This is a genomic window from Arenibacter sp. P308M17 (assembly GCF_003426735.1).
GTDB lineage: Bacteria > Bacteroidota > Bacteroidia > Flavobacteriales > Flavobacteriaceae > Arenibacter.
The window spans coordinates 288,358-403,700 of the sequence record NZ_QVON01000004.1 but is presented as its reverse complement, the minus strand read 5'-3'; the positions used below and the strand labels follow the sequence as shown (position 1 = coordinate 403,700).

Below are 115,343 nucleotides of genomic sequence, written 5' to 3'. Positions count from 1 at the left end.
TGTGCCAACAACTGTAGCTTCCATTTGGTCAATGCCTCGGGGGTAGTAAAGCTAAAGGATACATTTCCGTCCTTATCCGTTAGCAGCTGTGGAAAGAAAAAGGTGGTTTCCTGAAGGTTTTCCCGGATCTGAATATCATCAAATCCATCCTTTTCAACATTGTTATCCTGTGGAATTGGATTGCCCGCATTGTTTTCGGGAGCTGGTGTTCCAAAACCGGTCACTATTGTTTCATCCAAAGCTTCACTTTCCGAAGCCATTCCCCTTATAACCATGTTGGGATTGTTCTTCATCATCATTCGGTCCCTCAGGGCATAGCCATATCCAAAATGGAATCCGAACCAGTCAAAAGAGTCGTAATATTGGGGGGCATAGGTAGACCTGTCGCCAGCATTGGAATAGGTATTAAAGGAGGCAATACCATAACTTTTATACGCATTAAGTTGGCTATTGGAATAATATGGCCCCTTGTAGTTGGGGGAGAAATTCCACTGATGGTCTTTAAAGGCATCCAAGGAGGCATCGTACATACTGGCCAACAGTTCTGCGGTTACCTTATCTCCTTTGGGGCCTTTAATATTAAAGGACCAGGTTTCCTCCGTTCCGGGCTGAAGCTTGTCCCGAAAGGTAACCGTTTCAATTTTTAGGTCCGTGCTGGGATAGGGGACGGCAATGGAAAGGCCGCCCGATTGAAAGGCGTTGTAAGCGGAGAAACTATAGTTTATGGCAAATCCTCCCAGATCTTCCGCAGTAACGGGTATTTCTATGGTCTTGGTGTTATTGCGTAATTCAATTAGGTGTGTTGCCACAATTTTCCGATCCTTTTCAACAAATAGGGATATGGTAAGGTCTTCGGCAGCGGAACCCAAAGTGAGTTTCACTTTTTCCCCAGTGGCATAAGCGTTTTTATCGGTCTTTATTTGAAAAAGTTGATTATCTGCCAATATTTTGTCCCCTTCACTGTAAAGGGTGGTCTGTACCATTTCCTTTACGGGTTGACCGAATCTGTCCTTTGTTTCCAATTCAATGACATATTTTCCGGACACCCACTTTTTAAGGTTGCCCAGTTGTATTTCCTTGGATTTTCCGGTATCAAAACGGGACTCCCAAACCAGTTCCCCCTTTTCCCAGAAGGCGGGATCATCTTCCTTGCCAAAGGCATCGTGGGGGAAAAGTTCTTTGAATTGGGCCTTTCCAAAGCCATCATAGTCCGGGGCCGCCCAAGGTCTTGGCCTAAGTACATGGGTCGGAGCCTTTAATTTATACATTTTTAGACTTCCCTGCGCCGTCACAAACTCGCCGTTAAGGTTGTTGGTGGAGATGGTTATCACAGGATTTTTGTTACCCTTGTCCAAAGGATCTTCCATTTGGATATCGGCCGTAAGGGCATGATAGCCCACATTTACCATGGTAGTGGCACTGTGCGTCTCGCCATTAAGGTCCGTAACATCGGCAGTAACTTCATAATTGAAGGTAGGCAGGTTTTCCTTGTCCATACCAAGGTCCGGTAGGGCCTTGAAGTTGATCCGGTATTGGCCGTTGGCATCTGTGACCGTTTCGCCATGTGCAATTTCTTGGGGGGTCCCGTCATAGTATGGAAGATGACGATAATACCATTTAGGGTAATATACTACCCTTTTAACGGTATAGCTTACCTTGGCATCCGTAATAAGGCTTCCGGCGTAAGCAGTGGCCTTTCCCTTAACGGAAATCGTATCGTTTACCCTATAGGTCTCCCTAATAGGTTCCAAGGAAGTTTCAAATTTGGGCCGTTTGTATTCTTCCACTGAAAAATAGCTAGTATTGTTAATATCAATTTCCTCGGAATCCAATTTCAAAAAATAATTTCCTGTAAGTCCGTTATTGGGTAAAATAAAGCTTCCTGAAATGGAGCCATAATCATTGGTCTTAAGTTCTTGTTGGGCAACTTCCTGATGGTTAACATCCATAAGGCTTACCGTTAATTTGGTATTGGGGAGCACTGAAGACCTTTCATCTTTCTTCACTATTGCCAACCCTTTAAAATACAAGTCTTGTCCCGGCCTGTAAATACTGCGGTCCGTAAACAAAAAACCGGAATAGGGGGTGCCTTCCTTTCCTTGGTCGTATTTGGCATTGACATAAAAATCCTCAAAATGGGCCTCTTCCTTTTTAGTGCCGATCAGGATATCCACGTTGGTCCAGCGTACGTTGGATAAGGGAAGGGATATCATCCCTTTTCCGTCGGAAACAAAGGTCTTGGTCAGGATGGGCTTTTCATAGTTCTGTTGATAGGAGAATTTTAGGGTAGCTCCCGATATGGGTTTTCCGCTGTTGCGATCAATTACCTGAAAGGTATGGTCCGTGCCGGTATGCCCCTCCACCAACGCCAAATTGGTGACTTGGATGGGACTATAGGCGAAGGTGTTGCCGGAATCGGCATTTGGAGTGGCCAAAATAATATAAGATCCGTTACTTAATTCCGGCAGAGGGATCTCTATTTTATGGGATTGATAATCGTTCTCGTTGATAAGCTTGGCCTCCCAACTTTTGACTTCCTTGAGTTTTTTAATAAAGGCCAATAGTTTTTCTTCGGGATAAAGGTTGTTGAGCTGTTCTATCTCCTTTTGGGAAACCTTACGGGCCGATAGTTGAAGTGTATTTAGGTTTTTGTACTGTACCAGTAAACGGGAAGTCTGGTTTACCGGTATATGTCGTTCCGCGGTCAATTGAAGGTCTTTGGACAATATCTCCGATTTTAGTGCCTTACATTTTTCAGCGCCCCTACTGTTGGGATACTTATCCATTACAGAATCGCAAACGGCCATAGCCTCTTTCTGCTTCCATCGGTATTCATCTTTTATATCAGGTTGATACGTATTGCCCCATTCGCGGTACATTAGGGCAATTTCATACTGGTATAAGGCCGAGTTTTCATCATTTTTGATGGCTTCGGCGGTATTTTGCAAAACCTCCAGGTATTGTTGGTCCCTGTTGGGAAATACCGCATTTTCCTTAATAAACTTTAGACGTTCAATATCGACCTCCACATAGGCTTTATCCGGAGCCTTGTGGAAATTTAAGAGTTGTTGATAAAGGATTATGGCCTTGCCCTGTAGGGAAGTCCTGTATTTGTTGCCAATTTGTTGTTCAATAAATTGTTTTCCCTCGCATAATATTTCCGGATTATCCAACTCAAAATTGTCTTCTGGTCGTGCTATGCTATTTTCAGGGGTTTTATAAAAATCCAATGCCGAATGGGCCAAAAGATCAAATAGGGTGGGCCGGTAGACCTCGGAGCCTTTTTGTTCGTTGAGGATTTCTTTATAAGCGTCCACTTTAAGCTGTTGTAGTTCCAATGGTTCTTGCAACGAAGCATCAAAATGGATACTTATTTCTTGGAAAATAGTGTTCAGGTCCCAGGTCCTAAAATCAACGCTGTCCACCTTTTCCTCCGTGGTGGTGCGGTCGTAAAATCGATACCTATTTTGTTGGAAATACTGCCAGTACATATTTGCTAAATACCCCTCCAGGATATTCTTGGTAGGGAATTGGCTTTGGGCTATTTCCTGTTTAAAATCGCCTACAATTTTTAATTGGGCGTCCTCCTCCAGGTTTAGGGCATATTTGGAGGTGTAGATAAGTGATTTTACGATCTGAACCGAATTCTGCTCTTTATTGGCCTTTTTTGAAATTTGTGCTACTATATCCAATGCGGATTTGGTCAGGGCCTCTTTTTCCAATTTTTCTACCCTTTGCCATAAGGAGGAATAGGAATCGTCGGTAGATTGTGAATGTCCCATTTGAGAGAATAGGATTAAGGTAAATATTGTTGCTATTTTTTTCATCTGACTAAGTTTGTAAAACAAAATTGGTGTTTTTTTCATGGGGCTACAATCAATAATTAGTGAAACACACTTTCTAGTGAGTGAACATGCCATGAAGTGACTAGATGCAAAAAGAATACCAACGTTGCTTTATTTTTGCTGCGATTTTTTTAGGGCCTGTTAACACTACATACTCATAGCGCTTTTTGGGTCTATTTTCCGCCTCTCTTCGTTATTTTTACACAATGGTCATGAAATCCGTTTTTTTGTCTGTTGCCTATTGCCTATTAGTTTAGTTGAGGAGGACGAAATTAGTGAATAATCCGCTTTTATGCAGGGCTTGTATTTGGATGGTGTACAGGATCATAAATTTATTAAATGAGTCCCTAAGAACATGACAAAAATCGTCTTAACAAGGTTTCTAGAAAAATCCGTGTTACCCCAAACCCTAAAGGGAGCCTGATTTTCCTTGATTTCTCCCTTTAGGGTCGGGGTCAAAAATCGAGGAAAATCTTGTGAAATTGAATTTTGTCGTGCACTAAAAATCAGTCCCTATGTTTTTTGTTGGCCTTTAACAATGATTATCTTTGACCCTTAAACTGATCTTTTCATGCAGATTCATTTTATTGCCATCGGGGGCAGCGCTATGCATAATTTGGCCTTGGCTCTACATCATAAAGGATACATTGTTACAGGGAGTGATGACATCATTTTTGAACCTTCCAAGACTAGATTAAAAGCCAAAGGGCTATTACCGGAACAATTGGGCTGGTTTCCTGAGAAATTGAACCCAAGTTTGGATGCGGTAATTTTGGGAATGCACGCCAAGGCGGACAATCCCGAGCTGTTAAAGGCCCAGGAATTGGGATTAAAAATATTTTCCTATCCCGAGTTTCTGTACGAACAGTCCAAGAATAAGACCAGGGTGGTCATTGGAGGGAGTCATGGCAAGACTACCATTACTTCTATGATATTACATGTTCTAAATTATCACGATATTGCCGTCGATTTTATGGTAGGTGCCCAATTGGAAGGTTTTGACCGTATGGTGCACCTTACCGAAGAAAACGATTTTATAGTGCTGGAAGGGGATGAATATTTGTCCTCCCCCATAGATAGGAGGCCCAAATTTCATCTGTACAGACCCAATATAGCCTTGTTGAGCGGGATTGCCTGGGATCATATAAATGTTTTTCCCACCTATGACAATTATGTGGAGCAATTCCGGATTTTTGTAGATAGCATTGTAAAAGGGGGATCCATTACCTACAATGAAGAAGATTTGGAAGTGGAGAAGGTGGTAAAGGCTTCCGAAAACAATATACGAAGGCTCCCATATAGCACTCCGGATTATAGTGTTTTAAATGGACAGACCATTTTGGAAACTCCGGAGGGGCCCATGCCTATAGAAGTTTTTGGAAGACATAACCTTAGCAATTTGGCAGGGGCCAAATGGATATGTCAAAATATGGGGGTGGATGAAGATGATTTCTATGAAGCGATTGCATCCTTTAAGGGTGCTTCCAAAAGATTGGAAAAGTTGGCCGAAGGCAATACCTGTGCTGCCTTTAAGGATTTTGCACATTCACCCAGCAAAGTAATGGCCACAACAAATGCCGTAAAGGAGCAGTATCCGGAAAGGAAATTAATTGCGTGTTTGGAACTGCATACCTATAGCAGTTTTAACCCGGAATTTTTAAAGGAGTATAAAGGTGCCTTGGAGGCCGCGGATGTAGCGGCGGTTTTCTATTTACCCGAATCGGTTAGGATAAAGAAACTGGAGGAAGTGACCCCGGAACAAATATCGGAGGCCTTTGTTCGGGACGATTTACATATTTTTACCGATGCCGACGATTTTAAAAATTTTGTTTTCGGTCAGGAGTACGATAATTCCGTATTGCTTTTAATGAGCTCAGGGAATTATGGCGGACTGAATTTGGAGGAGGTTAAAGTATTGGTTGAAAAGTTTTAGGCAGTTGGCCATGGGCAATATGGGAACAGGGAAACCAAAATAAATTGTAGGTATGGGGTATTTTATTTCCTTAAGTAGAACTATTCCATAATGCGATATTAATGTAACTTTATGGCTGCTCAATTTTTTTATTTTAGATGAATAACGGTCCCATAGGCATTTTTGATTCCGGCATTGGAGGTACCTCCATATGGCGGGAGATCAACAAGATTCTTCCATATGAATCAACCATATACTTGGCAGATAGTAGGAATGCCCCTTATGGGGAAAAATCAAAGGAACACATACTTCAACTGAGTATAAAAAATGTTGAACTACTTCTGCAACAGGGATGTAAACTTATAGTGGTTGCCTGTAATACGGCCACTACCAACGCCATTAAGGAACTTAGGGACATTTATACTATCCCCCTGATCGGAATTGAACCAGCCATTAAACCGGCCGCTTTAAGTTCCAAGACCAAAACAGTAGGTGTTTTGGCGACCAAGGGTACCTTGTCCAGTGCTTTGTTCCATAGTACCTCTGAACTTTATGCGCACGGTATTAAGGTCTTGGATCAGGTAGGCACCGGTTTGGTGGAGCTTATAGAAAAAGGGGAGGTACAGACTGCCAAAACCAAGGAGTTGTTGCAAAGCTATCTGGAACCCATGCTGGAACAGGGAATGGACCACCTAGTATTGGGATGCACCCATTATCCTTATTTAATTCCTCTGATACGGGAAATTTTACCTGAAAATATAAAGATAATCGATTCTGGAGAGGGAGTGGCCAAACATACCAAAAATGTATTGCAGCTGCATCAGTTATTGACTGGAGCGGAAGATGAAAGTAGTTCGCACCGGTTTTTTACCAATGGGGATGTTGAGGTGTTAAAATTCTTTTTAAGGGATGTAATCGTACCTTATAGGGCAGCGTTCCTGAATTTTTAGCTTTTATCCTCCTGTAGGGACTTTTTTGTATAGGTCAAATAGGTGAAATCATAATTATGCCGCCCGTCCTTGGGGTGGTATTCCTCTTTTGTCAACTGCCATTTGTCTTTGTCGAATTCCGGAAAAAAGGTATCCGCTCCAAAGGTTCCGTGTACCCTGGTCAATTCCATTTGGTTGGCGTATTCCAATCCCAGTCTGTAAATCTCGCCCCCACCTATAATGAAGGACAAGGGGTCTTCTTTTACAAGGTTCAAGGCCTCCTGCATGGAATGTACTACTATGCAAGCTTCATGTTTTACGGTATAGTCCCGATCCCTGGTTATGATGATGTGGGTTCTGTTGGGCAAAGGTTTGGGGAAGCTCTCGAAGGTTTTGCGGCCCATGATTATCTTATGTCCCGAGGTAAGTTTTTTGAAGCGTTTGAAATCGTCCGGCAAATGCCAGAGCAGGTCGTTGTCCTTTCCCAAAGCATTGTTCTCAGCAGCGGCGGCTATAATGGATAGAATGTTCACTCTTCTACTTTTTTATTGATGTTGGATAGGGGAAATTCCGTTTCGATCTCCTTCTGCAATTCGGCTATTTTTTGTTTCTGTTTCTGGACCAATTTTTCCCTTTGCTCCCTTTCCCAATCCAGGCCCATAAATTTAAGGGTTACATATACATTGAATATATGAATGGTGAACAAAAAGGCCCATAAGGTAATGGCCCAGACAAACCAGTTGTATTCCACACCATACTTCAATATTTTATTGATGATGATCATAAATACACTGCCGATCAAGAACACCACAAAATGATTATAAAGTCGCTTTTTTTGTTTTATTCTCTTTTGGGCATGTTCCAGCAGTTCATGCTGTTCCAATTCTATAAGTGATTTATTTTTATTCTTGGAGAACATCCTAATTCCTATCTTTAGGCAAAGATACCATAAATACAAATTTCATTTCTTTGGATATGCAAAAGATTATCAAGCAATTTCCAGTTTTAAGTCAGTACACTTATGTAAATACGGCTGCATCCGGCCTTCTTTATGACGATCTTTTGGATTGGCGGCAAGAACATGATCTTGATTTTTTGATTGGGGGAAGTAAAATGAAAATGAAAAGTCTCCAGCTTATTTCCGAAACCAGGAACACTATTGGAAAATTTTTTGGTTGTAAGGCGGATAATGTGGCCTTGGTCCCTAATTTTTCCATTGGACTCAATCTATTGCTGGAAGGCCTGGGGGGAAAAAGGAACGTATTGCTTTTGGAAGGGGATTTCCCTTCTGTGAACTGGCCTTTTGAAAGTAGGGGGCATGCCACCCATTATCTAAAGGTCACCGAATCTTTGGAGGAAAATATTTACGATAGGATAAAATCGGATAACATAAATGTCCTGGCCCTTAGTTTGGTACAGTGGTTGAACGGGGTAAAGGTGGATCTGGATTTTTTGGGCAAATTGAAAAAGCATTTCCCGGATCTATTGATCATTGCCGATGGTACACAATTTTTGGGTACGGAGATCTTTAATTTTGAAGGTTCCGGAATAGATGTTTTGGGAGCAAGCTCCTATAAATGGTTGTTGGGGGGTTATGGTAACGGATTTATGCTGTTTGCGGACGACACGCCGGGCAAATTTAGCTGCAGGTCTACGGGTTTTAATGCTGCCGACGGGGACATGGAAGGTAGGGATAAGGTGTCCTTTGCCAAACAATTTGAACCTGGACATTTGGATACTTTTAATTTTGGGAGCCTAAACCATTCTTTGGGCTTTCTTTCGAATATAGGAATGGATGCGATTACCGGCCAGGTCAAAAGGCTTTCTATAAAGGCAAAGGGGGAACTGGAGAATTTGGGGTTGTTGGAAGCGTCCGTGGTCAAAAGAAAAGGGCATAGTTCCATATTTAATATTCCGGGAGATAAGGATTTGTATGCCAAGTTTATGGAGCAGGATGTGGTTTGTTCCCAACGCGGAAATGGCATTCGGTTAAGTTTTCATTTCTACAATACAGAAAATGAGATAGATAAGATTATTGGAATCTTAAAGAGAGGATAGGCAATGTTGTTTACTTAGGAATTTTACTTTATAAAATTATCAAAGAAGGTCAATTGTTAAACTTATTTTAAGAAAATGATAAAAATGATATTGGTCATTGGGAATGAGGGGTTTAATGATTTAATTTTGCATTTTAATCTAAAATTTAGAGGTCATGGGAATTACTAAACAATATTTAAAGAGCAAGCCAATATGCAAGGTAACTTTTTCGGTACCGGCAGAGGATGCAAAGAAGGTGGCAGTAGTGGGGGATTTTAATAATTGGAGCCCAAAAGGAAGCGCATTGAAGAAATTGAAAAACGGAACCTTTAAGGGGACTTTCGATTTGCCAAAGGAAAGTACTTATGAATTCAAATATATTGTGGATGGCAATTACGTTAACGAAGCGGAGGCGGATCGTTACCAATGGAACGAATTTGCCGGTACCGAGAATTCAGTTTTGGTATTGTAAATAATACGAATCCGATACCATTGGAACCTTACTTTCCATGGTGTCGGATTTTTACAAGGGTATTTTTTTCCCGCAATGAATTTTTGTTCAGCCTATTTTACCGCTCCAATAGATGGGCAACTGTAAATTGGGCCTTGTTCGTTTTACAGGTATTGGTACTCCGTTATACGGCCACGGTTGCCTTAATATGTGGGTGGGGGTCGTAATCCAATAGGCTAAAATCTTCGAAGGTAAACTTGAAGATATCCTTTACTTCCGGATTCAGGACCATTTTTGGCAAAGGTCTTGGTTGTCTGCTTAATTGCAATTCCACCTGTTCAAAATGATTGCTGTAAATATGTGCGTCCCCAAAGGTGTGGATAAATTCGCCAGGCTCTAGGTCGCAGACCTGTGCCATCATAAGGGTGAATAGGGCATAGGAAGCTATATTGAACGGAACGCCCAAAAATATATCGGCACTTCTTTGATATAATTGACAGGACAATTTACCATTGGCAACATAGAATTGAAAAAAGGCATGGCAGGGAGGCAATGCGGCTTTTCCATTGGCCACATTCTCTGAAAATGACAAGGAAGTGTCAGGAAGTACACTGGGGTTCCAGGCCGAAACCAGCATACGGCGACTGTTGGGACTGGTTTTTAGGGTATGTACTATTTCCTTGATCTGGTCTATTTCATCACCGTTCCAATTCCGCCACTGATATCCGTAAACAGGACCCAAATTGCCATTTTCATCTGCCCACTCGTTCCATATACGTACCCCGTTCTCCTGCAAATAGCCAATATTGGTATCGCCCTTTAAAAACCATAGCAGTTCATGCACAATGGATTTTAAATGGAGTTTTTTGGTGGTAACCATGGGAAATCCCTCGGCAAGGTCAAAACGCATTTGATATCCAAAAACACTTTTGGTACCTGTGCCGGTCCTATCACCCTTTTGGATTCCATTTTCCAATACATGTTTTAGTAAATCGTGGTACTGTTTCATTTTTATTGTCCTTGTTATTGCCAAAAACACCCAATTCTTATGGTCATGGCCATGGAGCGCAAATTAATAAAATCCGGAATTATGGAGCGTACTGTTGAACCCAAGTTATTATAAATTATCAACGGTTTAAAAAAGGTTGGTTTAGGTCTGTTCCATTTTTAATCGGGAAACAAAGCGGACACTCGTTTTTCCAATTCTTCGGTCCTTATTGGAGGCGTTATTTAAACGTTGATCGGACACTAGTGTTTTCTTTCACTTGGTTTAATGATCATTCTAAAAGATTGGTCCTTGAATATATAATAACCCAGCCAGTTGTACAATGTCCGTATTTTGTTCTTAAAATTGACCAGGCCCATGATGTGGACAAAAATCCATATCAGCCAGGCAATAAATCCTTTTAAGAAGTATTTTTGTTTTGGGGAATCCAAGACGGCCTTATTCCGTCCAATAATGGCCAGGGAACCCTTGTCCCCATAGCTAAAGGGGGTCCAATTTGCAGGGTCCAATTCTAGGTTGTGGGCCAAATTCTTGGCTTGCTGCAATGCGGGCTGGGCCAATTGCGGATGTCCGTCCGGGTAATTTTTATCTCCGGAGACCAATGCGCAATCTCCCAATGCGTATATATTTTTATGGCCATTGACCAAATTAAGGGCATTGGTCTTTAATCTTTTTCCCTTTCCGTAACTCTCCGGGGAAAAACCTTCAAAGAATTTGGCCGAAACCCCGGCGGCCCATATAAGGTTCTTGGTTTGGATTTCACTGCCATCGGATAGGTACACCGTATCGTTCTCGAAATCCTTGACCAGGGTGTTGAGCTTTATTTTAACGTTCAATTTGCGGAGCTCCCCAAAGGTGTAGTTTTGTGAATGGCGGGACATTGCCGCCAATACGGCTTCCTGTCCGTCTATTACGTAGATATCGCCCAAATCATCCTTGCTTAGTTCGGGATAATCCTTTCTTAGGATAAACGATCTCATTTCTGCCAAAATGCCAGAGAGTTCCACCCCTGTGGGTCCGGCACCGGCAACGACAAAAGTGAGTAGTTTTTTGCGTTCCTGGGTGTCGCTCAATCGGGTGGCCCGGTCCAATCTGGTAAGGATTACATTTCTTAGGGAAATGGCATCACTGATGGTTTTCATTGGGAGGCTTTTTTCCTCAATATTCCTGTTGCCAAAAAAATTGGTTTCGGCCCCAGTGGCCATGACCAATAAATCATATTGTATTTCACCGTTGTTCAGGATGATCTTGTTCTCGGAGGGGACTACCCTTTCCATGGCCCCAAGTCTAAAGCGAACACTTTCTTTATTCCTTAATATCTTTCGAAATGGATAGCTAATGGCAGAGGGCTCCATAAACCCCGTAGAGACCTGATAGATTAGGGGAGGGAAAAAATTATAATTATTGCTGTCTACCAAAATAAGGTCATAAAGCCGGGAATTCCCTAATCGTTTAACCAATTCCAATCCTGCAAATCCCCCTCCTACAACTACTATGGTGCGTTTCTTTTCCATTTTGTTCGTTTTGCTACAAAGGTAGTGGCAAATTATGGGAATCCTCTTCAACTGGTTTAAGAAGATTTTTTTTTGATGATGATCGGTAACCAGAAATCTAACTTATAGGGTGTGGGTCAACAGCAACCATTACCCCAGGATCATTCCGGCAATAGTAGCGGAAAGCAAAGAGGCGATAGATCCGCCCAAAACAGCTTTCATTCCAAATTCCGACAAGGTTTTCCTTTGTCCGGGCGCCAAGGAGCCAATGCCCCCTATCTGAATACCGATAGAGGCAAAATTGGCAAATCCGCATAGCATATAAGTGGCCATGATCACCGATTTGTTAAATGTAAAATGGGTGCTGCTGGCAATATTTTTTAATTCGGCCAATTGTATGTACCCAATAAATTCACTGGCGGCCAATTTAATGCCCAAAAGTTGTCCCATAAGCATAATATCTACAGAATCTACTCCTATTAGCCACATAAGGGGGGCAAAAATAGTTCCAAGGATAGCCTCCAGGGAAAAATTGGAATAGGGAGAATTTAGGGCGATCCATGAATTTAGATCCGTAATATTGCCCGTCCAATCCAAGATGCCGTTTATCATGGCGATAAAGGCCACAAATACCAATAGCATGGCACCAACGTTTACGGCCAATTTTAGGCCTTCGGTAGTTCCGTTGGAAATGGAATCGAGAATATTGGAACCAATTTTTTCGTTGGAAACATGTACATCCGTATTGATTGCTTCGGTTTGGGGGTATAGGATTTTTGAGATAACAATGGCTCCAGGAGCTGCCATGACCGATGCGGCCAAGAGGTGTTTTGCAAACTGTAGCCTGAGGATGGGATCGTCTCCCCCCAAAAAACCGATATAGGCGGCCAAAACGGCCCCGGCAACGGTTGCCATGCCCCCTATCATTACCAAAAGCATTTCAGATCGGGTCATTTTTTCCAGATAGGCCTTTATTAACAGGGGAGCCTCGGTCTGCCCTAAAAAGATATTTCCGGTTACACTTAAACTTTCAGCACCGGATATCCCCAGGGATTTGGTGAGTAACCATGCCAATGCCCTGACTACTTTTTGGATAATGCCCAAATAGAACAGTACCGATGTCAATGCCGAAAAGAAGATAATGGTGGGAAGGACCTGAAAGGCAAAAATAAATCCGAAGGTATCCATGTCCACCACCAGGCCTTCGAACAGGAATTTACTCCCGGCCTTTGTAAAATCTAGAATACTTACAAAAATTTTTCCTCCAAATTCGAAGACTTTCGAAACAAAACTGAGGTCGAACCTATACCCGAAGGCATTAAAACCTATTTTTTCGCCAATTAGGATACAAATGGCCAAGAGCAGTTGGATGAAAAGTCCGATTCCTGCGGTTTTCCAGTTAATGGCCTTTTTGTTATTGCTAAAGAGGTAGGCTATAAAAATCAATGATGCCATTCCAAGAATGCCCCTCCAGAGACTTTGAAAAGAAGCCCCTTGATTGGGAATGATCCCCCGGGAATGCTGCAGTAGGTTTGGGTCGTTTATTTCTTGGGCCAGGGATGGGAATGCTATAAAGCTAAAAATAAATAAAATCCAAAGCTTATTTCTCATCCAGTAATCTTATTTAAATTGAGGTCTCGACTCTGACCGGACAAAATTATCATAAACAACCCATTGACAATTAAAAATCGGTCGAACTTACCTTATTTGCGTTTGGAGATTTCATCCCTGAGTTTTGCCGCCTTTTCATAGTCTTCGCTGGCAACGGCCTTGTCCAGCTCGGCATATAGTTCTTCCGTACTTAATTCTTTGTACCCGTCGGAAGCACCTGGGTTTATTTCTACCGTTTCCCCTTCCTGTAGAATTTCATCGACCATAATACTGTCGTCAGCATCTTCCTTGTCCTTTTCTTTTGAAGAAAATTTAAGGAATATGCCCGCTTTGTCCAAGATGGTCTTGTAGGTAAAAATAGGGGCATTGAACCTTAGGGCCAGGGCTATGGCATCACTTGTCCTGGCGTCTATGATCTCCTCTATTTTATCGCGTTCACAAATAATACTGGAATAGAAAACGCCATCGACCAATTTGTGGATGATGACCTGTTTGATGACGATATCAAAGCGATCGGCAAAATTTTTGAACAGGTCATGTGTCAGGGGTCTGGGAGGTTTAATTTCCTTCTCCAACGCAATAGCTATGGATTGGGCTTCAAAGGCACCAATAACGATAGGTAGTTTACGGTCGCCATCAACTTCATTCAATATAAGGGCATATGCACCATTTTGCGTTTGGCTATAGGATATCCCCTTTATTTTTAATCTAACTAAACTCATAGAAATTTATCAACTAAAAAAGGCTGTTCGAAATACAGGGCGGGCCAAGTGTTCAGTCAAGCCTAAACCTACGGGTAATTTAAAGTGTCCCTTGAGCCGGTCCTGCGTTGCAAAAATCCTTACGTAGCCTACGGCTATGCTCGTTTTTTGCGCCTTGGCCCAACTCAAGATCCATCATTCCTTAACCGTTGTTTAAACATTGACTAAACACTAGTATGTTTGAGCAGCCCTTTAAGGGGCACAATTTAACAAAAATTAAGCGTTTTGGGCCTTAAATTCCTTTAATTTTTCGATTAACTTGGGAACAACTTCAAAAGCATCGCCAACCACGCCATAGTCTGCAGCCTTAAAAAAGGGGGCTTCAGGGTCCGTATTGATGACCACTTTCACCTTGGAAGAGCTAACCCCTGCCAAATGCTGGATTGCCCCGGAGATGCCTATGGCAATGTATAGATTGCTGGCCACCGGTTTTCCTGTTTGTCCAACATGCTCCCCATGTGGCCTCCATCCAAGATCGGAGACCGGTTTGGAACAAGCGGTAGCCGCTCCCAATACTTCTGCCAATTCTTCTATCATCCCCCAGTTTTCAGGTCCTTTCAGGCCACGACCTCCCGATACAACAATATCGGCATCGGCAATGGTAGCTTTGCCCACTACCTTGTCTACCTCTATAGATTTGGTAGTAAAGGAATCGCCCCCAAGAGCGGGTTCAAAATTCTCCACTTCGGCCTTGGTTTTATTTTCCGCACTCCCGAAAGCATTATTGGAAACACCGACAATTTTAATTTCTGAACTTATTTCGGTAACGGCAAAGCCCTTATTGCTAAATACCGTTCTTTTTACTTTGAACGGGCTGGTGCTTTCCGGGGCCGATACCACATTGGGAACATAACCTGCCCTTAATTGCGCGGCTAAAATGGGAGCCAGGAATTTAGTGTCCGCACTGGAACTAAGGATTATAATCTTGGCGTTTTCTTTTTCTGCCGCTTGGCCAATTACTTGGGCAAAGGCCTTTGCACTGAAGGTTTTTAGCTGGTCATTGGAAACGTTCAATACTTTGGAAACTCCAAAGTCGCCCAAGCTTTCGGCCTTACCGGCATTAATGGAAATGGCCGTGGCCTTGGTTCCCATTAGCTTCGCTACCTCATAGGCATAAGAGGCAACCTCATGGGCATTCTTTTTATATTTTCCGTTTTCGGATTCTGTATATACTAAAACTGACATAGGGTTATAGGGTTTTAACAAGTAGCCTGTTCCATAGATATATGGTAATGGCTTTATAAATCATTTTTTTTTGATCTGATATGGGCATCGCCTATCCGAATTGGTTTCATTCGGCAGGAGCTTTTTTATTAGATTACTTTGGCTTCGTTGTGCAATAAATTGATCAATTCGTCAATATTATCGGCATCCACTAAGGTTACCTTGCCTTTTGGGGCAGGTTTTTCAAATTTAACATCTGTTGTGGCATTTTTGGATGTAGTAGGTTCAACTACATTCAATTTTTTCTGGCGTGCCATCATAATTCCCCTCATATTCGGAATTCTTAGGTCGCTTTCGGCAACAAGGCCTTTTTGTCCCCCGATGACCAATGGCAAGGTGGTCGCTATCTTTTCCTTACCGCCATCGATCTCTCTTGTAGCCGTGGCATTGTTGCCCTCGATTTCCAGACTTATACAGGTATTGACGAAGTTCATGTCCAACAAAGTGGCTAAAATGCCGGGGACCATGCCACCATTGTAATCAATGGATTCCCTTCCGGCTATTACCAGGTCGTATTCCCCGTTCTTGATAACTTCTGCCAACTGCTCGGCCACAAAAAAACCATCTAGGGGAACTGCGTTTACACGTATTGCTTCATCCGCACCAATGGCGAGCGCTTTTCTAATGGTTGGTTCGGTGCTGGCCTCGCCTACAGTAGCTACATGTACGGTGGCCCCTTGCTTTTCTTTGAACCACATGGCGCGCGTGAGACCAAATTCATCATTCGGATTAATAACAAATTGCACCCCATTGGTGTCAAATTTGGTGTCATTTTCCGTGAAGTTTATCTTTGAAGTAGTGTCCGGGACATTACTTAGGCATACTAAAATTTTCATCTGTTTATATTTATTGTTTTTTTATCGGTCAGATGTAATGTCCAAATAATCATTTTCGTCCCGATAATTATCGGGAGGTTTGAAAATTTTGCTAATGGATATTTCATCTGATAATATTTTGTTGACCGTTGATTAAGAAATGGTGGCTAATATACTCAATAATTTTTTTAAATACTATGCATGCATAGTATTTTTTGAGGTATTTTTAATTGTTTACTTCCTAATCATGATATATTATTTCCTACTTTTGCTAGCGCTTTTAGCATTTTAACATAAAGATTCCATTTTAAAGATGAAAACACTACAGTTTAGGGAGGCTATACAGGAAGCAATGTCCGAGGAGATGAGGAGGGACGAGACCGTTTATTTGATGGGTGAAGAAGTTGCTGAATATAACGGTGCCTATAAGGCTTCCAAAGGAATGTTGGACGAGTTTGGTCCGGAAAGGGTAATTGATACCCCTATATCCGAGCTTGGTTTTGCCGGGATTGGTGTGGGTTCGGCTATGATCGGCAATAGGCCAATAATAGAGTTTATGACCTTTAATTTTGCGTTGGTAGGGATAGATCAAATCATCAATAACGCCGCTAAGATCAGGCAAATGTCCGGAGGTCAGTTTAATTGTCCCATAGTTTTCCGTGGGCCAACAGCTTCCGCCGGTCAATTGGCGGCGACCCATTCACAGGCATTTGAAAGTTGGTATGCCAACTGTCCCGGGCTTAAAGTAGTGGTTCCCTCCAACCCGAAAGATGCCAAGGGGCTTTTAAAATCGGCCATCCGCGATAATGATCCGGTTATTTTTATGGAATCGGAACAGATGTATGGAGATAAGGGCGAAGTTCCGGAAGGGGATTATACCATTCCTTTGGGAGTAGCCGAAATTAGGAGGGAAGGTACGGATGTTACCCTTGTTTCCTTTGGTAAAATAATTAAGGAAGCGGATAAGGCCGCGGAAGAATTGGCCAAGGAAAATATTAGTTTGGAAATTATTGATTTGCGTACGGTTAAACCCTTGGATTACGAGGCGGTTTTAAAATCCGTAAAAAAAACTAATAGATTGGTTATTTTGGAGGAAGCTTGGCCCTTTGGCAATGTAGCCACAGAGATTACCTATCATGTGCAGTCCAATGCCTTCGATTATTTGGATGCCCCCATCGTAAAGATCAATACAGCGGATACCCCGGCACCATATTCGCCGGTTTTATTGGCAGAATGGTTGCCCAACCATGAGGATGTTGTAAAGGCGGTAAAGAAAGTATTGTACAAATTATAATATATACCCTAAAAACATGTTATGGCTTCGTTGACTCTTGGTTAACGGAGCTTTTATATTATAAATTTAATATAAAGGGTAAGTACGGGCCGTTGGTTACGTCTATACGTTCGGTTCCTTCCTAAAATGGAGAGGAGCCTTTTTATTAGAGGTCTTTTTAAATAAGAAAATGGCAAGAATCCTTGTAATCCTATTTTTGTTTATCGTTCAATACACTTTTTGCCAGACCAAGGTAGGGGGTATTGTATTGGATAGCGCCGGGGAACCCGTTTCTTTTGCCAATGTGCTTTTCAAGGATTCCTCGGAAGGTACCATAACCAATGACAATGGCAGGTTTTATATGGAATCGGAAAATACCTATACTACCTTGCTGGTGTCTTTTATAGGTTACGAAACCAAGGAAATAAGCCTTGAGGCCAAGGTTACCTATGACATGAATATTGTGTTGGAAGAGTCCAGCGAACAGTTGGACGAGGTAGTGGTTTATTTTGGTAAGACCGATAAAAAAAATAATCCCGCCATCGATATACTTAAAAAAATATGGGCCAAAAAACGTAAGAACGGGGTCCATATGTTTAAACAGTATCAGTTTGACAAGTATGAGAAAGTTGAGTTTGACCTAAATACGATAGACAGCGCCCTTATGAAAAGTAGGGTTTTTAGGGGCTTGGAATTTGTTTTTAACGATTTGGATACTTCACGGATAACTGGGAAGACCTATTTGCCTATTTTTTTGAACGAAACTTTTTCCAAGGTCTATGGCGATAATGTGAAGGCCTTGGTGAAGGAAGATGTTTTGGGGAGCAAGAATTCCGGTTTCAGCAACAATCAGGCTATAATTGCCTTTATTGCCGATCTTTATTCCGATTACGATATTTACGATAATTATTTAAAATTTTTCGACAAGAGTTTTACCAGTCCATTGTCCCGGACAGGGGTGGACACCTATAATTATGTCTTGGCGGATAGTGCCTTTATAGATAATAAATGGTGCTACAATATTATTTATTACCCAAGACGCAAGAACGAGCTTACGTTCAAAGGGGATTTTTGGGTGAACGATACCACCTATGCGGTGAAGAATATAAATTTGGCCGTCACCAAAAGTGCCAATATCAACTGGGTCAAAGAAATTTATATCGAACAGGAGTTCGATGTGGTCAACGATTCCGTTTTTCTCTTGACCCGTGATTATATGTTGTCCGATTTTAGTTTTAATAAAAAGGAAAATTCAAGAGGGGTATACGGTAAGAGGACTACGGTATACGGGGATTATAAATTTAATCAGCCAAAACCCAATGAATTTTATAAGGCCAAGACCGATCCTTTTGACCCTATGGTACTGAACAAGGAGGATGACTTCTGGGAGGCCAATAGATTGGAGTCCCTAAATGCCGATGAAAAAGGTATTTATAAATTATTGGATACCTTAAAGACGGTACCCAAATTTAAAAGCTACTATAACATAGTTAGCATACTGGGGTCCGGGTATGTGGAAATAGATAAATGGAATTTGGATCTAGGGGACGTGTACAGCATTTTTGGTTATAATGAGGCGGAAGGGGTTCGACTTAGGGTTGGGGCCAGGACTTATTTTGGGCAAAACGATCCCTGGCGATTGCAGGCGTATTTGGCCTATGGTTTTGGGGACGATAAATTTAAGTATGGGATTTCCGGAAAATGGCTGGTGGACAAAAAATCCAGGTTTATCATTTCTGGTGGTAAAAGAAGGGATATAGAACAATTGGGAATCAGCTTAACCGCTACAACGGATGTTCTGGGAAGAAGTATAGCGTCCTCGTCGGTGCTAACGGTCGGTTCCAATAATCGACTTACCAATATAGATCTTAGCACCTTTAATCTGGAACTGGAACCGATCACCAATTTCAGGGTAGGGGTAGGTGGATCCTACAGGACACTTAGCTCTGCCCTGCCCAATGCCTTTGGCTTGGATTATATTGATCCTACTTCTCCCACAGGGATATCTTCGGAAATAAATCAATTTGACCTTTCCACCATTCTTATCTATACACCGGGAAAGAAGACTATAGGAAGCGGTGTGGAAAGACGGGATGTGAACGATAATTACAGTACTTTGTTTTTGTCCTATACCAATGGTCTAAAAAATTTCTTGGATAGTGATTTCGATTATAAAAAAGTGCAGTTTAGCTATACCCAGCCTTGGCAGGTAGGAGGTCTTGGAAGGTTGCTGACCACAGTGGAGATAGGGAAGACGTATGGAGAGGTACCCTTAGGACTACTGAACGCCATTCCTGGAAATCAAACATTTTTTTCCGTGTACAATACTTTTTCGAATCTTGATTTTTATGAATTCGTTACCGATACCTATGTTTCGGCACATTTGGAGCATAATTTCAACGGAAGGTTTTTTTCAAGGATTCCCTTTATGAGAAAATGGAACCTAAGGGAAATAATTGGTTTACGAGGGGTCTGGGGGGAACTTTCGGATGAAAACAGGGCTTTGAGCGCCCCGGCAAATATTCCTTTAATTGCCCCTGATGATAAGATATATTGGGAGTATTCGGTAGGAGTTGGGAATATCTTTAAGATTTTGAGGATAGATTTTAACTTTAGGGGGAATTATTTGGAGAATCCCGGAGCAAGATCCTTTGGGGTAACCGGGTCCTTCGGATTTCTTTTCTGATATACTTTTTTGACAGTTACCTAGTATCATGTCAATGCTACTGTGTCGTTTAAGTCGTGGTTATTTTTTATCTGGCCAAGGCAAAAAAATGTTGCATAGCCGTGCTACGGAACTGTTTTTTAACGAAGGCCGGGTGAAAAAGAACAAGGCTTGGGATGGCTAAAGTAGGATTGACAGGACATAAGTATTAATTTGTTATTTTTAGAACATTATAAGATTAAATGTAACCATATGAGCAATGAAGCTATTACGTCGTTCGATGTATTGATCGAAATACCTAAGGGTAGTAGAAATAAATATGAATACGATTTTGCCCTAAAGAAGATAAGGTACGACAGGATGATTTTTTCATCCATGATGTACCCGGCCGACTATGGGTTTATCCCAGAAACCTTGGCATTGGACGGCGATCCCTTGGACGTCCTTGTTTTGGTGACCGAAGCAACATTTCCCGGTTGTGTAATGGAGGTAAAACCTATTGGGGTATTTCATATGACCGATGAAAAAGGACCCGATGAAAAGGTTATTTGCGTACCCGTATCCGATCCCATCTGGAACAAGATCAATGATTTAAGCGAATTAAATCCTCATTTAATAAAGGAAATTGAGCATTTCTTTAAAGTCTATAAGGATCTTGAAAAGAAAAAGGTAGATGTTGGCGGATGGGGAGAACAGCAGGAAGCAAGGGAAATTGTGGCAAAATGTATACAGAGGTTTAAGGATAGCGACGTTCCAAAACAGGATGTAAGTATAAAGTATTAATCCTTAATTTTTTAAAAAGTTAAAAAGCAGTATTGCGGAAGTAATATTGCTTTTTTTATTCTACCATATTTTACTACTTTTGCCCCTCAAAATATTTAACAAATAATCAAACAAATGGAATCAATAATTATTTACTTGCCAGTAATAATGGCATTGGTAGGTCTTGCTTTTATGGCGGTAAAAAGGTCCTGGGTATTAAAACAAAATGCTGGGGACGGAAAAATGAAAGAAATTTCAGATTATATCTATGAAGGCGCCTTGGCCTTTCTAAAGGCAGAGTATAAATTATTGACATTTTTCGTTATAGGGGCCAGTGTTGCATTGGCCGCAATTTCTTTTATAGTACCTACAACCCATATCCTTATTGTAGTAGCTTTTATTTTTGGTGCTTTCTTTTCTGCCTTGGCAGGTAATATGGGGATGAAGATCGCCACAAAAACAAATGTTAGAACTACGCAGGCCGCCCGTACCAGTTTGCCACAGGCTTTAAAGGTGTCTTTTGGAGGGGGTACCGTGATGGGGCTTGGTGTTGCAGGTCTGGCCGTATTGGGTTTGACCACTGCCTTTATTCTGTTGTTTCATTTTTTTATGAACGGAGTATGGACTTCCACGGAAGACATGACCGTTGTTCTTGAAACATTGGCGGGTTTTTCCCTTGGTGCGGAATCCATTGCCTTATTTGCAAGAGTTGGTGGAGGTATCTACACCAAGGCTGCAGATGTGGGGGCGGATTTGGTTGGGAAGGTAGAGGCCGGTATTCCAGAGGATGATCCCCGTAATCCGGCCACAATTGCCGACAACGTAGGGGATAATGTAGGTGATGTTGCCGGTATGGGGGCCGATTTGTTCGGATCTTATGTAGCTACCGTATTGGCTGCCATGGTACTTGGAAATTATGTAATTAAGGATATGGGCGGTGCCATTAAGGACGCTTTTGGCGGAATTGGCCCAATTTTATTGCCTATGGCCATTGCTGGGTTCGGAATTATATTTTCCATCGTGGGTACCATGTTGGTGAAAATTAAAAATAACGAGGCCAAGGAAAAGGAAGTACAGGGCGCCTTGAATGTAGGAAATTGGGTTTCCATTGCATTGACCCTCGTAGCCTGTTTTGTATTGGTAAAATACATGTTGCCCGAAACTATGCAAATGGAATTTTTTGGGGAAGGTTTAAAGGATATTTCTTCTATTAGAGTGTTTTATGCCACTGTTGTAGGTTTGGTTGTTGGAGGGGTTATCTCCTCGGTGACCGAATATTACACAGGCTTGGGAACCAAGCCTGTGTTGGCCATAGTTCAAAAATCGAGTACCGGTGCGGGAACCAATGTAATTGCAGGTCTGGCAACAGGAATGATCTCTACCTTTCCAACAGTTCTTTTGTTCGCTGCGGCCATTTGGTCTTCCTACGCCTTTGCCGGTTTTTACGGAGTGGCATTGGCCGCTTCAGCTATGATGGCTACCACTGCTATGCAGTTGGCCATAGACGCGTTTGGACCTATTTCCGATAATGCAGGAGGTATAGCGGAAATGAGTGAACAGGATCCAATTGTAAGGGAGCGTACCGATATTTTGGATTCGGTAGGAAATACCACCGCAGCTACAGGAAAAGGATTTGCCATTGCTTCCGCAGCCTTGACATCCCTGGCCTTATTTGCAGCTTATGTAACTTTTACGGGGATAGACGGGATCAATATTTTTAAGGCCCCTGTTTTGGCCATGCTTTTTGTAGGAGGTATGATTCCAGTCGTTTTTTCCGCCCTGGCCATGAATTCGGTGGGCAAGGCAGCTATGGATATGGTTTATGAGGTGCGTAGACAATTCAAGGAAATACCGGGAATAATGGCAGGTACGGGCAAACCTGATTATGCCAAGTGCGTGGATATATCTACCAAGGCGGCCTTACGTGAAATGATGCTACCAGGGATACTGACCATAGGATTTCCTATCGCTATTGTGCTTTTAGGGAAATTGGTCTATGGAAGCGATAATCAATTAATTGCTGAAATGCTGGGAGGTTATATGGCCGGTGTAACCGTTTCCGGGGTGCTTTGGGCCATTTTCCAAAACAATGCCGGGGGAGCCTGGGACAATGCTAAAAAATCTTTTGAGGCAGGAGTGGAAATTAATGGGGAAATGACCTACAAGGGGTCCGATGCCCATAAGGCGGCAGTAACCGGGGATACCGTAGGGGATCCCTTTAAGGATACTTCCGGACCTTCAATGAATATTCTAATAAAGCTTACCTGTTTGATCGGATTGGTAATTGCCCCAATATTAGGGGGACATTTGGAAACAGGGGTTGCGGAGCAGGAAGTACAGGTTGAAATGAATGTGGAGTCTACAGATTTGGCACAGGCCATTGTGACTTATAGTGTTACGGAAAATGGTAAAACCGTTACGGAGGAAAAAATATTCAATGGAACCCAAGAGCAGGTAAAAGCACAATTGGAAGCATTTGAAAAGACTACGAAATGGGATGAAAATGATAAAAAAGTAGTTGTAGAAAAAATTGATATTAGAAAGTAAGTCTCAAAACTTATATTTTGGCATTATCTTAAAAACCCCGTTTATACGGGGTTTTTTTATTATCTGGTTAAAGCCTTTTAATTTTATTGCTCCCGATGGTTATATGGATTTGTTTCTATAAAATTTAGTGTCGGTAGTTGGTAAAAGGCAGTGGGCAGTAAATGTGCATAATAGGCACTGAGGGGGCAAATGTTTTCTTATTGCATGAGGGTTTTTTGGGTAGAAGTCTAAAAAAGGCCATTGATCTCGGCATCAATTTTATTGATGACCAGACCCAGATCTTCAGGTTCGTCCACAAAATTTAATTTGTCCACATCAATGACCAAGAGATTGCCTTTTCCATAGCTTTGTGCCCATGCTTCATAGCGTTCGTTCAATCGGCTTAAATAGTCTATGGAAATACTGTTTTCATATTCACGTCCGCGCTTGTGGATTTGATTCACCAAATTCGGGATGGAACTTCTTAAGTAAATTAATAGGTCCGGAGGTTGTACCAAAGATTCCATTAATTCGAACAGACTGGTGTAATTGCTAAAATCCCTATTGGTCATTAAACCCATGGCATGAAGGTTTGGGGCAAAAATATGGGCATCCTCGTAGATGGTCCGGTCCTGAATAGTGTCCTTGCCACCCTTCCTAATCTGTAAAATTTGTCTATACCTATTGTTTAAAAAGTATATCTGGAGATTAAAGCTCCACCTTTCCATTTGATTGTAAAAGTCGTCCAAATAGGGATTGTCCACCACATCTTCAAATTGGGCCTCCCATTGGTAGTGTTTGGATAGTAATCTTGTCAAGGTTGTTTTGCCAGCCCCAATATTTCCTGCAACGGCGATATGCATAGGTATGTAATTATGGTTAGTGTTTTTTGCACATGCAATAAAGAGGTACAATATACAAGATATCAGGGGTAAGATAAAATCTTTGGAAAAATAACCGATAAAAAACTAAGGGGAATGGACAATGAGCAATAAACAATGAACAATAAGCAATAGGCAATGGGCAATGGGCAAAAGTGTAATAAGAAGTTTTTGCCGCCAACTGCTTATTTATCATCCAGTTTGGCCGTCCACCTTATTTCTTGTGTACTTTGAAATACGATTTGTAGGTTTTTTAGGGGCCTTTTTAAAATTGTTGTTAAACATTTTTAGTTACGTCGAGAATTCTTGTACTTTTGTACGCGAAAAATATCGAGGAAGGATTTGACTGATTGCAACCTCATGTGCTGAATTGGTTTCGGCATAATTAAATGCTAAAGCAGTTTAAGTTGTTCTGTTCCGTTGGAACTGTAACATCCGATCTTCTCTAGTGTGCTTGGTCAAATCCCCAATAATTTTATATTGAAAGGATTTATGGCATATTTATTTACTTCGGAATCGGTTAGTGAAGGGCATCCGGATAAAATAGCGGATCAGATCAGTGATGCGCTCTTGGATCATTTTTTGGCTTTCGACTCGGAAAGCAAGGTGGCTTGCGAAACCCTGGTAACTACTGGCCAGGTGGTTTTGGCAGGGGAAGTCAAAAGCCATACCTATCTTGATGTGCAGCAAATAGCGAGGGATGTAATCAATAAAATAGGATACACCAATGGGGATTACAAGTTTAGCGGGGACTCCTGTGGTGTAATTTCATTGATCCATGAACAGTCCAAAGAGATCAACCAAGGGGTAGATCGCGGGGCAAAGGAAGATCAAGGCGCAGGGGACCAAGGTATGATGTTCGGTTATGCTACTAAGGAAACGGAAAACTATATGCCCTTGGCCTTGGATATTTCCCATAAAATTTTGCAGGTTTTGGCAGATTTGAGAAGGGCGGGAGATGATATTTCCTATCTAAGGCCAGATGCAAAGGCACAGGTAACCATCGAATATTCTGATGATAATGTTCCGCAACGCATAGATACTATTGTTGTCTCTACCCAACATGACGAGTTTGATAAGGATGATGATTTAATGTTGGCCAAAATTAAGAAGGATATAATTTCCATTCTAATACCCAAGGTAAAGGAGCAATTGCCAACGGCCATACAAACACTTTTTAACGATTCTATAAAATATCATATTAACCCAACTGGAAAATTTGTAATTGGAGGTCCCCATGGGGATACCGGTTTAACAGGAAGAAAGATTATTGTGGATACTTACGGTGGCAAAGGAGCCCATGGTGGCGGTGCTTTTAGTGGAAAAGACCCCAGTAAGGTAGATCGTAGTGCCGCTTATGCCGCAAGACATGCGGCCAAAAATCTCGTTGCAGCCGGGGTTGCCGATGAAATTTTGGTTCAGGTCAGTTACGCTATTGGCGTTGTGGAACCCACCTCAATTTTTGTGGATACCTACGGCTCTTCCAAAGTAGCTTTGAGCGATGGGGAGATTGCCAAGAAAGTTGCCCAATTGTTCGATATGCGTCCTTTTGCCATAGAGGAACGGTTAAAACTTAGGAACCCCATTTATTTGGAAACGGCCGCCTATGGCCATATGGGCAAAGCCCCTAAAAAAATGATTAAGGTTTTTGAATCGCCCTACAACGGACGGGTAGAAAAGGAAGTGGAATTATTTACCTGGGAGAAATTGGATGCCGTTGATGTGGTAAAAGAAGCCTTCGATTTATAATTTTTTTAAAAAGATTAGGAAAAAAGAATTTTCCATACCTATATTTGCAGATCTAAAGTTCAAACACTTATTGAATTGTTATCAAGAAAGGTGGAGGGAATAGACCCTTTGAAGCCTTAGCAACCCTTTGATTATTTGTTAAAGAAGGTGCTAAATTCTACCTAAGTACTGGACCAGATTATTATGGTTTGTTTTACAGTATCCGTGGCAGATAACACTAAAGGTTACTTCTGTAGCTGATTTTCTTTTTAACTTTTTGATTTTATAATATTGCACCGTCCGCATTATTTGTTTTGGCTTTTTATTTTATCTATTTTAATAATTTAAAAAAACAAAAAATCATGAGTACTCAAAAATTTTCAACAAACGCTTTGCATGCCGGGCATGACACAAAATTAACAGCTGGTACCAGGGCGGTACCTATTTATCAGAGTACCGCTTATGTATTTAATAATACGGACCATGCGGCCAATCTTTTTAATCTTTCGGAGCCTGGCTTTATTTACACCAGACTGAACAACCCCACCAATGACATCTTGGAGCAGCGATTGGCGGCTTTGGAAGGCGGCCTTGCAAGTGTGGTTACCGCATCCGGTACGGCAGCTATCTCTACCGCTTTATTGGTGCTGCTTAGAACGGGAGATCATATTGTAGCCTCCAGTAGCCTTTATGGGGGCACCTATAACCTATTGGCGGTGACCTTGCCTAGATTGGGTATTACTACCACCTTTGTGGAGGCAGGGGATGAAGACAATTTTACCAATGCCATACAAGAGAATACCAGGGCCATTTTTGTGGAATCCCTTGGGAACCCAAAACTGGACGTATTGGATTTGAAGGCTATATCCGAAGTGGCCAAAAAGGCAAAAATACCTTTTATAGTGGATAATACGGTCGCTACAAGTGCTTTGGTAAAACCTATAGAGCACGGAGCCAACATAGTGATACATTCCCTTACAAAATATATAAATGGCAATGGTACTTCTATGGGGGGTGTCATTGTAGATGCCGGGACATTCGATTGGAGCAGTGGTAAATTTCCTGAGTTTACGGAGCCATCCCCAGGATACCATGGTTTGGTCTATCACGATGTCTTGGGTGCGGCAGCCTTCATTGCCAAAGTAAGGATTGAGGGTTTAAGGGACCTGGGTGCCGCCTTAAGCCCGTTTAATGCCTTTCAGATTATCCAAGGTTTGGAAACATTGGAACTGCGTATCAAAAAACACAGCGAGAATGCCTTGGAGTTGGCCAAATGGTTGCAGGATAGGAAGGAAGTGGCTTGGGTAAATTATCCAGGACTACCTTCGAGCCCTTATCATTCCTTGGCCAAGAAGTATCTTCCAAAGGGACAGAGCGGTATAGTGACCTTCGGGGTTAAGGGTGGATACGAATCGGCCAAAAAGGTGGTCGATGAAACCAAGCTGTTTTCCTTGCTGGCAAATATTGGGGATACCAAGTCTTTAATTATTCACCCTGCGAGCACCACCCACCAACAGTTGGATGATGAGGCCCAACAAACGACCGGGGTAACAAAAGATCTAATACGCCTATGTGTAGGCTTGGAGGATATTGAGGACATAAAAGCGGATCTGGTGCAGGCATTTTCAGTCATAGATAAATCCCTTTTAGCGTAATTATCATTTTATTTCCTTTTAAAGGCATTGACAAAAGAATAGGGGAGTGTGGCAATTAACGGGTATGATATCAATGCACTCCCTTATCATACTTATCTTCAATGACCGGGTTCTTTCAAGAAAATTACTAGTTTAAACAACCTATGTTACATCATCTTTCAATTAATAAATACCTTACCTATAGTGGCAAAACCTTGGATATTAAATTGTCCTACGAGCTCTTTGGCCAACCATTGCATTCCGCACCTATTATAATGGTGAACCATGCCCTTACGGGTAATTCCAATGTGGCAGGTGAACACGGCTGGTGGACCACCTTGATCGGAGAGGGCAAATGTATAGACACCAAGAAGTACACCATACTCTGCTTTAACATACCAGGAAATGGGTATGACGGGTTTGTAATAGATAATTATAAGGATTTTGTTGCCAAGGATATTGCAAAGATATTCCTTACTGGATTGGAGGCCTTAAAAATAAGTAAGCTTTATGCCCTTATAGGGGGTTCCTTAGGTGGGGGTATCGCTTGGGAAATGGCCGCTATTGATCCCCACCTAACGGAGCATCTTATTCCGGTGGCATCGGATTGGAAGTCTACGGACTGGCTTATTGCCAATTGTCAGATTCAGGAACAGTTCCTGGTGAACTCCAAGCAGCCCGTACATGATGCGCGTATGCATGCTATGCTCTGCTATAGGACACCGGAATCCTTTAAGGAGCGTTTTAAAAGAAGCACCAATGAGGAGCTGAAAGTCTTTAATGTAGAGAGTTGGCTAACGCACCATGGCAAAAAATTACAGGAACGATTTCAATTGTCGGCCTACAAGCTGATGAATCAACTGCTGAAGACCATTGATATCAATAGAAATGGGGAAGAGGCATTCATAAATCTTCAGAATAGCGATACCAATATTCACATTATAGGGGTAGATTCCGATCTTTTTTTTACGGCCCAAGAAAACAAGGATACCTTTAAGAAATTGGCCCAGGCCAACAGCAATGTAACCTATGGCGAGATACATTCCTTACATGGGCACGATGCCTTCCTGATCGAATTCAATCAGATGGAGGAGCTGTTAAAAGGAGTTTTTGAGCGCAATGGAAGGTCTAAAAAAATCAAGGTCCTAAAATTTGGGGGCAAATCATTGGCCAATGGAGAAGGATTGGATACAGTACTTCGGATAATTACGGACAAGGTTGCCGAAGGTGAAAGTATTGCCGTAGTGGTTTCGGCCAGGAACAAGGCCACGGACGAACTGGAAGCAATGCTGGACAAAGCCGCTAAAGGGTTGGATTATGTCAACGATTTTGAAGAATTTGAAAAATATCAAAAGTACACCTATGGCAATGTTAATCTTTCCGAAGAATTTCGGGGATTGGTAAAACTGTTCGAAGGGGTAGCACTATTGGGGGATTATAGCCCTAAGATAAAAGACCAGGTTTTGGCTTTTGGAGAATTACTTTCGGCAAAGTTGGTGACCAAATTGCTTATCGGGCGGGGTGTCAATGCCAAATTCATCGATTCCAGACAGCTCATTAAAACAGATTCAAATTTTGGGGACGCAAAGGTATTGGAGACCCTGTCCAAGGAAAATGTAAAAACAGGGTTCGGGAAATTGGACCTGGATGTTGTGCCGGTGACCACAGGGTTTATTGCCTCCAATGAACTTAATGAAACAACCACCTTGGGTAGAAATGGCAGTAATTACTCCGCCGCCTTGTTGGCCAATTACCTCAATGCTGCGGAATTGCAGAACTATACCCATGTAGATGGCATATTTACCGCCAACCCGGATTTGGTGCCGGAGGCAAAAAGAATTTCGGAACTTTCCTATAGCGAAGCCAATGAGTTGGCCAATTTTGGAGCCAATATCCTGCATGCCAAGACCATTATTCCATTAATAGAGAAGAATATTCCGTTACGGATACTAAATACCTTTAACAACGATAACGAGGGTACTTTGATCAGTGCCAGGACCAGTAAGGAAGGTATAAAGTCCTTGTCGGTCATAGAAAATATGGCATTGATCAATTTGGAAGGCCGTGGCCTATTGGGCAAGGTGGGGGTAGATGCCCGTATATTTAGGACTATGGGCAATAATAACATAAGTGTAAGTATTATTTCCCAAGGATCATCGGAAAGGGGGATCGGTCTAGTGGTCGACGCCAAAAATGCCAATTTGGCCAAGACTTCCCTGGAAGAGGAATTTCAGACCGATTTTAAATTGCAGGACATCAATAATATTACGGTGGTAGACCAAGTGTCCGTCATTTCCATAGTCGGACAGGACTTGAGTACATTTCATAAGCCCTTTAATGCCCTTATAAAGAACCAGGTGGTTCCTTTGTTGTTCAATAATACCATTTCTGGTAAGAATGTAAGTTTGGTGGTTAAAAAATCCGACCTGCACAAGGCCCTTAATGTAGTTCATGGCCAGATATTCGGGATAAGCAAAAAAGTAAATTTGGCTATTTTTGGGCATGGAAATGTGGGGGGGACCCTAATTGATCAAATTCTTAAATCCAATAAGACCATTGAAAAAAGAAAGGGCATCCATATCAATGTTTTTGCCGTTGCCAATTCCAAAAAAGTCCTATTGAATAAAAGTGGTATTTCCAAGAACTGGAAAAGCGCTATGGAAACCAAGGCGGTACCCTATACGTTAAACGATATTTTTAAGTATGCCAAGGATAATCATTTGGAGAACCTGATTTCGGTAGACAATACTGCCAATGAGGAATTTGTGGCCTCCTATTTTGATTTTGTGGATAACGGTTTTGATCTGGTTTCGTCCAATAAGATTGCCAATACCTTGGGCTTCGATTATTACCAGTTGCTTAGGGAGGAACTTGCCAAACATCAAAAGCAGTACTTATATGAAACCAATGTGGGCGCTGGACTGCCATTAATAGATACCATTAAATTGTTACATCTTTCGGGAGAGAATATTACAAGGATAAAAGGGGTTTTCTCCGGATCCTTAAGTTATATTTTCAATACTTTTTCGGAAAAGGATACTTCATTCTCCGTAATTTTAAAAGAGGCGATGCACTTGGGGTATACCGAACCGGATCCGCGGGAAGATCTTTCCGGTAACGATGTGGGAAGGAAATTGCTCATTTTGGCCAGGGAGCTGGATCTTAGCAATGAGTTCTCCGATATTCAAATCGAAAATTTAATTCCGGAGTCGCTCCAAAAGGGTGATGTAAAAGGCTTTTTGGAACAATTGGATATTTTGGATGTGAAATTCAACAAAATAAAGGAGGCGCAAAAACCAGGTCATGTTTTGCGCTATGTAGGCGACCTTTCAGGGGACTTGCAAAAGGAAAAAGGGAAATTGGAGGTAAAATTGATCTCGGTTCCCAAAGAAAGTGCGCTTGGACAAATAAAGGGATCCGATTCCATTATTGAAATATACACGGAGTCCTATGGGCAGCATCCTTTGGTAATCCAAGGTGCAGGGGCCGGTGCTGCGGTAACGGCCAGGGGTGTTTTCGGGGATATTTTGCGCATTGCGGAAAAGGGTTAGTTTTTAGTGGCTTCGGCGCGGCCTGTCTGCCGAGAGGCAGGCTCGGCCACCGTTGATATTCGGGAATTGATCCTAGTCGAAATCGGATCAGTTTGTAGCGCCGCTACACCAATTTCAATATACACTCCTATGGGGATAGTTAAAAAAATAAACCAAGGCTTATCCATTGTAATGGAGGTCAAAAGAATTAGTTAGATAGATCAGAAATAATGAAGAAGAATTTTAAATTTGAAACGGATGCGATACGCACCCAAACGGAGCGCACCCAGTTTTTGGAGCATTCCACACCTATGTATTTAACCTCTAGTTTTATCTTCGAGGATGCGGAAGACATGCGTGCCTCCTTTGCGGAAGAAAAGGAACGCAATATTTATTCACGGTATAGCAATCCCAATTCTTCCGAGTTTATAGAAAAGGTATGCAAGATGGAGGGGGCCGAGGATGGATTTGCCTTTGCATCGGGTATGGCGGCCGTGTTTTCAACTTTTGCTGCGCTGTTGGACAGTGGGGATCACATTATTTCTTCTAGAAGTATTTTTGGATCTACCCATAGTTTGTTTGCCCAGTTTTTTCCAAAATGGAATGTTTCCACCAGTTATTTTAAGATAGACGAGCTGGATAAATTGGAGGAATTGCTCACTCCAAATACCAAAATTATCTATGCGGAAACTCCTACCAATCCAGGAGTGGATGTTTTGGACTTGGAGGAATTGGGCCGATTTGCCAAGAAACATAATTTGATCTATATCATAGATAACTGTTTTGCTTCGCCCTATTTACAACAGCCTATTAAATATGGGGCCGATTTGGTCATCCATTCCGGAACAAAATTAATGGACGGTCAAGGCAGGGTGTTGGCCGGTATTACAGTGGGTAGCAAGGCTTTGATAGATAAAGTGTACCGTTTCTCGAGGATTACTGGCCCTTCCTTGTCGCCCTTTAATGCTTGGGTACTGTCCAAAAGTTTGGAAACTTTGGCGCTACGAGTGGATAGACATTGTGAAAATGCATTGAAGTTGGCCGAATTCTTGGAAGGACACCCCAAGGTAAATTGGGTAAAATATCCCTTCTTAAAATCGCACCCAAAATATGAAGTGGCCAAGAAACAGATGAAGGCTGGGGGATGCGTGGTAGCCTTTGAAGTAAAGGGAGGGGTCGAGGCCGGACAAAAATTCTTCAACGCTATAAAAATGTTGTCCTTGTCCGCTAATTTGGGGGACTCTAGAAGTATAGTTACACATCCTGCCTCTACTACACATAGTAAATTGACCATGGAGGAAAGGTTGGCTTCCGGAATCTCGGATGGTACCGTACGGGTTTCGGTAGGCTTGGAGCATATAGATGATATTATTGCAGATATTGAACAAGCCCTGGGATAGGCATAATTCTGGCTGTTTTGAAGTTGATTTGCACCTAATATTGTAAAATTGGGGCGTGCTATATTGCGAATGTTAATTTTCCTTATCTTCGCTGCATGCTTTCCAAAAAGACAAAATACGGATTAAAGGCACTCACCTTTTTGGCTTCCCAAGAAGGACGTGTACCAGTTCAAATATCCGAAATAGCGAAACATGAGAATATTTCCCAAAAGTTTCTGGAGAGTATTCTTCTCACTTTGAGAAAAACAGGTCTTCTGGGTTCCAAAAAGGGAAAAGGCGGGGGCTATTACCTTATTAAGGATCCCAAGGATATTCCAATGACCACGGTCATGAGGGTGTTGGAAGGTCCTATAGCTATGGTACCCTGCGTTAGTTTGAACTTCTACGAGAAATGTGAGGATTGTCCCGATGAGGCCAGCTGTTCCGTACATAAATTAATGCTACAGGTCAGGGACAGTACCCTCGACGTTTTTAGAAACAACACCCTTGCCGATCTGGTTCCTTAAGGGTGAAATGGTATTTTTTAGATTTGTTCTTAAATCTAGTGGAATACCTCCAGAATGCAAGGAGATATTATTTAGTTAGAGGTTGAAACCCTGCTCCCGATTGTTAACGGGACTAGTTACTATAAATTTTGGGTATCCAAAGATAAGAATGGAATCCATTTTTTTGCCAGCTGTAAACTGCCACTGCCAGCTTTTCTCCCGGCAAGGGCAGGCAGGCATGTAATCTGATTGCATAGTGTAGTAATCTACTAAACTTATAGGTTAAATTAAATTTAACGATTTTTTTTATTGTTTTTAAACGATTTATTTCTATTTTTGCTTACTCTATTAAATCGATAGGATAATAAATTTAAGTTTTTTGTTATATGATTGCCGAACAATTAGTTGCAAATAATGATTCAAGTACCTTAAAGAAAAGCTATAAGGCCGACAAGTCTTCCGAAAATCCAAAAAGGAGTATTGCCAAATCTATTAGTTGGAGAATTATTGGAACCTTGGATACCATTCTGATTTCTTGGATCGTTACAGGGACATTGTCGGTGGCATTTTCAATAGGGGTTGTAGAGTTGTTCACCAAGATGTTGTTGTATTTCTTTCATGAAAGAATCTGGAACAAGATTAGATGGGGAAAGTAAAACGGTAAATTCACACTTATTAAAGAATAGGGGACAATGGCATATACGGAGCAGCAAATACATAAATTGAACCAACAATTTAAGGGGATACCACCAGAGGAAATAATTTCTTGGGCCATACAGTCGGCCGAGAGGCCTTTGGTGACCACAAATTTTCGTCCCTACGAGGTGGCCATTTTGCATGCGGTCACTGATGTTTCCCCCCATATCCCTGTTGTTTGGTGCGACACAGGTTATAACACGCCCAATACATATAAACATGCCGAAGCGCTAATTGCCAGATTGCATTTAAATGTAAAATTATATGTACCAAAACAGACTTCCTCTCACAGGGATGCTGTAATGGGGATTCCAGGGATAGACGATCCCAGGCATCAGCTTTTTACGGAACAGGTAAAATTGGAGCCGTTCAGAAGGGCTATGGAAGAGCACAAGCCGGATGTATGGTTTACGAATCTACGCCAGGGCCAGACAGCCCTGAGGGATTCCTTGGATATTTTAAGTTTAAGCAAGGACGGGGTTTTAAAAGTGAGTCCTTTTTACCATTATAGCGATAGTCAATTGGATGCCTACCTCACGGATAGGAATTTGCCCAATGAGCATAAATATTTTGACCCCACCAAGGTTTTGGAAAACCGGGAATGTGGATTGCATACCTAAGAGAGGAATAATAACAATCGGTGAATGATCCCTTTGGGAAAAGCCGATTAAATACAGAATTATTGTGAGCATTGTAGAATCAGAATTGGAAACATTAGTAGGCGTGAACGAATCGAATGAATTGGAAGTATTGAACAATAATGCTTTGGAAAACGAAGCCATTTATATTTTAAGGGAAGTAGCCGCTCAATTTGAAAAGCCAGTGTTGCTTTTTTCTGGAGGTAAAGACTCCATCACTTTGGTGAGATTGGCGCAGAAGGCCTTTTTTCCGGCTAAGATACCTTTCCCTTTAATGCATATAGATACGGGACATAATTTTCCGGAGACTATCGCCTTTAGGGATAAATTGGTCAAAGAATTGGGAGTGGAGTTAATAGTCCGCAATGTTCAGGATTCCATAGATCAGGGAAAAGTTGTGGAAGAAACAGGTAAATACTCCAGTAGGAATATGTTGCAGACCACCACTTTACTGGATGCCATTGAGGAATTTAAGTTCGATGCCTGTATCGGTGGGGCAAGAAGGGATGAAGAAAAGGCACGTGCCAAAGAGCGTATCTTCTCGGTTCGTGACGATTTTGGTCAGTGGGATGAAAAAAACCAGCGTCCGGAATTGTTCGATATGTTGAACGGTCAGATCGAATTGGGACAGAACGTAAGGGTTTTCCCAATAAGCAACTGGACGGAATTGGATGTTTGGAGCTATATTCAGAAAGAGGAAATAGAAATACCTTCCATCTATTTTGCCCACAAAAGAAAGATATTCCTTAGGGACGGATTTATATGGTCGGCAGAAGATGATGTGGTTTTCCGTGCCGAGGATGAAAAAGTGGAGGAGCGTATGGTTCGGTTCAGGACCGTTGGGGATATGAGTTGTACCTCCGCGGTACTTTCCCATGCGGACACCATTGAAAAGGTGGTAGGTGAAATCAGGGAATCCAAGATTTCCGAAAGGGGGGCAAGGATAGATGATAAGCGTTCCGAAGCCGCGATGGAGAAAAGAAAACAACAGGGATATTTTTAAAAGCCCGCTAACCCCCAAAATGGGAATAAACCGTGGGGCTAAATAGAAAATAGAAATTAAGGGAATTATTAACAATTAAAACAACTCCGAGTAAGAGTTCCTCCCTTTTGGGGAGGTCAGGAGGGGCTTATGGAAGTACTAAAAATAGCAACAGCAGGAAGTGTAGATGACGGTAAGAGTACCTTGATCGGAAGATTGCTGTACGATACCAAATCGCTGACCGATGATAAGTTGGAGGCCATTGAAAAAACATCCAAACAAAAAGGATATGACTATCTGGATTTCTCCTTGGCCACTGATGGCTTGGTGGCGGAAAGGGAACAGGGAATTACCATAGATGTGGCCCATATCTACTTCTCTACGCCCAATAAGAGTTATATCATTGCGGATACTCCGGGACATGTGGAATATACCCGTAACATGGTTACCGGTGCTTCTACCTCCCAAGCTGCCATTATTTTGATCGACGCCAGAAAAGGAGTGATAGAACAGACCAATAGACACTTTTTTATCAATAATTTATTAAGGATCAAAGATGTTATAGTGGCCATTAATAAAATGGACTTGGTGGATTATTCCGAAGAAAGGTATAATGGAATCAAGGCCGATTTTGAACAATTGATGAGCAAGCGCGATTACCAGGATCAGAAAATTACCTTTATTCCGGTTAGTGCGCTTAAGGGGGATAATGTGGTAAACAGGTCGGAAAAGATGGCCTGGTATAAAGGACAGACCCTATTGGAACATTTTGAGAAATTGGATAGAAAGGATATCTACAACATAGGTACCCCTAGGTTTCCGGTGCAGTATGTGATACGTCCCAAGACGGCGGAATTCCATGATTTTAGGGGATTTGCCGGAAAAGTATATGGCGGCGAGCTAAGTGTTGGGGATGAGGTAGTGGTGTTGCCATCCATGACCAGGTCCAGGATCAAGGACATTTATTTTTACAACAAAAAATATAAAACGGCAACCAGGCGTACTTCGGTAACCATAACCTTAGAAGATGAGATCAATGTAAGTAGGGGGGATATGTTGGTGAAGGCGGGTGATTTGCCCACTATTGACAAGCAATTTACGGCAACGGTGTCGTGGATGGATTCACAGAAATTGACCGTGGGAAGCAAATATGTAGTGCAGCACGGGGTAAATAAGGTTTTGGCCAAGGTAGAGAACATTCACCATAAGATCCATCCGGATTACTCGGGCATCGATACGTCTATCACTGCCTTGGGAATGAACGATATAGCACAGGTTACTTTTAGATTGAACAAGCCTATTTTTTACGATTCCTTCAAGAATCACAGAACCAATGGCTCTTTTATCCTAATCGATAATCAGTCCAATACAACTGCAGGGGTAGGTTTTATAAATTAACCCGCCTTCCGTCCCTAAGGGTCGGAGTTGTTGCCAGTTTAACCTATTACTCCTATGGGATAAAGCTATAGGAAAATTAAAAATCATTTTGAATAATAAAATATAAGTAGCATGCGGTCTTTTAGAACAGAAGTGGAAAACCCGATTGTAGAACAGGACATCATAGCATTGGAAGCTAAGATCCGTGAATTTCAAGGAGGTAGTTTGGATGAGGAAAAATTTCGTAGCCTAAGATTGGCAAGAGGAATTTATGGACAGAGACAACCCGGGGTCCAAATGATCCGTATCAAATTGCCCTATGGAAAAGTGAGTTCGCAGCAGTTGAGAAGGATATGTGACGTTTCCGAGGAATACTCTACGGGCCGACTCCATATTACTACCCGTCAGGATATACAGATCCATTATGTGGACATTAACCGTACACCGGAATTATGGGCCCAATTGGAACAGGACGATATTACCATTAGGGAAGCATGTGGAAATACGGTGCGTAACGTAACGGCAAGTGAAACTGCAGGAATAGATGTGAACGAGCCTTTTGATGTTTCCCCATATGCCCATGCACTTTTCCAATACTTTTTAAGAAACCCTATAAGTCAGGAGATGGGCAGGAAGTTTAAAGTTTCCTTTTCGTCATCCGATGAGGATACCGGTCTTTCCTATATGCACGATCTTGGGTTTATAGCCAAAATAGAAAATGGAGTTAGGGGATTTAAGGTTCTTTTGGGCGGTGGATTGGGATCACAACCCAGACATGCCGACCTAATTTATCCCTTTCTAGCTGCGGACAGGATTATTCCGTTAATGGAGGGGGTAGTTCGTGTTTTTGACCGATTTGGAGAAAGGAAAAGTAGGGCAAAGGCAAGGATGAAATTCTTGTTAAAGGACATTGGCCTGGACGGATTTAAACAATTGTTGGAAGAAGAGCAATTGGCAATACCTTTCCAAGCGTATCCAATAGATGCCGATGCCTATCCAAAGGTAAATATTGCCGAAAATAATGCTCAGGAAGTTAATATTACAGACCAAAAGGCCTTCGAGAAATGGAAATCCACCAACCTGGTGCCTCAAAAACAACAGGGATATGTTGCCATTGGGATAAAAGTATTATTAGGGGATTTTTATATAGATAAGGCCAGACAATTAGCCGATCTGGTAGAAAAATATGCTGCCGGTGAAATTAGATTGAGCTTACGTCAAAATATATTGATTCCCTACGTTAAGGAATCCTTGGTTCCCTTCTTTTATCAAGAATTGGAAAAATTGGGATTTGCCGAAGTGGGGTATAATAAGGCATTGGACATTACCGCCTGTCCTGGTACGGATACCTGTAATTTAGGGATTGCCAGTAGTACAGGAATTGCAGATGAATTGGAAAGGGTAATCAAGGCAGAATACCCGCATTATATGGATAACCCGGATGTGGTCATAAAAATAAGCGGATGTATGAATGCCTGCGGGCAGCACAATATGGCCAATATTGGCTTTCAGGGAATGTCCGTTAGAACAAAGGATAAATTGGTAGCCCCAGCACTTCAGGTGCTTTTGGGAGGTGGTAATTTTGGAAATGGAAACGGACGCTTTGCGGATAAAGTAATTAAGATACCCAGTAAAAGAGGACCCGAGGCACTTAGGTCTATTTTAGATGATTACGATGCCAATGGTAATGGTAAGTCGTTTGTGGATTATTATGAAGAAAAGGGCCAAATGTATTTTTATGATTTTCTAAAGCCTCTGTCCGATGTGGATAACCTAGCGGCATCCGATTTTATTGATTGGGGTGCCTCGGAAAAATACGAGCAGGCCATTGGTGTTGGGGAATGTGCCGGAGTGGTAATCGATTTAATCGCCACTTTGTTGTTTGACAGTGAGGAAAAGATAGAAACGGCAAAACTGAATTTGGAAGAGGGCAAATGGGCAGCCAGTATCTATCATTCCTATTCATCAATGGTAAATACGGCCAAGGCTTTATTGACTGCCGAAAATACCAAGGTAAATACCCATATCAGTATCATAAAGGATTTTGATGAGCTGTTTGTAGCCTCAGGTAAATTTAATTTGGATCAGAGCTTTGAAAAAATGGTACTTCAATTAAAGCGGAACGAACCAACTGAAGCCTTTGCAAAATCGTATTTACAGGATGCCGAGAAGTTTTTGTTGAATGTGGAAGCTTACAGAAAATTGGAATTGACAAACGTATAACCATGATTAATAGGGTAAATAATGTTCACGTTGACGCCAAAGTGGTATTTCCCGATTCCGATCGGGAAGCCACGGACCTGGGCAGGTTGACCGTTGTGGGAGCTGGACCTGGCGATGTGGAGTTGATAACGCTTAAGGCTATTAAGGCCTTGCAGGCGGCAAACGTGGTATTGTACGATGCCCTTGTGGACGTAGCCTTATTGGGGTATGCTCCAAATGCCGAACATATTTTTGTAGGAAAGAGAAAAGGCTGCTATGCCTATCAACAGGAACAGATAAACGATCTTATTGTTGATAGGGCCAAAACCCATGGACATGTGGTGAGGTTGAAAGGTGGGGATCCTTTTGTCTTTGGTAGAGGGGCGGAAGAAATGGAATATGCGGCCAGTAAAGGTGTAAAAGTGGCCATGGTGCCTGGAATTTCTTCCTCGGTAGCCGTACCCGCTTCCCAAAACATTCCCGTTACCAAAAGGGGTGCGGCCGAAAGTTTTTGGGTAATCACGGGGACTACCAAAAATCACAAGCTGTCCGCAGATGTGGCCTTGGCGGCTAAATCCCATGCTACCATAGTTATTTTGATGGGAATGGGGAAACTTGCGGAAATCGTTGAGCTGTTTAAACAGGAGGATAAGGTTGATATGCCTATTGCGATTATTCAAAACGGTACTCGCGAAGATGAAAAGGTGGGTATCGGTACCATAGGTAACATAGAGCAAATAGTGGAACAGTATCAATTGAGCAATCCGGCCATTATTGTTGTTGGGGAAGTTGTAAATCACAGATCTGCCGTATTGAATTATGCCCAGGCATTTCAGGAACATCCAGAGGAATTATAAATAAATAAAAGAAACCTATTTAAAATAGGTTGGGAGACAGAGGTATTTATATAATTAGGAATTAATCTAAGTAGAATGATAAAGACAGATATACTTATTATTGGAGCAGGTCCAACAGGGTTGTTCACGGTTTTTGAAGCGGGATTGTTGAAATTGAAGACGCATCTTATAGATGCCTTGCCCCAACCTGGGGGACAATGTTCGGAAATTTATCCTAAGAAGCCTATTTATGATATTCCAGCGTTCCCGGAAATTCTTGCAGGGGATTTGGTCAAGAACCTGATGCAGCAAATCCAGCCCTTCGAACCCGGATTCACTTTGGGCGAGAGAGCTGAAACTTTGGATAAATTGGATGATGGTTCCTTTGTAGTAACCACTAATGAAGGAACAAAACATCATGCCCCTGTAGTGGTCATTGCCGGCGGATTGGGCTCTTTTGAGCCTAGAAAACCTTTGATTCCCAATTTGGTGGATTTTGAGGATAAGGGCGTATCCTATATCATTAAAGACCCTGAAGTATACAGGAACAAGAAGGTGGTTATTTCCGGAGGTGGCGATTCTGCCCTGGATTGGGCAATATTCCTGTCCGATGTGGCCGCGGAAGTATCCTTGGTACATAGAAGAAATGAATTTAGGGGAGCTTTGGATTCTGTGGAAAAGGCTGCCGATTTGGCCAAGCTGGGAAAAATTAAACTATTTACCGAAGCTGAGGTGGTTAAATTGTACGGAGACGATAGTCTGGAAGCCGTTGTAGTTAAGCACAATGATGAGTCTAAGGGCGAAACCTATGTGGAAGCCGATAATTTTATTCCTTTGTTTGGACTTTCCCCAAAATTGGGACCTATTGGCGATTGGGGACTTGAAATAGAGAAAAATGCGATCAAGGTAAACAATGCCTACGATTATCAGACCAATATTCCTGGAGTTTACGCTATTGGGGATGTAAACACCTATCCAGGTAAGCTTAAATTAATATTGTCCGGGTTCCATGAAGCTGCCGTGATGTGCCAAAGTGCTTATCAATTGATCAATCCTGGAAAGCGTTATGTAATGAAATATACCACTGTTGGTGGGGTGGAAGGATTTGATGGTAGTAAGAAGGAAGCCAAAAAAGAAGTAGTTCAAAGTATTTTGGCCTAACTATAGATCTAGACCAGTATTTTAGCCTGCCAGATCTGTAAATCTGGCAGGTTATATTTTGCCGTACTGTTCCTGAATTTTTGGGATCAGTAAAATAAAGTAGTGTTTCCTTGCTTTTAAGGGCACTGTTGCGTTACTTTGCACTTAGTTCATTATCAATTTGAAACGTTATCAAGAAAGGTGGAGGGACTAGACCCGGTGAAGCCTTAGCAACCCTTTTTCCCAGTCGAAAACTTTCGGGAAGGATAAAGAAGGTGCTACGTTCTAATCCTATATTTTATTCTATTTGTTTAGAATTTCATTTGGGAATAGATAACATAAAGAAAGACACAGGTCCAAAACTTTTCCTTACTTGATTTTATTAATTTTTTTGATACCGATAACGGGGTTGTAATCCTTTGTTTTTCGGGTGTCAATTTTCTAATTTTGTGGTCCCATATATTTAGGGCTATTATAAGAAGGTATCTTGGTTTGCACGAAAGCGGGCAAGCATTTATGAAATGAGCATGACCAAAATTTGGTCGCCAGCCCGAAAGATTCATTCTGGCGGGCAAGCACAAATGAAGATATGCGAATTACACCCGCCTGTCCGCCCGTTCCGGTACGGACGGGAACGATGTAGTCGGGCAGGTATGACCGCTAAAAAACCCGTCCGTAACGGCACGGGCGGACAATAAATATTTACATATGAAAAGTAATATGAAGAATATTCAGGACGTACTCAAGGAAAGGATTTTGGTGTTGGACGGTGCCATGGGAACTATGCTTCAAAGGTATAAGTTTAACGAGGAAGATTTTAGGGGAGAACGGTTTAAGGATTGGGAACATCCCTTACAGGGAAATAATGATCTATTGTCCCTTACCCAGCCAGAGGCTATTGCCGAGATACACCGTCAGTATTTTGCCGCAGGGGCAGATATTGTAGAGACCAATACTTTTTCTGGCACCACCATTGCCATGGCGGACTATCATATGGAAGATTTGGTCTACGAATTAAATTATGAGTCGGCTAAAATAGCAAAGGCGGTCGCCGATGAATTTACGGCCAAAGAGCCCGAAAAACCACGCTTTGTTGCCGGGAGCATCGGGCCTACCAATAAAACCGCCAGTATGTCCCCAGATGTGAACGATCCAGGTTTTAGGGGGGTTTCCTTTGAAGAACTTCGGGTAGCCTATAAACAACAGGTGGAGGCCCTTTTGGATGGGGGAGTGGATATTTTATTGGTAGAGACCATCTTTGATACCCTTAATGCCAAGGCGGCGCTCTTTGCCATTGAAGAGGTCAAGGAAGAACGAAACATAGAGGTTCCTATTATGGTGAGCGGTACCATAACCGATGCTTCGGGCAGAACCTTGTCCGGCCAAACCGCTGAAGCCTTTTTGATATCCATAAGCCATATTCCCATTTTATCGGTAGGATTCAACTGTGCTTTGGGAGCTAATCAGTTGGTACCCCATTTGGAGGTGCTCTCCAGTAAAACGGAACATGCCGTTTCTGCCCATCCCAATGCAGGATTGCCCAATGCCTTTGGGGAATATGACGAAACACCGGAGGAAATGGCCGCCCAGATCAGGGAATATGTAGAAAAGGGCTTGGTAAATATTATTGGGGGATGTTGTGGTACCACTCCCGAGCATATAAAGGCAATGGTCGATGTGGTTAAAGATTATCCTCCTAGAATCCTAAATACCTTAGAAGCACATAATCATGATACCTAATAGGCAAATGGTTCTTGAGGCGGGTAATAGGGTTGCCCCCTTTGTTCATAGAACCCCGGTGCTTACCTCCCGTTTGTTGAATGAATTGGCCGGAGCGGAGGTTTACTTTAAATGCGAAAACCTTCAAAAAATGGGTGCTTTTAAAATGAGGGGCGCTATCAATGCCATTCTGCAATTGAGTGAGGCCCAGAAAAAGGCAGGGGTGGTAACCCACTCATCAGGAAATTTTGGGCAGGCCCTGGCCTTGGCGGCCAAGAACTTGGGAGTAAATGCCTTCATAGTGATGCCATCCAGCGCCCCGGCCGTAAAAATTGAGGCAGTAAAGGCCTATGGAGGGTTGGTTATCATTACGGAGCCTACCTTGGAAGCTAGGGAAAGATCTGCAGTATCCATTGTTGCCGAAAAGGGAGCTGTTTTTTTACACCCTTCCAATGATTTGAATGTAATTGTGGGGCAGGGAACGGCGGCATTGGAACTATTTCAGGACCAACCTGGTCTGGAATACATTATGGGCCCGGTAGGAGGAGGTGGCCTCATTGCCGGTACGGCATTGGCCGCCCATTATCTTGGAAATAACTGTAAGGTTGTTGGCGGGGAGCCTAAAGAAGCGGATGACGCCTATAGGGCTTTTAAGAGTGGAAAAATAGAGTACAATAAATCGGTGGATACCATTGCGGACGGACTTAAAACTAACTTGGGGGATATTAATTTTCCCATTATCATGGAATTGGTCTCCGAAATAATTAGAGTAGAGGAAGAGGAAATTATCAGCGCCATGAAATTAATTTGGGAGCGGATGAAGTTGGTAATAGAACCGTCCAGTGCGGTGCCTTTTGCCGCCTTGTTAAAAGAAGGTAAAAAGTTTAAAAATAAAAAGGTAGGGATCATTCTCTCAGGAGGCAATGTAGAACTAACAAATTTGCCATTTTAGGGACACGGTTGGGTGTTTATAATGTCGAGGTCAATATAAAAGTAATGAGCAATATAACGGATAAGGAACAACATAGTACAAAACGGTTTTTAAAACTCTCCGGCTTGGAACCTTTGGTGATAACTCCAGAAAGCAATTTTGTAAATATAGGGGAGCGTACCAATGTGGCGGGTTCCAAAAAATTCCTCCGACTGGTAAAGGAGGAGAAGTTTGAGGAGGCTCTGGATATAGCTCGAGAGCAGGTAGAAGGGGGAGCGCAGATCATTGATGTCAATATGGACGATGGTCTTATTGATGGAAAGGAGGTTATGGTAAAGTTCTTGAACCTTATTGTGGCCGAACCGGATATTGCCCGGGTCCCTATCATGATCGATAGCTCCAAATGGGACATAATAGAGGCAGGTCTGCAGGTAGTACAGGGAAAATGTGTGGTGAATTCCATAAGCCTTAAGGAAGGGGAGGAAGAGTTTATAAGGCATGCCAAATTGATCAGGCGTTACGGGGCAGCAGTTATTGTTATGGCCTTTGATGAGGTTGGGCAGGCCGATAATTATGAAAGGCGATTGGAAATTTCCAAACGCTCTTATGATATATTGGTCCATAAGGTAGGATTCCCGCCAGAGGATATCATATTCGATTTAAATATATTTCCCGTGGCAACGGGAATGGACGAGCACAAATTAAATGCGATCGACTTCATAAAGGCCACGGCCTGGGTAAAGGAAAACCTGCCTTTTTGCAGTGTTAGTGGAGGGGTAAGTAATGTATCCTTTAGTTTTAGGGGAAACAATCCCGTACGGGAAGCCATGCACTCCGTCTTTCTTTATCATGCCATAAAGGCGGGAATGAACATGGGAATTGTAAACCCCAGTATGCTCGAAGTCTATGATGATATTCCCAAGGATCTTTTGGAACATGTGGAGGATGTTATCCTCAACCGAAGGGAAGATGCCACGGAGCGATTATTGGACTTTGCAGAAACTGTAATCGGTAAGGAGAAAGAAAATAAGATAGACCTTTCTTGGAGGGATGAACCCTTACAAAATAGGATTACCCGTGCCTTGGTGAAAGGGATAGATCAATATGTTGTAGAGGATGTTGAAGAGGCCCGTCTAAGTGTTAAAGCGCCAATAGAAGTGATAGAGGGGCACTTAATGACCGGAATGAACGTGGTGGGGGATCTTTTTCAAAGTGGTAAGATGTTCTTGCCCCAGGTGGTGAAATCGGCCCGGGTCATGAAAAAGGCCGTGGCTTATCTATTGCCTTTTATTGAAGAGGAGAAACTTAAAAATCCTCAGCCGGAAGGAAGCAGCTCGTCTGCGGGAAAAATACTCATGGCTACCGTAAAAGGTGACGTACACGATATAGGAAAAAATATAGTGAGTGTAGTCCTTGCCTGTAACAATTACGAGATCGTAGATTTGGGAGTAATGGTCCCCCCGGAGAAGATTATAAATGCTGCCAAGGAAGAAAATGTGGATATTATAGGGCTGAGCGGGCTTATAACCCCATCCTTGGATGAAATGGTCTTTTTGGCCAAGGAGATGGAGCGGCAAAACTTTACGGTTCCCCTGCTTATTGGGGGTGCCACCACCAGTAAGGCGCATACGGCCGTTAAAATAGATCCCCAGTACAAAAGTGCCGTAGTACACGTAAATGATGCTTCCAGGGCCGTTACAGTGGTGGGCGATCTGCTACAAAAGGAATCGTCCAATAAATATAAGGAAGGCATTAAATTGGATTATGCCGACTTTAGACAAAAATTCCTTAGCAGGGGGAAGCACAAGGAATATTTGACCCTTGGGGAAGCTAGGAAAAATAAATATCGGTTGGATTGGTCAAAGGCCAAAATCACAGTACCCAAGATTTTGGGGATCCAAATGATCGAGGATTTTGACCTGAGGGAATTGGTGCCGTATATAGATTGGTCCCCTTTCTTTAGAAGTTGGGAACTGCATGGCAAATACCCGGATATTTTGGAAGATGGGATAGTGGGAAAGCAGGCAACCGAGCTTTTTGCAGATGCCAAGGCTATGATGAAGAAGATTTTGGACGGTAAGCTGTTCAAAGCAAAGGCCATTTTCGGATTGTTTCCTGCCAATACCATTAATGATGACGATATAGCGCTTACCCATAATGGAGAGGAGATTATCTTTAGGACATTGCGGCAACAGGCTAAAAAATATGCAGGGAAACCCAATTTTGCGTTATCCGATTTTATTGCCCCCAAAGAAAGTGGTCTGCAGGATTACATGGGTTGTTTTTGCGTGTCTACCGGCTTTGGTACGGATGAACTGGCAGAAGGTTACCGTAAAAATTTGGACGACTATAACAGTATAATGGTCAAGGCACTCGCAGACCGTTTTGCCGAGGCCTTCGCAGAATATCTGCATAGGGAAGTAAGGACCAACCATTGGGGTTATGCTAAAGATGAAGGGCTAAGCAATGAGGAGTTGATCAAGGAATCCTATATAGGGATAAGGCCTGCACCTGGTTATCCTGCCTGTCCGGACCACTTGGAAAAACTGACCTTGTGGAAATTAATGGAGGTGAAGGAAAAGATAGGGGTAGTATTGACAGATAGTTTGGCCATGTGGCCTGCTGCCAGTGTAAGTGGATATTATTTTGGCAGCCCTGAGGCCCGGTATTTTGGAGTAGGTAAAATAAAGGAAGACCAAGTGGCCGACTTTGCAGCGAGAAAGGGGATGCCCTTGGAAGAGGCAACCCGATGGTTGGCACCCAATATTGCCGATGATTAGTGGCCTGGACCTGCAAGGTTTTCAAAACCTTGCAGGTCCAGGCTCTAGGTCCAGGCCTCGAAATGAAATGAAAAATGGATATTGGACAATGATTCCCATGTATAGGGGAAGGACTTTGCAGCAGGGATAGGAACGATATCTTTTTTATGACTTTGGAATAAAAAAATTAAGTGGATAGCCCGGCCACAAACCGACCTAAGGAAGGGGTTGTGGGCTGCCATAATACAATGGAAATTAGGAATAGTGCTTGTGTAGGGCAATAAATAATAGATAATGATCCTTTTTTAAGGATAGGGAAAAATTATGAAAGTAACGGAACACATTAAAAAAGCGGAAGGGAAGACCTTGTTTTCTTTTGAGGTAATACCACCGGTAAAAGGAAGAAGTATTCAAGAACTATACGATAATATTGACCCTTTAATGGAGTTTAAGCCACCCTTTATTGATGTAACTACTTCCAGGGAGGAGTACGTGTACATTGATAAGGGCGGGTTGTTGGATAAAAGGTTGACCCGTATGAGACCCGGCACCGTAGGTATTTGCGCCTCCATACAGCACAAATATGGTGTTGATACCGTTCCACATGTGCTCTGTGGTGGTTTTACCAAGGAAGAAACCGAGTATATGTTGGTAGATTGCCACTATTTGGGTATCCAAAATGTGATGGCACTTCGTGGGGATGCACGGAAAGAGGAACAGTATTTTAACCCTACCGAGGGGGGACATGCCTATGCTTCCGACCTGGTGAAACAGATATACGCCTTAAATAAAGGGAATTATTTACACGACAAGGTAGAGACGGTACACAGTGCCGATTTTTGTATCGGTGTTGCCGGCTATCCAGAAAAGCATATGGAGGCACCATCCTTGATTACCGATTTAAAACGATTACAGGAAAAGGTGGAGGCCGGGGCCGATTATGTGGTGACACAAATGTTTTTTGACAATCAGAAGTTTTTCGAATTTGTTGAGGCGGCCAAGAAAAAGGGAATCAACGTACCTATTATTCCGGGGATTAAGCCCATTGCCGTAAAGCGGCACTTGCAATTGTTGCCGCAAGTCTTTAAAATAGACCTGCCACAGGATTTGATCGATGCAGTTGATGAGTGTTCTTCCAATGCAGATGTACGCCAAGTAGGGATAGAGTGGGCCATTCAGCAATCCAAGGAACTTAAGGCAGCTGGCGTTCCCGTATTACACTATTATTCCATGGGAAAATCCGACAATATCGGGGCCATTGCCAAAGAGCTGTTCTAAGCGGACCTCTGGTCCAACTTTTCTGGAATTGGTTTCCAAGGTTCAGGGAAGTGTAACCAGCATTATTGAGTTTTAGAAAACCTATTTTAATTTTTCATTACATTTGCTCCCCATGAACCTAAGGCTATTTCTTATAGGCTGTCTGTCGACAGCTTTTTGTTTTTCACAAAATCGGCAGGAAACCAAGAGGTACACTTTGGATGTTAGCCAATTCTATGGTTCCGTACTCTTGCACAATCCGGATATTTCACATTTGATCACCAATCATCCAGGAGGTATTATTTTGGGTTACAATAGGAAGACTTATGGGGATGAGGAATGGCAGCAACGGTACAATTATCCCGATACAGGATTTTCGTTCGTTTATCAGAATATGAACAACAGCACTTTGGGGGAGAATTTTGGACTTTATGCCCATTATAATTTCTATTTTTTTAAAAGAAACCTTCAATTTAGGCTGGGGCAGGGCATAGCCTATAACACCAATCCCTTTGATAAGAACGAAAATTTTAGGAACAACGCCTATGGTTCCCACTTCTTAAGTTCAACCTATTTGATGCTCAACTATCACAAGGAAAATATGTTGAAAGGCCTCGGGTTCAAGGCCGGGATTTCCTTAATACATTATTCCAATGCCAACGTTACCGCACCCAATACCTCTACCAATACCATGGCCTTAAACGTTGGATTGACCTATGATCTGGATGGTGGGGAGGAAAGGGAATATATTAGGACCGAAAAAGTAAAGCTTGTAGAGCCGATAAAACTTAATCTTGCCTTTAGGTCAGGAATCAATGAGAGTGACGTGGTGGATTCCGGACAGTATGCTTTTTATATTTTTTCTGCCTACGTGGATAAGCGCTTTACGAGAAGAAGTGCCCTGCAGTTGGGTACGGAGGTGTACTTTTCCAATTTTTTAAAGGAACTTATACGCTATCAGTCGGTGGCCTTCCCGGAATATGGGGTACAGCCGGATGACGATTACAAACGTGTTGGGGTGTTTATGGGGCATGAACTTTTTATTAATAAAATGTCGGTAATTGCCCAATTGGGATATTACGTGTACTATCCTTTCGATTTTGAAGGAAAGGTCTATAATAGGATTGGCCTGAAGCGATATTTTTCCAATAAGGTCTATGGGGCCATAAGTTTAAAATCGCATGGAGCTAAAGCGGAAGCTGTGGAATTTGGGGTGGGAGTCAGGTTATAGGACCTATGAATTTGGCTGATACCACGCTTAAAACATTGATAATATGAACTGTATTATTTTGAACATAGGATTAAGGTTGAAGCGCGTTGTGACGGTTGTGGCCAGGTACTGCATACTATTGGCGATTATGTTGTTTCTTGTGAATTGTAATAGTGAAAATGTGTCCGATTGTTTTCAGAATGCAGGGGATATAAGTAGGGAAATCGTGGAGGTCCCTAATTTTAGTACGATTACGGTTTATGAGAATGTACAATTGATACTAAAACAGGGCAGTCCGTTAAAGGTAGAAGTGGAAACGGGGGAATATTTACGGAACGAAGTTGAGGTGGAGGTTACGGATGACCGACTTTTGTTACGAGATACCAATGATTGCAATTTTACCAGAAAATACGGCCTTACCAAGGTTTTTGTTACAGCTCCAAATATTACGGAAATCAGGAGCAGTACGGGACGCGATATCCTTAGTGAGGGCGTATTGGCCTATCCCACATTAACCCTCATTTCCGAGAGCTTTAACGACCCAGATGCCGGATACACCAGTGGGGAGTTCAATTTGGAATTGGACACCCAAAATTTGGCCATTGTTTCCAATGGAATTTCATTCTATAATTTAAGGGGCAGAACGGTTAATTTTAATATTATTTTTGCCGCAGGGGATTCCCGTTTGGAGGCAGAGGCGCTAATGGCAGATAACATTAGCTTTAACCATAGGGGATCCAATGATATGCGCATATATCCACAGGAATCGCTAAATGGTACTTTGCGCGGTACAGGAGATGTGGTAAGTTTTAATAGACCGGGAATCGTGGAGGTGGAGCAATTGTACAAGGGGGAACTTATATTTAGTGAATAATGCCGTATTGTTGATCTGAAGCGGCACGCTCAGCTGTTATAGGGATTATTCCCAGAAAATACTGGATAGGACTGCCCAGTGAGGCTCCAAGTAGCTAAGCTTTAATATTAATCCATACCCACCCGATGAATTCCATTTTAAATTATGTAAAGAATTTTTTTAGCTCCCAAAGGGGAATGGGCGGGGACAGGGAATTATTGGGCAGTATCCGGGCAGATCATATTTTACAAAAGCTGATAGAGGACCAACAGGTTCCCGGTCTTGCCATTACTGTCCTTAAAAATAATGAAGTGTACTTTGAAAAAGGCTATGGATTTGCGGATTTGGAGCAGCAGACTAGCATAGATCCCCAAAACACCATCTTTAGGATCGCCAGTGTGTCCAAGCCCCTTGCAGCGGCCGCTTTGGCCATTATGGTGGAGGAGGGACAATTGGATCTGGACACTTCCATCTATAAGTACGTTCCCTACTTTCCGAAAAAAGATTTCGATATTACGCTGAGACAATTGGCGGGACACACGGCTGGAATTAGAGGCTATCAGGGCGGGGAATATGGCCTTAACAAGCCTTTGACTATAAAGGAGTCGCTTGTCCTGTTCCAGGATGACGGGCTACTTTTTGAACCGGGAAAGGGATTTCAATATACCAGTTTTGACTGGGTATTGATCTCTTTGGCCATGCAGGAAGTAAGTGGTATGCCCTTTGCGGACTATGTTCAGGAAAAAGTAATAAAGCCTTATGGATTAAAAAATACGTTTCCTGAAATCCAAGGGGATCTTCCTCCCAACTGTAGTACTTTTTATTCCAAGGGCAGATTGGGGTTCAGGAAAGCCATTCCGGTGAACAATGCCTACAAGTTGGCCGGTGGGGGCTATTTGTCCACCTCCGCGGATATTGCCCGTTTTGGACAGTTATATTTAGGTCCGAAATTGAAGGAAGGTAGCCTGCGGTCCCAATTTCTCACCTCTGGGACCATTAATGGGGTTCCTACCTACTACGGGCTTGGATGGCAGGTTGCCCAGGATAGGTTGGGCAGGGGTTACTATGGACATGTGGGCAATGGGGTAGGCGGCTATGCCGTATTCTATGTATACCCGGAGCAGGATATGGTTTTTTCCATTATGATCAACTGCACCAATCCTGGGGTATTGGATATCTTGGAGGAGGTAATATCTATTTTTCTTGATGATGTAGATCGTTATACCCTTGCTTAAATGCATAAGTAGAATATGCAACCAAATTATAATATATACATCTTAACATCAGTATTTTAATTAGCTAAAAATCTCTTGAGAGAATTCTTTGGAACAAGCTTACTTTTAACACAAGCAACAAATGAAAAAGGGTGTATTTCTTTTATTGATGATCGGCGTATTGCTTTCCTGCGAAAAAAATGAGGTGAATCCTTCAGATATAAAGCAGTTGGGCTATGGTACCTCCTTTGGAATGTGTGTTGGCTATTGTAAGAACGAAATGTTGTTAAAGTCGGACACGGTAATCTATACCCGTTCCGGGTGGAATAAGCAGGTAGATTCTATTGATTGCAAAGAAAACTTGACCCAATTGAGTTGGGACTCTATAAAAAAAATGGTAGATTTAAATGAATTTTTTTCATTGCAAGAAATCTTGGGATGTCCGGATTGTGCAGATGGAGGGGCAGAGTGGTTGGAGATTGAAAATTTTTCTGGAAAGAAATACAAGGTCACTTTTGAATACGGCAAGGCACCCGAGGAATTGGAGACTATTATAAATGCCTTACGGAAACAAATCGAGAAGGGTATTCATTTCGGGGAGTTTTAAAGAATTACACTCAAATTTTGCCCACAAAAAAATATAAAATGAAACATTTCATCTTTTTTTGCTCAGTATTTTTTTTTTGGCAGTAGTTTAAATGCCCAGCAAAACCCAATATCGTCTATAGATAAAGATGTATTGGTCAAGGATTGGAGCGAGCATGAGGCCAATACATTTAAAAAAAAGGGGAAAGGGTCAAAGGATTCTATTATTTTTGATTTCAATTTTAAAGATCGGCTTGGTAATTTGATGGACAATCAGAAGTCCAATAACATTGCTACAAAGAAAAAGACCGTAGAAATGCCCATTGTTAGGCCTTCGGGTAATTATCCCATGACTATTTATCGCATTGACAGCACCAACACATACGCCGCAAGAATTTATAAATATTGATGGGTTCCGTGCTGGTTGATTTACAATATTAAGGGCAGTAATTAAAAATAGATTTTCAGGTCAAAATCACTTCAAAAATGGAAAATGAATATACCATTCCAGCACAGGCCAGAATTGGCCACGTACATTTAAAGGTGGCGGATCTGGAAAGGTCCTTGGATTTTTATTGTAATCTGTTGGGCTTTGAAGTGACCACTAGGTATGGAAGTCAGGCCGCTTTTATTTCCGCCGGGGGATACCATCATCATATTGGGTTGAATACTTGGCATAGCAAAGGGCTGGCCCCAGCACCTACCAACAGTGTGGGCTTGTTCCACACCGCAATAGTATATCCTACCAGAAAAGATCTCGCAACAATATATATGCATTTGTTGAAGGCAGAGTATCCATTGACAGGAGCCAGTGACCATGGTGTTTCTGAAGCTATTTATTTGGATGACCCGGACAAAAACGGAGTAGAACTTTATTGGGATCGCCCCAAAGGTCTTTGGACCTATGAGCCGGACGGATCCTTGACAATGTTTACAAAGCCATTAAATATGACGAATTTGTTACAGGAGTTGTAATTGGATTAAATTACACTTCACTATCTTAGGTCTCTTGTAATTTTTTTTTATCTTCATGTTTTAATAAATACTTCAGAATTATTAATTACATGAAACAATTAATTGCCCTTTTTACCATTGCAGTGGTGCTATCGTCCTGTAAGACCAAAACCGACCCAAAACCCGAAGCCAAGGCAGAAGCTGTAGCGCAGACCGAAAACTGGATCTATCTGTTTGATGGAGTAACTACTAATGGATGGAGGGCTTACAATGGGGATGTCCTGCCTCCTGGTTGGGTCGTTAAGGACAGCGTATTGACGTTTGATACCGAATTGGGGCTGGAGCAGGATTATACCGGAGGAAAGGATATTATCTATGGTCTGGAGGAGTTTGATAATTTTGAATTGTATGTGGAATGGAAATTGCCGAAAGGAGGCAATAGCGGGATTTTTTATCATTTAAAAGAAGGGGTTCCCAATGAAGGCCCATCTACGATTTCGCCGGAATATCAATTGATAGATGATGAGAATTATGACAAGATCCATGATCTTACGGAGTATAACATGAGTTTAGGGCATACGGAAAACCCTTCCAAACTTCAACCTTTGCAGCAAACCGCTTCGGACTATGCCATGCATGTTGCAGATCCAAAACAAAAAGTACTGAATCCTGTAGGGGAATGGAATTCCTCTAAAATTGTATTTACACCGGAGCAGGTAGAACATTGGCTCAATGGCAAGAAGGTACTTTCTTTTGTGCCTTGGTCCAAGGATTGGTACGAGAAAAAGAATTCGGGAAAATGGAAGAATGCTGAAAATTATGGCCGTTTTAAAACGGGCTATATTGGGTTTCAAGATCACTCCAGTCCCATTTGGTTCAAGAATATAAAAATCAGGAAATTATAAATTAGATCAGGAAACAAGCCGTGGTTTAAAGTTAAAATCAACCGATCTGCCCCTTGGGGAATTGCCCTGGCCATTAAAAACAAAAAAACTTATATCGATGAAAAAAAGAGACTTTCTAAAAAGTACCGCTGCCTTGGGCTTAACGGCCCTGCTGCCCACCTCGGTTTGGGCATTGTCCAAAAACGGACGCTTAAGAACGGCCCATATAGGGGTCAGTAATATGGGAGGTAACGACTTGGCTTCCATTTCGTCCCATGAACTTGTGGATGTAGTGGCACTTTGCGATGTGGATTCCAAGGCATTGGCAGCAGCAAAAAAATTGCATCCCAACGCTGTAGTTTACAAGGATTATAGGGTGATGCTCAATGAAATGAGGAACGATATAGATGCCGTAATAGTCTCGACCCCGGACCATACCCATGCTCCCGCTTCAATGATGGCCATGGACTTCGGGAAACCCGTATATTGTCAAAAACCCCTTACCCATCATGTGGTGGAGGCCAGAGCGATGCGCAAAAAGGCAAAAGAAAAAAACCTGGTGACCCAAATGGGAATTCAGGTACATTCTTTTTATGACTATAAGTTGGCTACCCTATTGATCCAATCCGGAATTATAGGGAAGGTAAGTACGGTTAGGGCATGGTCTCCCAAGAACTGGGGCTTTGATGGGCCGGAACCAAAAGGATCGGACCCGGTGCCCGATAATTTGGATTGGAACCTCTGGTTGGGAACCTCTGCCGAAAGACCCTATAAGGAAGGGTATTACCATCCTGCCAACTGGAGAAAAGTGTTGGACTACGGTTGTGGTACCTTGGGGGATATGGGGGTACATATTTTTGACACTCCTTACAACGCCCTTAAATTGGACGTGCCCATGACCATAAAGAACCAATGTAGAAAACCTACGGGATTTGGATTTCCCGAGAAAAATACGGTTACCTATACCTTTCCGGGAACCGAATATACGGCCGATACCTTAAAATGGATCTGGTACGATGGCAAAGGGGCCCCAGAGAAACATAAAGACCTGCGATTGCCCAACAATGACAAACTCCCCGGGCAAGGGGCAATGTTTGTTGGTGAAAAGGGCAGACTTTTATTGCCGCATTTTATGGAATTGCCCAGACTAATTGTAGATGGTAAATATCAGGAACTGGATTTGTCCATAATCAAGGATCAAGATGCCATTGGAGAGCCGGTTAGGGACTATGATTCCGAAGGTAACAAGCACTACCATCAGTTCGTGGACGCCTGTTTGGGCAAGGCCGAATGTAGTGCCCCCTTTGAATATTCGGCGAGACTTACCGAAACTATTTTGTTGGGGGTCATAGCTGGCCGCTTTCCCAATAAGACATTGCATTGGGATAATGCCACCGCAAGATTTTCGGAACCCGAGGCCAATAAGTTCTTGGACGCACCTTACAGGGATTTCTAAAGCCTAATCGCATATCTAAAATAGTTAAAAGCCCATCGGCCATTTTTTATAGGAATGGTGGATGGGCTTTTTTTATTGATGAATTTATGTTCCTGATTACCATAATATTTGGTTTGGCAACTATGATAAAACCAGAAGATTCTTATCTTTAGGTTATGCAACAAAAGCCCTATTCCTTCTCTATAAAAAATTGGTCCGACGATGATAAGCCTCGCGAGAAATTGGTGCAAAAGGGAACATCCGTTCTGTCCGATGCGGAACTGATAGCCATACTCATACGTATAGGAAGTAAGAATGAAAGTGCCGTGGAGCTTTCGAAACGTATTTTGTCCTCTACGAACAACAATTTGAACGAACTGGGGAAATTGTCCATAACACAGCTGATGCAATTTAAGGGCATAGGGGAGGCCAAGGCCGTTACTATCGCTGCTGCCCTGGAGATAGGGAGGAGACGTAGGGGGGAAGCGGCCCAAAAAATAACGAAAATAAACAGCAGTAAAAATGTATTTGAACTATTACAGCCTAAGATGGGGGAGCTGCCCCATGAAGAGTTTTGGATAGTTTTTCTTAATAATTCCAATACGGTGCTGCACGCCGGGCAACTTAGTAAGGGAGGGATTACGGGAACGTTGGTAGACGTTCGCCTAGTGCTGAAGCAATCCTTGGAGATTGGCGCAGTAGGATTGATATTGGCCCATAACCACCCTTCAGGTACTTTAAGGCCAAGCGAGGCCGATAAGCAGATTACAAGAAAACTAAAAGTAGCGGCAGAGGCCTTGGATATAAAAGTTTTGGACCATATCATCATCACACAAAAAGAATACTTTAGTTTTGCGGACGAAGGTTTGCTTTTTTGAGTTAAGGGAGCTATAAGCTGAAGGTATTAAGCGGGCACCGCTTGTAGCCTAAGGCATACTGCTAAAATTATAAAAATTATGCTACTAGTCTATACCCATAAAATTACGCATCGCTTTAGTTATATTATGCGGCATATATTTACGACTATTTTGGGAATAGAGGTTACCTACACCACGAAAGTCGAGGATTTTATTAAACATACCGGGCCTAAAATCACCTACACCAAACAACCCTTACAGAACGAATTCTTTGTGCGGAGCAATGACCTTTTGTTTGAACAGGGAATAAATGACATTCAGATCTATATTGCGGATTGGCAGGGTACACCGTGTTTTTTCGCTACTGGGGACAGAAGCAATTTGCCCTACGATATTTTTTCCGCAAGTTTTTATATGCTGAGCAGGTACGAAGAGTATCTACCTCATGTTAAGGACATGCATGGTAGGTTTTCCCCCAGGGACAGTTTGGCATTTCAACATGATTTTCTGGAAAAACCATTGGTAGATATTTGGGCCCAAAAGCTATTGTCCGCACTCAAGGAAAAATTTAAGGATCTGAAGCACAGGCCAAGAAATTATAGCTATACCTCCATCATTGATGTTTCCAGTTCCCATTGTTTTGCACATAGAGGTTTCGTCCGGGGTATGTCCGGATTTCTTTTCGATTTGGCTTCCCTAAAGATTCGAAGGGTTTTTGATCGGGTTTCGGTATTGGTCAAGTTAAAAAAGGATCCCTATGACAACTTTTTTGAGCTGATAGAATTACATAGGAATAACAAGGTGAAGGGCATGTTCTTTTTCCAGTTCGCGGAGTATTCCACCTACGACAAAAATGTGTCCCCCAACAATAATAAATTTAAGCACTTGATTAAATCCGTAGCGGACTACGATAAGGTTTCCTTGTCCTGTTCCTACAGTTCCTTTAATGATATAGCCTTGCTCAAGGAGGAGAAAAAAAATCTAGCCAATGTAATCAATAGACCTGTTGCCAGTTCGCGTATGCGCTATAACAGGGTGGATGTTCCAGAAACATATAGGAATTTGATCGAAGCTGGTTTTACGGACGACTATACCATGGGGTATACCCATGAAATAGGATTCCGCGCAGGTACCTGTACGCCTTTTTATTTTTATGATATTCCCTTGGAGGTCCAGCAGCCAATTAGGATACATCCCTTTGCCGTGCACGATTACGGTTTGTTGAAATACAGGAACAGGACAGAGGCATTTTCCGCCGTGGAAAGACTTTATTTGGAAGCAAAAAAGGTAAACGGAAAGTTCATAACGGTTTTTTCGAATGAATTGATTGGGGGAGAAAGTAAATTGAACTGGAAGAAATTATATAGTAGTATCCTAAAAAGAGTGAATGTTTAAGAACCTAGTTACGGATGTTTTTTTCGATTTGGATCATACCCTATGGGATTTTGAAAAAAACTCGGCCCTGACCTTTCAAAAAATTTTTTCAGAGAACTCTGTAAGTGTTGGCCTAAACGATTTTTTAAAGGTATATGTACCCATAAACTTTGAATTTTGGAAGTGGTATCGGGAAGGGAAAATAACCAAGGGTGAATTGAGGTTCCAAAGACTGAAAATTACCTTTGATACGCTCGGGTATTCCATTTCCAATGAAACCATTAATGTGCTATCCGATCAGTATATAGCGCATTTACCTTCCTACAACCATCTTATTCCTAACACAATAGAGGTTTTGGATTATTTGAAGCCCAAATATAAATTGCATATCATCACCAACGGCTTTCAGGAAATACAGCAAAGAAAATTACAGGGTTCCAACATATACAATTATTTTGGACATATCATCAATTCGGAAATGGCAGGTGTTAAAAAGCCGGACCCAATAATCTTTAGATTGGCACTGGATAGGGCCAAAGTGCTGCCCCAAAATTCCTTGATGATCGGAGACAGTCTGGAGGCGGATATTTTGGGAGCAAAGTCTGTTGGGCTGCATACCCTTCATTTCAACGCCAATAATGAACCCATGCACGAATTTTGCGAAATGATTCACGATTTAAGTGAAATAAAATACTATTTATAGAGTTATATTTAAAGAGTAACACTATAACAACACGGTATCAGTGTCCGGCCAAGGTTTAAATTACCCGTGGGTTTAGGCTTGACATGGCACCAGTAGTTGTTCTTGGAAGGTTAGGTATGAAAAATAAAATTTTGCTTCCCGCCTTTATTCTGCTTGCGTTCTATTCCTGTATAGAAAGGCAAAACTTTGACCAATACGATGATTTGGAAATCATTCCTACAGTAGAGGCGGGTATATTGTATATAGAATCCCCAGAAAGATTACTGAATGAAATACCCGGACAGGATTTTTATTCCCAAGATTTTAATTTTGACGGTTTTAGTGTAGATGCCTTCTCGGATCGGGTCTTGGATGGCTTTGTATTTTATGAAATAGAGAATACGACCAGTAAGGAAATGGAGGCCACGGTGGAATTTTTGGATGAAGGAGGGAATACTCTAGATACCCAGTATTTTCATATAGACCCGGCTCCAACGCTCCTTGTGCAATTACCGGTAGCCTATGGTACCGGACGGAGCATAGAAATTATAAAAAATACTTCGAGTATACAGGTCAGTGTTCGAAATCTGGGAGATAATAGCAGCGTATCCAGCCTCCCTGACCCAAAAATTATTTTTAGGTCCAGTGGTAAATTTAGACTTCGTTTAAAATGAAGCAAGGCAAACTGGTCTTATTATCATGTTTATTGGGCTGTATCTTTGTAACTGCCCAGAACAAGCAAATTCTGTACGATTTTACCGAGATTCCCCAGGCATTAATGATCAATCCGGGAATGTCCACGGACTTTCAATGGTATGCCGGAATCCCTATGCTGTCCGGAATTTCATTACAGGCCGGAAGCAATGGCATTACGGTAAACGATTTGTTTGCGGACGACGGAGTGGATTTTAACGTAAAGGTCAGGGAACGGGCCATATATGGGATGAACACGCGTGACGAACTTAGTGGTACCTACCAGGTGGAATTGTTGAATGGTGGATTTCGGGGCCGTAATCCGGATAATTTCTATTCTTTTGGGATTTACAATGAAGGCGATGCTATAGGCTATTGGTTTAAGGATTATGCCATCCTGGCCTTTGAGGGCAATGCCGATCAATTGGGAAGAAGATTTGATCTCGGGCATTTAAAAACACGCGGGGAGATGCTCAATGTGTTTCATTTTGGGATGAACAAAAGAGTGGATGGCTCCCTTACCCTTGGCGGAAGGGCAAAAATATATTCCAGTGCCTTTAATTTTTCATCCACCAAAAACAAGGGTTATTTTGTAACCAATGAAGGACAAAACAATCTTTTGGCCAATACCATTGATGCCGACTTGGAATTAAGATCCTCCGGACTTAATGAAATAGAGGATGCCCTGGACAACGATAGCTCCCTTTTACCTGGAATTTTAACAAGGAGACTATTTTTTGGGGGAGATTTGGGATTTGGAATAGACCTGGGATTTACATATAATTTGAACAAGCAAACCGTTTTGACCGGAAGTTTGTTGGATCTGGGGTTCATATATAGTTCCACCGACGTTAAAAATTATACCGTAAAGGGCAATGCCACCGTGGAGGGGATAGAAGTAATTTTGCCCGATGCTTTTTCCAATACTAATGACGATTTCTGGCAAGATTTAGTAGATGAGGTAGATGCTTTGGTTCCCCATGGGACCAATAATAAGAGCTATATCTATTTTAGGCCCACCAAACTGTACGGTTCCATACGCTATAATTGGGGAGAGCCCTCAAATCCAAATATGGATTGTGACTGTAACTATATGGTGTCCAAAAGAAGGGACAATACCAAATACGCCAATGGTGTTGGCGGACAATTATATATGATCAATAGGCCCAGAGGTCCGCAAGCTGCACTTACTGCCTTTTATATGCGAAGATTTGGAAGGGCCTTGGCGCTAAAAACAACCTACACCGTGGATAAGTTTTCTTGGAGCAATATTGGCTTGGGAGTCAATCTACAGGCCGGTCCGGTAAATATCTATGTAATGGCGGACAACCTCTTGGCCTATAGGAACCTTGCGGATAGTCACTACTCTTCTTTTCAATTAGGATTAAATATTATATCTTGGGGGAAAAAATAATAGTTGAACCAAGGCAACCAACAATCAACAATAATGTTTTTAAATGTTTCTTTGTAAGGAATACTATTTTGGGTTTTATTGTGCAATAGTAGTATTGGTTTAGTTTTTGCTTTCATTATTATTTATGTTTACGAATTTTCGCTCGCAAATAGATTACAAAAGTATGGTGCTACCTTTTATGTTATTGAATATAAAATAAAAGGATACCCGAGCGGCAATATCAACACTAACAATGAAATTTTAAACAGATGAAACGAGCATTAATAAATTTTAAACGTGTGAAAAACTTTTTTTTGCCCCTTGTTTTTATGTGTGGCTTTTTGGGTATGTCCCAAGCCGAATTGAACCAATACAAATACATTATAGTTCCTACGAAATTTGAAACTTTTAAAAGTGAGAATCAGTATCAGACGAGTACTATGATCAAATATAATCTTGTTGAAAACGGATTTACCGCTGTTTATGACAATGACTTGCCCGCAGATCTGATGGCCAATAGATGTCTTGGGCTGCTTTTGAATCTTAAAGATGATTCCTCCATGTTCACTACCAAGGTAACCCTGACCCTCAAGGATTGTCAATCCAGGGAGGTCTACACTACGGTGGAAGGGAGTAGCAAGGAGAAGGACTTCAAAACGTCCTATTCGGAGGCCATAAAGGAATGTTTCGTATCCTTGTCCGGCCTAGGGTATAAATATGAACCAATGGAGACTAATGCGCCCCTTACCGTGAATTTTAAAAATGATGTTAATAAAGTGGCAGGGAATGCCAATGTAGCTTCAAATCAAAATACCCCTAATCCGGTGGTTCAACAAAAAGCCACTTTGGAGGAGCAGTCCTACAAAAGTATGGAACCGTTACCGTCCAATATTACCAAGGCAGAAAATAGCTCGGAAATGACCCCGGCCCAGGTAGCGTACAAATCGGATAGTGCCACTGTTTTGTATGCCCAGCCAACAGCCTTTGGATACCAACTAGTAGATGTTACCCCAAAAATAGCAATGTGGTTATGGAAAACATCCTTAAGTAATGTTTTCCGTGCAGAGGCAACAGAGGGTGTGCCGGATGGTGTGGTTTTAAAAAAAGGGGAAAAATGGTACTTTGAATATTACGAGGGTGATAAATTAATTGGGCAGGAACTGAATATCAAATTTTAGAGTTCATATTTATCTTTCCACCGTTTTTTTAGGAAATCTTTTATAGCATTTTCCCTTTGGTTATTGCCCGGGCGGTAAAAACTTGTTTTTGCCACTTCTTTGGGCATAAATTCTTCGGCAATAAAATTATTTTCAAAGTCGTGGGCATATTTATAATCTTCCCCGTAACCCAAATCTTTCATTAGTTTGGTGGGCGCGTTGCGCAATGCCAAAGGTACGGATAGGTCTCCAGTTTGTTTTACGGTTTGCTGGGCCTTGTTGATGGCCATATAACTGGCATTGCTTTTTGGGGAGGTGGCCAAATAGATAACGCACTGGCTCAATATGATCCTAGCCTCTGGATATCCAATGGTAGTAACGGCTTGAAAGGTAGTATTGGCCATTACCAGGGCCGTAGGATTGGCATTACCAATATCCTCTGAGGCTAAAATAAGGAGGCGTCTTGCAATAAATTTTACATCCTCCCCACCTTCTATCATCCGGGCCAACCAATACACCGCAGCATTGGGGTCGCTCCCTCGTATCGATTTTATAAAAGCGGAGATAATATCGTAATGCTGTTCCCCAGTTTTATCGTACAGGACAGTGTTTTTCTGTATTTTGGCCAGAACCAGATCGTCCGTAATAGTAACAGTATCCGACGCTTCCGAATTGATGATGAGCTCAAATATATTGAGCAATTTTCTTCCATCACCTCCAGAAAGTCGCAATAGTGCCTCGGTTTCCTTAAGTTTTATTTTTTTGGACTTCAAAAAGTGGTCCTGTTCCATTGCTCTATGTAACAGGGCTTCGAGGTCTTCCCTGCCAAAAGGGTTCAGGATATATACCTGACAGCGGGATAGGAGTGCCGGAATTACTTCGAAGCTGGGGTTTTCCGTAGTGGCCCCGATGAGGGTAACCCATCCTTTTTCCACAGCACCTAATAGGGAATCCTGTTGCGATTTGCTAAAGCGATGGATTTCATCAATAAAAAGTATGGGATTTTTGGTGGTAAACAGACCCCCACTTTGTTTGGCCTTTTCTATAACTTCACGTACATCCTTAACACCGCTGCTTATAGCACTCAGGGTATAGAACGGGCGGCCACTTTCGTGGGCAATAATATTGGCCAAAGTGGTTTTTCCTGTACCTGGGGGGCCCCAAAGAATCAAGGAGGGCAAAATTCCTTTCTTAATTTGGTAGGTCAATGATCCATTTTCACCCACCAAATGATTTTGGCTTATGTAATCCTGCAAGGTTTTGGGGCGTACCCTTTCTGCTAACGGTTCGTTCATAATGTAAAAATAAAACATTTATAGAGATGACAATTTATTCGAATAGGCAAATAGGCATTAGCCAGTAGCCAAAAAGGGAAATAGACAAAAGAGGTTCTAGCCAAGGAAAGGAACTAAAAAAGGGATGTTAATTTCTATATTTTCAAATCAACAAATTACTATATTAACTCCATAACTCCATAACCATTTAACCATTATTTATTATATTTCCCACATGACAGAGAGCAACTATTTCAAATTTTCCAACCGGGTAGTGGTATTTCCTTTACTGGCGGTACTCTCTATCTGGACCGTATATTGGTTTGAAATTCGGTTTCAGGTAAATTTTAATGATTATGGTGTTTATCCCAGGACCTTAAATGGGTTGAGGGGAATTGTCTTTAGTCCGTTTATACATTCGTCCGTAGAACATTTGTATAATAATACCATTCCAATTGCTATTCTTACGGCCTCCCTCGCTTACTTCTACAGGAAAATAGCTATTAAAGTATTATTATGGGGAATTCTATTATCGGGAACTATAACTTGGCTCATAGGAAGACCGTCCTATCATATTGGAGCCAGTGGCTTAATCTATGTATTGGTGAGCTTTATTTTCTTTAAAGGGATTTTATCCAAGCATTACCGCTTGGTGGCCCTCTCCTTGATGGTTGTTTTCATCTATGGCAGTTTATTGTGGTACATTTTCCCCGTTGAGGACGGAATTTCTTGGGAGGGACATTTAGGTGGATTTATCACAGGTATATTTTTGGCGTTGGCCATAAAGGCCCCGCTGCCCAAATTGAAAAAATATGAATGGGAAAGGGAGGATTATGATGAGGAAGCGGATGAATTCATAAAACATTTTGATGAACATGGAAATTTTTTGGAACACAGGCCTCCTGACCAAGAGGAAAACATTGTCATTAAATATCATTTCAAAAAAGATTTGGGAGAAGGTAAAGAAGATAATTGAATATTTTTTGGTCTATTGCAGCCGAGAACTTAATGATACTCAATGGATAAAATATAACAATGTGAAGATTTCGAACTACTAAATACTCACTTCTCACTGAAAGTCCTCCCCCTGGCCCCCTCCCAAGGAGGGGGATAGATTTGGTAAAATTATATCTGATGACAAAACAGGTTCTTCACTTCTCATAACTCAATCCATTCGCTGTCTTACGGCTTCGTAGAGGAAAACGCCACAGGCCACCGAAACATTTAGCGAACCAATTTCTCCCAATAAGGGAAGTTTTGCCATATGGTCCGCAGCTTTTAGAATGGATGGGGAAATGCCAACATCTTCGGAACCCATAATAATAGCGCAAGGTTCCTTAAAGGAAACTTCGTATATGGTATTTTCCGTTTTTTCGGTAGCGGCTATAACCTTTATGCCCGATGCCTGTAAATAGAATACGGCATCCTTAATGTGGTCTATCTTGGCGATTGGCACTCGAAAAGCAGCTCCTGCAGAGGTTTTAATGGTATCTGCGGTTACCGGGGCAGCACCTTTCTTCTGTATGATTATACCATCTACCCCTGTGCACTCGGCCGTTCTTATGATGGCCCCAAAGTTGCGCACATCAGAGAGTTGGTCCAACAAAAGGAATAGAGGGGTTGTTTTGGTCCCCAATGTTCTTTCAACCAATTCTTCTACCGTTAAAAAAGTGATAGGGGATATATTGGCTACAACGCCCTGATGATTGCTTTTGGTAAGCCTGTTTAATTTTTCAATGGGCACATAGGAAGAGCTAATACCATTTTTGCGGATCAGCGTTTCCATATCCCTGGACAGGTCGCCCTTAAGGCCTTTTTGTATAAAAACCTTGTCTATGGGCTCATTGGATTTTATAGCTTCAATAACTGCCCTGATGCCATAAATTTGTTCGGTGTTCTTCATGGGGCAAAGGTAAATAAAAAACCACCCGGTGAAGGGTGGTTTGTTTTAAAAAGTAAAATACTGATACTTTATTATTCGGCACAAAGAATTACGGTCAAGGGGCCTCCAGCTGCTTCCCCAACACCTGATTCCAAAAGTAGTTCATCATTTGGACCATAGATTTCAAAGCTGATTTCGCCATATTGGTCACCGGGAAATTGCCAAACGGCCACTTCGGTTCCTTCAGGAATGGTAACGGTTGCCGTACCATCGGTAAAATCGCCTACACAGTCGTACGGACTGTCCACGTATGGATTGCACAATCCAACTTCCGCTGTAATTACACCATCCAAGATCAATTGTAGTCCATTTCCGCCATTTCCATCATTAGTTTGCCATCCATCGGCAAAAGAGTCATGCATTTCAATTCTATAGGTGCCCGGTTGCGGGGCACAAGTTACGGCATAAGATAGGAAATAAGTGTTACCTGCGATCTGATTAAAATCTGCGGCATAGTAATTGGGCTCACCTTTGGCATTTAAGGTTTCCAATACGGTCCCGTCCTTCATAGTGAAAGCTGGATAGAACATTACATTGTCTCCGGCATTCATATCCGATGCTGAACCAATTTCAGAAAAGGCACTAATAACTTCAGAACCTGTGATGACATAATCCTTAGGAAAACTCGTTACATTGGCATCCATGGTAACAGGCCCGTAAATTGCGCCATCAACAGTTTTATAAAGTGCTTTTAAATCAAAGGATTGGGGGTCGCCCACACTTAGATCTACGGTAAACTGAAGTTCAAGATCTGCAAAAGTTGTATTGACAATGAACTCTGGACTACCTTCAGCCAATGTTAAATTGGGCAATGCACCATTTTCTAAAATTAGTTTTGAATCTCCCCCATCATCATCACAGGACATCATTAGCGCAAATAGTGCTAAAAAGAGGGTTAAATTATATATTTTTTTCATGATATGAATTTTATGGATTAGTTGTCCCAAAATATTTTATACGTTGTTGCATCTTTTTGGGCAGGTGCATTTTCATTAACGTTCAATTCGGCCTGTGGCCAGAATAATGACACCTGAAATGGTCTTGTCAATGTAGTTTCGCTGTCGTCCAAAGGCCAGGCATCCCCATTGTTCAATTGATATTCTGGTGAAGGTCCTACAGGATTTGCCAATACAGGGAATCCGGTTCTTCGGTAATCGTTGTATTGATCAAAAGGATCACCAAAGGTGGATACCCATTTCTGGGTCATGATGATTTCCATTTTCTTTTCGTCGGAAGCGGAATCGAATTCGGCCAATATACCATCAATAAAATCGGTTATTTCAGTGGATCCAATAAGTTTGGGAACTGATTGGTCCGTTTCGGAATTGCTGACTACCTGATCTACTTTTGCAAAGGCAGCCGTTATCGCTTCCTCCAATTTAGCCCTTACATCTCCAGAAATTAAGCCTGCCTGCATTAATTCTGCCTGAATGAACAAAAATTCATGATATGTCAGTATTCTGTGGGGAGCGGCACCGGTTCCGGCATTGGTGTCCGCATCTCCACCTTCACCATCATCATACCTACCTCCACAAACATAAATACCCGGGTAGGTAGTGGAATTTCTTGATGCAAAATCCCTATTGGGGCCTACACTGCCAAATCTAATGGTATGGAATCCTGTACTTGCATCCCAATAATCCGCTTTTGGATCACCTGTTGTTGGGTCCCCAACATCTGGAGGTAATTCTCCTGCAGTCAATTGATTAAAGAAATAGTAAGGGAGCCTAGGATCCACGATCCCATTATGGATATTGGGATTCCAACCTTTTAGAATTTCATAAAACCAAGGACTGGCATAATGCGTTGCCTGTCCGGTCAAATAAGAATCGGTGTATAAAGGATTTCTCTCTTCCGAAGGGGACTGGGTTGTTGAATAGGGATATTCAAAATCATCGGCGATCCCGGACATAAAATTATCAGCGGCAATCAAAGTATTTAATTTGCCGGCATCAAACAGGCCTGATAATCTAATCTCATTATATAACTTTAGTTTAAGGGTATTTGCAAACCTGTTCCATTGAGGGATACTACCACCATAGAATAGATCCTGGGTGCCAGGATTCTGCCCTTGACCACTATTAATGTCGGCAAGGCCTTCATCGATCAATGCCAAGGCATTTTGATAGATTTCCTCTTGACTGTCGAATGCCGGGCTTACAACGCCATTTTCCAATTGGGCCGCTTCCGAAAATGGAGCATCGCCCCATATGTTTACAATAATGGTTGCTGTATATCCTTTAATAATTTTTGCCATACCTACCATGATCATTTCATTTTCCTCGGTGCCCTGGTTGATGATGATATTGGTTTCACCAAATACGGAATAGGCATTGTCCCAAGAATTCTGTATGGTTGAATTATCTTGTTTGGTTCCGTATTGATCCTGTTCTTCCCGATACACAAATTGATGGACATAGGCAGAAAGAATCTCCGCCGAAAAAAGTTCAAATTCGGTGATATCGTTAAAATTGGTTTCAACATTGGTCAATAATTGATCCAAGGGAGCTACCGTAGGATTGTTGGGGTCTGTGTTCACATCCAGATAATCACTGCAATTTAGGAGGGATAGGGACACCAGCATCACAGCCAAGACCTTATAGCCCCCTAGATTTATTTTATATATATTTTTCATAGTTCTTTTTATTAAAATGTTACGTTAATCTTAAAACCATATCTTTTGGAATTTGGGGCAGATTGAGTTTCGATACCTTGTAGGTTGGATGATCCATAGGCTGTCACGTCTGGGTCATAATTGGTATATTTGGGCACATTTGGTGCAAAATACCATAAATTATTACCAATTAGGGCGATGGATAAAGAACCAATAAATGTTTTTTCAAGAAACTTTTTGGGTAGATCGTAAGCCAATGCAACCTCCCTTAGCCTATATACGGTTCCGTCATAAATAGACGCTTCATCCACGGAATTGATCCCGAAGGTATTACTGTTGGTCGTTGGCGAGAAATACAAATTGTTCATAGTAACTTGGGTGGTATTTGGAATTTTATTTCCAGACCCGTCCAATATGGCTTCGCCCGTAGTAGGGTTGCCGTAGAAACCCGGAATGATAAAGGTTCGCTCCCTATCTTCCGTATCCTTGGTGACTCCCCTGCCCAATAAGGCATCCAAACCGGAGGAAGAAATATCCCCACCTTCTTTCCAATCTATTTGGGCCCTGAGGCTAAGACTTTTATATTTAAAGGTGTTGATAAAACCAATTTTAAAATCGGGAGTTGGGTCCCCAATTATCGCATCAGAAGTGGCCTGCAGAATACCTCCGCCACCTTCTTCTATAAGATAGTTGCCCTCTGTGTCCCTTGCGAAAGCCGTGCCGTAAAAAACACCATAGGGTTGTCCTTTTTGAACATAGGCGACCTGGTTTACATCTATAGGAAATCGTTCCAAACCATCGATCAATTCTTTTACTTCATTTTTATTTTTTGTAAATGAAGTAAAGGAGGTCCAGCTGAAATTATCGGTTCTAACAGGTATCAATGTCAATCCTACCTCCACACCCGTGTTTTCCATTTCCCCTATATTCGTCAGGAAAGAGGTATAACCGGTAGATGTAGGAACATTTACCTCGGAGATAAGGTCGGTGGTGGTCTTTTGGTACCATGAAAAATCAACCATAAACCGTCTATTGAAAAATTCCAGATCGGCACCAATTTCGAATTCTTCGGTGTTTTCAGGAACCAAATCGGGATTCCCCAATGTAGCGGGTACAAAGACAACGGGTTGTCCTGCATATACATCCCCTAGGCCAAAAACTTTGTTGATCTGATAGGGATCCGCATCACGGCCAACGTTGGCCCATCCCCCTCTAATTTTACCATAGTTAAGGATATTGCCGCCAATGCCCAAAGCATCCGTAAAAATAAAGGATGTGGAAACGGAGGGGTATAGGAAACTGTTGTCGTTTAATGGCAATGTTGAAGACCAGTCATTTCTAGCTGTTGCGTTCAAGAACAGATAATCCTTATAGTTTAGCCCTAAATCTCCAAAAACACCCACTATTCTTTTGCGGGTAGTGTCATTAAAATCTGCGGTTACATTCGCCGTATTTTTAATGGTAAATATATCATCGGCGATTAGGCCTTTACCGGTGTAGCCAACATCATGGGTAGATTTTTGGTTTACGTTGTTCCCGACCATAAAGTTTAGGTTCAAGTCCTGGTTCAGATCATAGTTAAAGGTCAATAGGAAGGTAGATTCAATTTCTTCACTATTGTAATCTTGGGTTCTTACCTGGCCAATGCCTTCAGCGGCCCTGGAACCTTTGTCCGTAATTTCGACCCGGCCCAGATCATACTTGTTAATGCCCAATTGATATCTGGCATTAATATGGTCATTAAAATCATATGAAAAATTCACATTGGCAACGGTTCTATTTACACTACTTATAATCTGGTTGTGTTTCCAAGACCACATAGGGTGGTCAAAACCACCGACTGGTGTAATGGATGCCCCGGTTACCGGATCCTCAAAGGGGAGGCTCATATCCCATGTTCTTCCCAATACAAGGGTTCTTGCAAAAGAGGAAGCCGCTCCGGCAAATTGGTTTTCACCAAAAAAGGCACCAACCTGCTCACTATCCGAATAGCTTAAATTGGCCCCGATCCTTAATCCGTTTTCCAGTTTAAAGTTTCCCCCTGTGGAAATGTTGGTCCTTCTGTACGAATTATAAGGGATGTATCCTTCCTGATCCAGGTTGGAAAGGGTAAGGCTGAAATTGGAATTTTCATTTGCCGTGCTAACGTTAATGGAGTTGTCCTGGACAATTCCGGTACGGAACAGGTCCCTAACATTGTTAGGTTGTGCTACATAGGGTACAGTGGGTCCAAATTGATCTGGAAACGCGTTAAGTAAATTCGGCCATGTAGGAATGGTTTCCATGGAATCGAATCTTGCACCCCAGGAGCCGTTTGCATTATTGTAGTTAAAGTTGGTTCCGTTACCGTAGGTATTCTGGTATTCCGGGAGGTTGGCTATTTTTTCGAAGTAAAGTCCACTATTAAGGGATACTTCGAATTTTTTATTTGAAAATCCGCTGGTCTGACCTGATTTTGTCGTGATAACAATGACCCCGTTAACGGCCCTTGAACCATAAAGTGCAGCTGCAACAGCTCCCTTTAGTACTTCAACGCTTGCAATGTTGTTGGGATCCAAGGAAGATATCCCGGATTCATAACTACCTCCGCTGTCGGTAACCTGATCGGAAGTTTCCAATTCGTCATTGCTATAAGGAGTGCCATCTACAACAAATAGCGGTTGATTTCCTCCCTGAAATGAAGTTGTTCCCCTAATATTGATCTTGTTGGCCGCTCCGGCAACACCTGTGGAGACGTTAACGTTTACCCCTGGTACCTTACCATTAAGGGAACGGATAAGATCCGGTTCGGAATTCTCCGTTATTTCTTCCGATTTTACGGATGCGACGGAATATCCTAAGGACTTGGGCTTTCTTTTGATCCCAAAGGCCGTAACCACCACCTCTTCCAAGGCTTGTGCGTCCTCCTCCATTTGGACGTTGATGGTATTGCTGGCACCAACCGTCATTTTAACATTTTTTTGTCCTATATAAGAGAACACCAGTACCTCTCCAACATTGGCATTGATAGTGTAAAGTCCATCAAAATCCGATTGGGTACCGGTAGTCGTACCTTCTACAAGGATATTTACTCCAGGTAGAGGGAGACCGTCTTGGTCCGTAATCGTACCTGAAATCGTTTTTTCCTGTGCAAAGGAGATTTGCACAATCAACGCTAGAAATAGCGTTAAGATTCCACTTAACTTTGTTTTCATTTTATGTTTATTTGAATTAGCAACGGCAAAATTCCTAAATATCTGTTAATAAAACAACTTTTTAGACAATTTTATTATGCACGCATAATAAAAAAATGTTAAAATAATCCATTATTGAGCTAAAAATTGAATTAAATACACATATATACTTGGTATTTTTATATTTAAAACAAGTATCTGACTTTATTGTAGGATTTTTACTCAAAAAATAAGTTAATATATTGACATATTCGCAATAATCGCTATTTTATGGTATAATTAAGGATTTTGATTGCATTATTTATTGGTATTAGCGGAGAATACTAGAAATTAATTAGTGGATGGGCATTTTTACTGTTTTTATTCCCTGTATGTGTTTATTTTAAATTTTGTGACCCCGTTAATGAATTATGCTTGTTCTGAGTCCATATAATAGGACGCAATTAAATCTAATTTTAGGCTAATGAATATGTTGCGTATAAAAATTATAAAAATAAATTGCGCAGGGTTTGAATTATTGTGAATAATTACTACATTTGCCAGCCCTTAAAAGAGGGGTTAAGTTTTTATTATACAAAAATAGTATGCCAACAATTTCACAATTAGTACGAAAAGGAAGAGTCACGATTACTAAGAAGAGTAAATCGGCTGCTTTGGATTCGTGTCCTCAGAGAAGAGGTGTATGTACGCGTGTCTATACTACCACTCCTAAGAAACCAAACTCTGCAATGCGTAAAGTTGCTAGGGTAAGGTTAACCAATGGGAAGGAAGTTAACGCTTATATACCAGGTGAGGGTCACAATTTACAAGAGCACTCGATAGTATTAGTAAGAGGCGGAAGGGTAAAGGATTTGCCGGGAGTTAGGTATCATATCGTTAGGGGTGCCTTGGATACAGCAGGTGTTGCTGGAAGGACGCAACGAAGATCTAAATACGGAGCAAAACGCCCTAAGAAGTAAAAATTTGTTAAAAGTCGCATATTAAAGGTAGTAATGCTTTTAATGTATGGCCGTTGACCATTAACTCAAAAAGAAGAAATGAGAAAAAAGCAGGCAAAAAAGAGACCACTTTTACCGGATCCAAGGTTTAATGACCAATTGGTGACCCGTTTTGTTAACATGATGATGTGGGATGGTAAGAAGTCGGTTGCCTTTAAAGTTTTTTACGATGCTATAGATATCGTACAGGAGAAAAAGACAGATGATGAAAAAACCGCATTGGAGCTATGGAAAGATGCGCTGTCCAATGTTATGCCACATGTTGAGGTAAGGAGTAGAAGGGTAGGTGGGGCTACATTTCAGATTCCCATGCAGATCAGACCGGATCGTAAGATTTCAACCGCTATGAAATGGCTTATCAGCTATTCCCGTAAGAGAAACGAAAAGGCGATGTCGCAAAAATTGGCAGGAGAGATTTTGGCTGCAGCAAAAGAAGAAGGTGCTGCAGTTAAGAAAAGAGTGGATACCCATAAAATGGCAGAGGCAAACAAAGCATTCTCCCACTTTAGATTTTAATAAGCAGAAATGGCAAGAGATTTAAAATTAACAAGAAATATTGGGATTGCTGCTCATATCGATGCAGGTAAAACGACTACGACAGAACGTATCTTGTTTTATACCGGTGTGAGTCATAAAATTGGTGAAGTTCATGATGGTGCTGCCACTATGGACTGGATGGAGCAAGAGCAGGAGCGTGGTATTACGATTACTTCCGCTGCTACAACTTGTGAGTGGGTTTTTCCTATGGAGAATGCAGAGCCGACAGCAGATGCACAATCCTACCACTTTAACGTAATAGATACCCCTGGCCACGTGGATTTCACGGTTGAAGTAAACCGTTCTTTACGTGTATTGGATGGTTTGGTATTCTTGTTCAGTGCAGTTGATGGTGTTGAGCCACAATCTGAAACGAACTGGAGATTGGCCGATAATTATAAAGTTCCCCGTATTGGTTTCGTAAACAAAATGGACCGTCAGGGAGCTGATTTCCTAATGGTCAACCAACAAGTTAAGACGATGTTGGGATCCAATGCAGTGCCTATTGTTTTGCCTATCGGAGATGAGGCAGACTTTAAAGGTATTGTGGATTTGGTGAAAAACAGGGCTATTGTATGGCACGAGGATAATTTCGGAGCAACTTTTGATGTTGTTGCTATTCCGGAAGATATGAAAGAGGAGGTTAGGTTACGCAGAGCTGAATTGATAGAAGCTGTTGCCGAGTATGATGAGACTTTGATGGAAAAATTCTTCGAGGATGAGGATTCCATTACTGAGGATGAAGTTCACGCTGCTTTAAGGGCTGCGGTTATGGATATGAGTATCATACCTATGATATGTGGTTCTTCCTTTAAAAATAAAGGGGTTCAATTTTTATTGGATGCCGTTTGTCGCTATTTGCCTTCTCCATTGGATAAGGAAGCGATTACAGGTACTAACCCTGACACGGAGAAACCAGAGTCTAGAAAGCCAAGTGTTAAGGAGCCGTTTGCGGCCTTGGCATTTAAGATTGCTACGGATCCCTTTGTTGGTCGTTTGGCATTTTTCAGGGCGTATTCAGGTAGATTGGATGCAGGTTCTTATGTGTTGAACAATCGTTCAGGTAACAAAGAGCGTATTTCCAGAATTTACCAAATGCATGCCAATAAGCAAAATGCGGTAGATTTTATTGAAGCTGGGGATATAGGTGCAGCTGTAGGTTTTAAGGATATTAAGACAGGGGATACCTTGTCCGATGAAAAACATCCAATTGTTTTGGAAAGTATGAACTTCCCTGATCCGGTTATCGGGATCGCGGTTGAGCCCAAAACTAAGGTGGATGTGGATAAATTAGGTATGGCTTTGGCTAAATTGGCAGAAGAAGATCCTACTTTCCAGGTAAAAACCGATGAAGCATCTGGACAGACTATTATCTCTGGTATGGGTGAACTTCACTTGGATATTATTGTTGATCGTTTAAGACGTGAGTTTAAGGTTGAGGTGAACCAAGGTGAGCCACAGGTGGAGTACAAGGAGACATTGACCAAAACTGCTTCGCATAGGGAGGTTTATAAAAAGCAATCCGGTGGCCGTGGTAAATTTGGTGATATCGTCTTTGAGATGGGGCCGGCCGATGATGATTTTATTGGAACCGGTTTACAGTTTGTGGATGAAATTAAAGGTGGTCGTATTCCAAAAGAATTTGTGGGACCTGTTCAAAAAGGATTTGCAGCCGCTATGAAGAATGGACCATTGGCCGGTTTTGAAATGGATAGAATGAAGGTGATTTTAAAGGATGGGTCATTCCACCCTGTGGATTCCGACGCACTATCTTTTGAATTGGCTGCGAAAATGGGTTATAAAGCTGCTGGTAAGGCTGCAGGAGCAATAATAATGGAGCCTATCATGAAACTGGAGGTGTTAACTCCCGAAGAAAACATGGGGGATATAGTGGGCGACTTGAACCGTAGAAGGGGAACTGTGACCAATATGGATGACAGGGCAGGGGCCAAAGTGATCAAAGGCCAGGTGCCATTGTCCGAAATGTTCGGATATGTAACTTCTTTAAGAACGTTGTCTTCAGGTAGGGCAACTTCAACAATGGAATTTTCACATTATGCTGAGACTCCTTCCAATATTTCGGAAGCGGTTATTAAGAAAGCAAAAGGATTAACAGCTTAAATCGTACTAAGATGAGTCAGAAAATTAGAATAAAATTAAAGTCGTACGACCATAACTTGGTAGATAAATCTGCTGAGAAGATCGTAAAAACGGTAAAGACTACAGGTGCGGTGGTAACTGGCCCTATTCCTTTGCCTACCCATAAGAAAATATTTACGGTTTTGCGTTCACCGCACGTAAATAAAAAAGCAAGGGAGCAGTTCCAATTAAGTTCTTACAAAAGACTTTTGGATATATATAGCTCTTCGTCAAAAACCATCGATGCCCTAATGAAGTTGGAACTTCCTAGTGGTGTTGAGGTGGAGATCAAGGTATAGTGCCGATTTCGGAATTCATAATTCGAAATTATGAAAGACATGTCCCGAGCGTTTCGCGAAGGAAAAACGGAAAAAAAATATTCAGGGTTGAATTATTTTTTGACCCTGTTTTTTTGTCGATAAGTTAAATAGTAATTAATTAATAATCAATTATAAATATGTCTGGGTTAATAGGAAGAAAGATAGGTATGACCAGCATTTTCGATGAAAATGGAAAAAATATTCCATGTACTGTAATCGAAGCTGGACCATGCGTAGTTACCCAAGTCAGAACCGAAGAGGTGGACGGGTACAATGCCCTTCAGCTTGGTTTCGATGACAAGGCAGAAAAACGTGCTAACAAAGCGGCTACGGGCCACTTTAAGAAAGCAGGAGCTTCTCCTAAGAAAAAGGTCGTTGAATTCAGGTATTTTGAAGAAGGTGCGCACAAATTGGGGGATACTCTTGGAGTAGATCTTTTTGTGGAAGGAGAATTTGTTGATGTAATCGGTACCTCTAAGGGTAAAGGTTTTCAAGGTGTAGTTAAAAGACACGGCTTCGGCGGTGTTGGTCAATCCACCCACGGTCAGCACAACAGGTTGAGGGCTCCGGGTTCCATCGGTGCCGCCTCATATCCTGCAAGGGTTTTTAAGGGTATGAAAATGGCCGGGAGAATGGGTAGCGATAGGGTTACCGTTCAGAACCTAAGAGTATTAAAGATTGTTCCGGAAAAGAACCTTTTAGTAGTAAAAGGTTGTGTTCCCGGTCATAAGAACGCTTACGTAACTATTGAGAAGTAATGAAGGTAGCAGTTTTAGATATCAAGGGAAAAGAAACAGGTAGGAAGGTAGAGCTTTCAGACGCTGTATTCGCAATAGAACCAAACAATCATGCTGTTTATTTGGATGTTAAACAATATTTGGCACACCAAAGACAAGGTACGCACAAATCCAAGGAGCGTGCAGAAATAGCAGGTAGTACAAGAAAGATCAAAAAGCAAAAGGGAACAGGTACCGCCCGTGCGGGTAGTATCAAGTCTCCGGTGTTTAGGGGTGGTGGACGTATTTTTGGTCCAAGACCAAAGGATTACAAGCAAAAATTGAACAAAAATGTTAAGCGTTTGGCCAGAAGGTCCGCCTTGACATTAAAGTCCAAGGACAATGCTATAATGGTGGTCGAGGATTTCAATTTTGAGACTCCAAAAACTAAGGATTTTAAGCAATTTTTGAAGTCTTTGGGCTTGGAGAATAAAAAATCCCTTATTGTGTTGGGCGATTCAAATAATAACGTATATTTGTCCTCACGCAATTTAGAGCGTTCTGAGGTTATAACTAACTCAGAATTAAGCACTTACAAAATATTAAATGCTAACAGCCTAGTGTTGTTGGAAGGTTCTTTGGAAGGAATCGAATCGAACTTAATAAAATAAGCGAACCATGAGTGTGTTGATAAAGCCAATTATTACGGAAAAAATGACTGCTGATAGCGAGTTGCACAATCGTTATGGTTTTTTTGTTGATCCAAAGGCCAACAAAATTGAGATAAAGGAAGCAGTGGAAACAACTTATGGTGTTTCTGTCGATAAAGTTCGAACAATGAATTATGGTCCTTCCCGCAAGTCGCGCTACACCAAGACCGGTGTACAGCACGGAAAGACAAGTGGTTTCAAAAAAGCCATTGTTGATGTAGCGGAAGGGGATATTATTGATTTTTACAGTAATCTATAAAGACAAAAAATGTCAGTTAGAAAATTAAAACCAATCACTCCCGGGCAGCGTTTTAGAGTAGTAAACGGATTTGACGCCATTACTACTGATAAGCCGGAAAAAAGCTTGCTTGCTCCGTTAAAAAAGTCGGGAGGTAGAAACAGTCAAGGAAAAATGACCATACGCCAGAAAGGTGGAGGTCATAAGAGAAGGTATCGTGTTATCGATTTCAAAAGGGATAAGCAGGATGTTACTGCAACCGTTGATTCGATACAATACGATCCCAACAGAACAGCTTTTATAGCATTATTGGTGTATGCCGATGGCGAAAAGAGATATGTAATTGCTCCAAACGGTTTACAGGTTGGGCAGGAAGTATCTTCGGGCACCGGGGTTGCTCCAGAAATCGGAAACGCGCTTCCTTTGGGAGAAATACCTTTGGGTACTATCATTTCGGGAATTGAGCTACGTCCGGGACAGGGAGCGGTAATGGCAAGAAGTGCTGGTACATTTGCCCAATTAATGGCAAAGGAAGGTAAGTTTGTTACCATTAAATTGCCATCTGGTGAAACCAGATTGATTTTAGCTGAATGTTTGGCCACTATAGGTGCGGTATCCAACTCCGATCATCAGTTATTGGTGTCAGGGAAGGCCGGTAGAAGTAGATGGTTGGGAAGAAGGCCAAGAACAAGACCGGTAGCGATGAACCCTGTTGATCACCCCATGGGAGGTGGAGAAGGTAGGGCTTCCGGAGGCCATCCTAGATCTAGAAGCGGAATTCCTGCAAAAGGTTACAGGACCCGTTCCAAGACCAAGAGTACCAACAAGTATATTTTAGAACGTAGAAAGAAATAAAAAGTAGAAAGAAATGGCACGTTCATTAAAGAAAGGACCTTACGTTCACTATAGTTTGGATAAAAAAGTCCAACAAAATGTTGAATCTGGGAAAAAGGCAGTCATTAAGACATGGTCTAGAGCTTCTATGATTACTCCTGATTTTGTAGGTCAGACAATAGCGGTTCATAATGGTAAGCAGTTTGTACCTGTTTTTGTTACAGAGAACATGGTTGGCCACAAATTAGGTGAATTTTCTCCAACACGATCTTTTAGGGGGCATGCTGGAGCAAAAAATAAAGGAAAAAAGTAAGCTATGGGAGTTCGTAAAAAACAAATGGCCGAAAGAATTAAGGCAGAAAAACAGCAAATAGCGTTTGCAAAGTTGAATAATTGCCCTACTTCCCCTAGAAAAATGCGCTTGGTGGCGGATTTGGTAAGAGGTGTAAGAGTGGAGAAAGCGCTTGCTATTTTGAAATTCAACCAAAAGGAATCATCTCGTAGATTGGAGAAGTTATTGTTATCCGCAATAGCGAACTGGCAATCCAAGAATGAAGACGCCAGTGTTGAGGAAGCCGAACTTTTTGTTAAGGAAATCAGAGTGGATGGAGGAAGTATGTTGAAAAGACTGCGTCCCGCACCACAGGGAAGAGCACATAGAATTAGAAAACGTTCCAACCATGTTACCTTGGTTTTGGGATCTAACAATAACACACAAAGCTAGAGCATTTAGTATGGGACAGAAAACAAATCCAATCGGAAATCGTCTAGGAATTATCAGGGGATGGGAATCTAACTGGTACGGTGGAAACGATTATGGTGATAAACTTGCCGAAGACGATAAGATCAGAAAATATGTTCATGCACGTTTGGCAAAAGCAAGTGTGTCCAGGATCATTATTGAGCGTACCCTTAAGTTGATTACAGTTACCATTACTACGGCAAGACCGGGTATTATCATTGGAAAGGGTGGCCAGGAAGTAGATAAGCTAAAGGAAGAGCTTAAAAAGATTACGGACAAGGAAGTTCAGATCAATATTTTTGAGATAAAGAGACCGGAATTGGACGCTAATCTTGTTGCAGCCAGTGTAGCGCGTCAAATTGAAAGTAGAATTTCTTTTAGAAGAGCCATAAAAATGGCTATTGCAGCGGCGATGAGAATGAATGCCGAGGGAATTAAAATTCAGATATCGGGACGTTTGAACGGAGCTGAAATGGCAAGATCGGAGTCTTATAAAGATGGTAGGATTCCCTTGTCCACTTTTAGGGCCGATATAGATTATGCCTTACATGAAGCGCATACCACCTATGGAAGACTTGGGATTAAAGTGTGGATTATGAAAGGTGAGGTGTACGGAAAAAGAGAACTTTCTCCATTGGTAGGCATGGCAAAAACCCAGGCTCCAGGTAAAAGTGGAAAACAAGAGGGCCCGAAGAAACAACGTCGTAGAAAGTAATTTTTTAAAGAAGTAAAAAAATGTTACAGCCAAAAAGAACTAAGTTCCGCAAAATGCAGAAAGGTCGTATGAAAGGGATCTCTGGAAGGGGACATCAACTTTCAAACGGTATGTTTGGTATTAAATCAATGGATACCTCTTTTATAACATCGCGCCAAATAGAAGCAGCTCGTATTGCGGCAACTAGGTATATGAAAAGAGAAGGCCAATTATGGATAAAAATATTCCCGGACAAACCTATTACCAAGAAGCCGTTGGAGGTACGTATGGGTAAGGGTAAGGGGGCTCCAGAATATTTTGTAGCTGTAGTATTGCCAGGAAGGGTGATGTTCGAGGTTGCCGGTGTGTCCCTTGATATTGCAAAGGAGGCTTTGCGACTTGCGGCACAAAAACTGCCAGTAAGGACAAAATTTATTATTGCTAGGGACTATTCTGCTTAATATAATTGCAAGGAATCATGAAACAATCAGAAATAAAAGAATTATCAGTTGAGGGGTTGAAGGAAAAGAGTGCTGAATTTAAAAAGCAGTATTCCGATTTAAAATTGGCCCATTCTGTTACACCATTGGAAAACCCTTTACTTATCAGAAAAGTAAGAAGAACTGTGGCAAGATTGGCAACTGAATTAACTAAAAGGGAATTACAATAATTGGTTCTGCTTTATGGAAAAAAGGAATTTAAGAAAAGAGAGAATAGGAGTTGTTACTAGCAACAAAATGGAGAAATCGGTAGTGGTTTCGGAAGTTAAACGTGTTAAACACCCTATGTACGGTAAGTTCGTGTTGAAAACTAAGAAATATGTTGCACACGATGAAAAGAACGATTGCAATATTGGCGATACTGTTAAGATCATGGAGACACGTCCATTGAGTAAGACCAAATGTTGGAGGTTAGTGGAAATCATTGAAAGAGCTAAATAATTATGTTACAGCAAGAATCTAGACTAAAAGTAGCGGATAATACGGGTGCAAAAGAAGTTTTGACCATTCGTGTGTTGGGAGGTACAAAAAGAAGATATGCTTCTGTTGGGGATAAAATTGTAGTTGCCGTTAAGGAAGCTACCCCTAATGGCGCTGTTAAAAAAGGTGCGGTTTCCACAGCAGTTGTTGTAAGGACAAAGAAAGAAGTTAGAAGACCCGATGGTTCTTATATTCGTTTCGATGATAATGCCTGTGTACTTTTGAACCCTACCGGGGAAATGAGGGGAACACGTGTTTTTGGACCTGTGGCAAGGGAGCTTCGGGATAAGCAATTCATGAAAATTGTATCATTGGCTCCAGAGGTGCTTTAATAAATATAGCAAAATGGGAAAATTAAAAATCAAAACAGGGGATACTGTTAGAATTATTGCCGGAGACCATAAAGGGGTAGAGGGTAAGGTTGTAAGTGTTGACCGTGAAAAGAACAAGGCGATCGTTGAAGGTGCCAATATGGTGTCCAAACACGAAAAGCCAAGTGCTAGCAATCCCCAAGGAGGGATTGTTAAGAAAGAGGCTCCCTTACAGATATCCAATCTGTCATTGATCGATCCAAAATCAGGAGAGACCACTAGAGTTGGATTTGAGGTAAGGGATGGTAAGAAAGTAAGATTTTCTAAGAAATCTAAAGAAGTAATTTAGTTATGGCTTACGTTCCAAGATTAAAACAGGAATATAAAGAAAGAGTTGTTAAGGCTCTTAAGGAGGAGTTTGGTTACAAAAATGTAATGCAGGTTCCCAAATTAGAAAAAATTGTTGTTAGTAGAGGTGTTGGTGCCGCTGTAGCGGATAAGAAACTTATAGACCATGCGGTAGATGAGTTGACCAATATCACTGGCCAAAAAGCAATTTCAACCATGTCCAAAAAGGATGTTGCTGCATTTAAATTACGTAAAGGAATGCCTATCGGGGCAAAAGTAACCTTACGTGGAGAGAGAATGTACGAATTCTTGGATAGATTGGTAACTACTGCATTGCCAAGGGTAAGGGATTTCCAAGGAATTAAGGCCACTGGTTTTGACGGAAGAGGGAATTATAATCTTGGTATTACGGAGCAAATCATATTTCCGGAAATAAACATTGATAAAATTAACAGAATCAATGGGATGGATATTACCTTTGTAACCTCTGCGGAAACAGATAAAGAAGCGAAATCATTATTAACCGAATTGGGACTACCTTTTAAAAAGAATTAGTATGGCTAAAGAATCAATGAAAGCCCGTGAGAGAAAGCGGGAAAAGATGGTGGAAAAGTATGCTGAGAAGAGAAAGGCTTTAAAAGAAGCCGGCGACTATGAAGCATTACAAAAATTGCCCAAAAATGCTTCTCCCGTTCGTATGCACAACCGTTGCAAGCTAACCGGTAGACCCAAGGGTTACATGAGGACTTTCGGTATATCCAGGGTTACTTTTAGGGAAATGGCCAATAACGGTCTTATACCGGGAGTAAGAAAGGCTAGCTGGTAATAAATAAGTATAAACTGGTTTCAGGTTTAACAATAATGTTAAAAACCGTTACCGTAAATCAATAATTATGTTTACAGATCCAATAGCGGATTATTTAACTAGAATTAGAAATGCAAGTAGCGCCGGACACAGGGTGGTTGAGGTGCCTGCATCTAATCTAAAGAAAGAAATTACTAAAATATTATTCGATCAAGGATATATTTTAAGCTACAAGTTTGAAGATAATGCGGTTCAGGGGACTATAAAAATAGCCTTGAAGTATGACAAGTTTACAAAGGAGCCGGTTATAAAGAAAATTAAACGGGTTAGTACTCCAGGACTTAGAAAATATGCTAGCTCTTCAGAATTGCCAAGAGTATTGAACGGTCTTGGTATTGCTATTATTTCTACTTCCCATGGTGTAATGACCAGTAAGCAGGCAAAGCTTGAGAATGCAGGTGGGGAAGTATTATGTTATGTTTATTAATACTATAAAGATTTAGAAAGATGTCTAGAACAGGTAATAATCCAATAGCAATTCCAGAAGGAGTAACCGTAGAGGTAAAGGAAGATGTTATTACTGTAAAAGGTAAGCTGGGGGAACTTTCCCAAGAATTTTCTGGTGCTGCTGTTAAGGTTGAAGATGGTCAGGTATTTGTTACACGACCTTCGGATTCCAAGGAGCATAAAGCAAAACATGGTCTTTACAGATCTTTGATCTTTAATATGGTCAAAGGTGTTTCTAAGGGATGGATAAAGGAATTGGAATTGGTAGGGGTAGGATATCGTGCCAGTAACCAAGGACAAACTTTGGATCTAGCTTTAGGATTTTCGCACAATATTATTTTGGATCTGGCTTCAGAGGTAAAAGTGGAGACCGTATCCGAAAAAGGTAAGAATCCGATCATAAAGCTTAGTTCGCACGATAAGCAATTAGTGGGGCAGATCGCTGCCAAGATCAGATCTTTCCGTAAGCCAGAACCTTACAAAGGAAAAGGAATTAAGTTCGTTGGTGAACAATTAAGAAGAAAAGCTGGTAAATCGGCTTAATAATTAGCATTATGGGATTAACGAAGACTGAAAGAAGACTACGTATCAGAAGGAGGATCAGAAAGATATCCTCGGGTACTGCAGAAAGGCCAAGGCTTGCTGTTTTTAGAAGTAATACTGGGATTTATGCTCAAATTATAGATGATGTGGCAGGGACTACCCTAGTGTCCGCTTCCTCACGGGATAAGGCGATGGCCAAGGCCAAAGGGACAAAAACAGAAGTGGCCAACCTAGTTGGAAAGGCTATTGCCGAAAAGGCAAAAGAAGCTGGAATTGAAGCTGTTGCTTTTGACAGGGGTGGTAATTTATACCATGGGAGAGTAAAATCATTAGCCGATGGCGCTAGGGAAGCTGGATTAAAATTCTAAGAATATTATGTATCAGAAATACAAAAACGTAGAGACTGTTAAGCCGGGAGGTTTAGAATTAAAGGATAGATTGGTAGGGGTGCAACGTGTTACCAAAGTTACGAAAGGTGGTAGGGCGTTCGGATTTTCTGCCATAGTTGTAGTAGGTGATGAAAATGGGGTTGTGGGCCACGGTCTGGGTAAGTCTAAGGAAGTTGCTACAGCCATTGCCAAGGCTATAGAAGATGCCAAAAAGAATCTTATTAGAATTCCATTGAACAAAGGTACCTTGCCACATGAACAAAAAGGCAAATTTGGTGGAGCTAAAGTTTATATCCAACCGGCATCACATGGTACCGGGGTAATTGCCGGTGGTGCCGTTAGGGCGGTACTGGAAGCAGTAGGTGTCCATGATGTATTGTCCAAATCACAAGGTTCTTCCAACCCTCATAACGTGGTAAAAGCTACTTTTGATGCGCTTTTGCAACTTAGGGGTGCAAAGACAGTTGCAAACCAAAGAGGTATTTCTTTAGAAAAAGTTTTTAAAGGATAAAACCAAGAATATAATGGGAAAGATTAAAGTAAAGCAGGTAAAGAGCAGTATTAAAAGAGCTCAAAATCAAAAGAGAACATTAGAGGCTCTTGGTTTGCGAAGAATAGGACAGGTGGTAGAACATGAAGCCACCTCAAATATTCTTGGAATGATAAATAAAGTTAAACACTTAGTTTCCACAGAGGAGGCTTAATATAATTTTAGTGTTATGAATTTAAGTAATTTAAAACCAGCAGATGGTGCTGTCCATAAAGCCGGTAAGGTCATAGGTAGAGGTCAGGGTTCCGGTAAGGGAGGTACTGCTACCAGAGGACATAAAGGTGCTAAATCCAGATCTGGTTATTCTAAGAAAATTGGTTTCGAAGGGGGGCAAATGCCTTTACAGAGACGTGTGCCAAAATTTGGTTTTACAAATATCAATAGAAAGGATTACGCTGGGATCAATCTTGAAAAATTACAGGAATTGGTAGACAAGGGGGCCATTAAGGATACGGTTACTTTGGAAATCCTTTTAGAGAACGGATTGGTCGGTAAAAACGATTTGGTCAAGATTCTTGGCAATGGAGAGCTAAAGGCTTCCCTAAAAGTTTCTGTACATAAATTTACAGCTACCGCAAAAGCTGCAATCGAGGCTGCTGGTGGTGAGGCTATAAGTTTATAAGCAAAGAATACTATGAAGAAATTTTTCGAGACATTATCAAATATTTGGAAGATTGAAGAACTAAAGGGTAGGATAATCGTTACCCTTGGTTTGCTTTTGGTGTATCGTTTTGGTGCGCAAGTAGTTCTGCCAGGTATTGATTCTACACAGTTGGGTGCTTTGGCAACCAGTACTGATAGTGGTATTTTGGGAATTTTGAATGCTTTTACCGGAGGAGCATTGTCCAATGCTTCGGTTTTTGCCTTGGGAATTATGCCCTATATTTCTGCTTCCATTGTGGTGCAGTTAATGGGTATAGCCATTCCTTATCTTCAGAAGTTGCAAAAGGAAGGTGAAAGTGGAAGAAAGACGATCAATCAAATTACCAGATGGCTTACTATTGGTATATGTATTGTTCAGGCTCCTGCTTATTTATACAGTTTGGGAGCTTTGGGTGTTCCCGATAGTGCCTTCGTCTTTGGTAAGGGCCTCGATTTTATTGTCCCATCGGTAATAATTTTGGTCGCAGGAACAATTTTTGCCATGTGGTTGGGAGAAAAAATTACCGATAAAGGTATCGGGAATGGAATATCCCTTTTGATCATGGTTGGTATTATCGCCAATATGCCGCAGAACTTTGTACAAGAATTTATCTCCAGAACAGCCAATAACAATGGTGGTTTAATGTTCATGCTTATAGAGGTTATCATCTGGTTCGTGGTAATTTTGCTATGTGTGCTTTTGGTAATGGCTACCCGTCAGATCCCGGTCCAATACGCAAGAAGGACTGCCTCTGGTGGATATGAAAAGAATATAATGGGATCCAGGCAGTATATTCCCTTAAAATTGAATGCTTCCGGGGTAATGCCAATTATATTTGCGCAAGCCATTATGTTTGCACCCGGATTGTTGGGCAAGACCTTTAATAATACGGCGGTAGGCCAGTGGATGGAAGTTCAATTCCAGGATATATTTGGATTGGCCTACAATCTTTTGTTCGGGTTCTTGATTATTGTATTCACCTATTTTTATACGGCGATTACAGTACCTACCAATAAAATGGCCGATGATCTTAAAAGAAGCGGTGGTTTTATTCCAGGAATTAGGCCGGGAAAGGAAACCGGGGATTATTTGGATAAGATAATGTCATTGATTACTTTACCCGGATCTGTTTTTCTAGCCCTGTTGGCCGTATTGCCAGCAGTTATCGTAAAGCTTATGGATGTACAGGCCGGTTGGGCATTGTTCTATGGAGGAACCTCATTGTTGATTATGGTCGGGGTGGCTATAGATACTGTGCAGCAGGTGAATTCTTATTTGTTGAACAGACATTATGACGGTTTAATGAAATCAGGAAAAAATAGAAAGGTAGCATAGATTATGGCTAAACAATCAGCAATAGAGCAAGATGGAAGCATAATTGAGGCATTGTCAAATGCCATGTTCCGCGTGGAGTTGGAAAACGGTCATGTGGTAACGGCGCATATCTCTGGAAAAATGCGTATGCATTATATTAAGTTGCTTCCAGGGGATAAGGTTAAGCTCGAAATGAGCCCTTACGATTTAAGTAAAGCAAGAATTACATATAGATATTAAGCAAATAGGATGAAAGTTAGAGCATCAATAAAGAAGAGAAGTGCCGAGTGCAAGATTGTGCGTAGAAAAGGCAGATTGTACGTAATTAATAAAAAGAATCCTAGATTTAAACAAAGACAAGGGTAATTATGGCAAGAATTGCAGGTGTAGACATACCAAAACAGAAAAGAGGGGTAATAGCCCTGACCTATATCTTTGGTATAGGAAAAAGTAGGGCAAAGGAGATTTTATCTTCCGCCCAAGTAAGTGAGGATACCAAAGTATCCGATTGGAACGATGATGAGATTGGTCGTATTCGTGAGGCAGTTTCTTCTTTGACCATTGAAGGGGAATTGCGTTCAGAAAACCAATTGAACATTAAGCGTCTAATGGATATTGGTTGTTATAGAGGTATTCGCCATAGATCTGGTCTGCCTTTAAGGGGTCAGCGTACCAAAAACAACTCTAGGACAAGAAAAGGTAAGAGAAAAACAGTTGCTAACAAGAAGAAGGCAACTAAATAATAATTAGGATATTATGGCAAAGGCAAATGCAAAAGCGGCAAAGAAGCGTAAAGTTATAGTAGAGTCTGTGGGCGAAGCCCATGTTACTGCTTCTTTTAATAATATTATTATTTCTTTAACCAACAAGAAGGGTGATGTAATTTCTTGGTCCTCAGCAGGTAAAATGGGTTTCAGGGGTTCAAAAAAGAACACTCCCTATGCAGCTCAAATAGCATCCGAGGATTGTGCTAAAGTGGCCCACGAAGCTGGTTTAAGAAAAGTAAAAGTGTATGTAAAAGGACCGGGAAATGGCAGGGAATCCGCTATCCGTTCCATACATAATTCAGGTATTGAGGTAACCGAGATTATCGATGTAACCCCAATGCCGCACAATGGTTGTAGACCACCAAAAAGAAGAAGAGTATAATTAATAGTAATCAATTGCCCCTTAGGGGTGTTTCAAGGAAATGTAGTTACGATTATCGAAGGATAAGCCTTAATTCATGATCACGTTTCCAAACTAAAAGAAAATGGCAAGATATACAGGACCAAAAACAAAGATCGCCCGTAAGTTCGGTGAAGCGATTTTCGGAGATGATAAATCTTTTGAGAAAAGAAATTATCCTCCAGGACAACACGGTAATAACAGACGTCGTGGTAAAAAGTCTGAATATGCTATCCAGTTAATGGAAAAGCAAAAAGCAAAATACACTTACGGTATTTTGGAAAAACAATTCCGAAACATATTTGCGAAGGCGAATAGAAGTAAAGGGGTAACCGGTGAGGTATTACTTCAATTGTGTGAATCCCGTCTGGACAACGTTGTTTACAGAATGGGCATCTCCCCTTCTAGAAGCGGAGCAAGACAATTGGTTTCACATAGACATATTACGGTAAACGGAGAGTTGGTGAACATTCCATCCTATACCCTGAAAGCCGGTGATGTGGTTGGTGTTAGGGAGAAATCAAAGTCTTTAAAAGCGATCGATGACGCTCTCTCTGCAAATAGCAGTGTATACGAGTGGATCACCTGGAATTCAGAAAAAATGGAAGGCAATTTTGTTGCCGTTCCGGAAAGAATGCAAATTCCAGAGAATATCAAAGAACAATTAATAGTCGAGTTATACTCTAAATAATACAACACTGATCCAATTATGGCATTATTAAATTTTCAGAAGCCCGATAAAGTTATAATGATTGATTCCTCCGATTTCGAAGGCAAATTCGAATTTCGTCCATTGGAACCAGGTTATGGCCTAACTGTAGGGAACGCTTTAAGAAGAGTTTTGCTTTCGTCCTTGGAAGGTTTTGCTATCACTTCTGTTAGAATTGATAAGGTGGAACATGAGTTCTCTGTAATTTCCGGTGTTGTGGAAGACGTTACCGAAATCATTCTAAATCTTAAACAAGTTCGTTTCAAAAGACAGATAGACGACGTGGATAGTGAGACAGTCTCTATCTCTGTTAGCGGAAAGGAACAAATGACTGCAGGTGATTTTCAAAAATTTATTTCCGGTTATCAAGTATTGAACCCGGATTTGGTTATTTGTAACATGGATCCCAAGGTGAACATTAATATGGAGATTACCATAGACAAGGGAAGGGGATATGTGCCTGCCGAGGAGAATAAAAAATCCAATGCACCACTGGGTACCATAGCCGTAGATTCTATCTTTACTCCTATTAAAAATGTAAAGTATAGCATAGAAAACTTTCGTGTAGAGCAGAAGACCGATTATGAGAAATTGGTTTTTGAAATCGCAACAGATGGTTCAATCCACCCAAAAGAAGCACTTACGGAAGGCGCAAAGGTGCTGATACACCACTTCATGTTGTTTTCCGATGAGCGCATTACCTTAGAGGCGGACGAGATTGCACAGACAGAGACCTATGATGAGGAATCATTGCATATGCGTCAACTATTGAAGACCAAATTGGTAGATATGGATCTTTCTGTGAGGGCATTGAACTGTTTGAAAGCTGCGGAAGTAGATACACTTGGAGACCTAGTTTCATTTAACAAGAACGATTTGATGAAGTTTAGGAACTTTGGCAAAAAATCCTTGACCGAACTGGAAGAATTGGTTATCAACAAAGGTTTGAGCTTTGGAATGGATTTGTCAAAATATAAATTGGATAAAGATTAATAAATAGAAGTTAGACGTTGGATATTAGGCGTTGAGAGACTTTGAACAAAGAAAATAAGTTCAATAACAAGGATATAGTTGGTCAAACCAAGCACCAATATCTTAAATCTAATATCCCAAATCTAAAATAGATATGAGACACGGTAAGAAAGTTAATCATTTAGGTAGAAAGGCGGCCCATAGAAAATCTATGCTGGCAAACATGGCCTGTTCTTTAATAGAGCACAAGAGAATCAATACCACTGTTGCAAAAGCAAAAGCTTTAAAGCAGTTTGTGGAGCCATTGATTACAAAATCAAAAACTGAAAATAATCAAACAGTTGAGAAGGGTACGCACAATAGACGTATTGTTTTTAAAAACCTTCGCGACAAATATGCGGTTACCGAGCTTTTTGGTAGTGTTGCCGAAAAGGTAGCCGACAGACCGGGAGGATATACCAGAATTATCAAATTGGGTAACCGTCTTGGGGATAACGCGGACATGGCTATGATAGAGCTAGTGGATTTTAATGAAATCTATAATGCAGGGAAACCTAAAAAGCAAAAGACTACAAGAAGGGGTAGGAGCAAAAAAGCAGAAGATACCGCAGCGGTTGTGGAAGAAACCCCAAAAGTTGAAAGTGCAAAGGCTGAACCAAAAGTAGAAGAGCCAAAAGCAGAAAAGAAAGCAGATGATGCCCAAGAGTAAAATTGTTATTAAATATTAATAATTGTAAAAGGATAAGCCTAAAAGCTTATCCTTTTTTTATGTTATTTTGCAAAACGAAAAATTGTAACGCCAAGAAATGAAGTATCAAACAAGAAAAAAAGCAATATTGTTGCTTGCCGATGGGACCATTTTTCACGGTAAGGCTGTAGGGAACAAGGAAGGAACTGCCTTTGGGGAGGCTTGTTTTAACACAGGAATGACCGGTTATCAGGAGATTTTCACGGATCCGTCCTATTTTGGACAAATCATGGTAACCACAAATGCCCATATAGGGAATTATGGTGCAAACAATGAGGAAATTGAATCTGATTCGGTGAAGATATCAGGTTTGGTATGTAAAAATTTTAGTTACAATTATTCCAGACCAAATGCCGACTTAAGTTTACAGGAATTTTTGGATAAGAATAAGCTGTTGGCCATTTCGGATGTAGATACCAGAGCCTTGGTAGGTTACATTCGCGATAATGGCGCAATGAATGCCGTAATATCTACGGATGTGGATAATGTGGAGGAGTTAAAAAAGAAATTGACTGAAGTACCGAGCATGGAAGGTTTGGAGCTTTCTTCCAAGGTTTCTACCAAAGAACCTTACTATTACGGGGACAAGGATGCCGAATATAAGGTGTCCGCCCTTGATATTGGAATTAAGAAAAATATTCTTAGGAACTTGGCCAAAAGGAATGCATACATAAAGGTTTTTCCATATAACGCCACTTTTGAGGAAATGAGCGCTTGGAATCCTGATGGCTATTTTATTTCCAACGGCCCCGGGGATCCGGATCCATTGCATGAAGCAATAGCGTCCGCCAAAGAAATGATCCAATCCAATAAACCATTGTTCGGGATTTGCCTAGGGCATCAGGTATTGGCCCTGGCCAATGGGGTATCTACCTATAAAATGCACAATGGGCATAGGGGTATAAACCATCCTGTAATGAATTTGGTTACAGGGAAGGGAGAAATTACCTCCCAGAATCATGGATTTGCCATTAATAGGGAAGAGACCGAGGCAAATCCCGATTTGGAAATAACCCATCTACATCTAAATGACAATACAGTAGCCGGGATTAAAATGAAAGGGAAGAACGTATTCTCTGTTCAATACCATCCGGAAGCAAGTCCTGGACCACATGACGCGGATTATCTGTTCGACCAATTTTTTGAAATGATCCAAACCACAGCAAATTAGGTAGAAATAACCAAGAGAGGAGGAAGACAGACCAAAAGGCGCTTTGAGTGTGTAGTGTTGATAGGTCCTAAAACGTTATAGTTTATTTTATTGTTATCAAAGGATCATTATAGCCAGTAAGAGTGGGGTTAAAATCACATCCTTTGCTATATTTGCATAATAATTTAACTAAAAAATAAAAGAGAGACATATGAGTATTATCCTAAGTGTTCATGCACGACAAATTTTGGATTCAAGAGGTAATCCAACAGTTGAAGTTGATGTAATTACCGAAAATGGAGTATTGGGAAGGGCTGCAGTTCCTTCGGGAGCTTCTACCGGGGAGCATGAAGCGGTGGAGCTTCGTGATGGAGGTAAAGCTTTCATGGGTAAGGGAGTAGGAAAGGCGGTCAACAATGTAAATACCGTTATTGCAGAGGAAATTCTGGGTATGTCCGTTTTTGAACAAAATTTGTTAGATCAAACTATGATAGATTTGGATGGTACGCCCAACAAATCAAAATTGGGTGCCAATGCCATTTTGGGTGTTTCCCTTGCAGTTGCCAAGGCCGCTGCCAATGAATTGGGGTTGTCCCTATTTAGATATGTGGGTGGTGTTAGTGCCAACACCCTTCCGGTACCGATGATGAACATAATTAATGGAGGTTCCCATTCCGATGCCCCCATCGCATTTCAAGAATTTATGGTGATGCCGGTGAAGGCGAATAATTTTTCGCATGCCATGCAGATGGGTACGGAAATATTCCATAACCTAAAGAAAGTTTTGCACGATAGGGGACTAAGCACCGCTGTTGGGGATGAAGGCGGATTTGCTCCAAATTTAGCAGGCGGTACCGAGGATGCATTGGATACTATTGCAAAGGCGGTAGAAAAGGCAGGATATAAATTAGGGGATGATGTAATGATCGCCTTGGATTGTGCCGCTGCGGAATTTTATGTGGATGGAAAATACGATTATACCAAATTTGAAGGGGATAAGGGCGTAGTAAGAACCTCAGAGGAACAGGCCCAATATTTGGCAGACTTAAGTGCCAAATATCCTATTATTTCCATCGAGGACGGAATGGATGAGAACGATTGGAAAGGCTGGAAGGCTCTGACCGATAAAATTGGAGGTAAGGTACAATTAGTAGGCGATGATTTATTTGTCACCAACGTAGAGCGTTTGTCCAGAGGGATCAAAGAAGGCATTGCCAACTCCATCTTGATCAAGGTTAACCAAATAGGAACCTTAACGGAAACCATTGCCGCTGTCAATATGGCTAAAAATGCAGGATATACATCTGTTATGTCGCACCGTTCGGGTGAAACCGAGGATAACACCATTGCCGATTTGGCAGTAGCCTTGAATACCGGTCAAATTAAAACAGGTTCGGCCTCCAGATCCGATAGGATGGCAAAATACAATCAGCTATTAAGGATTGAGGAAGAATTGGGAAGTACTGCATATTACCCGGGAGTACATGCCTTCAAAATAAAATAAAATCTAATTAGGTCCCATATAGAGCCATTCTGAACAGAATGGCTTTTTTTTTAAATATCACGGAGGTTTGTATACATATCAGAAATAAATAATTATATTATCCTACTTTTATCAATTTACCATTATATACAACCAAACTCTAGATTATATGAATAACTTTCTATTTGTTGCTGCTGAGAATGACGGTATTCCAAAGTGTAAGGCCGGCGGAATGGGTGATGTGGTTAGGGATGTCCCTCGGCAGATTTCTGAAAGGGGCGACATGGCGCACGTAGTAGTGCCCTCATATTCAAGATTACATCAAAATGGAACCTTCATTACCAATCTTAATCTTAACCTGAGGGGAATGGTCTATGTTGCGGAGCTGTACGAGGTACCCCCAAAAAAGGAGTTTGTAAACCTACATCATTACGTAATACATCACCCTGAAATTACCGCTGGCGAAATAGGGCATATATACCACGACGATCCTGAAGAAGCTTTCTTTACGGATAATATTAAGTTCACCATTTTTTGTACCGCAGTGGCCGAAGCAATAAAGGTGGGCGCTTTTGGGGAATTGGATATTGTTCATATGCACGATTGGCATTCCAGCCTGGTCTTATTTTTAAAAACCTACCATCCGGAATATAAGGCCTTAAAGAAAATGCGCTATGTCTATACCATTCATAATTTAGCCATTCAAGGTATTCGTCCGTTTTATAACAATTACTCCTCACTGGGAAATTGGTTTCCCAATTTGTCCATAGATGAAAAGAAATTGATGGATTATAGGTATCAGGATTGCATTAACCTAATGGCCGTTGGTATCCGCTTGGCGGATGCCGTACATACCGTTTCCCCTTCATATAAGGAAGATGTTCTTAGGCCAAGCAATCCTCCCGAATTTATTGGGGGTGAAGGCTTGGAAATGGATTTACAGGAAGCAAACAATCAGGGAAGGTTGTTCGGGATTCTTAACGGCTCCAACTATAAAAATATTCGCGCTGCCGAAAAGGGATTGTTGTACAGGAATATTGTTAAGGCACTATTTAGGTGGCTACAGGAGGAATCCAAGAAATACAAGGCCGATTTTCTAGCCCATACAGGGGAAAAGGTGATGGAGTACGTTACCGAGAAGCCTAAATTCATTGTTTCCAGCGTAGCCCGTCTAACAGAACAGAAATTTTATTTTTTTAAGCGTTCACCTGAAGCGTTTGTGGAAGTATTGAACCGACTGAAAAAGGTAGATGGGATTTTTATGCTCTTGGGGACGGGTGCCCCGGAATATGAGGACCTATTTCGTCAACTGAGCTATGACCATAAAAACTTTATTTTTACTAACGGTCAATCCGAGGATTTGATCGATTCCATATATTTGGAAACCGACCTGTATTTTATGCCTAGTTTATTTGAACCTTGCGGCATTAGCCAAATGTTGGCGATGCGTAACGGCAATCCATGTTTGGTGCACAACACAGGTGGCTTGAGAGATACGGTGGAGCATATGAAAACCGGTTTTAGTTTCGATGGCAAGACCTATGATGATAAAATTAAAAATATGATCTTGGCATTGGATCAGGCCTTGGATGTATTTGTAAATGACAAGCCCAAGTGGAAGGAGATTCAGGATAACGCCAAAAAGATGAGGTTCACATGGGAAAAATCTGTAGATGATTACTACAAATATCTATATTCCATCAACCAATAGAAGAAAACAAATAAGGTTTAATGAATATTTCATAAATATTCATTAAATAACAAAATCTTCAATTGTTAACCTTGGGTGTTTTTAGTATTTTTACGATTAATCGATTAAAATAGGAATTTAAGAAATGGCGAATAACGCAACATTGGAATACAACGGAAAGAAATTTGAATTTCCGGTTATAGAAGGTACTGAAAATGAGTTGGCTATAGATATCAAAACAATGAGGGCCGATTCAGGAATGATAACGATAGACCCTGGGTTTAAGAATACAGGTTCCTGTGAGAGTGCCATTACTTTTCTGGATGGTGAAAAAGGGATTTTAAGATATCGTGGATATTCTATTGAGGAATTGGCGGAAAAGGCCGATTTCTTGGAAGTGGCCTATTTGTTGATTTTTGGAACATTGCCAAATCAAGGGCAATTGGATAAATTCCATCAGGATATAAAAGCGGAGTCCCATGTAGATGAGGAGATGAAGAAGATTTTGGACGGTTTTCCAAAATCTGCGCATCCAATGGGGGTACTATCCAGTTTAACCAGTGCCCTTATTGCCTTTAACCCAACCTCTGTAAACGTGTCCTCGGAAAAGGAAATGTATTGGGCCATTGTTAGGATCTTGGCCAAATTTCCCGTATTGGTGGCATGGACCTTGAGAAAAAAAAAGGGTTTACCGTTGGATTACGGGGACGACTCTTTAGGTTATGTGGAGAATATTCATAAAATGATGTTCAAAAAGCCTAACCAAGAATACAAAAAAAACAAGATCGTTATTGATGCCTTGGATAAATTATTGATCTTACATGCGGACCATGAGCAAAACTGTTCTACTTCAACCGTTCGTATTGTTGGGTCTTCCCATGCCGGACTGTTTGCTTCTATTTCTGCTGGTATATGTGCGCTTTGGGGACCACTGCACGGAGGGGCCAATCAGGCAGTTTTGGAAATGTTGGAGGCTATTGAGGCCGATGGGGGGGATACCAAAAAATATATGGCCAAGGCCAAGGACAAGAATGATCCTTTTCGTTTAATGGGCTTTGGGCACAGGGTATATAAGAATTTTGATCCTAGGGCAAAGATTATTAAACAGGCGGCAGATGAAGTTTTGGGAGATCTGGGCATAGACGATCCAATTCTGGATATTGCCAAGGGCTTGGCCAAAGAGGCCTTAGAAGATAAATATTTTGTGGACAGAAAACTATATCCCAACGTAGATTTTTACTCCGGAATAATATATAGGGCTTTGGGCATACCAACGGAAATGTTCACCGTTATGTTTGCTTTGGGGCGCCTACCGGGCTGGATTGCCCAATGGAGGGAAATGAGATTGAAAAATGAGCCTATTGGGAGACCACGACAGATCTACATAGGGGAAAAGAGCAGACCTTTTGTTCCCTTGGACAAGAGATAGGGATATAACAAATAATGAATGACTGCCCTATGTGTGAGATATACAAAGGGCAGTTTTTATTTATCAAAATTAGTATTTCTATCTTTGCCCAAAAAGCTGCCATGCTAAAGTTGAATGTACAGGATGAAACTTCAAGGTTAAGAGCAGTAGTTTTGGGAACTGCCGATAGCTGTGGGCCTATTCCAAGACCGGAAGAGGCCTATGATCCCAAGTCATTGGAACATATACTGGCCGGCACCTATCCAATAGAAGCTGATATGGTACGGGAAATGGACAGTTTTGCCCAGGTATTTGCCAAATATGATGTTGAGGTCTTTAGGCCTAAGGTCTTGAAGGATTGTAACCAAATATTTTCAAGGGATATTGCTTTTGTTATAGAAGATAAACTGGTGAAAGCGAATATTCTTCCGCATAGGGAAAAGGAATTTCAAGCCATTAAATATGTGCTTAATAAAATAGATGAGAATCAGATAATCTATCCCCCTAAGGAGGTTCATGTCGAGGGAGGCGATGTTATGCCATGGGGAGAGTATATTTTTATGGGAACTTATACGGGGGCGGACTACGCGGATTATATTACGGCCCGCACCAATAAGGAGGCGGTAAACTTTATTGCAAACCAATTCCCACATAAAAAGGTCAAGGCCTTTGAACTTAGGAAGTCGAACATAAATGCCCGGGAAAATGCCCTGCATTTGGATTGTTGTTTTCAGCCTGTTGGAAAAAATAAGGCTATTTTACATAAAAATGGATTTTTAAGGGAAGAGGAATATCAGTGGCTGTTGGATTATTTTGGAAACGACAATATATTCGAGATCGGGAAGGAGGAAATGTATAATATGGTGAGCAATGTTTTTTCCATATCCCCCAATGTAGTGGTATCTGAGCGTAATTTCACTAGATTGAACAACTGGTTGCGGGAACACGGTTTTACGGTCGAGGAAATATCCTATGCCGAGATTGCCAAACAAGAAGGCCTATTAAGGTGTAGCACCTTGCCCTTGGTAAGGGATTAATATATTTCTATTTTTTTGTTTTGGGCCGTACCGGGCAATAATTGAACTAATTTTGCATAAATAGATATCGGGAACATTCTGTAACATCCAAGTTGAAAAGTGGCTAATAAAATGCAAATTACCAATACTATCTTAATGGTGCGCCCAGTGAATTTTCGAATGAACGAGCAAACCGCAATAAACAACTTTTTTCAGGAGGACCTGGATTTAAAAAACCAGGTGATAAATTTGAAGGCTCAGGAGGAGTTTGATGCCTTTGTACAGGTATTAAGGGAAAAGGGAGTAAATGTTATCGTTGTAGAGGATAGGAAGGATTGGGATACCCCGGATTCCATATTTCCCAATAATTGGGTTTCCTTCCATGCCGATGGAACAGTGGGACTTTATCCAATGTTCGCAGAGAATAGAAGAAACGAACGCAGGGAAGATATTCTTGCACTCTTGGAGCAGCGGGGATTTGTCATAGAGAATGTAATGGACTATACCTCTGCCGAGGAGGAAGGCTTCTTTTTGGAAGGTACCGGAAGTGTTGTATTGGATAGGGTAAATGAAAAGGCCTATTGTGCCCTTTCCGACAGGGCGGATGAGGATTTGTTTATAGAATTTTGTGAAGATTTTGAATATACCCCTGTCGTATTCACGGCCAATCAATCCGTATCGGGAGCGCGAAAACCTATTTATCATACCAATGTAATGATGTGTGTGGCAGAAACTTTTGCCGTTATCTGTTTGGATTCCATTGACGATAAAAAGGAAAGAAAGCATGTAGTGGGCCATTTAAAACAAGATGGAAAAGAGATTATAACCATTTCTGAAAAGCAAATGCACCAATTTGCTGGGAACATGCTACAGGTACTGGGAATGGGTGAAAAGCGATATTTGGTAATGGGCACGGCGGCTTACAATAGTTTAAGACCTCAACAGATTGAGGCCTTAGAGAAACATTCTGAGATTATCCATAGCTCTTTGGATACCATTGAAACCTGTGGCGGTGGAAGTGCCCGGTGCATGATGGCAGAGGTGTTCCTGCCCAAGAATTGATTGTTTTATTAACGAAAGGAGAGATTAGGGCTAAAGTTTTTGGTCATCTTTTGGCATTTTTGTCAAGACCTATTATATGTCCTCTATATTGGTAGGGGCATTGTCCGCCCTATGGCCCAATAATTTTGTAAAAAATTTCTGAACGGCCTTGGTGTCAGATTTTATTTTGATGAAATACTGGTCCCTATAAATAGTATATAGGCCGAAATCAGTTTTGTAGAGGGTAAATTTGTAGTAAGGAACAACCAGGCCAAAGGTTTCCAATAGGGCCCTAAAGCGAATTATGATCCCTTTTGGACGCAATTCTATTGTGCAGGTGTTGATGTTGTTGTCCAAGATCAATAAATTCTGAATTTCAATGCTACTATCAACAATGTATAATTTGGGTGATCCAATTCCGTCCAAGGCCATACGTTCCCGTAAGGTGAATGGTCTTCCTACGGCTTCGTCCAATTTTTTTGTAATTTCTTTATTGTTATAGGAGACGTTCAGTAACATAAACTTTAAGGATATCCGGATAAAATCAACACTTCGGGCTACTTCGAACCATTTAAGATCATAAAGTTAAAAAAATCCTCCATCTTTATGGCCTACTTGTCCCGAACAATAGGGGGGAAGAATAAAAATTACGTAATTTTGCAGCCGTAAACGCCGAAATTAATGAACATTCAAGAAGTCCTTTTACAAAAGGTAAAGGAGGCCGTTACCTCTATTTTTAAAGTTGAATTGCCAACAGTAGAATTTCAACCTACACGTAAAGATTTTGAAGGCGATATCACTGTGGTTATTTTTCCCATGTTGCGATTTGTTAAGGGGAATCCGGCGCAAATAGGGGAACAAATAGGACAGTTCCTAAAGGATGAAGTGAGAGAGGTGGCCAATTTCAATGTGGTCAAAGGATTTTTGAATATTACCATAGGCAATGCATATTACCTCGATTTTTTTGAAGCGATAAGGAATCTTCAAGGTTTTGGCTTTGTTTCCCAAAGTACCAAGGAGGCCATAATGGTGGAATATTCCTCGCCCAATACCAATAAGCCGCTGCATTTGGGCCATGTTCGAAACAATTTGTTGGGATATTCCGTAGCTGAAATCTTAAAAGCTTCAGGAAAGAAGGTCTATAAGACCCAGATCATTAACGATAGGGGAATACACATTTGCAAAAGTATGCTGGCCTGGCAACGCTTTGGCAATGGGGAAACACCCCAAAGTACCGGACTTAAGGGGGATAAATTAGTGGGAAATTATTACGTTGCCTTTGATAAGGCCTATAAGACAGAAATTGCTACAATGGTTTCTGTGGGGATAGATGAAAAAGTAGCGGAAAAAGAGGCACCTATTTTATTGGAAGCTCAAGAAATGCTCAGAAAATGGGAGGCCGGGGATGAAGAGGTGGTAGGTTTATGGAAGACAATGAACCAATGGGTATATGATGGTTTTGAGATCACCTACAAAAACATGGGGGTCGATTTTGATCAAATGTATTACGAGAGCGATACTTATTTGTTGGGAAAGGACTTTGTGGAGGACGGATTGCGTAGGGGAGTCTTTTTTAAAAAGGAAGATGGTAGTGTTTGGATAGACCTAACGGGCGAGGGGCTGGATGAAAAAATTGTACTCCGTTCGGATGGTACCGCTGTATATATGACCCAGGATATCGGTACGGCCATACAAAGGGTAAAGGATAACCCCGATGTAGGGGGAATGGTCTATACCGTTGGAAATGAACAGGATTACCACTTTAAAGTACTGTTCCTTATATTACAGAAGCTCGGTTTTTCTTGGGCGGAAAAACTGTATCACCTAAGTTATGGTATGGTAGACCTGCCCAGTGGGAAAATGAAGAGCAGGGAAGGTACCGTAGTGGATGCCGATGAATTAATGGATGATATGACCCAAACTGCGGCCGATATTTCGGAAGAATTGGGCAAGCTGGAAGATTACTCCCAAGAGGGGAAACAAGAGCTGTATAAAATGATAGGTCTGGGAGCCTTAAAGTATTATATTCTAAAGGTAGATCCCAAAAAGAGAATTTTGTTCAATCCGGAAGAATCCGTAGATTTTCAAGGAAATACCGGACCTTTTATCCAATATACCTATGCCAGGATCCAATCAATTTTGAGAAAGGCGGCAGAATTGGAACAAAACTTGGACAGCCCGCAAAAATTGACCAACTTACATGTTAAAGAGAAAGAGTTGTTAAAGCAATTGCAGTTGTACCCGGAAACCATCCAATTGGCGGCCGATAACTATAGTCCGGCCCTTGTAGCCAATTACACCTATGAATTGGTGAAGGAATTCAATTCTTTTTATCAAAATGTTTCCATATTGGGGGAGCAGGATCAGAACAAAAAAATATTTAGGGTCCAATTGGCAAAAAAGGTAGGGGAGGTTATAAAATCGGCCTTTGGACTTTTGGGAATACAGGTGCCGGATAGGATGTAAGCATGTCTACCCTTACCAATGGGGCAATATTTCCATTGAGTTAATTTCATTGCATATTAGTTTAGTTATTCTTATTAAATTGCGTAGTTGATAGAAATGCCTTAAATGGGATTATTACGTAAATATTGCTAAGAAGAATTCCTTTTTCCAAACTTTGTTGGTTGTTCCTGCTTCTATTTCTGGAAGTGGGGACAGCCCAGGAATACCAGCTCCTGTCGGATGGGGATAAATGGAATATACGTCTGCATTCCCATATTTTAATAGATATTGATCAAATTACAGCTAACAATTTACCTGTTCTTCTTGGAGGTGAAACTTCCATAGCCCTTTATATTTCGAATTATAAGGAAGTTTATGATACTATTTTGCGGCAATTCGTTAAAAAAAATGATTCGCTCATCCTAGTGACCGATAGTCCTTTTGCCAAAGATTATTTATCCCGATCCTGGGTTCCATTGCTAGCGAAGCAAAACCTGGAGACTTTATCATTGGGCGTTCAGTTCGTCAATAAAGACCTCCCAGTGTTTGAGACCGGCAAGGAGATGGGGGCAGTGATGGTGCTGGAAAAAGAATTTTTAAAAGATAGTATTTTTGTGGATATTTGGAGCCGTTCCGGAAAAATGCCCAATTTTATTCAAATTGAGCCCGAATGGTTTCCTTTGGCAGATAGCCTCGTCTATGGCCTTAATAAGAAAAACAAGGTATTTGGAACGGTAAGGTCCAAAGGTGGATTATTGAATGGGGTAAGCTTCAAAAACCATAGGAACCTTATTGTCAACGGACATTTTAGTCTTCCAATAGATCCAACTGAGAGTTCGCCGGTATTTATTCCCCACAAGGCCGGGTATTATTTCTCTCCCGACATTATTTTTACTACCCCCGAAAACAGAGGTAATCTTAAAGAGTTTGTCGGTTTTCCCTTGGATATCCAATACGGTCTAACAGACTATTTTACTTTTGGAACGGACATTAAGAATGTGTCTAGAAAAAATGATAAGGAACTAATAGTCAATAATGTAAAAATTAAAGAAGACAAGGCTCATGGAAAGGTGGGGTATTTTGATGATGGGGCCTATGTGGATGCCGGATTGGACAGTAGAACGGCCCTGGAGGGAAGTTTTACCATAATGGCTTGGGTAAAGCCTACCGTCCTAACCAGTAACAACAGTATACTGGGGAAAGGGGATAATTTTGTCCTTAAGCTGCACGAAGGCTTATTGACTTTTACCATGGCCGGTGTTAAGGACTATATATCCCAGACGTCACCGGTACCATTAAATGAATGGACCCATGTGGCTCTGGTGCATTCCAAGGTGAACAACGAACTATTATTTTTTGTAAATGGGGTACAGACCGATAAGATAAAGCTCATTGAGGATTATGATACGTCCGACTATAATGTTGTTATAGGCAGTAATTTGTGGCAAGAATTTTTTAAGGGATACTTGACAAATATTAAAATTTGGAAACGGGAACTTAATGCTCATGAAATTGCCAGGGAATACCAAAAAATAGAAGTAAACGATGCTGCTATCCCATCCCTTTTTGTGATAATAGCAATAGCCATTGCTACATTTTTTCTAATTTTATTGGCGTTCCAGTATTGGAAGAAAAGAGTAATTAAGACCAAACTATCTCCTAAATTGGAGGATCCGGTAAAAATGAATTCCAACAAGGAGCAAAAGAGCGTAATGAATGTCACTGAAAAAATACTTTGTTTTGGATCTTTGCGTATTATTAATTCTGAGGGTATCGATATTGCCAAGAAACTGTCGCCAAAGTTAAAACAGCTGTTTGTTATTGTCCTGCTGCATAGTACCAAGGACAAGGATGGAATTAGTACCAAAAAGCTTACCGAGGCTCTTTGGCCTGGAATGGGCCTAAAGAATTCAAAAAATACCAGAGGGACCAATATACAAAATCTTAGGACCATTTTATCCGAAGCCAAAGGGATGCATTTAATATTTCGGGAAAAAAGTTGGTTTTTGGAAATAGGAAAAAATTGTTTTTTCGATTATCAGGTTGTTTTAAATTATTTGAACGATTTGGGTAGGAGCAATGTAACCGTTCCCTATTTGGAAGAACAATTGCCACAATTGTTCTCTATCTTGAAAGCTGATCGTTTTTTTGTAAATATGAGCAACTCGTGGTTGGATCCCATTGTTGAAAATATCAGCAATAAAATCATAGAATTCTGTTATGATATTTCCAAAAAATTGGACTTGGATAACCATAGTGCTTTATTGTACGATCTGGCATCCGTGATGTATTTATACGATGATCTAAATGAACATGCCCTGAAAATTAAATTGCAAATTCTTATTGGACAGGGAAAATTAAGTTTGGCACATACTGCCTATGACAATTTTGCCAAGCTTTATGAAAAGATTTATGGGGAGATATATACCGTGAAATTTGAGGATATGGTAGGGAATAACCTATTATAGAACCTGTCTGCGAAAAAAATATTTGCATAATCTGCTCTTTTTCAATTTCATTACCCCAAATATTACCCCTTTTTTTACGCATTACCGATTTTCTTTGTGGGTTTATATGTTGAAATTTCAAATAATTAATAGAATAAGTATAGATGGAGAAAAAATCAACCAGCCGTAGGGATTTTGTTAGAAAGTCGCTTGTGGCAGCTGCAGGGATCAGTATAATTCCTAGACATGTCATGGGAGGAGTCAATTTTATTCCGCCCAGCGATCAATTGACCAAGGCCGTAATAGGTGTTGGAGGCATGGGCCAGGGACATTTGGATTATGAAGGAACCAAGCTTTTGGCCATTTGCGATGCCGATGCCAATCACCTATCCAGCACCCTTCAAAAAGTGGGGGGCAGTGTAAAGGGATACCGTGATTTTAGGGAAGTTTTGCAGCGACCGGATGTAGATATTGTGCATATTGCCACTCCTCCGCACTGGCATGGGCTTATGTCCATTATGGCAGCAGAGGCAGGAAAGGATGTTTGGTGCGAAAAGCCAATGACGAGGACCATGGGCGAAGGCAAGAAAGTAGTGGAGGCCATGCAGCAGCACGGCAAGATGTTTCGTTTAAATACCTGGTTCCGGTTCAAAGACAATTTTTACGGGATGGGTACCCCGGTAAAAAAGTTGAAGAAGGTGGTGGATAGCGGAGCCCTTGGATGGCCCTTAAAGGTTACCATTAGCGGAATCACCGGATTTAATTGGAAATTCTATTGGGTGGGCAAAGAAAATTTAGCCCCTCAGCCTGTGCCTGCGGAGTTGGACTATAATATGTGGTTGGGACCGGCCCCGGAAAAACCTTATCATCCGCACAGGGTGCACGGTACCTTTAGGGGGTATTGGGATTATGATGGCGGAGGATTGGGCGATATGGGACAGCATTATATAGATCCGGTTCAATACTTTTTAGGAAAGGACAATACTAGTCCTATTAAAGTGGAGGTGGATGCACCCCAGCAACACTATGATGCCATAGGTACTTGGAGAAGAATCACCTATACCTATGCCGATGGTTGCCAAATTATCCTGGATGGAGAAAATAGGGATAAGGATGCTGCTTATATTGAGGGGCCCAATGGGAAAATATATAACGGATTTAAATCTACCATCCCCAATATAGAAGGGCTGATCAATAGTATTGCGGACCCGGAGGAGCAGATTACCGTATTCTCGGAATCGGTAAGGACCAGACAGAAATTTGCATTGAACGAAGAGAACGGCCACCGTTCCGCTACCGTTGTGAACATGGGAATAATCGCTTTGAGATTGGGGCGTACATTGGAGTTTGATCCGGTAAAACAGGAATTTATCAATGATGCGGAAGCCAATAGATTAATAGATCAACCAATGAGGTCCGCTTGGGCCTATTAACCAAATACTAGAATCATAACATGAATACATTACATAAAAAAATAGGTGTGCTGATGCTATTTTTGGGCACACTTGCCATTAGTGCACAGGACAATAGAACCTTGGATACCAAGGTGGCCGATATTTTGATGCAATTGCCAACGGAAGACCTGGAGCATTCGGATCGCTTGATGCAGGAAATAATGGACCTGGACCAGAATGGAATCCTAAAAATTACGGATAAGCTTGTTCCCCTTGGGAGCGGGGACGATACCCGGGCCAGATATGCCATTCAGAGTGTGGCCATATACAGTGGTGGGAAACTACCCAAAATTGAGAACGGGCTAGTTGAAAACACCTTCATAACAGCACTGGAGTCGGCCACCAACAATGAGGTTAAAACCTTTTTAATGGATCGGCTAATTTACGTTGGGACCAATGTGAGTGTTCCGGTCTTGACCAAGTACCTGTCCAACAACGATCTTTTTAAGCCTGCATTGGCCGCGTTAACGGCCATAGGTACCACCGATGCTTCCTTGGCCATTTTGGAAGCTACGGAAGATGGGGATGTAGAAAAACAGGCCGCTTTTATAGAGGCTTTGGCAGCCTTGCAATTTGCTCCGGCCGAAGAGGTATTGAAAGCCAAGGTAAACTCATCCTCAAAAATCGTTCAACAAAGGGCCTTGATGGCACTGGCCGAAATAGGCAGTCCAAGTTCTTACGAGGTATTGGAAAATGCCGTTGGGAACTCCGATTATAGATTGGATGACACTAAGAGTATCTTGGCCTTTATTCTTTATGGCAATAGGTTGCAAAAGAAGGGTAACAAAAATTTAAGTAGTAATGTGGCCAAGGCTTTGCTTAAAAATTGTAGGATGGAGGACCAATTACACTATCGCTCGGCGGGAATCCATTTATTAAGCGACAACGAAGGCACTGCCTTTACCAAGACTTTGTTGAAGGAATCCAAGAACAGCAACAAGAATTACGTTGGGGCCGTATTGGATGCCGCCGGTTCCGATCTTTCTCCCACTGAGGTTGCCCTTTGGACAAAACAGTATGGGAAATCATCGGATGTAGTTAAACCACTTATCATTAGAATGCTGGCAAAGAGCAGGGAAGCTGTTGTTTTTGAAAAGGTAATTTTGAAGGCGGTGGAAGACAAGGATGCCCTTGTGCGTGAGGCTGGAATAAAATCCTTGTCCTATCAGGATAAGAACAAGGCTTTGCCGGTATTGTTCAACAGCTTTAAATTGGCTGCTTCCCCTGAAGAATTTATTGCCATTGAGGAAACCTTATTGCGATTGGTGGATGCCAAGGACAGTGGGTTGCTGGCCGGGCAATTGGCCAAGGTTGATGGGGCCGGCATGGAAGTATTGGTAAATGTTCTGGCGGCAAGGAATGCCACCGATCAATTTGAAACTTTGGTAGGGTATATCGATGCTGGTAGCGAAAATGTTACCGATGCGGTATATAGGGCATTGCCGTCCATTTCATCGGACAAGGATTTTTCCACATTATTGAATCTATTGAACGGGACCGATAAGTTGGAAAATATAAAAAATGCACAGTTGGCCATATTAAATATATTGGATGATGGTAACGGCAAATATGCGGATACTGTGTTCAAGGAATATAAAGCGGCGTCGGACAAGGCAAAATTGTTGCCCGTATTGGCTTCCTTAAGCAACCAGGAGGCGTTGGAATTGGTAGCCCAAAGATTGGATACAGGTAATGATAATGAGAAAATGATTGCCTTGGATGCCATGTCCAGCTGGAAAAATAACAATGCCCTGCCATATTTGTTTAAATCGGCCACTGCTAGTACCGATGATGCCATAAGGAAAAATGCATTTGCCAACTATCTTGCCAAGGTAAGACAATCCGATTATCCTAATGATCAAAAGTTGCTGTTGGTAAGGAAATTGATGCCGGAGGCCAAAACCCTCGCCGAAAAGAAACAGGTGCTTTCTGCTACGGGGAACATAAAGACCTTTCTTGCCCTGATCTTTGTTTCGGAGTATTTAAAGGATAGGGAGCTTTTGACAACCGCATCCAATGTAGCTATTGCCATTGCCTTGCCAACCCCCGGTAAGCAGGACGGTTTAAGTGGAGAAGTCGTTAGGGATATCGTCTCCAAAAGTGTCGATAACCTTACCGGCCCCGATAGTCAATATATTAAAATTGATGTTAGGGAGTTTTTGGAAAAAATGCCTACTGACAAAGGCTTTGTCCCGATCTTTAATGGAAAGGACTTCACAGGATGGGAAGGATTGGTGCAAAACCCAATTGCACGTTCCAAAATGTCCGCAAGAAAATTGGCGGCCGAACAGGCCAAGGCCAATGAACAAATGATGAAGGATTGGTATATAGAAAACGGGGTTATCGGTTTTAGAGGGGAAGGATACAATAATATCTGTACGGTAAAGGATTATGGCGATTTTGAAATGTTGGTAGATTGGAAGATTACCAATGGTGGCGACAGTGGTATTTATTTGAGGGGAACCCCACAAGTACAAATCTGGGATATTGCAAGAGTTGATGCCGGTGCCCAAGTGGGCTCGGGCGGATTGTACAATAATCAGAAGCATGAGAGCAAGCCGCTACAAGTGGCGGACAACCCTATTGATGAATGGAATACCTTTAGGATCAAAATGGTGGGCGAACGCGTTACCGTACATTTAAATGGTGTATTGGTTACGGATAATGTGGTCTTGGAGAACTATTGGGATCGCAAACAGGCCATTTTTGCAAAGGAGGCCATTGAACTACAGGCACATGGTGAGGACTTGGGCTTTAGGAACGTTTATGTAAGGGAAATTGGTTCTGGGGATGATCAGTTGACGGAAGCGGAAAGGAAGGAAGGTTTTAAATCCTTGTTGAATGGAAAGGACCTGGATCACTGGATCGGAAATAAGACCGATTATGTCATGGAAAACAATGAGCTTTTGGTGCGCCCAAAGAGAGGGGGACACGGTAATTTGTTTACGGCCGAGGAATATTCCGATTTCATTTTTAGATTTGATTTTAAATTGACCCCGGGTGCCAATAACGGTTTAGGTATCCATGCGCCATTGGAAGGGGATGCTGCCTATGAAGGCAAGGAATTGCAGATATTGGACGATACGGCCGAGATTTATGCCAATTTGCAACCCTATCAATATCACGGTTCTGTTTATGGAATAATGGCTGCCAAAAGAGGGGCCCTAAACCCGGTAGGGGAGTGGAATTCACAAGAAGTAATCGTTAAGGGGAATCATATCAAAATAACCTTAAATGGCATTGTCATAGTGGATGGGGATTGGAAAGAAGCGTCAAAGAACGGGACGGCGGACCATAAGGAACACCCAGGTCTTGAAAGGAATACAGGGCATATTGGTTTCTTGGGGCATGGTGCCGAACTGGCCTTTAGAAATATTAGAATCAAGGATTTGAGCAAATAATTTGATCAATTACTTATATACCGGAAGTTTTGGATAGGTGCTATTCCAAAGCTTCCGGTTTTTTTATGTAATATAACCAAGCTGCCCATTACTTATTTTTATTGCAAAGGAATGAAGTAAATTAAAAGCTCAAACGAAAACTAAAGTTTGGGGTAATGCCCAGGGAAACCCTTTCTATAGTTTCAATTTCGTTTTGTTCATTTATTCTGTAATAGATGTTCAGGATATTTTTTTTGTTCAGTAGGTTAAGTACGGAAGCACCTACAGAAGATCTTATACCTTGGCCCATTTTGAAGTTGTAGATAAACGAAGCATCTGCCCTTAGGTAGGCAGGGAGTCTGCTGCTGTTGGGTTCCATGTAGTTGATTTGGTTGGGGAATATGTTTTGGATTATAGCATTGTTGCCCTCCTGTGGCTTGGTATACGGTCTTCCCGTGTGGTAATTGGCCCCAAGGCCCATTCTGAAACTCTTATAAGTATAGGTGCCCGCAAAGGTCAGGGTGTGCCTAATGTCCAAATTGTTGGGGAATTGTTGGGGCGTTATATTCTCAAAAGTGTAATTGTTGGTGTTATATGCGTAACTGAGCCATGTGCTATAGGTGGCAGTTTTTTTATTGATCAGGAATTCGATTCCCGATACATCGTACTTCCCTATTTCACCGTTAAATTGATCTTGGTTTTGAAATCCCTGGGTAGTCGTGCTTATACCATCCACCTTTTTATAGAATCCTTCCACACCAACATAGAGCGTATTTTTATCATAGTTTAGTCCAAGCGAAATTTGTTTACTTTTTGTAATGGGCAATACGTCGTTGTCCGAAAGCATCCACCGCCTTTTCTCTATCCCTAGAAAATTTTGTTCCAGATCTATTATTTGGTTGGTGGTCTGACTTTTAAATTCGCCCAGTAGTTCGGCCTTGATCCTATCGGTGATAGCATAATTTATGTTTAATCTAGGTTCTAGGATAACTTCTTCAAAGGTTTTAAAGGTCTTGAGGTTTTTAATATAATTCAATCTAAGTCCGCCTCTGGCATGGAATTTTTCATTCTTCGACCTATAATCCAACTCGGAAAATAAGGAATGGGTCATTATTACCCCTTTTATATTGCTTTTAAAGGAAGGTTGGCTAACTTGTGTAAAGTTGGTTATGCCCACCTCATTAAGTTGATATCCGTTCAGCCAACCAAGATTTTGGCCCAAGTGGTAATAGGTGTTTAACTTTATTGCCTTTTCCAAAACCTGATTGCTCTGAAAAAGCTGCTGGGATGGTGAAGGAATGTTTTGGGAATCCAAATTGTAACGGGTGTAATATAGGTTTAAATGGGTACTCCATCTGGGCGTCCATTTACTTTCCAAACTTCCCCCAAAGGATAGATTGGTCTGGTCCAATAAACTTTTGGCAGTGCCATCCCCAGTTTTTTCAGTGTATTTAAGGTGGTTGTTGGTATTGATGAAACTTAGTCTGGCCTTTTGATTTTCATTGATGTCGTAAAGCAATTTTCCGGTAAAATCATAGAAATAAAAATCTTCGTCCCTCACCGTGTTCTCGGGATTGGGGGAGTTTTCATTTTCCTTGACCTCACTATCCTGGAAAACTTTGTCAAAAAACCGATTGTAAGTTGGGGTATTTATAAAATCGGTGGTAGATCGCCTTCCGGAAAACTGAACGGAAATTTTCTTGGACAGGGGCAGCTGTCCAAAAACATCGCCACTTAATAGATTAAATCCAGCCCCTCCAACCAACGAATCACTGATCTTGTTTCTGGTATTGATATTTATTACACTGCTCACTCCATCGCCATATTGTACACTGGTCCCATTTTTTATGATGTTCACATTTTCGATCAAATAGGGATTAAAGGCAGAGATCAAACCAAAAAAATGTCCGGAGTGGTACATTTTTATTCCATCCCACAGAACCAAATTTTGGTCGTTGGTACCTCCCCTAACATTAATATCGGATACCGTCTCATCCACACTTTTAATGCCGGGCAATGCCTGTATGGTCTGTAGTATATCGGGTTCTATGAGACCGGGTAAAATTCCAAATTTATCCGTATTGAGCTCAATGCTGGCATCCGGTTCTTTGGTGATGCCAGTGGTAAGAAATTGATAAACAACTACTTCATCCAATTGTTGGTAATTTGGAGACAATAGGATAGTCTTGCAGCTATTGTTGGCCGCCAATTCTTCCGCACTTAAATACTTGGTCTTAAAACCAAGGTGTTTGATCGCGATATTGGCATTCCTGGGTACCTTCGTTATTTGGAACTGTCCTTTCATATCAGTTACTTGGGATATATTGCTGCCCAAAACCTCTACGGTAGCATTCACGATGGTACTGTTCTCAAAATTGTCCACCACATTGGCGCAGATATCCACGAACTTGCTTTTGGACAAGGCAAAATAACGGTCGTTGAGCTGGGTAATGTCCAGCAGTGTCTGTTTGCGGAGTTCTTCCAGTATTAGGGGCAAGGAGTTGGTGCTGGGAATAGAGAACCGCAGCTGTCCCAGGTCCTGATCTACATAGGAGAACTTAATGTTGAACTCGCGTTCCAGTTCCTCCAAATAGCCAATGAGGTTTACTTTTTGTGTGCTATTTTCTTGTGCCCGGTTGGGATTGGGGGCCAAAAGAAAAAAGTATAGGATAAAATGAAATACAATGTATTTATGGTGTTTCAGCATAGAATAGCACTTTATTCCCCTCTAATTTAAACTTGATCTGAGAAGGAGTACTTATACTTTGCAACGCTAATTCCTTGTCGGTATTGCTAAAGGATCCTGTAAATAATTGATCGGTATCTATATTTTCGGTAGCGACCTCAATATTAAATTGTCTTTGAAATTCATCCAAAACAAATTTCAAGGGAATACTCTTAAAGCTACTTTCATTCCTAATCCAAGATGGTTCCTTTGTGTTTGGGATTGCCAAAGCCTGTAATTGCCCATTTATTACGACCAAAGAATTACCAGCGGGAAGTTTTATTTCTTTTTTATTGTAGACCACACTTACCAGCCCCTCATAGCAGGCAACCTCAAAAAAGTCTTTTCTGTTTTCTACATTAAATTGCGTGCCCAAAACGCTAACGGTTCCATGCGCGGTCGTTACTGTAAAACGCTTACCCTTGGCAACCTTGAAATATGCTTCCCCTTCTAGTGCTATATCCCTTTTTTTGGCCCAATTCTTTTTGCTGTACGAAATGTGGGAATCGGCATTTAGTTGAACCTCCGACGCATCCGGTAGTACTATCTCGGTCCTTTCTGCATATTGTGTACTTATTTTTTCGTTCAGACTTCCATAGTATAAAAAGGAGGCAATAAAAAGTAGGGCTACTGCAGCAGCAATACCCAAGTATTTCTTGTAAGGATTAAGTTTAATTACTTTGCCCTTAGTGCCAATTTTGTGTTTGTTGAGGTCTTCCCATGCCTTGGCCATATCAAAATCAGGCGCTTCCAAATTATCGGTAGCTTCCCGAAGTTTTAAATACGGGGCATACTCTTTGGACTCCTTAAATTTGGCCAACTCCTCTTCCGTGAGTTCATTGTTGAGCCATTTTGCCAAATAATTTTCCTGCATGGTTTCCAGCTTTATTTAGGTATAACAATCAATAAATGAAATACCCTACTTTTAGATCAATAATTTATATTGGTATTAAGAAATGGGTATTTAGTATTTAGAGTTTGGCTTTCAGCATAAATTGAAAATTCCATAAGCTTGATCTGGATAAATAATAATTTATAAATCATATTAGAGGCCAATAGTGCTCCACTAATTTCCCAATACTCAATACTAATCTCTCCATACTCTATTCTCCCTTTTATATTCCTTCGATCCGTTCCCTGAGCGATTTGAGGGCAAGGTGCATTCTTTTTTCAATGGCTTTTACACTTACACCTTCCATATCCGCAATTTCCGCATATTTCTTCCCGTCTATCCTATTTAATAAAAAAGTGGTACGTTGGTTTTCCGGCAAAGCGGCCAATGCCCGTTCCAATTTTTCCTTATATTCCTGTTCTTCCAATATAAATTCCGGGGACTCATGGACCACTGCATTGGTATCCGGGGCATATTTTAATCTTACTTTTTCGGCTTTTAGAACGTTCAGGTACAAATTGTTGGCAACGGTATATACATAGGACTTCGCCTTGTCTGGAGCAACCTTGGAACAGTTTTCCCATAATTTTATAAATGCTTCCTGTACAACATCATACGCTTTTTCTTCATTGCCAAACTTATAATATATATAGTTGAAGACCGTTTTGGAATAGGTGCTGAAGATGGAAGCGTAAACGTCATCATTACATATATGTTCTTCTTTGATAGCTTTCAAGCCTGCTTGTCTTTAGTTTTTTCAAAGATATTTTAAAAAAAGCGAAAAACAGGGTAGGGTTTTTTAAAAGTGGGTTGTTTTAGGGATATACGAACAAATAAAAACCAAATCGTTATGAAAAAGTTTATGTCTTATTTAATGTTCTCGAGCCTACTTCTTGCGGCATTAAGTTTTACCTCCTGTCAGGAAGAATTTGAAGAATTACCGGGTGAGGACGATCAGGAGGCCATATTGGCAAGTTCCAGTACGGCACAATTAATAAAAAGGACTTCATCCAAAGATGGATCCTATGATAATATAGTGGATGGGGCCAGTTGTTTTGCCATCAATTTTCCTTATGTGGTAAAGGTAAATGGGCTAGAGGTCAATATAGATGCCAAAGAAGACCTAAAGTTGATAAAGCAGCTGTTTAATGAGGTAGAGATAGATGATGATATCTTGGAAATCATATTTCCCATACAGGTAACCTTGTCGGATTATACCGAAATAACCATAAATAACAAGGAGCAACTCCGTCAAAAGGTCGAGGAATGTATTGAAAGGGGGGATGACGATGATATTTCATGTATAGATTTTGTGTACCCAATAGTAGTGTATTCCTTTAATATCGATCTACAGCAAACCGGTAATGTAACTGTAGAAAATGATATGCAATTAAGACGTTATTTTGCGGAGCGTGGTGATGATGACCTGCTTAGTTTTGATTTTCCCATTACCTTGAAGTTATATGATGATACCCAAGTTAGTGTAAGTAATAATGCCGAATTGGCCAATGCCATTGAAACTGCAAAAAGTGAATGTGACGATGATGACGATGATGAGCTTACCCAGGAGCGTCTGCAAGAATATCTTGTTGCCTGTCCGTGGTTGGTGAATGAGGTAATAAGGGCCAATGTAAACAGCACCGATCAGTATTTTGACTATGTGATGAATTTTACCGAAGACGGAAATGTAGTTATGAAGGATAGGGGAGGTAATAGTTTAATGGGGACTTGGAGTACTGGGATTGGAGAAAATAGGCTATTGTTGAAACTAGAGTTTGAAGCTTTGGTAGATTTCACCCTAGAATGGCCGGTGTATGATCTTGGAGATGGTAAAATTAAGCTGTATGCCGGGGAAGGAGAGAAGATAATAATGAAAAAGGCGTGTAATATCATAGATAACACCCCGGATACCTTGAGGGAAATTTTGGGGGAGTGTAGCTGGGTCATTAAAAAGGTTGAAGTAAATGATGAGGAATTGGATCGGCTTTTGGGATACGGGTTTAATTTTCAGGCCGAGGGAGTGGTTACCCTAAGCAATGAATCCAATGTTTCCGAAGGAACATGGGCCATTACTACCAATGCCCAAGGACGTTTGGTCATGGCCATTACCATGGGCGATGAACCAGGGGTCAGTTTTGAATGGTTGTTATCCGATCTTAAGGACAAACGCCTAAAGTTTAATATAGAGGATGAGCACTACGAACTTATTCTGGAAAGAGTGTGCGATGACAATGCCGATGACGGGGATGTTGCCGAGATCAGAAATATTATGATGGGCGGCGAATGGATAGTGGCGAATTATTCGGATGATGAGGTTGATGAAACCGAGAATTATGATCCCTATACTTTTGCTTTCCAAGCCGGATTGCTACTACAAGCTACCACAGGGGAAGCCGAACCTTCATATCCGGGATTATGGAGAATAATCAGGGATAGCGAAGGGGAGTTGAAGTTCTATCTAAATTTTGGTTTGACGGAGTCTTTGGCCGATCTGAGCGATGATTGGAAGATAGTTTCCATCGATGCCGATAGATTGGAACTTAAGGATATAAGTAGCGACGGAAGCATGGATATCCTAGTCTTCGAAAAGAAGTAAAAATTTTGCCCCAATTTTTGGAAAAGGGTGACTTCTTTTGGAAGTTGCCCTTTTTTTACTCGATAATCGAGATTTAAATGCGCTGACGCTTGCGTCGAAATCAAACTTGAATTTCCTTTAAATGCTTCGTGGGCTTGCCCCGAGGTAGTTTACTTTTATATTTTTCCTCCCACGCTTCACACTTACGGTAGTTATTCTTAAATTTGCGCTTTCCTGATAATAAAGTAAGACTATGTTTGATAATTTAAGTGAAAAGTTGGATAAGGCGTTGCATGTTCTAAAAGGACATGGACAAATTACAGAGATCAATGTTGCGGAAACCTTAAAGGAGGTGCGTAGGGCACTTTTGGATGCAGATGTCAACTTTAAAATTGCCAAGGAGTTTACCAATAAGGTGAAGGAAAAGGCACTGGGGCAGGATGTATTGACCTCCCTTCAGCCAGGCCAGTTAATGGTAAAATTGGTAAAGGACGAACTTACCGAGCTTATGGGCGGAGACGCAGAGGGCATCAATTTGTCAGGTACGCCTTCGGTAATCCTAATGTCCGGTCTGCAGGGTTCCGGTAAAACTACCTTTTCAGGAAAATTGGCCAATTATCTTAAGACCAAAAAGGCCAAAAAACCATTGTTGGTGGCCTGTGACGTATATCGGCCTGCAGCTATAGACCAACTTCATGTTGTTGGGGAGCAGATCGGTGTCGAGGTTTTTTCGGATAGGGGAAATAATGATCCCGTTGCCATATCAAAAGCAGGTATTGCCCACGCCAAGGCAAATGGTTTTAACGTAGTTATTATAGATACGGCAGGTCGTTTGGCTGTGGATGAGCAAATGATGAAAGAAATTGCCGATATCCATAAAGCCGTTCAGCCCCAGGAAACCCTGTTTGTGGTGGATTCCATGACCGGTCAGGATGCTGTTAACACGGCCAAATCATTTAACGAGGTTCTTAATTTTGATGGGGTCATATTAACAAAACTGGATGGGGATACCCGTGGTGGAGCCGCTATCTCGATTAAATCGGTCGTAAACAAACCCATTAAGTTTATAGGTACCGGGGAAAAGATGGATGCCATAGATGTCTTCTATCCTTCCCGTATGGCCGAAAGGATCCTGGGTATGGGAGATGTAGTGTCTTTGGTGGAAAGGGCCCAGGAACAGTTTGATGAAGAGGAGGCCAGAAAAATCCAGAAGAAGATAGCCAAGAACAAATTTGGTTTTGATGATTTTTTGAGCCAGATACAACAGATTAAAAAGATGGGCAGCCTTAAGGATCTTATGGGAATGATCCCAGGTGCGGGAAAGGCGTTAAAAGGTTTGGATATTGATGATGACGCCTTTAAGCATATAGAGGCCATTATACATTCCATGACTCCGGATGAAAGATCTACCCCTGCAAAATTGAACGCTAGCAGAAAAAAGAGAATAGCCAAGGGCAGTGGTACCAGCATTCAGGAAATAAATCAATTGTTGAAGCAGTTTGATCAAATGGGCAAGATGATGAAGATGATGCAGGGCGGCGGCGGTAAAAAGATGATGCAGATGATGGGGGCCATGAAGGGGATGAAGTAAGGTTCTCTTGAATGAGTTGACAGTTTTCAGTGACAGTTGGCAGTAAATTTCAAAAAGCTCTATAGCTAAATAAAGGCATGGGATATAGAAAATTATTGGCCTATCAAAAAGGATTTAAGCTGGCGATGGATATTTTTGAAGTGTCAAAATCCTTTCCTTAAGATGAGACCTATGCTTTGACAGACCAGATTAGAAGGTCTTCCCGTTCTGTTTGTGCCAATATTTCTGAAGCCTATAGAAAAAGGAGATATGAAAAGCATTTTATCAGCAAGTTGACAGATGCCGATAGTGAAAATTCGGAAACTCAGGTTTGGTTGGAATTTGCCGAATCTTGCAAGTATATATCAGCGGATGACAAACGGGACCTTATTGAAGGAAGTTTGGAAATAGGAAGATTATTACAATTCATGATTAACAACCCGGGCAAGTTTGCTGTGTAAAGGACTGCCAACTGCCACTGGGAACTGAATACTAAAAAATGGAAATACTAGACGGTAAAAAAGTGTCAAATCAAATTAAGGAGGAAATAGCGGCCGAAGTGGCCAAAATGCGGGAGCGAGGAGAAAAAGTGCCCCATTTGGCCGCGGTCATTGTTGGAAGCGACGGTGCCAGTCTTACCTATGTTGGGAGCAAGGTAAAGTCTTGTGAGCGGGTAGGATTCGAATCTACCTTGGTACAGTTGCCCAGTACCACTTCGGAACAGGAGTTGTTGAACAAGATCGAGGAACTTAACCAAGATGATGATATTGACGGGTTTATTGTGCAACTGCCCTTGCCGGAGCAGATCAATACACAGCGTGTACTGTTGGCGGTAGACCCCGACAAGGATGTAGACGGATTTCATCCTACCAATTTTGGAAAAATGGCGCTGGATATGAGCACTTTCATTCCTGCCACCCCTTTTGGTATATTGGAACTCTTGGAAAGGTATAAGGTAGAGACCAAAGGTAAACATACCGTGGTTATTGGCCGTAGTCATATAGTAGGGAGGCCCATGAGTATACTGATGGGGAGGAAGGGATGGCCCGGCAATTCTACGGTTACTTTGACCCATAGCCATACCAAGAATATTACCCAGATAATCTCGCAGGCCGATATTGTGATTTCTGCCCTCGGGGTACCCAATTTCTTAAAAGCCGAAATGGTGAAGGATGATGCAGTAATCATCGATGTGGGTATTACAAGAGTGGCCGACGACACCAAGGAAAAAGGGTATTATATTACCGGGGATGTTGATTTTGAAAATGTAAGCAAGAAGGCTTCATATATTACTCCGGTTCCAGGAGGTGTGGGCCCAATGACCATTGCCATGTTGTTAAAAAATACCCTGCTGGCCAGGGAAAGGCATAGAAGTCAAAAAAGACCGTAGTTTATTTAACCTCTGGTCTTTTGGTTTTATCCAGATCCCTGCCAGCTGCATAAATAAGTAGTTTTTTGAGTATGTTTTACGAATATGCCTAGGCCTGGTCTTGGGAAGGACAAGTGGAAGTACTCATTTTTTCGTTAAAAAACCCTTATATTACCATTGAACTCATCTTGACTTTTTGTTTTGAACCGAAAAGTTATGCTTTTGTATCCTAATGAAGGATTTTTAGAGCAGCATAGCAGCGCTACGGTGAGAGAAAAAGACAAAATTAGGGTGCAAAATGATGATTTTGCAGGTAATAGAAAAAGTCAAGATAAGTTCATTATCTTAGGAGCAATATGCAGGAAACTACAAGCCTTAGTCTAGACCCTTTTTTTAATCTTTCCATGGATTTATTATGTATAGCCGGTTATGATGGCTATTTCAAAAAAGTAAATCCCGCTTTGGTTAAACTTTTGGGTTATTCGGAAGAGGAATTATTCTCTAGGCCCATTAGGGAATTTATTTATGTGGAAGATAGGGATCTAACGGCTAGGTACAGGGAAAATTTGAAAAATAATGTACCCTTAGTAAATTATGAGAATAGATATGTCTGTAAATCAGGGGAAATCATTTGGTTGCATTGGACCTCAATCCCCTTGGAAGATGAAGAATTGGTATACGCGATAGCCAAAAATATTACCCACAAAAAGAAATTGGAGAAAGAGCGTATAGACTACCTAATAAGCTTGGTAGATAAAAACCAAGAGTTGAAACAGCTCAATTATACCACCTCCCATGATTTAAGGGCTCCCGTAAATAATCTACTATCCATATTTGAGGTTCTGGATTTTAGTAAAATTGATGATAACGAAATATTGGAGACCCTGAATTATATGAAGAAGGCCACGGAGGGCCTCAATAAATCCCTAAATACGTATGTGGACCTATTAAGCAAGAAAGAAGGCTCGGATCTTGAGTTGGAAGA

General features: G+C 41.5%; 103 protein-coding genes, 1 pseudogene and 2 riboswitches (2 of these 106 only partly in view). Of the genes and pseudogenes, 85 read left to right on the top strand and 19 right to left on the bottom strand.

All coding sequences use genetic code 11. The features are described 5' to 3' along the window. Positions 1–3,827, bottom strand: partial view of an alpha-2-macroglobulin gene (locus tag D0S24_RS12490; RefSeq protein WP_117020260.1) — the 5' portion only. Its footprint begins 2,251 nt before the window's first position; 3,827 of the gene's 6,078 nt are visible here — the first part of the coding sequence; the start codon lies at positions 3,825–3,827; its stop codon lies beyond the left edge, outside the window. Positions 3,828–4,416: 589 nt separating this feature from the next. Here D0S24_RS12490 and murC point away from each other — a divergent pair. Next, entirely contained in the window at positions 4,417–5,778 is a 1,362-nt protein-coding gene (murC, locus tag D0S24_RS12485; RefSeq protein ID WP_117020178.1) for a UDP-N-acetylmuramate--L-alanine ligase, read from the top strand. Between the two features lie 137 nt (positions 5,779–5,915). Beyond that, positions 5,916–6,707, top strand: coding sequence for a glutamate racemase (gene murI, locus D0S24_RS12480; RefSeq protein ID WP_117020177.1), 792 nt, complete (start codon positions 5,916–5,918; stop codon positions 6,705–6,707). Here the strand turns inward: murI and D0S24_RS12475 are convergent. Both D0S24_RS12475 and D0S24_RS12470 read right to left on the bottom strand, forming a co-directional pair. Beyond that, complete coding sequence (locus D0S24_RS12475; RefSeq protein ID WP_117020176.1) at positions 6,704–7,219, bottom strand: dihydrofolate reductase; 516 nt, start codon at positions 7,217–7,219, stop codon at positions 6,704–6,706. The genes murI and D0S24_RS12475 overlap by 4 nt on opposite strands. Next, positions 7,216–7,605 (bottom strand): 2TM domain-containing protein, encoded by a 390-nt coding sequence (locus D0S24_RS12470; RefSeq protein WP_117020175.1) that lies wholly within the window; start codon positions 7,603–7,605, stop codon positions 7,216–7,218. Before D0S24_RS12470 ends, D0S24_RS12475 begins: the two co-directional genes overlap by 4 nt. Before the next feature lie 56 nt (positions 7,606–7,661). Between D0S24_RS12470 and D0S24_RS12465 the strand changes: the two genes are divergently transcribed. Both D0S24_RS12465 and D0S24_RS12460 read left to right on the top strand, forming a co-directional pair. Further along, positions 7,662–8,744, top strand: a complete 1,083-nt coding sequence (locus D0S24_RS12465; RefSeq protein WP_117020174.1) for an aminotransferase class V-fold PLP-dependent enzyme — start codon at positions 7,662–7,664, stop codon at positions 8,742–8,744. Between the two features lie 154 nt (positions 8,745–8,898). Then, the gene (locus tag D0S24_RS12460) at positions 8,899–9,195 is read left to right on the top strand and encodes an isoamylase early set domain-containing protein (protein WP_117020173.1); all 297 of its coding nucleotides are present in this window, start codon (positions 8,899–8,901) and stop codon (positions 9,193–9,195) included. Positions 9,196–9,358: 163 nt separating this feature from the next. On the opposite strand, the gene D0S24_RS12455 is transcribed toward D0S24_RS12460, so the two are convergent. The 6 genes from D0S24_RS12455 to D0S24_RS12430 all read right to left on the bottom strand — a co-directional run bounded on the left by D0S24_RS12455 (position 9,359) and on the right by D0S24_RS12430 (position 16,105). Continuing rightward, positions 9,359–10,183: a thymidylate synthase gene (locus tag D0S24_RS12455; protein WP_117020172.1), complete on the bottom strand. Its 825-nt coding sequence runs from the start codon at positions 10,181–10,183 to the stop codon at positions 9,359–9,361. Positions 10,184–10,422: 239 nt separating this feature from the next. After that, complete coding sequence (locus D0S24_RS12450; protein WP_117020171.1) at positions 10,423–11,694, bottom strand: NAD(P)/FAD-dependent oxidoreductase; 1,272 nt, start codon at positions 11,692–11,694, stop codon at positions 10,423–10,425. A gap of 129 nt (positions 11,695–11,823) precedes the next feature. Then, positions 11,824–13,284 carry a NupC/NupG family nucleoside CNT transporter gene (locus tag D0S24_RS12445; protein WP_117020170.1) on the bottom strand — a complete coding sequence of 487 codons (1,461 nt, stop codon included), beginning with the start codon at positions 13,282–13,284 and terminating at the stop codon, positions 11,824–11,826. A gap of 92 nt (positions 13,285–13,376) precedes the next feature. Then, positions 13,377–14,006: a bifunctional nuclease family protein gene (locus D0S24_RS12440; protein WP_117020169.1), complete on the bottom strand. Its 630-nt coding sequence runs from the start codon at positions 14,004–14,006 to the stop codon at positions 13,377–13,379. Between the two features lie 255 nt (positions 14,007–14,261). Continuing rightward, the gene (locus D0S24_RS12435) at positions 14,262–15,230 is read right to left on the bottom strand and encodes an electron transfer flavoprotein subunit alpha/FixB family protein (protein ID WP_117020259.1); all 969 of its coding nucleotides are present in this window, start codon (positions 15,228–15,230) and stop codon (positions 14,262–14,264) included. Between the two features lie 128 nt (positions 15,231–15,358). Beyond that, positions 15,359–16,105, bottom strand: a complete 747-nt coding sequence (locus D0S24_RS12430; protein ID WP_117020168.1) for an electron transfer flavoprotein subunit beta/FixA family protein — start codon at positions 16,103–16,105, stop codon at positions 15,359–15,361. Positions 16,106–16,397: 292 nt separating this feature from the next. On the opposite strand from D0S24_RS12430, the gene D0S24_RS12425 reads away from it, so the two are divergent. The 4 genes from D0S24_RS12425 to D0S24_RS12410 all read left to right on the top strand — a co-directional run bounded on the left by D0S24_RS12425 (position 16,398) and on the right by D0S24_RS12410 (position 23,331). Next, a complete protein-coding gene (locus D0S24_RS12425; RefSeq protein WP_117020167.1) occupies positions 16,398–17,378 on the top strand; it encodes a pyruvate dehydrogenase complex E1 component subunit beta in 981 nt (326 codons plus the stop codon). Positions 17,379–17,547: 169 nt separating this feature from the next. Beyond that, on the top strand, positions 17,548–20,043 hold the full coding sequence (locus D0S24_RS12420) for a DUF5686 and carboxypeptidase-like regulatory domain-containing protein (protein WP_117020166.1): 2,496 nt from the start codon (positions 17,548–17,550) through the stop codon (positions 20,041–20,043). A 231-nt stretch (positions 20,044–20,274) separates the two neighbouring features. Further along, positions 20,275–20,805, top strand: a complete 531-nt coding sequence (locus tag D0S24_RS12415; protein WP_117020165.1) for an inorganic diphosphatase — start codon at positions 20,275–20,277, stop codon at positions 20,803–20,805. A 114-nt stretch (positions 20,806–20,919) separates the two neighbouring features. Beyond that, positions 20,920–23,331 (top strand): sodium-translocating pyrophosphatase, encoded by a 2,412-nt coding sequence (locus tag D0S24_RS12410; RefSeq protein WP_117020164.1) that lies wholly within the window; start codon positions 20,920–20,922, stop codon positions 23,329–23,331. Between the two features lie 227 nt (positions 23,332–23,558). Here the strand turns inward: D0S24_RS12410 and D0S24_RS12405 are convergent, their stop codons facing one another. After that, positions 23,559–24,173 (bottom strand): deoxynucleoside kinase, encoded by a 615-nt coding sequence (locus D0S24_RS12405; protein ID WP_117020163.1) that lies wholly within the window; start codon positions 24,171–24,173, stop codon positions 23,559–23,561. Between the two features lie 510 nt (positions 24,174–24,683). Here D0S24_RS12405 and metK point away from each other — a divergent pair. The 29 genes from metK (at position 24,684) to D0S24_RS12250 (ending at position 60,817) form a co-directional block, all read left to right on the top strand. Further along, the gene (gene metK, locus D0S24_RS12395; RefSeq protein WP_117020161.1) at positions 24,684–25,940 is read left to right on the top strand and encodes a methionine adenosyltransferase; all 1,257 of its coding nucleotides are present in this window, start codon (positions 24,684–24,686) and stop codon (positions 25,938–25,940) included. 75 nt (positions 25,941–26,015) lie between these two features. Continuing rightward, positions 26,016–26,158, top strand: a riboswitch (SAM riboswitch). Positions 26,159–26,281: 123 nt separating this feature from the next. Next, complete coding sequence (locus tag D0S24_RS12390; RefSeq protein ID WP_117020258.1) at positions 26,282–27,574, top strand: O-acetylhomoserine aminocarboxypropyltransferase/cysteine synthase family protein; 1,293 nt, start codon at positions 26,282–26,284, stop codon at positions 27,572–27,574. 143 nt (positions 27,575–27,717) lie between these two features. Beyond that, the gene (gene thrA / locus D0S24_RS12385; protein ID WP_117020160.1) at positions 27,718–31,104 is read left to right on the top strand and encodes a bifunctional aspartate kinase/homoserine dehydrogenase I; all 3,387 of its coding nucleotides are present in this window, start codon (positions 27,718–27,720) and stop codon (positions 31,102–31,104) included. A gap of 209 nt (positions 31,105–31,313) precedes the next feature. Further along, complete coding sequence (locus tag D0S24_RS12380) at positions 31,314–32,483, top strand: PLP-dependent aspartate aminotransferase family protein (protein WP_117020159.1); 1,170 nt, start codon at positions 31,314–31,316, stop codon at positions 32,481–32,483. 95 nt (positions 32,484–32,578) lie between these two features. Next, positions 32,579–32,989 (top strand): Rrf2 family transcriptional regulator, encoded by a 411-nt coding sequence (locus D0S24_RS12375; RefSeq protein ID WP_117020158.1) that lies wholly within the window; start codon positions 32,579–32,581, stop codon positions 32,987–32,989. A gap of 365 nt (positions 32,990–33,354) precedes the next feature. Next, entirely contained in the window at positions 33,355–33,624 is a 270-nt protein-coding gene (locus D0S24_RS12370; protein WP_117020157.1) for a DUF2061 domain-containing protein, read from the top strand. A 36-nt stretch (positions 33,625–33,660) separates the two neighbouring features. After that, on the top strand, positions 33,661–34,284 hold the full coding sequence (locus D0S24_RS12365; protein WP_117020156.1) for a phosphoadenosine phosphosulfate reductase family protein: 624 nt from the start codon (positions 33,661–33,663) through the stop codon (positions 34,282–34,284). A 121-nt stretch (positions 34,285–34,405) separates the two neighbouring features. Continuing rightward, positions 34,406–35,305, top strand: a complete 900-nt coding sequence (gene cysD, locus D0S24_RS12360; protein WP_117020257.1) for a sulfate adenylyltransferase subunit CysD — start codon at positions 34,406–34,408, stop codon at positions 35,303–35,305. 129 nt (positions 35,306–35,434) lie between these two features. Then, positions 35,435–36,682: a sulfate adenylyltransferase subunit 1 gene (locus D0S24_RS12355; protein WP_117020155.1), complete on the top strand. Its 1,248-nt coding sequence runs from the start codon at positions 35,435–35,437 to the stop codon at positions 36,680–36,682. A 111-nt stretch (positions 36,683–36,793) separates the two neighbouring features. After that, a complete protein-coding gene (locus D0S24_RS12350; RefSeq protein WP_117020154.1) occupies positions 36,794–38,884 on the top strand; it encodes a HEPN domain-containing protein in 2,091 nt (696 codons plus the stop codon). 2 nt (positions 38,885–38,886) lie between these two features. After that, the gene (cobA, locus tag D0S24_RS12345) at positions 38,887–39,720 is read left to right on the top strand and encodes a uroporphyrinogen-III C-methyltransferase (protein WP_117020153.1); all 834 of its coding nucleotides are present in this window, start codon (positions 38,887–38,889) and stop codon (positions 39,718–39,720) included. A 75-nt stretch (positions 39,721–39,795) separates the two neighbouring features. Further along, positions 39,796–40,860 carry an NAD(P)/FAD-dependent oxidoreductase gene (locus tag D0S24_RS12340; RefSeq protein WP_117020152.1) on the top strand — a complete coding sequence of 355 codons (1,065 nt, stop codon included), beginning with the start codon at positions 39,796–39,798 and terminating at the stop codon, positions 40,858–40,860. A gap of 165 nt (positions 40,861–41,025) precedes the next feature. Next, positions 41,026–41,179, top strand: a riboswitch (SAM riboswitch). Between the two features lie 380 nt (positions 41,180–41,559). Then, positions 41,560–42,579, top strand: coding sequence for a homocysteine S-methyltransferase family protein (locus D0S24_RS12335; RefSeq protein WP_117020256.1), 1,020 nt, complete (start codon positions 41,560–41,562; stop codon positions 42,577–42,579). After that, on the top strand, positions 42,569–43,510 hold the full coding sequence (locus D0S24_RS12330) for a pyridoxal-phosphate dependent enzyme (RefSeq protein ID WP_117020151.1): 942 nt from the start codon (positions 42,569–42,571) through the stop codon (positions 43,508–43,510). Before D0S24_RS12335 ends, D0S24_RS12330 begins: the two co-directional genes overlap by 11 nt. 44 nt (positions 43,511–43,554) lie before the next feature. Next, entirely contained in the window at positions 43,555–46,269 is a 2,715-nt protein-coding gene (gene metH / locus D0S24_RS12325; RefSeq protein ID WP_117020150.1) for a methionine synthase, read from the top strand. A gap of 303 nt (positions 46,270–46,572) precedes the next feature. Continuing rightward, positions 46,573–47,526, top strand: coding sequence for a methylenetetrahydrofolate reductase [NAD(P)H] (metF, locus tag D0S24_RS12320; protein WP_117020149.1), 954 nt, complete (start codon positions 46,573–46,575; stop codon positions 47,524–47,526). Positions 47,527–47,638: 112 nt separating this feature from the next. Next, positions 47,639–48,736 carry an acyloxyacyl hydrolase gene (locus D0S24_RS12315; protein ID WP_117020148.1) on the top strand — a complete coding sequence of 366 codons (1,098 nt, stop codon included), beginning with the start codon at positions 47,639–47,641 and terminating at the stop codon, positions 48,734–48,736. Positions 48,737–48,779: 43 nt separating this feature from the next. Next, complete coding sequence (locus tag D0S24_RS12310; protein ID WP_117020147.1) at positions 48,780–49,589, top strand: head GIN domain-containing protein; 810 nt, start codon at positions 48,780–48,782, stop codon at positions 49,587–49,589. Positions 49,590–49,714: 125 nt separating this feature from the next. Beyond that, positions 49,715–50,803, top strand: a complete 1,089-nt coding sequence (locus tag D0S24_RS12305) for a serine hydrolase (RefSeq protein WP_117020146.1) — start codon at positions 49,715–49,717, stop codon at positions 50,801–50,803. A 121-nt stretch (positions 50,804–50,924) separates the two neighbouring features. Further along, on the top strand, positions 50,925–51,389 hold the full coding sequence (locus D0S24_RS12300) for a hypothetical protein (RefSeq protein ID WP_117020145.1): 465 nt from the start codon (positions 50,925–50,927) through the stop codon (positions 51,387–51,389). A 464-nt stretch (positions 51,390–51,853) separates the two neighbouring features. Continuing rightward, entirely contained in the window at positions 51,854–52,342 is a 489-nt protein-coding gene (locus D0S24_RS12290) for a VOC family protein (RefSeq protein ID WP_117020143.1), read from the top strand. A gap of 89 nt (positions 52,343–52,431) precedes the next feature. Then, complete coding sequence (locus tag D0S24_RS12285; protein ID WP_117020142.1) at positions 52,432–53,226, top strand: DUF1080 domain-containing protein; 795 nt, start codon at positions 52,432–52,434, stop codon at positions 53,224–53,226. Positions 53,227–53,323: 97 nt separating this feature from the next. Next, positions 53,324–54,661, top strand: coding sequence for a Gfo/Idh/MocA family protein (locus D0S24_RS12280; RefSeq protein ID WP_117020141.1), 1,338 nt, complete (start codon positions 53,324–53,326; stop codon positions 54,659–54,661). Positions 54,662–54,816: 155 nt separating this feature from the next. After that, on the top strand, positions 54,817–55,518 hold the full coding sequence (radC, locus tag D0S24_RS12275; protein ID WP_117020140.1) for a RadC family protein: 702 nt from the start codon (positions 54,817–54,819) through the stop codon (positions 55,516–55,518). Between the two features lie 78 nt (positions 55,519–55,596). Further along, positions 55,597–56,892 (top strand): polysaccharide deacetylase family protein, encoded by a 1,296-nt coding sequence (locus D0S24_RS12270; RefSeq protein ID WP_117020139.1) that lies wholly within the window; start codon positions 55,597–55,599, stop codon positions 56,890–56,892. Further along, positions 56,885–57,574 (top strand): YjjG family noncanonical pyrimidine nucleotidase, encoded by a 690-nt coding sequence (locus D0S24_RS12265; protein WP_117020138.1) that lies wholly within the window; start codon positions 56,885–56,887, stop codon positions 57,572–57,574. The genes D0S24_RS12270 and D0S24_RS12265 overlap by 8 nt, the downstream gene beginning before the upstream one ends. A gap of 116 nt (positions 57,575–57,690) precedes the next feature. Next, entirely contained in the window at positions 57,691–58,227 is a 537-nt protein-coding gene (locus D0S24_RS12260; RefSeq protein WP_117020255.1) for a hypothetical protein, read from the top strand. Next, positions 58,224–59,660 (top strand): DUF5723 family protein, encoded by a 1,437-nt coding sequence (locus D0S24_RS12255; RefSeq protein WP_117020137.1) that lies wholly within the window; start codon positions 58,224–58,226, stop codon positions 59,658–59,660. The genes D0S24_RS12260 and D0S24_RS12255 overlap by 4 nt, the downstream gene beginning before the upstream one ends. 278 nt (positions 59,661–59,938) lie before the next feature. Further along, on the top strand, positions 59,939–60,817 hold the full coding sequence (locus D0S24_RS12250) for a hypothetical protein (protein WP_147321450.1): 879 nt from the start codon (positions 59,939–59,941) through the stop codon (positions 60,815–60,817). On the opposite strand, the gene D0S24_RS12245 is transcribed toward D0S24_RS12250, so the two are convergent. Next, positions 60,814–62,091 carry a replication-associated recombination protein A gene (locus D0S24_RS12245; RefSeq protein WP_117020254.1) on the bottom strand — a complete coding sequence of 426 codons (1,278 nt, stop codon included), beginning with the start codon at positions 62,089–62,091 and terminating at the stop codon, positions 60,814–60,816. The genes D0S24_RS12250 and D0S24_RS12245 overlap by 4 nt on opposite strands. Positions 62,092–62,305: 214 nt before the next feature. Between D0S24_RS12245 and D0S24_RS12240 the strand changes: the two genes are divergently transcribed. Further along, a complete protein-coding gene (locus tag D0S24_RS12240) occupies positions 62,306–63,046 on the top strand; it encodes a rhomboid family intramembrane serine protease (protein WP_117020135.1) in 741 nt (246 codons plus the stop codon). Between the two features lie 189 nt (positions 63,047–63,235). On the opposite strand, the gene rlmB is transcribed toward D0S24_RS12240, so the two are convergent. The 4 genes from rlmB to D0S24_RS12220 form a co-directional block, all read right to left on the bottom strand. Further along, entirely contained in the window at positions 63,236–63,973 is a 738-nt protein-coding gene (gene rlmB, locus D0S24_RS12235; protein WP_117020134.1) for a 23S rRNA (guanosine(2251)-2'-O)-methyltransferase RlmB, read from the bottom strand. A gap of 71 nt (positions 63,974–64,044) precedes the next feature. Further along, complete coding sequence (locus tag D0S24_RS12230; RefSeq protein WP_117020133.1) at positions 64,045–64,929, bottom strand: hypothetical protein; 885 nt, start codon at positions 64,927–64,929, stop codon at positions 64,045–64,047. A gap of 17 nt (positions 64,930–64,946) precedes the next feature. Further along, positions 64,947–66,647, bottom strand: coding sequence for a SusD/RagB family nutrient-binding outer membrane lipoprotein (locus D0S24_RS12225; protein ID WP_117020132.1), 1,701 nt, complete (start codon positions 66,645–66,647; stop codon positions 64,947–64,949). A gap of 11 nt (positions 66,648–66,658) precedes the next feature. Continuing rightward, positions 66,659–69,820, bottom strand: a complete 3,162-nt coding sequence (locus tag D0S24_RS12220; protein WP_117020131.1) for a SusC/RagA family TonB-linked outer membrane protein — start codon at positions 69,818–69,820, stop codon at positions 66,659–66,661. Positions 69,821–70,383: 563 nt separating this feature from the next. Between D0S24_RS12220 and rpsL the strand changes: the two genes are divergently transcribed. From rpsL to ctlX, 38 genes are all read left to right on the top strand, one after another. Continuing rightward, positions 70,384–70,758, top strand: a complete 375-nt coding sequence (gene rpsL, locus D0S24_RS12215) for a 30S ribosomal protein S12 (protein ID WP_031445118.1) — start codon at positions 70,384–70,386, stop codon at positions 70,756–70,758. 78 nt (positions 70,759–70,836) lie between these two features. Beyond that, a complete protein-coding gene (gene rpsG, locus D0S24_RS12210) occupies positions 70,837–71,313 on the top strand; it encodes a 30S ribosomal protein S7 (protein WP_117020130.1) in 477 nt (158 codons plus the stop codon). Between the two features lie 9 nt (positions 71,314–71,322). Beyond that, a complete protein-coding gene (fusA, locus tag D0S24_RS12205) occupies positions 71,323–73,455 on the top strand; it encodes an elongation factor G (protein ID WP_117020129.1) in 2,133 nt (710 codons plus the stop codon). An 11-nt stretch (positions 73,456–73,466) separates the two neighbouring features. Next, entirely contained in the window at positions 73,467–73,772 is a 306-nt protein-coding gene (rpsJ, locus tag D0S24_RS12200) for a 30S ribosomal protein S10 (protein WP_010230113.1), read from the top strand. A 158-nt stretch (positions 73,773–73,930) separates the two neighbouring features. After that, on the top strand, positions 73,931–74,551 hold the full coding sequence (gene rplC / locus D0S24_RS12195; protein WP_117020128.1) for a 50S ribosomal protein L3: 621 nt from the start codon (positions 73,931–73,933) through the stop codon (positions 74,549–74,551). After that, positions 74,551–75,180, top strand: coding sequence for a 50S ribosomal protein L4 (rplD, locus tag D0S24_RS12190; RefSeq protein ID WP_117020127.1), 630 nt, complete (start codon positions 74,551–74,553; stop codon positions 75,178–75,180). The genes rplC and rplD overlap by 1 nt, the downstream gene beginning before the upstream one ends. Positions 75,181–75,187: 7 nt before the next feature. After that, positions 75,188–75,478: a 50S ribosomal protein L23 gene (gene rplW, locus D0S24_RS12185; RefSeq protein WP_117020126.1), complete on the top strand. Its 291-nt coding sequence runs from the start codon at positions 75,188–75,190 to the stop codon at positions 75,476–75,478. A gap of 9 nt (positions 75,479–75,487) precedes the next feature. Continuing rightward, positions 75,488–76,312, top strand: coding sequence for a 50S ribosomal protein L2 (gene rplB / locus D0S24_RS12180; protein WP_117020125.1), 825 nt, complete (start codon positions 75,488–75,490; stop codon positions 76,310–76,312). Between the two features lie 13 nt (positions 76,313–76,325). Beyond that, positions 76,326–76,604 (top strand): 30S ribosomal protein S19, encoded by a 279-nt coding sequence (gene rpsS / locus D0S24_RS12175; RefSeq protein ID WP_026810026.1) that lies wholly within the window; start codon positions 76,326–76,328, stop codon positions 76,602–76,604. 3 nt (positions 76,605–76,607) lie between these two features. Continuing rightward, entirely contained in the window at positions 76,608–77,015 is a 408-nt protein-coding gene (gene rplV / locus D0S24_RS12170; protein WP_117020124.1) for a 50S ribosomal protein L22, read from the top strand. A gap of 10 nt (positions 77,016–77,025) precedes the next feature. After that, positions 77,026–77,748, top strand: coding sequence for a 30S ribosomal protein S3 (rpsC, locus tag D0S24_RS12165; protein ID WP_117020123.1), 723 nt, complete (start codon positions 77,026–77,028; stop codon positions 77,746–77,748). Between the two features lie 20 nt (positions 77,749–77,768). Beyond that, positions 77,769–78,188: a 50S ribosomal protein L16 gene (gene rplP, locus D0S24_RS12160; protein WP_072865349.1), complete on the top strand. Its 420-nt coding sequence runs from the start codon at positions 77,769–77,771 to the stop codon at positions 78,186–78,188. A gap of 17 nt (positions 78,189–78,205) precedes the next feature. After that, entirely contained in the window at positions 78,206–78,397 is a 192-nt protein-coding gene (gene rpmC / locus D0S24_RS12155) for a 50S ribosomal protein L29 (RefSeq protein WP_031445108.1), read from the top strand. Positions 78,398–78,410: 13 nt separating this feature from the next. Further along, positions 78,411–78,668 (top strand): 30S ribosomal protein S17, encoded by a 258-nt coding sequence (gene rpsQ, locus D0S24_RS12150; protein WP_031445107.1) that lies wholly within the window; start codon positions 78,411–78,413, stop codon positions 78,666–78,668. A gap of 2 nt (positions 78,669–78,670) precedes the next feature. Next, on the top strand, positions 78,671–79,039 hold the full coding sequence (rplN, locus tag D0S24_RS12145) for a 50S ribosomal protein L14 (protein WP_031445106.1): 369 nt from the start codon (positions 78,671–78,673) through the stop codon (positions 79,037–79,039). Positions 79,040–79,052: 13 nt separating this feature from the next. Continuing rightward, positions 79,053–79,367, top strand: a complete 315-nt coding sequence (rplX, locus tag D0S24_RS12140; protein ID WP_110357441.1) for a 50S ribosomal protein L24 — start codon at positions 79,053–79,055, stop codon at positions 79,365–79,367. Between the two features lie 2 nt (positions 79,368–79,369). Next, entirely contained in the window at positions 79,370–79,921 is a 552-nt protein-coding gene (rplE, locus tag D0S24_RS12135) for a 50S ribosomal protein L5 (protein ID WP_117020122.1), read from the top strand. Between the two features lies 1 nt (position 79,922). Next, a complete protein-coding gene (rpsN, locus tag D0S24_RS12130; RefSeq protein WP_117020121.1) occupies positions 79,923–80,192 on the top strand; it encodes a 30S ribosomal protein S14 in 270 nt (89 codons plus the stop codon). 67 nt (positions 80,193–80,259) lie between these two features. Beyond that, the gene (rpsH, locus tag D0S24_RS12125; RefSeq protein WP_117020120.1) at positions 80,260–80,658 is read left to right on the top strand and encodes a 30S ribosomal protein S8; all 399 of its coding nucleotides are present in this window, start codon (positions 80,260–80,262) and stop codon (positions 80,656–80,658) included. Positions 80,659–80,678: 20 nt separating this feature from the next. Next, positions 80,679–81,221: a 50S ribosomal protein L6 gene (gene rplF, locus D0S24_RS12120; RefSeq protein ID WP_117020119.1), complete on the top strand. Its 543-nt coding sequence runs from the start codon at positions 80,679–80,681 to the stop codon at positions 81,219–81,221. An 11-nt stretch (positions 81,222–81,232) separates the two neighbouring features. Beyond that, on the top strand, positions 81,233–81,589 hold the full coding sequence (gene rplR, locus D0S24_RS12115) for a 50S ribosomal protein L18 (RefSeq protein ID WP_117020118.1): 357 nt from the start codon (positions 81,233–81,235) through the stop codon (positions 81,587–81,589). 7 nt (positions 81,590–81,596) lie between these two features. Beyond that, complete coding sequence (gene rpsE / locus D0S24_RS12110; RefSeq protein WP_117020117.1) at positions 81,597–82,121, top strand: 30S ribosomal protein S5; 525 nt, start codon at positions 81,597–81,599, stop codon at positions 82,119–82,121. A 13-nt stretch (positions 82,122–82,134) separates the two neighbouring features. Next, positions 82,135–82,314, top strand: coding sequence for a 50S ribosomal protein L30 (gene rpmD, locus D0S24_RS12105; RefSeq protein WP_117020116.1), 180 nt, complete (start codon positions 82,135–82,137; stop codon positions 82,312–82,314). Positions 82,315–82,329: 15 nt separating this feature from the next. Then, the gene (rplO, locus tag D0S24_RS12100; RefSeq protein ID WP_117020115.1) at positions 82,330–82,782 is read left to right on the top strand and encodes a 50S ribosomal protein L15; all 453 of its coding nucleotides are present in this window, start codon (positions 82,330–82,332) and stop codon (positions 82,780–82,782) included. A gap of 12 nt (positions 82,783–82,794) precedes the next feature. Further along, positions 82,795–84,138 (top strand): preprotein translocase subunit SecY, encoded by a 1,344-nt coding sequence (secY, locus tag D0S24_RS12095; RefSeq protein ID WP_117020114.1) that lies wholly within the window; start codon positions 82,795–82,797, stop codon positions 84,136–84,138. A gap of 3 nt (positions 84,139–84,141) precedes the next feature. Next, entirely contained in the window at positions 84,142–84,357 is a 216-nt protein-coding gene (infA, locus tag D0S24_RS12090; protein ID WP_013549436.1) for a translation initiation factor IF-1, read from the top strand. A 9-nt stretch (positions 84,358–84,366) separates the two neighbouring features. Next, the gene (gene ykgO / locus D0S24_RS12085) at positions 84,367–84,483 is read left to right on the top strand and encodes a type B 50S ribosomal protein L36 (protein ID WP_013621733.1); all 117 of its coding nucleotides are present in this window, start codon (positions 84,367–84,369) and stop codon (positions 84,481–84,483) included. Positions 84,484–84,485: 2 nt separating this feature from the next. Then, on the top strand, positions 84,486–84,860 hold the full coding sequence (gene rpsM / locus D0S24_RS12080) for a 30S ribosomal protein S13 (RefSeq protein ID WP_117020113.1): 375 nt from the start codon (positions 84,486–84,488) through the stop codon (positions 84,858–84,860). A gap of 13 nt (positions 84,861–84,873) precedes the next feature. Continuing rightward, positions 84,874–85,266 (top strand): 30S ribosomal protein S11, encoded by a 393-nt coding sequence (rpsK, locus tag D0S24_RS12075; RefSeq protein ID WP_031445094.1) that lies wholly within the window; start codon positions 84,874–84,876, stop codon positions 85,264–85,266. Between the two features lie 103 nt (positions 85,267–85,369). Further along, positions 85,370–85,975, top strand: coding sequence for a 30S ribosomal protein S4 (gene rpsD / locus D0S24_RS12070; RefSeq protein ID WP_117020112.1), 606 nt, complete (start codon positions 85,370–85,372; stop codon positions 85,973–85,975). Between the two features lie 18 nt (positions 85,976–85,993). After that, a complete protein-coding gene (locus D0S24_RS12065) occupies positions 85,994–86,986 on the top strand; it encodes a DNA-directed RNA polymerase subunit alpha (protein WP_117020111.1) in 993 nt (330 codons plus the stop codon). A gap of 133 nt (positions 86,987–87,119) precedes the next feature. Beyond that, a complete protein-coding gene (rplQ, locus tag D0S24_RS12060) occupies positions 87,120–87,674 on the top strand; it encodes a 50S ribosomal protein L17 (RefSeq protein WP_117020110.1) in 555 nt (184 codons plus the stop codon). A gap of 97 nt (positions 87,675–87,771) precedes the next feature. Beyond that, positions 87,772–88,884 (top strand): glutamine-hydrolyzing carbamoyl-phosphate synthase small subunit, encoded by a 1,113-nt coding sequence (carA, locus tag D0S24_RS12055; protein ID WP_117020109.1) that lies wholly within the window; start codon positions 87,772–87,774, stop codon positions 88,882–88,884. 190 nt (positions 88,885–89,074) lie between these two features. Next, a complete protein-coding gene (gene eno / locus D0S24_RS12050) occupies positions 89,075–90,367 on the top strand; it encodes a phosphopyruvate hydratase (protein ID WP_117020108.1) in 1,293 nt (430 codons plus the stop codon). A 148-nt stretch (positions 90,368–90,515) separates the two neighbouring features. Next, positions 90,516–92,057: a glycogen synthase gene (locus tag D0S24_RS12045; protein WP_117020107.1), complete on the top strand. Its 1,542-nt coding sequence runs from the start codon at positions 90,516–90,518 to the stop codon at positions 92,055–92,057. Between the two features lie 124 nt (positions 92,058–92,181). Next, complete coding sequence (locus D0S24_RS12040) at positions 92,182–93,465, top strand: citrate synthase (protein ID WP_117020106.1); 1,284 nt, start codon at positions 92,182–92,184, stop codon at positions 93,463–93,465. Positions 93,466–93,566: 101 nt separating this feature from the next. Further along, positions 93,567–94,481 carry a dimethylarginine dimethylaminohydrolase family protein gene (locus tag D0S24_RS12035; RefSeq protein WP_117020253.1) on the top strand — a complete coding sequence of 305 codons (915 nt, stop codon included), beginning with the start codon at positions 93,567–93,569 and terminating at the stop codon, positions 94,479–94,481. Between the two features lie 111 nt (positions 94,482–94,592). After that, positions 94,593–95,522 (top strand): citrulline utilization hydrolase CtlX, encoded by a 930-nt coding sequence (gene ctlX, locus D0S24_RS12030; RefSeq protein WP_117020105.1) that lies wholly within the window; start codon positions 94,593–94,595, stop codon positions 95,520–95,522. Positions 95,523–95,594: 72 nt separating this feature from the next. Here the strand turns inward: ctlX and D0S24_RS12025 are convergent, their stop codons facing one another. Continuing rightward, entirely contained in the window at positions 95,595–96,020 is a 426-nt protein-coding gene (locus tag D0S24_RS12025; protein ID WP_117020104.1) for a hypothetical protein, read from the bottom strand. Positions 96,021–96,182: 162 nt separating this feature from the next. Here D0S24_RS12025 and argS point away from each other — a divergent pair, with 162 nt between their 5' ends. From argS to D0S24_RS12005, 4 genes are all read left to right on the top strand, one after another. Next, complete coding sequence (argS, locus tag D0S24_RS12020) at positions 96,183–97,967, top strand: arginine--tRNA ligase (RefSeq protein ID WP_117020103.1); 1,785 nt, start codon at positions 96,183–96,185, stop codon at positions 97,965–97,967. 161 nt (positions 97,968–98,128) lie between these two features. Beyond that, positions 98,129–100,414, top strand: a complete 2,286-nt coding sequence (locus D0S24_RS12015; protein WP_117020102.1) for a LamG domain-containing protein — start codon at positions 98,129–98,131, stop codon at positions 100,412–100,414. Positions 100,415–100,557: 143 nt separating this feature from the next. Next, positions 100,558–101,826 (top strand): Gfo/Idh/MocA family oxidoreductase, encoded by a 1,269-nt coding sequence (locus D0S24_RS12010; RefSeq protein WP_117020101.1) that lies wholly within the window; start codon positions 100,558–100,560, stop codon positions 101,824–101,826. A 20-nt stretch (positions 101,827–101,846) separates the two neighbouring features. Further along, positions 101,847–105,248: a DUF1080 domain-containing protein gene (locus tag D0S24_RS12005; protein WP_117020100.1), complete on the top strand. Its 3,402-nt coding sequence runs from the start codon at positions 101,847–101,849 to the stop codon at positions 105,246–105,248. A gap of 121 nt (positions 105,249–105,369) precedes the next feature. Here D0S24_RS12005 and D0S24_RS12000 read toward each other — a convergent pair whose 3' ends face one another. The 3 genes from D0S24_RS12000 to D0S24_RS11990 all read right to left on the bottom strand — a co-directional run bounded on the left by D0S24_RS12000 (position 105,370) and on the right by D0S24_RS11990 (position 109,580). Continuing rightward, the gene (locus D0S24_RS12000; RefSeq protein ID WP_117020099.1) at positions 105,370–107,934 is read right to left on the bottom strand and encodes a carboxypeptidase-like regulatory domain-containing protein; all 2,565 of its coding nucleotides are present in this window, start codon (positions 107,932–107,934) and stop codon (positions 105,370–105,372) included. Beyond that, positions 107,918–108,826: a FecR family protein gene (locus D0S24_RS11995; RefSeq protein ID WP_117020098.1), complete on the bottom strand. Its 909-nt coding sequence runs from the start codon at positions 108,824–108,826 to the stop codon at positions 107,918–107,920. The genes D0S24_RS12000 and D0S24_RS11995 overlap by 17 nt, the downstream gene beginning before the upstream one ends. 241 nt (positions 108,827–109,067) lie before the next feature. Beyond that, positions 109,068–109,580 carry an RNA polymerase sigma factor gene (locus tag D0S24_RS11990; RefSeq protein ID WP_117020097.1) on the bottom strand — a complete coding sequence of 171 codons (513 nt, stop codon included), beginning with the start codon at positions 109,578–109,580 and terminating at the stop codon, positions 109,068–109,070. Positions 109,581–109,694: 114 nt separating this feature from the next. Between D0S24_RS11990 and D0S24_RS11985 the strand changes: the two genes are divergently transcribed. The 5 genes and pseudogenes from D0S24_RS11985 to D0S24_RS11965 all read left to right on the top strand — a co-directional run. Beyond that, positions 109,695–111,440 (top strand): hypothetical protein, encoded by a 1,746-nt coding sequence (locus tag D0S24_RS11985; RefSeq protein ID WP_117020096.1) that lies wholly within the window; start codon positions 109,695–109,697, stop codon positions 111,438–111,440. A 232-nt stretch (positions 111,441–111,672) separates the two neighbouring features. Further along, positions 111,673–113,010: a signal recognition particle protein gene (gene ffh, locus D0S24_RS11980; RefSeq protein ID WP_117020095.1), complete on the top strand. Its 1,338-nt coding sequence runs from the start codon at positions 111,673–111,675 to the stop codon at positions 113,008–113,010. 77 nt (positions 113,011–113,087) lie between these two features. After that, positions 113,088–113,450 (top strand): annotated as a pseudogene (locus tag D0S24_RS11975) (four helix bundle protein). A 38-nt stretch (positions 113,451–113,488) separates the two neighbouring features. Beyond that, positions 113,489–114,379, top strand: a complete 891-nt coding sequence (locus D0S24_RS11970) for a bifunctional 5,10-methylenetetrahydrofolate dehydrogenase/5,10-methenyltetrahydrofolate cyclohydrolase (RefSeq protein ID WP_117020094.1) — start codon at positions 113,489–113,491, stop codon at positions 114,377–114,379. Between the two features lie 383 nt (positions 114,380–114,762). Further along, positions 114,763–115,343: the 5' portion of a PAS domain S-box protein gene (locus tag D0S24_RS11965; RefSeq protein ID WP_258922835.1), read on the top strand. 439 nt of this gene lie beyond the right edge of the window; the window shows 581 of its 1,020 coding nt (coding positions 1–581); its start codon is at positions 114,763–114,765; the stop codon falls past the right edge of the window.

Excerpts from the sequence above, each read along its gene's own strand:
- murC (WP_117020178.1), top strand. The coding sequence starts at position 4,417 with ATGCAGATTCATTTTATTGCCATCGGGGGCAGCGCTATGCATAATTTG.
- murI (WP_117020177.1), top strand. The coding sequence starts at position 5,916 with ATGAATAACGGTCCCATAGGCATTTTTGATTCCGGCATTGGAGGTACC.
- D0S24_RS12470 (WP_117020175.1), bottom strand. The coding sequence starts at position 7,605 with ATGTTCTCCAAGAATAAAAATAAATCACTTATAGAATTGGAACAGCAT.
- D0S24_RS12465 (WP_117020174.1), top strand. The coding sequence starts at position 7,662 with ATGCAAAAGATTATCAAGCAATTTCCAGTTTTAAGTCAGTACACTTAT.
- D0S24_RS12460 (WP_117020173.1), top strand. The coding sequence starts at position 8,899 with ATGGGAATTACTAAACAATATTTAAAGAGCAAGCCAATATGCAAGGTA.
- D0S24_RS12455 (WP_117020172.1), bottom strand. The coding sequence starts at position 10,183 with ATGAAACAGTACCACGATTTACTAAAACATGTATTGGAAAATGGAATC.
- D0S24_RS12450 (WP_117020171.1), bottom strand. The coding sequence starts at position 11,694 with ATGGAAAAGAAACGCACCATAGTAGTTGTAGGAGGGGGATTTGCAGGA.
- D0S24_RS12445 (WP_117020170.1), bottom strand. The coding sequence starts at position 13,284 with ATGAGAAATAAGCTTTGGATTTTATTTATTTTTAGCTTTATAGCATTC.
- D0S24_RS12440 (WP_117020169.1), bottom strand. The coding sequence starts at position 14,006 with ATGAGTTTAGTTAGATTAAAAATAAAGGGGATATCCTATAGCCAAACG.
- D0S24_RS12435 (WP_117020259.1), bottom strand. The coding sequence starts at position 15,230 with ATGTCAGTTTTAGTATATACAGAATCCGAAAACGGAAAATATAAAAAG.
- D0S24_RS12430 (WP_117020168.1), bottom strand. The coding sequence starts at position 16,105 with ATGAAAATTTTAGTATGCCTAAGTAATGTCCCGGACACTACTTCAAAG.
- D0S24_RS12425 (WP_117020167.1), top strand. The coding sequence starts at position 16,398 with ATGAAAACACTACAGTTTAGGGAGGCTATACAGGAAGCAATGTCCGAG.
- D0S24_RS12420 (WP_117020166.1), top strand. The coding sequence starts at position 17,548 with ATGGCAAGAATCCTTGTAATCCTATTTTTGTTTATCGTTCAATACACT.
- D0S24_RS12415 (WP_117020165.1), top strand. The coding sequence starts at position 20,275 with ATGAGCAATGAAGCTATTACGTCGTTCGATGTATTGATCGAAATACCT.
- D0S24_RS12410 (WP_117020164.1), top strand. The coding sequence starts at position 20,920 with ATGGAATCAATAATTATTTACTTGCCAGTAATAATGGCATTGGTAGGT.
- D0S24_RS12405 (WP_117020163.1), bottom strand. The coding sequence starts at position 24,173 with ATGCATATCGCCGTTGCAGGAAATATTGGGGCTGGCAAAACAACCTTG.
- metK (WP_117020161.1), top strand. The coding sequence starts at position 24,684 with ATGGCATATTTATTTACTTCGGAATCGGTTAGTGAAGGGCATCCGGAT.
- D0S24_RS12390 (WP_117020258.1), top strand. The coding sequence starts at position 26,282 with ATGAGTACTCAAAAATTTTCAACAAACGCTTTGCATGCCGGGCATGAC.
- thrA (WP_117020160.1), top strand. The coding sequence starts at position 27,718 with ATGTTACATCATCTTTCAATTAATAAATACCTTACCTATAGTGGCAAA.
- D0S24_RS12380 (WP_117020159.1), top strand. The coding sequence starts at position 31,314 with ATGAAGAAGAATTTTAAATTTGAAACGGATGCGATACGCACCCAAACG.
- D0S24_RS12375 (WP_117020158.1), top strand. The coding sequence starts at position 32,579 with ATGCTTTCCAAAAAGACAAAATACGGATTAAAGGCACTCACCTTTTTG.
- D0S24_RS12370 (WP_117020157.1), top strand. The coding sequence starts at position 33,355 with ATGATTGCCGAACAATTAGTTGCAAATAATGATTCAAGTACCTTAAAG.
- D0S24_RS12365 (WP_117020156.1), top strand. The coding sequence starts at position 33,661 with ATGGCATATACGGAGCAGCAAATACATAAATTGAACCAACAATTTAAG.
- D0S24_RS12355 (WP_117020155.1), top strand. The coding sequence starts at position 35,435 with ATGGAAGTACTAAAAATAGCAACAGCAGGAAGTGTAGATGACGGTAAG.
- D0S24_RS12350 (WP_117020154.1), top strand. The coding sequence starts at position 36,794 with ATGCGGTCTTTTAGAACAGAAGTGGAAAACCCGATTGTAGAACAGGAC.
- cobA (WP_117020153.1), top strand. The coding sequence starts at position 38,887 with ATGATTAATAGGGTAAATAATGTTCACGTTGACGCCAAAGTGGTATTT.
- D0S24_RS12340 (WP_117020152.1), top strand. The coding sequence starts at position 39,796 with ATGATAAAGACAGATATACTTATTATTGGAGCAGGTCCAACAGGGTTG.
- D0S24_RS12335 (WP_117020256.1), top strand. The coding sequence starts at position 41,560 with ATGAAGAATATTCAGGACGTACTCAAGGAAAGGATTTTGGTGTTGGAC.
- D0S24_RS12330 (WP_117020151.1), top strand. The coding sequence starts at position 42,569 with ATGATACCTAATAGGCAAATGGTTCTTGAGGCGGGTAATAGGGTTGCC.
- metH (WP_117020150.1), top strand. The coding sequence starts at position 43,555 with ATGAGCAATATAACGGATAAGGAACAACATAGTACAAAACGGTTTTTA.
- metF (WP_117020149.1), top strand. The coding sequence starts at position 46,573 with ATGAAAGTAACGGAACACATTAAAAAAGCGGAAGGGAAGACCTTGTTT.
- D0S24_RS12315 (WP_117020148.1), top strand. The coding sequence starts at position 47,639 with ATGAACCTAAGGCTATTTCTTATAGGCTGTCTGTCGACAGCTTTTTGT.
- D0S24_RS12310 (WP_117020147.1), top strand. The coding sequence starts at position 48,780 with ATGAACTGTATTATTTTGAACATAGGATTAAGGTTGAAGCGCGTTGTG.
- D0S24_RS12305 (WP_117020146.1), top strand. The coding sequence starts at position 49,715 with ATGAATTCCATTTTAAATTATGTAAAGAATTTTTTTAGCTCCCAAAGG.
- D0S24_RS12300 (WP_117020145.1), top strand. The coding sequence starts at position 50,925 with ATGAAAAAGGGTGTATTTCTTTTATTGATGATCGGCGTATTGCTTTCC.
- D0S24_RS12290 (WP_117020143.1), top strand. The coding sequence starts at position 51,854 with ATGGAAAATGAATATACCATTCCAGCACAGGCCAGAATTGGCCACGTA.
- D0S24_RS12285 (WP_117020142.1), top strand. The coding sequence starts at position 52,432 with ATGAAACAATTAATTGCCCTTTTTACCATTGCAGTGGTGCTATCGTCC.
- D0S24_RS12280 (WP_117020141.1), top strand. The coding sequence starts at position 53,324 with ATGAAAAAAAGAGACTTTCTAAAAAGTACCGCTGCCTTGGGCTTAACG.
- radC (WP_117020140.1), top strand. The coding sequence starts at position 54,817 with ATGCAACAAAAGCCCTATTCCTTCTCTATAAAAAATTGGTCCGACGAT.
- D0S24_RS12270 (WP_117020139.1), top strand. The coding sequence starts at position 55,597 with ATGCTACTAGTCTATACCCATAAAATTACGCATCGCTTTAGTTATATT.
- D0S24_RS12265 (WP_117020138.1), top strand. The coding sequence starts at position 56,885 with ATGTTTAAGAACCTAGTTACGGATGTTTTTTTCGATTTGGATCATACC.
- D0S24_RS12260 (WP_117020255.1), top strand. The coding sequence starts at position 57,691 with ATGAAAAATAAAATTTTGCTTCCCGCCTTTATTCTGCTTGCGTTCTAT.
- D0S24_RS12255 (WP_117020137.1), top strand. The coding sequence starts at position 58,224 with ATGAAGCAAGGCAAACTGGTCTTATTATCATGTTTATTGGGCTGTATC.
- D0S24_RS12245 (WP_117020254.1), bottom strand. The coding sequence starts at position 62,091 with ATGAACGAACCGTTAGCAGAAAGGGTACGCCCCAAAACCTTGCAGGAT.
- D0S24_RS12240 (WP_117020135.1), top strand. The coding sequence starts at position 62,306 with ATGACAGAGAGCAACTATTTCAAATTTTCCAACCGGGTAGTGGTATTT.
- rlmB (WP_117020134.1), bottom strand. The coding sequence starts at position 63,973 with ATGAAGAACACCGAACAAATTTATGGCATCAGGGCAGTTATTGAAGCT.
- D0S24_RS12230 (WP_117020133.1), bottom strand. The coding sequence starts at position 64,929 with ATGAAAAAAATATATAATTTAACCCTCTTTTTAGCACTATTTGCGCTA.
- D0S24_RS12225 (WP_117020132.1), bottom strand. The coding sequence starts at position 66,647 with ATGAAAAATATATATAAAATAAATCTAGGGGGCTATAAGGTCTTGGCT.
- D0S24_RS12220 (WP_117020131.1), bottom strand. The coding sequence starts at position 69,820 with ATGAAAACAAAGTTAAGTGGAATCTTAACGCTATTTCTAGCGTTGATT.
- rpsL (WP_031445118.1), top strand. The coding sequence starts at position 70,384 with ATGCCAACAATTTCACAATTAGTACGAAAAGGAAGAGTCACGATTACT.
- rpsG (WP_117020130.1), top strand. The coding sequence starts at position 70,837 with ATGAGAAAAAAGCAGGCAAAAAAGAGACCACTTTTACCGGATCCAAGG.
- fusA (WP_117020129.1), top strand. The coding sequence starts at position 71,323 with ATGGCAAGAGATTTAAAATTAACAAGAAATATTGGGATTGCTGCTCAT.
- rpsJ (WP_010230113.1), top strand. The coding sequence starts at position 73,467 with ATGAGTCAGAAAATTAGAATAAAATTAAAGTCGTACGACCATAACTTG.
- rplC (WP_117020128.1), top strand. The coding sequence starts at position 73,931 with ATGTCTGGGTTAATAGGAAGAAAGATAGGTATGACCAGCATTTTCGAT.
- rplD (WP_117020127.1), top strand. The coding sequence starts at position 74,551 with ATGAAGGTAGCAGTTTTAGATATCAAGGGAAAAGAAACAGGTAGGAAG.
- rplW (WP_117020126.1), top strand. The coding sequence starts at position 75,188 with ATGAGTGTGTTGATAAAGCCAATTATTACGGAAAAAATGACTGCTGAT.
- rplB (WP_117020125.1), top strand. The coding sequence starts at position 75,488 with ATGTCAGTTAGAAAATTAAAACCAATCACTCCCGGGCAGCGTTTTAGA.
- rpsS (WP_026810026.1), top strand. The coding sequence starts at position 76,326 with ATGGCACGTTCATTAAAGAAAGGACCTTACGTTCACTATAGTTTGGAT.
- rplV (WP_117020124.1), top strand. The coding sequence starts at position 76,608 with ATGGGAGTTCGTAAAAAACAAATGGCCGAAAGAATTAAGGCAGAAAAA.
- rpsC (WP_117020123.1), top strand. The coding sequence starts at position 77,026 with ATGGGACAGAAAACAAATCCAATCGGAAATCGTCTAGGAATTATCAGG.
- rplP (WP_072865349.1), top strand. The coding sequence starts at position 77,769 with ATGTTACAGCCAAAAAGAACTAAGTTCCGCAAAATGCAGAAAGGTCGT.
- rpmC (WP_031445108.1), top strand. The coding sequence starts at position 78,206 with ATGAAACAATCAGAAATAAAAGAATTATCAGTTGAGGGGTTGAAGGAA.
- rpsQ (WP_031445107.1), top strand. The coding sequence starts at position 78,411 with ATGGAAAAAAGGAATTTAAGAAAAGAGAGAATAGGAGTTGTTACTAGC.
- rplN (WP_031445106.1), top strand. The coding sequence starts at position 78,671 with ATGTTACAGCAAGAATCTAGACTAAAAGTAGCGGATAATACGGGTGCA.
- rplX (WP_110357441.1), top strand. The coding sequence starts at position 79,053 with ATGGGAAAATTAAAAATCAAAACAGGGGATACTGTTAGAATTATTGCC.
- rplE (WP_117020122.1), top strand. The coding sequence starts at position 79,370 with ATGGCTTACGTTCCAAGATTAAAACAGGAATATAAAGAAAGAGTTGTT.
- rpsN (WP_117020121.1), top strand. The coding sequence starts at position 79,923 with ATGGCTAAAGAATCAATGAAAGCCCGTGAGAGAAAGCGGGAAAAGATG.
- rpsH (WP_117020120.1), top strand. The coding sequence starts at position 80,260 with ATGTTTACAGATCCAATAGCGGATTATTTAACTAGAATTAGAAATGCA.
- rplF (WP_117020119.1), top strand. The coding sequence starts at position 80,679 with ATGTCTAGAACAGGTAATAATCCAATAGCAATTCCAGAAGGAGTAACC.
- rplR (WP_117020118.1), top strand. The coding sequence starts at position 81,233 with ATGGGATTAACGAAGACTGAAAGAAGACTACGTATCAGAAGGAGGATC.
- rpsE (WP_117020117.1), top strand. The coding sequence starts at position 81,597 with ATGTATCAGAAATACAAAAACGTAGAGACTGTTAAGCCGGGAGGTTTA.
- rpmD (WP_117020116.1), top strand. The coding sequence starts at position 82,135 with ATGGGAAAGATTAAAGTAAAGCAGGTAAAGAGCAGTATTAAAAGAGCT.
- rplO (WP_117020115.1), top strand. The coding sequence starts at position 82,330 with ATGAATTTAAGTAATTTAAAACCAGCAGATGGTGCTGTCCATAAAGCC.
- secY (WP_117020114.1), top strand. The coding sequence starts at position 82,795 with ATGAAGAAATTTTTCGAGACATTATCAAATATTTGGAAGATTGAAGAA.
- infA (WP_013549436.1), top strand. The coding sequence starts at position 84,142 with ATGGCTAAACAATCAGCAATAGAGCAAGATGGAAGCATAATTGAGGCA.
- ykgO (WP_013621733.1), top strand. The coding sequence starts at position 84,367 with ATGAAAGTTAGAGCATCAATAAAGAAGAGAAGTGCCGAGTGCAAGATT.
- rpsM (WP_117020113.1), top strand. The coding sequence starts at position 84,486 with ATGGCAAGAATTGCAGGTGTAGACATACCAAAACAGAAAAGAGGGGTA.
- rpsK (WP_031445094.1), top strand. The coding sequence starts at position 84,874 with ATGGCAAAGGCAAATGCAAAAGCGGCAAAGAAGCGTAAAGTTATAGTA.
- rpsD (WP_117020112.1), top strand. The coding sequence starts at position 85,370 with ATGGCAAGATATACAGGACCAAAAACAAAGATCGCCCGTAAGTTCGGT.
- D0S24_RS12065 (WP_117020111.1), top strand. The coding sequence starts at position 85,994 with ATGGCATTATTAAATTTTCAGAAGCCCGATAAAGTTATAATGATTGAT.
- rplQ (WP_117020110.1), top strand. The coding sequence starts at position 87,120 with ATGAGACACGGTAAGAAAGTTAATCATTTAGGTAGAAAGGCGGCCCAT.
- carA (WP_117020109.1), top strand. The coding sequence starts at position 87,772 with ATGAAGTATCAAACAAGAAAAAAAGCAATATTGTTGCTTGCCGATGGG.
- eno (WP_117020108.1), top strand. The coding sequence starts at position 89,075 with ATGAGTATTATCCTAAGTGTTCATGCACGACAAATTTTGGATTCAAGA.
- D0S24_RS12045 (WP_117020107.1), top strand. The coding sequence starts at position 90,516 with ATGAATAACTTTCTATTTGTTGCTGCTGAGAATGACGGTATTCCAAAG.
- D0S24_RS12040 (WP_117020106.1), top strand. The coding sequence starts at position 92,182 with ATGGCGAATAACGCAACATTGGAATACAACGGAAAGAAATTTGAATTT.
- D0S24_RS12035 (WP_117020253.1), top strand. The coding sequence starts at position 93,567 with ATGCTAAAGTTGAATGTACAGGATGAAACTTCAAGGTTAAGAGCAGTA.
- ctlX (WP_117020105.1), top strand. The coding sequence starts at position 94,593 with ATGCAAATTACCAATACTATCTTAATGGTGCGCCCAGTGAATTTTCGA.
- D0S24_RS12025 (WP_117020104.1), bottom strand. The coding sequence starts at position 96,020 with ATGTTACTGAACGTCTCCTATAACAATAAAGAAATTACAAAAAAATTG.
- argS (WP_117020103.1), top strand. The coding sequence starts at position 96,183 with ATGAACATTCAAGAAGTCCTTTTACAAAAGGTAAAGGAGGCCGTTACC.
- D0S24_RS12010 (WP_117020101.1), top strand. The coding sequence starts at position 100,558 with ATGGAGAAAAAATCAACCAGCCGTAGGGATTTTGTTAGAAAGTCGCTT.
- D0S24_RS12005 (WP_117020100.1), top strand. The coding sequence starts at position 101,847 with ATGAATACATTACATAAAAAAATAGGTGTGCTGATGCTATTTTTGGGC.
- D0S24_RS12000 (WP_117020099.1), bottom strand. The coding sequence starts at position 107,934 with ATGCTGAAACACCATAAATACATTGTATTTCATTTTATCCTATACTTT.
- D0S24_RS11995 (WP_117020098.1), bottom strand. The coding sequence starts at position 108,826 with ATGCAGGAAAATTATTTGGCAAAATGGCTCAACAATGAACTCACGGAA.
- D0S24_RS11985 (WP_117020096.1), top strand. The coding sequence starts at position 109,695 with ATGAAAAAGTTTATGTCTTATTTAATGTTCTCGAGCCTACTTCTTGCG.
- ffh (WP_117020095.1), top strand. The coding sequence starts at position 111,673 with ATGTTTGATAATTTAAGTGAAAAGTTGGATAAGGCGTTGCATGTTCTA.
- D0S24_RS11970 (WP_117020094.1), top strand. The coding sequence starts at position 113,489 with ATGGAAATACTAGACGGTAAAAAAGTGTCAAATCAAATTAAGGAGGAA.